The 115343-nt window shown below is 65.5% G+C and carries 99 protein-coding genes and 1 pseudogene (1 of these 100 only partly in view); 52 read left to right on the top strand and 48 right to left on the bottom strand.

Annotated features, from left to right (window positions below; genetic code table 11):
* Both GUY23_RS02525 and GUY23_RS02520 read right to left on the bottom strand, forming a co-directional pair.
* A protein-coding gene (locus GUY23_RS02525; RefSeq protein ID WP_166969454.1) for an acyltransferase family protein crosses the window boundary here: on the bottom strand, positions 1 to 424 show its 5' end (the start). Its footprint begins 893 nt before the window's first position; 424 of the gene's 1317 nt are visible here — the first part of the coding sequence; the start codon lies at positions 422 to 424; its stop codon lies beyond the left edge, outside the window.
* Between the two features lie 97 nt (positions 425 to 521).
* On the bottom strand, positions 522 to 2366 hold the full coding sequence (locus tag GUY23_RS02520) for an amidohydrolase (protein ID WP_166969453.1): 1845 nt from the start codon (positions 2364 to 2366) through the stop codon (positions 522 to 524).
* A gap of 70 nt (positions 2367 to 2436) precedes the next feature.
* On the opposite strand from GUY23_RS02520, the gene GUY23_RS02515 reads away from it, so the two are divergent.
* The gene (locus tag GUY23_RS02515) at positions 2437 to 2946 is read left to right on the top strand and encodes a hypothetical protein (RefSeq protein ID WP_166969451.1); all 510 of its coding nucleotides are present in this window, start codon (positions 2437 to 2439) and stop codon (positions 2944 to 2946) included.
* A gap of 47 nt (positions 2947 to 2993) precedes the next feature.
* Here GUY23_RS02515 and GUY23_RS02510 read toward each other — a convergent pair whose 3' ends face one another.
* Both GUY23_RS02510 and GUY23_RS02505 read right to left on the bottom strand, forming a co-directional pair.
* Positions 2994 to 3956, bottom strand: a complete 963-nt coding sequence (locus GUY23_RS02510) for an inositol monophosphatase family protein (RefSeq protein ID WP_166969449.1) — start codon at positions 3954 to 3956, stop codon at positions 2994 to 2996.
* A 500-nt stretch (positions 3957 to 4456) separates the two neighbouring features.
* Positions 4457 to 4600, bottom strand: a complete 144-nt coding sequence (locus tag GUY23_RS02505; RefSeq protein ID WP_166969447.1) for a hypothetical protein — start codon at positions 4598 to 4600, stop codon at positions 4457 to 4459.
* Between the two features lie 374 nt (positions 4601 to 4974).
* Here GUY23_RS02505 and GUY23_RS02500 point away from each other — a divergent pair, with 374 nt between their 5' ends.
* Entirely contained in the window at positions 4975 to 8052 is a 3078-nt protein-coding gene (locus tag GUY23_RS02500; protein WP_228282672.1) for an FAD-binding and (Fe-S)-binding domain-containing protein, read from the top strand.
* A 135-nt stretch (positions 8053 to 8187) separates the two neighbouring features.
* On the opposite strand, the gene GUY23_RS02495 is transcribed toward GUY23_RS02500, so the two are convergent.
* Positions 8188 to 8577 carry a universal stress protein gene (locus tag GUY23_RS02495; RefSeq protein ID WP_166969445.1) on the bottom strand — a complete coding sequence of 130 codons (390 nt, stop codon included), beginning with the start codon at positions 8575 to 8577 and terminating at the stop codon, positions 8188 to 8190.
* Positions 8578 to 8736: 159 nt separating this feature from the next.
* Positions 8737 to 9726, bottom strand: a complete 990-nt coding sequence (locus tag GUY23_RS02490; protein WP_166969443.1) for a GlxA family transcriptional regulator — start codon at positions 9724 to 9726, stop codon at positions 8737 to 8739.
* A 69-nt stretch (positions 9727 to 9795) separates the two neighbouring features.
* On the opposite strand from GUY23_RS02490, the gene GUY23_RS02485 reads away from it, so the two are divergent.
* Positions 9796 to 10404: a cysteine hydrolase family protein gene (locus GUY23_RS02485; RefSeq protein WP_166969441.1), complete on the top strand. Its 609-nt coding sequence runs from the start codon at positions 9796 to 9798 to the stop codon at positions 10402 to 10404.
* A gap of 24 nt (positions 10405 to 10428) precedes the next feature.
* Here the strand turns inward: GUY23_RS02485 and GUY23_RS02480 are convergent, their stop codons facing one another.
* Complete coding sequence (locus GUY23_RS02480) at positions 10429 to 11484, bottom strand: helix-turn-helix transcriptional regulator (protein ID WP_166969439.1); 1056 nt, start codon at positions 11482 to 11484, stop codon at positions 10429 to 10431.
* Positions 11485 to 11684: 200 nt separating this feature from the next.
* On the opposite strand from GUY23_RS02480, the gene GUY23_RS02475 reads away from it, so the two are divergent.
* Positions 11685 to 12290, top strand: a complete 606-nt coding sequence (locus GUY23_RS02475; RefSeq protein WP_166969437.1) for a mycothiol transferase — start codon at positions 11685 to 11687, stop codon at positions 12288 to 12290.
* An 89-nt stretch (positions 12291 to 12379) separates the two neighbouring features.
* On the opposite strand, the gene GUY23_RS02470 is transcribed toward GUY23_RS02475, so the two are convergent.
* The 3 genes from GUY23_RS02470 to aceA all read right to left on the bottom strand — a co-directional run bounded on the left by GUY23_RS02470 (position 12380) and on the right by aceA (position 16953).
* Positions 12380 to 13447, bottom strand: a complete 1068-nt coding sequence (locus GUY23_RS02470; RefSeq protein ID WP_166969435.1) for an IS110 family RNA-guided transposase — start codon at positions 13445 to 13447, stop codon at positions 12380 to 12382.
* 313 nt (positions 13448 to 13760) lie between these two features.
* Positions 13761 to 15371, bottom strand: coding sequence for a malate synthase A (aceB, locus tag GUY23_RS02465; RefSeq protein WP_166969433.1), 1611 nt, complete (start codon positions 15369 to 15371; stop codon positions 13761 to 13763).
* Between the two features lie 271 nt (positions 15372 to 15642).
* Positions 15643 to 16953 (bottom strand): isocitrate lyase, encoded by a 1311-nt coding sequence (gene aceA / locus GUY23_RS02460; protein WP_166969431.1) that lies wholly within the window; start codon positions 16951 to 16953, stop codon positions 15643 to 15645.
* Positions 16954 to 17134: 181 nt separating this feature from the next.
* On the opposite strand from aceA, the gene GUY23_RS02455 reads away from it, so the two are divergent.
* A complete protein-coding gene (locus GUY23_RS02455) occupies positions 17135 to 18586 on the top strand; it encodes an XRE family transcriptional regulator (RefSeq protein ID WP_228282671.1) in 1452 nt (483 codons plus the stop codon).
* Positions 18587 to 18646: 60 nt separating this feature from the next.
* Here the strand turns inward: GUY23_RS02455 and GUY23_RS02450 are convergent, their stop codons facing one another.
* Positions 18647 to 20341 carry an FAD-dependent oxidoreductase gene (locus GUY23_RS02450; protein ID WP_228282670.1) on the bottom strand — a complete coding sequence of 565 codons (1695 nt, stop codon included), beginning with the start codon at positions 20339 to 20341 and terminating at the stop codon, positions 18647 to 18649.
* A gap of 37 nt (positions 20342 to 20378) precedes the next feature.
* On the opposite strand from GUY23_RS02450, the gene GUY23_RS02445 reads away from it, so the two are divergent.
* Positions 20379 to 21746: a site-specific DNA-methyltransferase gene (locus GUY23_RS02445; protein ID WP_166969429.1), complete on the top strand. Its 1368-nt coding sequence runs from the start codon at positions 20379 to 20381 to the stop codon at positions 21744 to 21746.
* 203 nt (positions 21747 to 21949) lie between these two features.
* Here GUY23_RS02445 and GUY23_RS02440 read toward each other — a convergent pair whose 3' ends face one another.
* Together GUY23_RS02440 and GUY23_RS02435 are read right to left on the bottom strand one after the other, a co-directional pair.
* Positions 21950 to 22498, bottom strand: a complete 549-nt coding sequence (locus GUY23_RS02440) for an SWIM zinc finger family protein (protein ID WP_166969427.1) — start codon at positions 22496 to 22498, stop codon at positions 21950 to 21952.
* Positions 22498 to 24534 (bottom strand): DEAD/DEAH box helicase, encoded by a 2037-nt coding sequence (locus tag GUY23_RS02435; RefSeq protein WP_166969425.1) that lies wholly within the window; start codon positions 24532 to 24534, stop codon positions 22498 to 22500. The genes GUY23_RS02440 and GUY23_RS02435 overlap by 1 nt, the downstream gene beginning before the upstream one ends.
* A 93-nt stretch (positions 24535 to 24627) precedes the next feature.
* Here GUY23_RS02435 and GUY23_RS02430 point away from each other — a divergent pair, with 93 nt between their 5' ends.
* From GUY23_RS02430 to GUY23_RS02420, 3 genes are all read left to right on the top strand, one after another.
* Positions 24628 to 25047, top strand: a complete 420-nt coding sequence (locus GUY23_RS02430) for a DUF952 domain-containing protein (RefSeq protein WP_166969423.1) — start codon at positions 24628 to 24630, stop codon at positions 25045 to 25047.
* A 171-nt stretch (positions 25048 to 25218) separates the two neighbouring features.
* Positions 25219 to 25515 (top strand): antibiotic biosynthesis monooxygenase family protein, encoded by a 297-nt coding sequence (locus GUY23_RS02425; RefSeq protein ID WP_166969421.1) that lies wholly within the window; start codon positions 25219 to 25221, stop codon positions 25513 to 25515.
* Positions 25516 to 25785: 270 nt separating this feature from the next.
* Entirely contained in the window at positions 25786 to 27246 is a 1461-nt protein-coding gene (locus tag GUY23_RS02420; protein ID WP_166969419.1) for an APC family permease, read from the top strand.
* A 186-nt stretch (positions 27247 to 27432) separates the two neighbouring features.
* On the opposite strand, the gene GUY23_RS02415 is transcribed toward GUY23_RS02420, so the two are convergent.
* Positions 27433 to 28716, bottom strand: a complete 1284-nt coding sequence (locus GUY23_RS02415; RefSeq protein WP_228282669.1) for a glycine cleavage T C-terminal barrel domain-containing protein — start codon at positions 28714 to 28716, stop codon at positions 27433 to 27435.
* Between the two features lie 161 nt (positions 28717 to 28877).
* Between GUY23_RS02415 and GUY23_RS02410 the strand changes: the two genes are divergently transcribed.
* Positions 28878 to 29738, top strand: a complete 861-nt coding sequence (locus GUY23_RS02410) for a methylenetetrahydrofolate reductase (protein ID WP_166969415.1) — start codon at positions 28878 to 28880, stop codon at positions 29736 to 29738.
* Between the two features lie 33 nt (positions 29739 to 29771).
* Here GUY23_RS02410 and GUY23_RS02405 read toward each other — a convergent pair whose 3' ends face one another.
* From GUY23_RS02405 to GUY23_RS02395, 3 genes are all read right to left on the bottom strand, one after another.
* Positions 29772 to 30554 (bottom strand): IclR family transcriptional regulator, encoded by a 783-nt coding sequence (locus GUY23_RS02405; protein WP_166969413.1) that lies wholly within the window; start codon positions 30552 to 30554, stop codon positions 29772 to 29774.
* Positions 30555 to 30747: 193 nt separating this feature from the next.
* Positions 30748 to 32007 carry an aminopeptidase P family protein gene (locus tag GUY23_RS02400; RefSeq protein ID WP_166969411.1) on the bottom strand — a complete coding sequence of 420 codons (1260 nt, stop codon included), beginning with the start codon at positions 32005 to 32007 and terminating at the stop codon, positions 30748 to 30750.
* Between the two features lie 198 nt (positions 32008 to 32205).
* Positions 32206 to 33717, bottom strand: coding sequence for a PucR family transcriptional regulator (locus tag GUY23_RS02395; protein ID WP_166969409.1), 1512 nt, complete (start codon positions 33715 to 33717; stop codon positions 32206 to 32208).
* Positions 33718 to 33824: 107 nt separating this feature from the next.
* Here GUY23_RS02395 and GUY23_RS02390 point away from each other — a divergent pair, with 107 nt between their 5' ends.
* The 3 genes from GUY23_RS02390 to GUY23_RS02380 are packed head-to-tail and all read left to right on the top strand — an operon-like array spanning position 33825 to position 36598.
* Complete coding sequence (locus tag GUY23_RS02390) at positions 33825 to 35309, top strand: purine-cytosine permease family protein (protein ID WP_166969407.1); 1485 nt, start codon at positions 33825 to 33827, stop codon at positions 35307 to 35309.
* Between the two features lie 52 nt (positions 35310 to 35361).
* Positions 35362 to 35769 carry a universal stress protein gene (locus GUY23_RS02385; RefSeq protein WP_166969405.1) on the top strand — a complete coding sequence of 136 codons (408 nt, stop codon included), beginning with the start codon at positions 35362 to 35364 and terminating at the stop codon, positions 35767 to 35769.
* Positions 35770 to 35824: 55 nt separating this feature from the next.
* Positions 35825 to 36598, top strand: coding sequence for a creatininase (locus GUY23_RS02380; protein WP_166969403.1), 774 nt, complete (start codon positions 35825 to 35827; stop codon positions 36596 to 36598).
* Between the two features lie 35 nt (positions 36599 to 36633).
* Here GUY23_RS02380 and GUY23_RS02375 read toward each other — a convergent pair whose 3' ends face one another.
* Positions 36634 to 37110, bottom strand: a complete 477-nt coding sequence (locus GUY23_RS02375) for a nucleoside deaminase (protein ID WP_208085446.1) — start codon at positions 37108 to 37110, stop codon at positions 36634 to 36636.
* Positions 37107 to 37856, bottom strand: coding sequence for an IclR family transcriptional regulator (locus GUY23_RS02370; RefSeq protein WP_166969401.1), 750 nt, complete (start codon positions 37854 to 37856; stop codon positions 37107 to 37109). The genes GUY23_RS02375 and GUY23_RS02370 overlap by 4 nt, the downstream gene beginning before the upstream one ends.
* 242 nt (positions 37857 to 38098) lie before the next feature.
* Between GUY23_RS02370 and GUY23_RS02365 the strand changes: the two genes are divergently transcribed.
* The 5 genes from GUY23_RS02365 (at position 38099) to GUY23_RS02345 (ending at position 43681) form a co-directional block, all read left to right on the top strand.
* Entirely contained in the window at positions 38099 to 40612 is a 2514-nt protein-coding gene (locus tag GUY23_RS02365; protein WP_166969399.1) for a GcvT family protein, read from the top strand.
* Complete coding sequence (locus GUY23_RS02360) at positions 40609 to 41493, top strand: electron transfer flavoprotein subunit beta/FixA family protein (RefSeq protein WP_228282668.1); 885 nt, start codon at positions 40609 to 40611, stop codon at positions 41491 to 41493. The genes GUY23_RS02365 and GUY23_RS02360 overlap by 4 nt, the downstream gene beginning before the upstream one ends.
* Positions 41490 to 42494, top strand: a complete 1005-nt coding sequence (locus GUY23_RS02355; protein ID WP_166969397.1) for an electron transfer flavoprotein subunit alpha/FixB family protein — start codon at positions 41490 to 41492, stop codon at positions 42492 to 42494. The genes GUY23_RS02360 and GUY23_RS02355 overlap by 4 nt, the downstream gene beginning before the upstream one ends.
* A 206-nt stretch (positions 42495 to 42700) precedes the next feature.
* On the top strand, positions 42701 to 43096 hold the full coding sequence (locus GUY23_RS02350) for an acyl-CoA thioesterase (RefSeq protein ID WP_166969395.1): 396 nt from the start codon (positions 42701 to 42703) through the stop codon (positions 43094 to 43096).
* A 177-nt stretch (positions 43097 to 43273) separates the two neighbouring features.
* Positions 43274 to 43681 (top strand): VOC family protein, encoded by a 408-nt coding sequence (locus tag GUY23_RS02345; RefSeq protein ID WP_166969393.1) that lies wholly within the window; start codon positions 43274 to 43276, stop codon positions 43679 to 43681.
* A 103-nt stretch (positions 43682 to 43784) separates the two neighbouring features.
* Here the strand turns inward: GUY23_RS02345 and GUY23_RS02340 are convergent, their stop codons facing one another.
* A complete protein-coding gene (locus GUY23_RS02340) occupies positions 43785 to 44531 on the bottom strand; it encodes a helix-turn-helix domain-containing protein (RefSeq protein ID WP_166969391.1) in 747 nt (248 codons plus the stop codon).
* Between the two features lie 132 nt (positions 44532 to 44663).
* Here GUY23_RS02340 and GUY23_RS02335 point away from each other — a divergent pair, with 132 nt between their 5' ends.
* The 6 genes and pseudogenes from GUY23_RS02335 (at position 44664) to GUY23_RS02310 (ending at position 49906) form a co-directional block, all read left to right on the top strand.
* Entirely contained in the window at positions 44664 to 45236 is a 573-nt protein-coding gene (locus GUY23_RS02335; RefSeq protein ID WP_166969389.1) for an HAD domain-containing protein, read from the top strand.
* Positions 45233 to 46015, top strand: a complete 783-nt coding sequence (locus tag GUY23_RS02330) for a glutamate racemase (RefSeq protein ID WP_166969387.1) — start codon at positions 45233 to 45235, stop codon at positions 46013 to 46015. The genes GUY23_RS02335 and GUY23_RS02330 overlap by 4 nt, the downstream gene beginning before the upstream one ends.
* A gap of 160 nt (positions 46016 to 46175) precedes the next feature.
* Positions 46176 to 47270 carry a slipin family protein gene (locus GUY23_RS02325; RefSeq protein ID WP_166969385.1) on the top strand — a complete coding sequence of 365 codons (1095 nt, stop codon included), beginning with the start codon at positions 46176 to 46178 and terminating at the stop codon, positions 47268 to 47270.
* Positions 47271 to 47391: 121 nt separating this feature from the next.
* Entirely contained in the window at positions 47392 to 47988 is a 597-nt protein-coding gene (locus tag GUY23_RS02320; protein ID WP_166969383.1) for an HdeD family acid-resistance protein, read from the top strand.
* A gap of 386 nt (positions 47989 to 48374) precedes the next feature.
* Positions 48375 to 49142: pseudogene (gene erm / locus GUY23_RS02315) on the top strand (23S ribosomal RNA methyltransferase Erm); the annotation flags it as partial.
* A 554-nt stretch (positions 49143 to 49696) separates the two neighbouring features.
* Complete coding sequence (locus GUY23_RS02310; protein WP_166969379.1) at positions 49697 to 49906, top strand: hypothetical protein; 210 nt, start codon at positions 49697 to 49699, stop codon at positions 49904 to 49906.
* 184 nt (positions 49907 to 50090) lie between these two features.
* On the opposite strand, the gene GUY23_RS02305 is transcribed toward GUY23_RS02310, so the two are convergent.
* On the bottom strand, positions 50091 to 50759 hold the full coding sequence (locus GUY23_RS02305; protein WP_166969378.1) for a metal-dependent transcriptional regulator: 669 nt from the start codon (positions 50757 to 50759) through the stop codon (positions 50091 to 50093).
* Between the two features lie 182 nt (positions 50760 to 50941).
* Between GUY23_RS02305 and GUY23_RS02300 the strand changes: the two genes are divergently transcribed.
* From GUY23_RS02300 to GUY23_RS02280, 5 genes are all read left to right on the top strand, one after another.
* Positions 50942 to 51424: a hypothetical protein gene (locus GUY23_RS02300; protein ID WP_166969376.1), complete on the top strand. Its 483-nt coding sequence runs from the start codon at positions 50942 to 50944 to the stop codon at positions 51422 to 51424.
* Between the two features lie 188 nt (positions 51425 to 51612).
* Positions 51613 to 53871 carry a choline BCCT transporter BetT gene (gene betT / locus GUY23_RS02295; RefSeq protein ID WP_166969374.1) on the top strand — a complete coding sequence of 753 codons (2259 nt, stop codon included), beginning with the start codon at positions 51613 to 51615 and terminating at the stop codon, positions 53869 to 53871.
* 58 nt (positions 53872 to 53929) lie between these two features.
* Entirely contained in the window at positions 53930 to 55060 is a 1131-nt protein-coding gene (locus GUY23_RS02290) for a hypothetical protein (protein ID WP_166969372.1), read from the top strand.
* Between the two features lie 80 nt (positions 55061 to 55140).
* Positions 55141 to 56784 (top strand): lipase maturation factor family protein, encoded by a 1644-nt coding sequence (locus GUY23_RS02285; protein ID WP_166969370.1) that lies wholly within the window; start codon positions 55141 to 55143, stop codon positions 56782 to 56784.
* A gap of 4 nt (positions 56785 to 56788) precedes the next feature.
* On the top strand, positions 56789 to 57850 hold the full coding sequence (locus GUY23_RS02280; RefSeq protein WP_166969368.1) for a hypothetical protein: 1062 nt from the start codon (positions 56789 to 56791) through the stop codon (positions 57848 to 57850).
* Positions 57851 to 57916: 66 nt separating this feature from the next.
* Here GUY23_RS02280 and GUY23_RS02275 read toward each other — a convergent pair whose 3' ends face one another.
* Entirely contained in the window at positions 57917 to 59176 is a 1260-nt protein-coding gene (locus GUY23_RS02275) for an Nramp family divalent metal transporter (protein WP_228282666.1), read from the bottom strand.
* Positions 59177 to 59267: 91 nt separating this feature from the next.
* Here GUY23_RS02275 and GUY23_RS02270 point away from each other — a divergent pair, with 91 nt between their 5' ends.
* The 5 genes from GUY23_RS02270 (at position 59268) to GUY23_RS02255 (ending at position 62299) form a co-directional block, all read left to right on the top strand.
* Positions 59268 to 59984, top strand: a complete 717-nt coding sequence (locus GUY23_RS02270) for a TetR/AcrR family transcriptional regulator (protein WP_166969364.1) — start codon at positions 59268 to 59270, stop codon at positions 59982 to 59984.
* Positions 59981 to 60124: a hypothetical protein gene (locus tag GUY23_RS18530; RefSeq protein ID WP_228282665.1), complete on the top strand. Its 144-nt coding sequence runs from the start codon at positions 59981 to 59983 to the stop codon at positions 60122 to 60124. The genes GUY23_RS02270 and GUY23_RS18530 overlap by 4 nt, the downstream gene beginning before the upstream one ends.
* Positions 60121 to 60480, top strand: a complete 360-nt coding sequence (locus GUY23_RS02265; RefSeq protein ID WP_228282664.1) for a DoxX family protein — start codon at positions 60121 to 60123, stop codon at positions 60478 to 60480. Before GUY23_RS18530 ends, GUY23_RS02265 begins: the two co-directional genes overlap by 4 nt.
* Positions 60481 to 60805: 325 nt before the next feature.
* Positions 60806 to 61621, top strand: a complete 816-nt coding sequence (locus GUY23_RS02260; RefSeq protein WP_166969360.1) for a class I SAM-dependent methyltransferase — start codon at positions 60806 to 60808, stop codon at positions 61619 to 61621.
* Positions 61622 to 61699: 78 nt separating this feature from the next.
* Positions 61700 to 62299 (top strand): hypothetical protein, encoded by a 600-nt coding sequence (locus tag GUY23_RS02255; protein ID WP_166969358.1) that lies wholly within the window; start codon positions 61700 to 61702, stop codon positions 62297 to 62299.
* A gap of 59 nt (positions 62300 to 62358) precedes the next feature.
* On the opposite strand, the gene GUY23_RS02250 is transcribed toward GUY23_RS02255, so the two are convergent.
* Positions 62359 to 63069, bottom strand: coding sequence for a sulfite exporter TauE/SafE family protein (locus tag GUY23_RS02250; protein WP_166969356.1), 711 nt, complete (start codon positions 63067 to 63069; stop codon positions 62359 to 62361).
* A gap of 150 nt (positions 63070 to 63219) precedes the next feature.
* Here GUY23_RS02250 and GUY23_RS02245 point away from each other — a divergent pair, with 150 nt between their 5' ends.
* The gene (locus tag GUY23_RS02245; RefSeq protein ID WP_407647373.1) at positions 63220 to 64419 is read left to right on the top strand and encodes a methyltransferase domain-containing protein; all 1200 of its coding nucleotides are present in this window, start codon (positions 63220 to 63222) and stop codon (positions 64417 to 64419) included.
* On the opposite strand, the gene trpS is transcribed toward GUY23_RS02245, so the two are convergent.
* Entirely contained in the window at positions 64413 to 65465 is a 1053-nt protein-coding gene (gene trpS / locus GUY23_RS02240; RefSeq protein WP_166969354.1) for a tryptophan--tRNA ligase, read from the bottom strand. The genes GUY23_RS02245 and trpS overlap by 7 nt on opposite strands.
* Before the next feature lie 383 nt (positions 65466 to 65848).
* On the opposite strand from trpS, the gene GUY23_RS02235 reads away from it, so the two are divergent.
* Positions 65849 to 66229: a VOC family protein gene (locus GUY23_RS02235; RefSeq protein WP_166969352.1), complete on the top strand. Its 381-nt coding sequence runs from the start codon at positions 65849 to 65851 to the stop codon at positions 66227 to 66229.
* A gap of 120 nt (positions 66230 to 66349) precedes the next feature.
* Here GUY23_RS02235 and GUY23_RS02230 read toward each other — a convergent pair whose 3' ends face one another.
* The gene (locus tag GUY23_RS02230) at positions 66350 to 67234 is read right to left on the bottom strand and encodes a LysR family transcriptional regulator (RefSeq protein ID WP_166969350.1); all 885 of its coding nucleotides are present in this window, start codon (positions 67232 to 67234) and stop codon (positions 66350 to 66352) included.
* An 85-nt stretch (positions 67235 to 67319) separates the two neighbouring features.
* Between GUY23_RS02230 and GUY23_RS02225 the strand changes: the two genes are divergently transcribed.
* The 3 genes from GUY23_RS02225 to GUY23_RS02215 are packed head-to-tail and all read left to right on the top strand — an operon-like array spanning position 67320 to position 70461.
* Positions 67320 to 68762, top strand: a complete 1443-nt coding sequence (locus GUY23_RS02225) for a CitMHS family transporter (RefSeq protein WP_228282663.1) — start codon at positions 67320 to 67322, stop codon at positions 68760 to 68762.
* Positions 68750 to 70165, top strand: a complete 1416-nt coding sequence (locus GUY23_RS02220; RefSeq protein WP_228282662.1) for an acyclic terpene utilization AtuA family protein — start codon at positions 68750 to 68752, stop codon at positions 70163 to 70165. Before GUY23_RS02225 ends, GUY23_RS02220 begins: the two co-directional genes overlap by 13 nt.
* Positions 70162 to 70461 (top strand): AtuA-related protein, encoded by a 300-nt coding sequence (locus GUY23_RS02215; RefSeq protein ID WP_166969348.1) that lies wholly within the window; start codon positions 70162 to 70164, stop codon positions 70459 to 70461. The genes GUY23_RS02220 and GUY23_RS02215 overlap by 4 nt, the downstream gene beginning before the upstream one ends.
* A gap of 19 nt (positions 70462 to 70480) precedes the next feature.
* Here the strand turns inward: GUY23_RS02215 and GUY23_RS02210 are convergent, their stop codons facing one another.
* From GUY23_RS02210 to GUY23_RS02180, 7 genes are all read right to left on the bottom strand, one after another.
* Positions 70481 to 71299 (bottom strand): IclR family transcriptional regulator, encoded by an 819-nt coding sequence (locus tag GUY23_RS02210; protein WP_166969346.1) that lies wholly within the window; start codon positions 71297 to 71299, stop codon positions 70481 to 70483.
* Positions 71300 to 71360: 61 nt separating this feature from the next.
* Positions 71361 to 72713, bottom strand: a complete 1353-nt coding sequence (locus GUY23_RS02205; RefSeq protein ID WP_166969344.1) for a formimidoylglutamate deiminase — start codon at positions 72711 to 72713, stop codon at positions 71361 to 71363.
* Positions 72710 to 73987 (bottom strand): allantoate amidohydrolase, encoded by a 1278-nt coding sequence (locus GUY23_RS02200; RefSeq protein ID WP_166969342.1) that lies wholly within the window; start codon positions 73985 to 73987, stop codon positions 72710 to 72712. The genes GUY23_RS02205 and GUY23_RS02200 overlap by 4 nt, the downstream gene beginning before the upstream one ends.
* Before the next feature lie 42 nt (positions 73988 to 74029).
* Positions 74030 to 75706 (bottom strand): histidine ammonia-lyase, encoded by a 1677-nt coding sequence (gene hutH / locus GUY23_RS02195; RefSeq protein ID WP_166969340.1) that lies wholly within the window; start codon positions 75704 to 75706, stop codon positions 74030 to 74032.
* A 97-nt stretch (positions 75707 to 75803) separates the two neighbouring features.
* On the bottom strand, positions 75804 to 77075 hold the full coding sequence (gene hutI, locus GUY23_RS02190) for an imidazolonepropionase (protein ID WP_208085444.1): 1272 nt from the start codon (positions 77073 to 77075) through the stop codon (positions 75804 to 75806).
* Between the two features lie 383 nt (positions 77076 to 77458).
* A complete protein-coding gene (gene hutU / locus GUY23_RS02185) occupies positions 77459 to 79180 on the bottom strand; it encodes a urocanate hydratase (protein WP_166969338.1) in 1722 nt (573 codons plus the stop codon).
* Positions 79181 to 79459: 279 nt separating this feature from the next.
* Positions 79460 to 80359, bottom strand: a complete 900-nt coding sequence (locus tag GUY23_RS02180) for a hypothetical protein (protein ID WP_166969336.1) — start codon at positions 80357 to 80359, stop codon at positions 79460 to 79462.
* Positions 80360 to 80677: 318 nt separating this feature from the next.
* Between GUY23_RS02180 and GUY23_RS02175 the strand changes: the two genes are divergently transcribed.
* The gene (locus GUY23_RS02175) at positions 80678 to 81571 is read left to right on the top strand and encodes a LysR family transcriptional regulator (RefSeq protein ID WP_166969334.1); all 894 of its coding nucleotides are present in this window, start codon (positions 80678 to 80680) and stop codon (positions 81569 to 81571) included.
* 70 nt (positions 81572 to 81641) lie between these two features.
* On the opposite strand, the gene GUY23_RS02170 is transcribed toward GUY23_RS02175, so the two are convergent.
* Complete coding sequence (locus tag GUY23_RS02170; RefSeq protein ID WP_166969332.1) at positions 81642 to 82091, bottom strand: MarR family winged helix-turn-helix transcriptional regulator; 450 nt, start codon at positions 82089 to 82091, stop codon at positions 81642 to 81644.
* A gap of 111 nt (positions 82092 to 82202) precedes the next feature.
* Between GUY23_RS02170 and GUY23_RS02165 the strand changes: the two genes are divergently transcribed.
* A complete protein-coding gene (locus GUY23_RS02165) occupies positions 82203 to 83423 on the top strand; it encodes a multidrug effflux MFS transporter (protein ID WP_166969330.1) in 1221 nt (406 codons plus the stop codon).
* Positions 83424 to 83600: 177 nt separating this feature from the next.
* Entirely contained in the window at positions 83601 to 85031 is a 1431-nt protein-coding gene (locus GUY23_RS02160) for a purine-cytosine permease family protein (RefSeq protein WP_166969328.1), read from the top strand.
* Positions 85032 to 85116: 85 nt separating this feature from the next.
* Here the strand turns inward: GUY23_RS02160 and GUY23_RS02155 are convergent, their stop codons facing one another.
* The 4 genes from GUY23_RS02155 to GUY23_RS02140 all read right to left on the bottom strand — a co-directional run bounded on the left by GUY23_RS02155 (position 85117) and on the right by GUY23_RS02140 (position 87800).
* A complete protein-coding gene (locus GUY23_RS02155) occupies positions 85117 to 85458 on the bottom strand; it encodes a carboxymuconolactone decarboxylase family protein (protein ID WP_166969326.1) in 342 nt (113 codons plus the stop codon).
* A 72-nt stretch (positions 85459 to 85530) separates the two neighbouring features.
* On the bottom strand, positions 85531 to 86388 hold the full coding sequence (locus tag GUY23_RS02150; RefSeq protein ID WP_166969324.1) for an aldo/keto reductase: 858 nt from the start codon (positions 86386 to 86388) through the stop codon (positions 85531 to 85533).
* Between the two features lie 9 nt (positions 86389 to 86397).
* The gene (locus GUY23_RS02145) at positions 86398 to 86820 is read right to left on the bottom strand and encodes a cupin domain-containing protein (protein ID WP_166969322.1); all 423 of its coding nucleotides are present in this window, start codon (positions 86818 to 86820) and stop codon (positions 86398 to 86400) included.
* Positions 86821 to 86897: 77 nt separating this feature from the next.
* Positions 86898 to 87800 (bottom strand): helix-turn-helix domain-containing protein, encoded by a 903-nt coding sequence (locus GUY23_RS02140; protein ID WP_228282661.1) that lies wholly within the window; start codon positions 87798 to 87800, stop codon positions 86898 to 86900.
* Between the two features lie 321 nt (positions 87801 to 88121).
* On the opposite strand from GUY23_RS02140, the gene GUY23_RS02135 reads away from it, so the two are divergent.
* Positions 88122 to 89555 carry an Nramp family divalent metal transporter gene (locus GUY23_RS02135; protein ID WP_166969320.1) on the top strand — a complete coding sequence of 478 codons (1434 nt, stop codon included), beginning with the start codon at positions 88122 to 88124 and terminating at the stop codon, positions 89553 to 89555.
* Positions 89555 to 90499 (top strand): phosphoglycerate dehydrogenase, encoded by a 945-nt coding sequence (locus GUY23_RS02130; protein ID WP_166969318.1) that lies wholly within the window; start codon positions 89555 to 89557, stop codon positions 90497 to 90499. Before GUY23_RS02135 ends, GUY23_RS02130 begins: the two co-directional genes overlap by 1 nt.
* Before the next feature lie 84 nt (positions 90500 to 90583).
* On the opposite strand, the gene GUY23_RS02125 is transcribed toward GUY23_RS02130, so the two are convergent.
* Positions 90584 to 91477: a dihydrodipicolinate synthase family protein gene (locus GUY23_RS02125; RefSeq protein WP_166969316.1), complete on the bottom strand. Its 894-nt coding sequence runs from the start codon at positions 91475 to 91477 to the stop codon at positions 90584 to 90586.
* Positions 91478 to 91581: 104 nt separating this feature from the next.
* Complete coding sequence (locus GUY23_RS02120; RefSeq protein WP_228282660.1) at positions 91582 to 92562, bottom strand: aldo/keto reductase; 981 nt, start codon at positions 92560 to 92562, stop codon at positions 91582 to 91584.
* 139 nt (positions 92563 to 92701) lie between these two features.
* Here GUY23_RS02120 and pdxA point away from each other — a divergent pair, with 139 nt between their 5' ends.
* Complete coding sequence (gene pdxA / locus GUY23_RS02115; protein WP_166969314.1) at positions 92702 to 95146, top strand: 4-hydroxythreonine-4-phosphate dehydrogenase PdxA; 2445 nt, start codon at positions 92702 to 92704, stop codon at positions 95144 to 95146.
* A 67-nt stretch (positions 95147 to 95213) separates the two neighbouring features.
* Entirely contained in the window at positions 95214 to 95999 is a 786-nt protein-coding gene (locus GUY23_RS02110) for a DeoR/GlpR family DNA-binding transcription regulator (protein ID WP_166969312.1), read from the top strand.
* A 76-nt stretch (positions 96000 to 96075) separates the two neighbouring features.
* Here GUY23_RS02110 and GUY23_RS02105 read toward each other — a convergent pair whose 3' ends face one another.
* Both GUY23_RS02105 and GUY23_RS02100 read right to left on the bottom strand, forming a co-directional pair.
* Complete coding sequence (locus GUY23_RS02105; protein WP_166969310.1) at positions 96076 to 97245, bottom strand: sialidase family protein; 1170 nt, start codon at positions 97243 to 97245, stop codon at positions 96076 to 96078.
* 112 nt (positions 97246 to 97357) lie between these two features.
* Positions 97358 to 98686 carry an Nramp family divalent metal transporter gene (locus GUY23_RS02100; RefSeq protein ID WP_166969308.1) on the bottom strand — a complete coding sequence of 443 codons (1329 nt, stop codon included), beginning with the start codon at positions 98684 to 98686 and terminating at the stop codon, positions 97358 to 97360.
* A gap of 283 nt (positions 98687 to 98969) precedes the next feature.
* Between GUY23_RS02100 and GUY23_RS02095 the strand changes: the two genes are divergently transcribed.
* Both GUY23_RS02095 and GUY23_RS02090 read left to right on the top strand, forming a co-directional pair.
* Positions 98970 to 99698: a sulfite exporter TauE/SafE family protein gene (locus GUY23_RS02095; RefSeq protein WP_166969306.1), complete on the top strand. Its 729-nt coding sequence runs from the start codon at positions 98970 to 98972 to the stop codon at positions 99696 to 99698.
* Between the two features lie 237 nt (positions 99699 to 99935).
* On the top strand, positions 99936 to 101432 hold the full coding sequence (locus GUY23_RS02090) for a lipase family protein (RefSeq protein ID WP_166969304.1): 1497 nt from the start codon (positions 99936 to 99938) through the stop codon (positions 101430 to 101432).
* 124 nt (positions 101433 to 101556) lie between these two features.
* Here GUY23_RS02090 and GUY23_RS02085 read toward each other — a convergent pair whose 3' ends face one another.
* The 6 genes from GUY23_RS02085 to GUY23_RS02060 form a co-directional block, all read right to left on the bottom strand.
* Positions 101557 to 102900 carry an amidase gene (locus GUY23_RS02085; RefSeq protein WP_166969302.1) on the bottom strand — a complete coding sequence of 448 codons (1344 nt, stop codon included), beginning with the start codon at positions 102898 to 102900 and terminating at the stop codon, positions 101557 to 101559.
* Positions 102901 to 102970: 70 nt separating this feature from the next.
* Entirely contained in the window at positions 102971 to 103693 is a 723-nt protein-coding gene (locus tag GUY23_RS02080; RefSeq protein WP_228282659.1) for a DUF1345 domain-containing protein, read from the bottom strand.
* Positions 103694 to 103804: 111 nt separating this feature from the next.
* Positions 103805 to 105346 (bottom strand): amidase, encoded by a 1542-nt coding sequence (locus GUY23_RS02075; RefSeq protein ID WP_166969300.1) that lies wholly within the window; start codon positions 105344 to 105346, stop codon positions 103805 to 103807.
* 95 nt (positions 105347 to 105441) lie between these two features.
* Positions 105442 to 106836, bottom strand: coding sequence for a M20 family metallo-hydrolase (locus GUY23_RS02070; RefSeq protein WP_166969298.1), 1395 nt, complete (start codon positions 106834 to 106836; stop codon positions 105442 to 105444).
* A 101-nt stretch (positions 106837 to 106937) separates the two neighbouring features.
* Entirely contained in the window at positions 106938 to 108242 is a 1305-nt protein-coding gene (locus tag GUY23_RS02065) for an MFS transporter (protein WP_228282658.1), read from the bottom strand.
* 205 nt (positions 108243 to 108447) lie between these two features.
* Positions 108448 to 109365 (bottom strand): LysR family transcriptional regulator, encoded by a 918-nt coding sequence (locus tag GUY23_RS02060; RefSeq protein ID WP_166969296.1) that lies wholly within the window; start codon positions 109363 to 109365, stop codon positions 108448 to 108450.
* Between the two features lie 330 nt (positions 109366 to 109695).
* Between GUY23_RS02060 and GUY23_RS02055 the strand changes: the two genes are divergently transcribed.
* From GUY23_RS02055 to GUY23_RS02045, 3 genes are all read left to right on the top strand, one after another.
* The gene (locus tag GUY23_RS02055) at positions 109696 to 111768 is read left to right on the top strand and encodes an HNH endonuclease signature motif containing protein (RefSeq protein ID WP_166969294.1); all 2073 of its coding nucleotides are present in this window, start codon (positions 109696 to 109698) and stop codon (positions 111766 to 111768) included.
* A gap of 117 nt (positions 111769 to 111885) precedes the next feature.
* Positions 111886 to 112818, top strand: coding sequence for a prolipoprotein diacylglyceryl transferase (lgt, locus tag GUY23_RS02050; RefSeq protein WP_166969292.1), 933 nt, complete (start codon positions 111886 to 111888; stop codon positions 112816 to 112818).
* A gap of 99 nt (positions 112819 to 112917) precedes the next feature.
* On the top strand, positions 112918 to 113460 hold the full coding sequence (locus GUY23_RS02045; protein WP_166969290.1) for an acyl-CoA thioesterase: 543 nt from the start codon (positions 112918 to 112920) through the stop codon (positions 113458 to 113460).
* Positions 113461 to 113469: 9 nt separating this feature from the next.
* On the opposite strand, the gene GUY23_RS02040 is transcribed toward GUY23_RS02045, so the two are convergent.
* Positions 113470 to 114663 (bottom strand): pyridoxal phosphate-dependent aminotransferase, encoded by a 1194-nt coding sequence (locus GUY23_RS02040; protein ID WP_166969288.1) that lies wholly within the window; start codon positions 114661 to 114663, stop codon positions 113470 to 113472.
* A 270-nt stretch (positions 114664 to 114933) separates the two neighbouring features.
* Here GUY23_RS02040 and GUY23_RS02035 point away from each other — a divergent pair, with 270 nt between their 5' ends.
* Positions 114934 to 115275, top strand: coding sequence for a hypothetical protein (locus GUY23_RS02035; protein WP_166969286.1), 342 nt, complete (start codon positions 114934 to 114936; stop codon positions 115273 to 115275).
* Positions 115276 to 115343 lie beyond the last annotated feature (68 nt).

Here is a 115343-nt window from a genome sequence, read left to right as displayed (position 1 = left end):
GCGAGGCCAGCTGCACGGCGGCGGGTGCGGCACCGGCGGCCAGGGCGATGACGCAGGTGACCAACCAGGTCAGCAGCAGCGGGATGAGCGGCAGACCCAGGCGACGCAGACGGGTGCGCAGCCATTCGGCGTAGCCGGTGTTCTTGCGCCTGGCCGACCGCCACGACAGTGCGTTGGAGTAGCCGCCGACGAGGAAGAAGATCGGCATCACCTGGAACACCCAGGTCAGCGGGTGCGTCCACCGGGCCTGGTCGAGCAGCCCGTGCGGGTTGATGCCGCCGGTCGCGCTGACGGCGATGATCGTCCAGTGGCCGAGCACGACGACGGTGATCGCCGCCGCCCGCAGGAAGTCGACCTCGCGGCTGCGCGTGTCCGGGGTGGCCGCATCGACCTTGCGGGCCTGGGCCAGGAACGAACGGGGCATTCTGCGGTTTCCTTCTCGGTCGGTGGCCGGGTCGGGCGGTGCTTCGCGGCCGGTCTCGTCGCATCGTCGCGAACTCGTCGCGTCGGTCTCGCCGGGGTCAGGCGCGGTATTTGATCTCGCCTCCGACGACGGTGAGCGCGACACGGGTGTCGCGGATCGCCTCGGCGTGGGCGAACAGGGCTTCCTCGGAATCGTAACCGAGGAGCCCGTCGGATTCGCCCGCATCACGCCCGGCCGCCTCGGCGCTCAGACCGTCGGCGACGCAGGGGTCCGTATCGACGACGATGAAGTCGGCGTCCATCCCGGACGCCAGGTATCCGCGCCGGTCCTCGAGTCCGGCGGCGAACGCGGGGCCCTGCGTGTGCAGGCGGATGGCTTCGACGGCGGTCAGCCGGCGCCGAGGTTGGAAGGCGGTGCTCGCGTCACCGGAGATATCGGCCCTGGTCATCGCGGCGTAGATCGCGGCGAACGGGTTCGCCGGTTCGACAGGACCATCGGAGCCGAAGACGACGTGCGCTCCGGCGTCGAGCAGGTCGGGCCAGGCGTAGGCGGCCAGCTGTGCGGACTCGTCGATGAGGTGGAGGAGGTGCAGGTCGGAGATGCAGTGCCGTGGCTGCATGGACGCGAGCACCCCGAGCTCGGCGAAGCGGGCGACGTCGGCCGGCTGGATGAATTGGGCGTGTTCGACGCGATGGCGCATGGGGCGTTCGAAGCGTTCCTCTGCGGCGGACGTGATGTCGCACAGCCGTTCGAACACGGCGAGCACATGGTGGTTCGCCTGGTCGCCGATGGCGTGGATGGCCACGGAGATGCCGGCCTCGGTGGCCAGTCTGGCCTGCTCGAAGAGTTCGTCTTCAGTCATCTGCGCGATGCCGAAGTTCTCGGTCTCGCCGTCGGTGTCGGGAAAGGCCGAGGACATGTGCGAGGTGTGCGAGCCGAGTGCCCCGTCGGAGAAGAGTTTGAGCCCGCCGCACTGCAGCCAGTCGTCGCCGTCACCGGTGTGCCAGCCGGTCTCGATCGCCCACGGTACCTCGGGTCCGCGCAGGTAGAGGGTGACGCGCAGGTCCTGCCGGTCGGCCTCCCGCAGGTCGTTCCATCCCAGTGTCGAGGCGATGCCGTCGAAGTCGTGGATGCCGGTCAGCCCCTGCGACAGGAACAGTTCCTGCGTGGTGGCGAGGCGTTCGACCTGTTCCTCCCGGCTGGGTTCGGGGATGAAGCGGGCGACGAGGTCGGTGGCATCCTCGCGCACGAGGCCTGTGAGCTGCCCTGACTCGTCGTGGACGAAGCTGCCGCCAGACGGGTCGGGAGTCTGTGCATCGATGCCGGCGATCTCAAGGGCATGGGCGTTGGTCCACAGGGTGTGCAGGTCGAGTGACCACATGGCCACGGGATGGTCGGGCACCTCGGCGTCGAGGAGCTTCCGGTCCGGGTAGCTCGGGTCCTCCCACTTGTTGAGGTCCCAGCCGGAGCCGACGACCCAGGTGCCCACGGGGAGACCGTCGGCGCGTTCGCGGATGGCCGCGACCGCCTCGGCGAGGGATCTCGTCTGGGACAGATCGAGGTCGGTGAGCGAATCGGCGTAGGCGATCGAATGCATGTGCCCGTCGACGAAGCCGGGGAGGATGACCTGCCCGCCGCAGTCGATCTCGTCGATCTCGAGGCCGGGAATGACCGCAGTCGCACCGACCCCACCCGCCGAGGCGAGCGCCGCCGTCGTCGATGATTCCGCGGCGGCGATGTCGAGCAGTTCGGCCCGGGTGCCGACGGCGACGATGGTCTCCCCGTCGACGAGGATGGCATCGGGCGGTGTGTCGATGTTGCCCGTGTCGATGCCGCCGGGGTGGGGCTCGGAATCCGTGGTGGTGGCCGCCTCGTCGATGGGCGTGCCGGGGGCAGATGTGGGTGCGAAGGTGCGCACGACGGCGTTGGAGAACAGACGCATGGGCACCAGTCTAAAGGCCGCCTCCGCTCGCCCGCGGGCACCCCATTCTACCGCTAGTAGAATGCGAAACATGGCCAATATCTTCAGCACTCAGGACACCCGTCTGGCGGCGGGAGCGCGCATCCTCCTGCCGGCTGTGTGGCTCGGTCTCATCATCGGGATCTCGCTCATCGAGGCCCCGCTGAAGTTCACGGCTCCGGGCATCACGATCCCGCTCGGACTGGGCATCGGCCGACTGGTGTTCGCAGCGATGAACTGGGTCGAGCTGGTCATCGCAGTGATCCTGCTGTGGGCGCTGCTGAAGTCCGGGGTCGACCGCGCCTATCGGAGCGTGGCCAGCGGGCTCATCGGCGTGCTCATCATCAAGGTTCTCGTCATCCGCCCCCTGCTCAATCGGCGCACCGATGCCGTGCTCGCGGGCGTCGACGAAGGCGGCTCGGCCCTGCACCTGTTCTACATCGCCGCCGACGGTCTGCTCATCGTCGGCCTCATCGCCGCACTCATCCTCGCCGTCCGCCGCTGGGTGACGGTCCGGCCTGCCGTGGGGAGCGCCGCCGCGGGTGACCGGGTCAGCGGGTGACTGAAACGAAGTGTGACTGAGACGAAGGGCAGCTGAGCGGACCCGATTCAGATGGCGCCCACGAGCCGGTCGACCTCGTCCCGAGTATCGGCAGCCGCGGTCGGCCCGCCCGCTCCCCCGCGGCTGACATGGAGTCCGGCCTCTTCGACGATGACCGCCCCGCCGGCGTAGTCGTAGATTCCCAGGCCCCGTTCGGCATAGGAATTCACACGCCCCTCGGCGACCATGCACAAGTCGATCGCGGCCGACCCGCAGCGCCGCAGATCGTCATAGCCCTGCATGAGGTTCTCGAGCTTGGCCAGCTGCGGGCCGCGGTTGTCTCCGGTGTAGGCCAACCCTGTGGCGAGCAGCCGGCCCGAGAGTCCGGCCGGGGTGCCGCGCAGCCGCTGCGCAGGGATGCCCGCCGACGCCTCGAAGTGGTCGGCGAGTCTGCCGGAGACCCGGTAGGCGCCGAGGTGCTCGGCAGCCAGCCAGGTGACGTCGAGTCCGGGTGAGGCGACGAGCCCCGCGAGCCACCGGCCGAGCCCGAGACCTCGATCCGACTCCGAACTCTCGCAGACACCGACGGAGAAGGCGTGGTACTCGATGCCGCGGACGAAATTGACGGTCCCGTCGATGGGGTCGACGTGCCATTCGAGCGCGGGTCCGCCGTCGCTGAGGTCGGCAAGGGCTGATCCTGCTGCGTCGTAGGCGTGGAGGCGACCGAGGAATCCGGCGGAGAAGAACTCGACCGGGTCGAGCGCGGGCGAACCCTCTTCGCCGACCATGAGGTCGCCGGGACGAACCTGCGCGAGATAGCCGCGGACCAGCGCTTCGATCTGCGCATCAGCCTCGGTGACGAGGTCATTGGGCGAGGTCTTCGTGTCGACGACCCGGGCATCGAGGCTGGTACCGAGCAGCGGCCGATAGCCCTGCATCTGTTCCCACGCCATCAGAGAGAGGTCGGCGGCGATGCGGATGAGGGGGCGGTCGGCGATCTCGGCAGGCAGGGTGTCGGACTCAGTTCGCATACCGCCACTCTAGACAATGAGTCGGGCGCACTGCCGCCCTGTCCACCGCCTGCCCCTGTAACAAGACTGCAATACAGAACCGAGTATGTACTTCTTGTATCTAAGCCGCGCACGCGCGGATTCGAGGTCCGCGGATTCGGCATTCTCGACCTCGCCGGAACGCGTCTGCGGAATCCGCTCTCGAGCACCCGAGCCGAAGATTTCAGCCCGTCGAACCCAGCTCTTTGAGCGCCGATTTTCGTGCATGAATCACGCGGTCGTTTCGGCAGAGCAGCTTCCCTGCCGAACCATTTTCGACACAATAAGATTCCTTGTTGCCCAGATCACGGCTGTTCATCCACCCTGTGAGCATGAAACAGTCACGAGAAGCTCACGGAACGCACCAGGGCGGTGACCCATGACGTCCATGGATCACCGCCCTGGTGCAAGCGCGGGAAAGGTGAGCGCTCGGTGAGGCGACCGGAGCCGTGTCGGCCCCGTCATTCAGCGGTTCAGCCGGTTCAGGCGACTCCCGCCTTCGGTCCGCTGCGCTTGACCGGACCGTGTCGGCGCACGATCTCCTGCACTGCCTGCGAAGAGGTGCCGGCCGCCTCGGCGATGGCACCGAAGGTCGCACCCTCCTCCCGGGCACGCAGAATGGCCATCACATAGTCCGTGTTGATTTTCGAGCGTTGCCGAGCAACCTTTCGAACGACACCGACTAAAGCCGTCTGATCCACTGTCAATTCACGAGCTCGACGCGACATGGTTTCTTCCCCTGCATTCATACTGTGGCCCGTTGCCACGAATTGGTGTAGTCCCATTAGATACCACGAATATGTCAATACACCAAGAATTCCCGGATATTGGAATCAACGCCAGATAGCGGCACCGCTCTGAGCACCTAATATAACGAAATGATAACGCCTAGGACGTTGTATCGTGGACACGCGCCCCCCGCGCCGCACTGTGAGCTGCCGCATACTCCCGGGGTGAGATGAGTCGATGTTCCGACAACCCAAGTGGCACAATGCGAAGCATGACGACTATGGCCCATCCCACCGGGGCGAATCGGGCGACCATCGACGAAGACGAGTCCTCGACGTCGCTGCCTGCTGCCCTCGACGCCGAATTCCGTGCCGCGGGCATCGACGATTTCAGCATCGAGAAGACGGACAGAGCCGCCTACTCCTCCGACGCCTCCCTCTTCCGACTCGTCCCCGCCGCCATCGTCTTCCCCCGCAATGAGGGCGATGTGCGGGCCACCCTGGGGATCGCGCGCCGTCGCGGGGTCCCGATCACCAGCCGTGGGGCCGGCACCTCGATCGCCGGCAATGCGATCGGACGCGGCATCATCCTCGACTTCTCCCGCCATATGAATGCCGTGCTCGATCTCGACCCGGACGAGCAGTCGGCGTGGGTGCAGGCCGGCTGCGTCCACGCCCACCTGCAGAAACAGGCGAAACCGCACGGGCTGCGGTTCGGCCCCGACCCGTCGACCCATACTCGATGCACGATCGGCGGGATGGTCGGCAACAATGCGTGCGGGCCACGGGCGCTGGGCTACGGGCGGACCGGGGACAACATCCTCGCACTCACGGTCATGCTCATCGACGGCACCGTCGTCACCCTCGACGACTCGGACGCGTCCGCGATCTTCCCCCGCCTGCACGAACTGGTGGCAGGGAACCTCGGCACCATCCGCACGAACTTCGGCACCTTCTCCCGCCAGGTCTCCGGCTACGGACTCGAGTCCCTCCTGCCGGAGAACGGCTTCGACGTCCGCCGCGCTTTCGCCGGCACCGAAGGCACCTGGGGCATCGTCCTGGCCGCGAAGATGCGCCTGGTCAAGGATCCGAGCCACACATCGGCGGTCGTGCTCGGCTATGAGGATATGGTCGCCGCCGCTCACGATGCCCCGCTGCTGAAGGACTTCCCCGTCGCCGCCTGTGAGGGCCTCGATTCGCGGATGCTCGCCCGGGTCATCGAGACCAAGGGCGCCGAGGCGGTTCCCACGCTGCCCGAGGGTGCCGGCTGGCTCGTCGTCGAACTCACCGGGGAGGACGAAGCGGCACTGACGCAGGAGACGCAGCGCCTCATCACCGAATCGCAGTCCCTGGACTCCGCCGTCCTCGATGCCGCGGCCGCCGCCGAGGTGTGGGCGATCCGCGCCGACGGCGCGGGCCTGGTCTCGCGCACCCCGGACGGACGGGACGCTCACGCGGGGTGGGAGGATTCGGCGGTTCCGGTCGACCACCTCGGCGATTATCTGCACGACCTCATGGACCTCCTCGACGAGCACGGACTGTGGGGGATTCCGTACGGGCACTTCGGTGACGGCTGTCTGCACATGCGCGTCGACTTTCCGCTCGAGGATCCGGACGGGCCCCAGATCATGCGCGATTTCATGGTCGCGGCCACCAAGCTCGTGGCCCGCTACGGCGGGTCTGTCTCCGGTGAACACGGAGACGGTCGCGCCCGGTCGGAGCTGCTGCGTCTCATGTATACCCCTGCCGCGCTCGATCTGTTCTCCCAGGTCAAGGCGCTCTTCGATCCTCAGCATCTGCTCAATCCCGGGGTCATCGTCGATCCGGACGCACTCAACGAATCGATCCGTCTGACCGAGTTGCCGTTGCGGCAGGAGCTGCCCGGTGGACTGGCGATGGCGTATGAGGGCGAATCGGCGGGCTTCGCCTCGGCGGTGCATCGGTGCACCGGTGTCGGCAAATGCCGCGCGGATTCGGCGGCCGGCGGCGGGACGATGTGCCCGTCCTACCAGGCCACGCGCGATGAACGGCATTCGACCAGGGGGCGTGCCCGGGTCCTGCAGGAGATGGTGTCTGGGGATCTGCTCGAATCCCGGTGGGATTCGCCCGAGGTCGCCGAGGCCCTCGATCTGTGCCTGTCGTGCAAGGCCTGCGGCACCGAGTGTCCGACGGGCACGGACATGTCCACGTACAAGGCCGAGGTGCTCCACCAGTCCTACAAGGGGCGGCTGCGGCCGATGAAGCATTACTCGCTCGGGTTCCTTCCGCAGCTCGCGCGCCTGGTCACACCGGTGGCGCCGGTGCTCAACCGGGTATCGGGGCTGCCGGGACTGTCGACGGTGGCGAAGCGGATCTCGGGCATCGATGTCCGCCGGTCGATCCCGCAGTTCGCGTCGACGACGTTCCGGAAGTGGTGGCAGGGTGCGGGTGCGGATGGCCGCACCGGCGCCGAGGCGGTCGCGCGGTCAGGTGCGGGGGCCCGGTCGGACGCGGACGCCCGGCCTGCGGGATCGTCGCAGACCGCCGAGGTGGTGCTGTTCGCCGATTCATGGTCGAACCACTTCGCCCCGCGCATCCTCGCGGCGGCCGTGGCCGTGCTCGAGCGGGCGGGGGTGAGCGTGCAGGTGATCGACCAGACGGTCTGCTGTGGTCTGCCGCTCATCTCGACCGGTCAGCTCGATGCCGCCCGTGCGAATCTGTCGCAGACGATCGATGCCCTCGATGCCACTGGGGAGGTGCCGATCATCGGCGTCGAGCCCTCCTGCCTGGCCACACTCAAGGACGATTCACGCAAACTCGTCGCCGATGAGGCGTCGAACCGGGTGGCGGCTCGCGTGCAGACCTTGGCCCAGTATCTGCTGAGCATCGGCGCGGAACTGCCGGATCTCTCCGACGTCGAGGCGCTCGTTCAGCCGCACTGCCACCAGTCGGCGATCTTCGGCACCGCGGCGGACAAGGAGCTGCTGGCCAGGGCTGGGGCGAGCAGTCGGTTCCTCGGCGGGTGCTGCGGCCTGGCTGGAAACTTCGGCGTCGAGGAGGGCCACTATGAGACCTCGGTCGCCGTTGCCGAGGTGGCCTTGCTGCCCGCGCTGCGGGAGCGGGGTGTGCGGGCCGGCGAGCAAGTCGGGTCTTCCCCTGCCCTCGCCGGTCGCGTTGCGACGGGGAACGACAGGGAGCCGGTTCAGACCGGTGGCGCTGTCGGGTCTGTCCGCGAACCCGAGTCGCGGATGCCAGTCGTACTCGCCGACGGCTATTCGTGCCGGACGCAGATCACGGATCTCAGCGACGCCGATGGCGTGTCGCTGGCCGAGCTGCTGGCGTGGGGGTGGGGGCTGGAACCGCGCCGCTGATGTCACCGGCGGGACCGCCTCGGCGGGCGATTTCACTCCAGTAGGGCGACGAACCCTCACAACTTCGCGTCGACTCCTGGATGCGAGGCGATCGGGCCCTCAAGCCGAGGTGGTCGGCCTCTGGCGGAGAGGCGATCAGGCCTTTGCGGTCAGCACCGGAACCTCGGCCTCGAGGAGGATGCGTTGGGCCTGCGAGCCGAGGATGAACTTGCCGATCGCCGAGCGTTTGCGCAGTCCGATGACGATGAGCTGGGCCCGGTATTCGACGGCGAGGTCGTTGAGGGTGCCGGGCAGGTCGTCCTCGTGGTCGGGCTGGAGCACCTCGACATCGACGTCGGATTCCTTGCCGAGGTCGACGATCCGTTTGATCTCGTCGGGACCGATCTCGGTCGGGGTTCCGCTGGCACCACGGCGTTGTGAGTTGATCACGACGGCAGCGCTCGACCGCAGTTTGGCCTCCGCGAATCCCGCACGCAGAGCGGCCTCACCCTCGGGAGCGGGCAGGTAGCCAATGAGAATCGTCATGGCCCCCAGTATATGGACTCACCCAGAAATCATTCATTCGGGTCTCACCAACCCGTCACCTCCCCTCCTTATTACTACCCGACGGCGGCCCAGCAACCTCGCGCCACGTTGCTGGGCCGCCGTCAGGTAGTGCGGGAGGGAATGGGGTTGGGTGGGGAGTCAGACTGCCGGGGCGAAGCGCGCGCGATAGTCCCGCGGACTGAGCCCGAACCGAGAGGCGAAGTGCTTGCGCAGATTGTCCTGTGTTCCCATGCCCGAATCGGCCGCGACGATCTCGATCGGCGCCGAGGTGGACTCGAGCAGCAGTCTGGCCACGTCGAGCCGCAGACCGATCAGCCAGTCGTGCGGGCTGGTGCCCAGCAGCGATGCGAACGTCCGATAGCAGGTGCGCTTCGAAAGCCCGAGTTCCGTGGCGAACCGCGCCACAGACCAGTCCTCATACGGCTTCGACCTCACGCGGTCTTCGAGCAGGCGGAAGTCCTCGGCTGCGCTGCTCTCGACTTCATGGTCGATGAACTGTGCTTGGTTACCCGACCGGCGCAGCGGAATCACCATCGACCGTGCGACGGCACCGGCAACAGTCGCCCCGAAGACCGACTCCACGAGGTGGATCAGCAGGTCCGCCCCGGCACTGACCCCGGCCGAGGTCCAGACACCGTCACCGCCGACGAAGATCTCGTCAGCGGCTACGTCGACCGTAGGGAACCGTTCACCCAGCGCCGAGGCGAATCTCCAGTGCGTCGTGGCTCGTCGACCATCGAGCAGTCCCGCCTCGGCGAGCGCAAACGCGCCCGTGCACAGGCCTGCGACGATCGCTCCGCCTTCGTGGGCTCGCCGGATCCATGCGAGTTCCTCCTCATCGAGGCGGCCCAATCTCCTGTCCGACCCGGGAACGATGAGGAGATCCGGGACATCGGCAAAACCGGTGAGTTCGACTGTTGCGCCCGAGTCGCAGGACACCCGTGGCTGCGATCCGACCAGGCGCACATCATGGCGCGGCAGTCCGCGATCGCTGCGGTCGGAGAACACCTCGAGCGCCGTCGCGAGGTCGTACATCCGCGCCTGCTCGAACACGAGGATGTCGACGCGCAGTCCCGCCCTTCCCGTGCCTTGGTTTGAGCCCGTGGCAGAATCGGTGACAGCATCCATGGCATCATCCTATCGAATAGTGTCATTCGTGCCGACGATTTCCAGGCGGCGAGCGACTTGAATGCAACCATGACTACGAACACCTCGCAGAAGCCACACCCGACCACGGCGCTCATCGTCATCGACATGGAGCAGGGATTCCTCGACCCCAGCTGGGGAGCCCCTCACGATCTCGACGGGTGCCGGACGAACGTGGCCGCACTCATCGCCGACTACACCGCACAGGGGCTTCCGATCGTGCTTGTCCGCCATGACAGCACGCGCCCCCACTCGCCGTTGCGCATCGGCCAGCCCGGAAACGACTTCTTCCCCGAGGTCGCCGCCGCCGTTCCCGATCTGTTGGTGACGAAGACCGTCAACTCCTCATTCCTCGGCACTCCGGACCTTGCCGAGTGGCTGCGCGAACGCGGCATCGATGCGATCGTCCTGGCGGGAATCCAGACGAACATGTGCGTCGAGACCACGGCCCGAATGGGCGGAAACCTCGGGTTCACGGTGACGGTCGCTCTCGACGCGACGACGACCTTCCCGCTCAGCGCGACCGGCAGCACACCGAACTCGCCCTCGCTGAGCGCGGAGCAGCTCATCGAGGCCACTGCGGTCAATCTCTCCGGCGGCGGTTTCGCCGAGGTGACGACGACCGAGTCGCTGCTCTCGCGGCAGGCGCGTTCAGTCTGAGGCTCCGAACGCGGACGGTTCGGTTCACTCGCCGGTGCCCAGCGCCGACTTCCCCGTCTGACCGATGGACCGCGCCCTGTCGGCCAGCGCCGTGAGTTCGGCCAACAGCCCGTCCGGTTCGATGACGTCGAAAGGCGCGGGAGTCATCGTGACCATCACCGCCGCCCATCTCAGATCGTCGACACCGAAGGTGACACGGACACCGTCGGCAGCCTCGGCGACCGTCGCCGCCCTGCTCGGGAACCACCGTCTCGCTTCCTCCACACCCACATCGGTCCGCAGAACCACCGTGTGCCGGTACGCGGCCGAGGTGACGGCGGAACTCACGGCAGCCTCGGCGTCGGGATGATCCCTGGAGGAGAACACGAAAGTCGTGGCGTGGACGCCGCTCATCCGATCGAGCCGGAAGACGCGCCAATCACTGCGCTCAAGGTCCCAGGCGTAGAGGTACCAATGACCGCCCAGGACGACCAGCTGCACAGGCTCGACGCGACGGGCCTGCCCCTGCGGACTGCAGGCCTGCCTCTGCGCACGGGAGCCCTGCCTCTTCTGGTCGGGTGCGCTCGCTTCGTCGGTCGCGGTAGTCTCTGCCCATGACGGCGGGCGTTTCAAATAGTCGAAGGTCGCGACTGTGCGGGCGGCGATGGCCGCTGCGAGGGTGATGACCGAGTCGAGGTCGACTCCGGGGACGTGGCCTTCGGGAACGGAGACCGCGGTGCTGATCCCATCGACTGCCGTGCGCGCCTCCGGAGGGAGCATGCCGCGCAGCTTCTCAGTCGCCGACCCCGCATTCGCGGTGTCCAGCCCCGCACCGCGCAGCAGAGCGAGACCGACGGCGGTGGCCAGCGCCTCCCCTGCCTCGAGCTGCAGAGGCGGAAGCATCGTCCGGGACTCGGCGCGGTAGCCGCCCTCAGTTCCCGGTATGGACCTGATGACGTAGCCGAGCTCGCGCAGCTCGGCGATGTCACGCCTGATGGTCCGGGGTGTGCACTCGAAGTGGACGGCGAGTTCCTGCGCCGAATATGTCCGGCCCGACGCAAACATTCCCAGCAACGACAGCAGCCTCGTCTCTGAATGCATAACGACTCCTTCTCGGTGCCCGGCCTGGTACGACGCGGTGCTCAGTTCGGCGCGCTGCTCGGCTCGATGCAGTGATCGCCTCGACCCCGCAACCATTTCGATGACATCGTGCAATGCGGACACTATATGTCCTCATCGAAGTCAATACTCGAAGACACGAACCGGAACACCGGATCGGACACGGACGATCAGGAGAGATCATGGCCTTCTTCGCACCCAGCGTCACCGACGAGACCGATGCAGCCTTCAGCTTCCTCACCCAACAGTGCACTCAGCTCAGACTCACCGCCCGCGACCTCACCGATGAGCAGTCGGCGAGCACCCCGACGGCCAGTTCGGCCAGCATCAAAGGCCTCATCGCCCATGTCGCTCAGGTGGTCAACGGTTGGCTCAAACAGGTCGAGAACCCCGAGCGCGTGCTTCCCTTCGAGGAATTTCCTGCGATCAATGCCGAACTCGGCCTCGAGGGGATGTTCGACAGTTCCGCCGTGCCCGATCTCGACATCGCCGAGGTGGTGGAGATCTTCGAGCGCGTCATCGCCGGCATCGATGACGTCCGTCAGACCGTCATCGACACGGGTGTCGATCTCGGGGCAGAGAGCGCGACCCCGCCGAATCCGTGGATGCCGCAGGACTTCGTCATGACCGTGCGCTGGATCCTCCTGCATCTCAACACCGAGGTGGCCCGGCATGCCGGTCACGCCGACATCATCCGCGAGTCCATCGACGGTGCGATCGCCTATCAGCTCAACGCCGAGGCCGACGGCGAGCCGTGGCCGCCCGAGGACATGGACGACTGGTCCTGACGCTCTCGCCTCCTCCCAGAACTACCCGACGGCGGCCCAGCAACCTCGCGCGAGGTTGCTGGGCCGCCGTCGGGATCCTTCTATGCTTGTCAAGCGGCCTGCCCAACCACGCTCGTCGCCTCGAGAAGCCGATAAACTCTCCGGGCCACAAACCGCTTGATACACCGGATAGCCTCCTTCTTCGACTTCCCTTCCCCAAGTCGTTTAGCCATGTACGCTCGGGTCTCCTCATCGAAGGACAGCTTCGTGATGGCCACCATGTACAACGCGGAGTTCAACCGGCGGTCCCCGCTGCGGTTGAGTCGGAATCTCACCACATTGCCCGACGATGCTGGGATCGGATTCACCCCCGCCAGCTTCGCGAACGCAGCCTCGGAATGCACCCGTCCTGGATGAGACCACGCCAGATAGAACACGGCGGCAGTGATCGGTCCGATCCCCGGCTGGGCCAGCAGCACAGCGGCAGGACTGTCCTTCACCAGAGCCAGAATCCGTGTGGCGTAATCCTTGATGTCGGCATCGAGTTCGATGACGCGTTTGGCTAACCGGATCGCTTCCCGACGTGCTTCACAACGGGCCACAGGCTCGTTCCGGCCCCGCCATTTCGACACCGTGCGGATCTTGGCGACTGACAGTTTCCGTCGGGCATCGATACCGAGATCGTTCGCCCGCAACAACGCGGTCAGCGCGTTGATGGTGCGGGTCTTCTCCCGCGTCATGGACTCGCGGGCACCCACGAGGATCCGCAGTCCCTGACGCGGCCCATCGGCCTGTCTGGGCACGCGCAGCCGCGACTGCTCCAAGGGCAGGACGGTGGTCGCGATTCTGCGGGCGTCGATCTGGTCATCCTTACCCGTGCTGTGACGGTCGCGGGCACTCATGCTCGCGGCCTCGGCGACCGTATACCCAGCCTCAGCGACGTTCTCGGCCAGGATCGCTCCGTAGGTGCCGATGCCTTCGATCACCCACAGGGTGTCCAGGTGCCCGCCGGTGCGACGCCCGACCCAGTCCAACGCGCGTGCCAGGCCAGTATTCGTGGTCGGGAATTCGCGGGTATCGAGGTGCTCACCGCGGTTGGTGAGTATGGCGTAGACGTGGTTCTTCGCGTGTGTGTCGACGCCGACGACAAACGCGTACAAGTGCGAGATGATAGTCATGACGGTTCGTGATTCTCCCGTGTTAGAGCGGATGATGTCCGACCGTCGAACGGTCGGCTCCGGTCCGGGAGATAGTCACGTCGGAACACTACTGTGATGAGTCACGTTCGGTCAGGAACGGACAACCTTCTGATCAAGTTACCGATGTGGGCCGAGCCGGGGCCGACCGCCCACCGATCATCAGACAGATCCTGACGATGACATCGTCTGAGTCAGCAGTAATTCGAGTCATGATGATCGATGGGACGGTCAGTTCCTACTCTGCCAGCCAGTCCCAGACCAGCCACTATCAATCCTCACAGTAGTAATTGGGTCAGGCGACGTAGAGTTCCGCGTCGGTCTTCGACACCCGGTCGACCAGGTGGTCGTTGTAGGCCGGCATCGTGAGGAACTCGGCGAAGGGCTCGTCGAGCGCTGTGGCGCGGAAGATCTCCACGGCCTCGTCGAAGTGATCGTCGGGGCGACGATCCATCGCAGCCAGCTCCTCACCGAGGTAGCGCTCGACCAGGTGACGGGTCACCTGCTGGCCGTTGTCGAGGGTCACCTCGTGGTGGATCCACTGCCAGATCTGCGAGCGGCAGATCTCCGCGGTCGACACGTCCTCGAGCTGGTTCTCCAGCGCCACGTGACCGTTGCCGCCGAGCCATTCGTTCATGTACCCGATGGCCACGCGGATGTTCACCCGCACACCCTCTTCGGTCACGATCGGCTCGAGGCCGGTGATGTCGAGGATGTTCGCGCTGGTCACCTGCACGTCGGGACGCTTGTTCTCCAGCTGGTTGGGCTTCGAGCCGAGAGCGGCGTCGAACACGGCCAGAGCGGCCGGGACGAGAGCCGGATCGGCGACCCACGTGCCGTCGAAGCCCTGCCAGGCCTCACGAGCCTTGTCCTCACGCATGCGCTCGAACTCGGCGGCCACGAACTCCTTGTCCGGGTGGTCGGCCATGAGGTTCGACATCGTGCCGATCGCATGCGCACCGCGACGGTGGCAGGTGGCGACGAGGCGGTCGGTGAAGGCCTTCATCAGCGGCAGGTCCATCGTCAGTCGCTCCCGGTCGGGCAGCACGTAGTCGGTGGCGTAGCGCAGGTTCTTCACCACGGAGAACAGGTAGTCCCAGCCGGCGGCCTCGAGTCCCGCGCAGTGGTCGCGCAGCTCGTAGAGGATCTCCTCCATCTGGAACACAGCAGTGATCGTCTCGATGTGAGCGGTGGCGCGGATGGTTCCCTGCTCGATGTCGAGCATGTTCTGAGCCTTGACGAAGATCTTGTTCCACAGACGAGCCTCCTGCGAGGACTCGAGCTTCGGCAGGTAGAAGTATGGGCCGGAGCCGTTGCTGATGAGGTGGCGGGCGTTGTGGAAGAAGTAGAGGCCGAAGTCGACGAGGGCACCCCAGGTCGCGAACTCATCGCCGTTGTCATCAACGTAGAGCAGGTGCTTCTCCGGCAGGTGCAGACCGCGCGGACGCAGTCCGATCGTCGGCTGGTTGTCGTTGTTGATTCCCGGCAGCCGGCCGCGGATGGCGCGGAAGAGGTTGACCTGACCGCCGATGATGTTGGCCCAGTTCGGGCTCGTAGCGTCTTCGAGGTCAGCCAGCCACACCTTGGCCTGCGAGTTCAGCGCTGCCACGACTTCGGGTTCGGTGACCGGACCGGTGAGTTCGACGCGGCGGTCCTCGAGTCCGGGAGCGTCCTGCGAGCCGACGACGGTCCAGGACCGGTCGGCGCGGATGCGGGCCGTCTCGGGCTTGAAGCGCGGCAGGGTTCCGCCGTTCATCTCCTCGGCCCGGTTGGCGCGTGCGCGCAGCAGGTCGCTGATGGTGCCGGCGAACTCGTCATGCAGGGTTGCGATGAAGGTCAGAGCAGGCTCCGAGAGGACGGTGCCGAAGCCGGTTTCGAGCGGCGCGTTGATCTTGATGTAAGACATGGGCTTCTCCTCACCCGTCGTAGTGGCTGCCTGGATGGTGCGATGGTGGCGATGGTGGTGGTGCTGTTGGTGGAGGCGCGTGACGCCTGGCGGGGTTGTTCGATCTGTGGTGTGACGGCGCGGACCGGCAATGCAAACCCCGTGAAAACATTGCCGACCCGCGCCGGGTTCGTGGCGGCCGTTGGCCGGTGCCTCCCCCGGGCCCGTGAGCCCGGGTGGGCGGGGCTCCGCGAACCCCGGAAGTCTGCCCGGGGCCAGCGGCCTCATCTGCTCAGCTGAACTGAGCGGTTTCGGTCGATCCGGCCAGAGCGGTGGTCGAGGACTCCGGGTTGAGAGCCGTCGAGACCAGGTCGAAGTAGCCGGTGCCGACCTCGCGCTGGTGGCGGGTCGCGGTGTAGCCGCGGTCCTCGGCAGCGAACTCGCGTTCCTGCAGCTCGACGTAGGCCTTCATCTGCTCGCGGGCGTAGCCGTGGGCGAGATCGAACATCGAGTAGTTCAGGGCGTGGAAGCCGGCCAGGGTGATGAACTGGAACTTGTATCCCATGGCACCGAGCTCGCGCTGGAACTTCGCGATCGTGGCGTCGTCGAGGTGCTTCTTCCAGTTGAACGACGGCGAGCAGTTGTAGGACAGCATCTGGTCCGGGTACTCGGCGTGGATCGCCTCGGCGAACTTCTTCGCAGCTTCGAGGTCCGGAGTCGAGGTCTCCATCCACAGCAGATCCGCGTACGGAGCGTAGGACAGACCGCGGGCGATGCCGGCTTCGAGTCCGTTCGTGATCTTGTAGAAGCCCTCCGAGGTGCGCTCACCGGTGACGAACTTCTGATCGCGCTCGTCGATGTCCGAGGTCATCAGCGTGGCCGCCTCGGCGTCGGTGCGGGCGATGACGAGGCTGGGCACGTTCTCGACGTCGGCTGCGAGGCGAGCCGCGTTGAGCGTGCGGATGTGCTGCGAAGTCGGAACGAGGACTTTACCGCCGAGGTGGCCGCACTTCTTCTCGGATCCGAGCTGATCCTCGAAGTGGACACCGGCAGCGCCGGCGTTGATCATCGAGCGCATGAGCTCGTAGACGTTGATCGAACCGCCGAAACCTGCTTCCGCGTCGGCGACGATCGGAGCGAACCAGTCGTCGACCTGCTTGTTGCCTTCCGAGGTCTCGATCTGGTCGGCGCGCATCAGCGCGTTGTTGATCCGACGCACGACCTGCGGAACCGAGTTGGCCGGGTAGATCGACTGATCGGGGTAGGTCTGTCCGGCGGCGTTCGCGTCCGCGGCGACCTGCCAACCGGAGAGGTAGATGGCGTTGAGGCCGGCCTTGACCTGTTCGACGGCCTGGTTGCCGGTCAGCGCGCCGAGCGCGTTGACGTAGTCGCCGGAGTGGATGTCACCGGCCGTGATCTGGTTCCACAGGCGCTCGGCTCCGTGGCGAGCCAGGGTGTGCTCCTCGATCAGCGAACCGCGCAGTTTGACGACATCCTCGGGCTCGTAGTCACGAGCGATTCCCGACCAGCGGGCGTTGGTGGCCCAGTCGCGGCGGATGGCTTCAGCATCGTGCAAGTTGCTCTGCGTGGTGTTCTCAGTCATTGTCCTTCACTTTCTCGTTCGTTCGGGGTTGTTGATGTATCCAGTCTGGAGGGGCTGCAAGGGGTCCGATAGAGTTTTTTCGGGTGAATAATCTCGATATTTCCGGTTTCAGAAATTTCCGTGTTCTGTCATACTGATTTTCGAACGTGCGAACTGAGGCACAGAAGCGATTGGAGGCACCGTGATCAGCATCGAAGCGGAAGTCGAACCCGAAGGCCAGCAGACCGATCCGTTGAGCATCGGCAGAAGAATCCGATTTTTTCGCAAACAGCGCGGGCTGACCCTCAGCGAGCTGGGGCAGGAAGTGGGGCGTGCGGCCTCGCAGATCTCGACGATCGAGAACGGTAAGCGAGAAACTTCTGTCACGCTCTTGGCCGCGATCGCGAAGGCGCTGAAGACCGATGTCGCCGACCTCATCGACCCCGCTCCGATCGACGAACGTCAGGCGCTCGAGCTCGAAGCCGAACGCAATCAGGCCTCCCCCATGTACTCGTCGCTGGGGCTGCCGCAGGTGCGGATCAAGTCGCTGCCTGCCGATGCCCTCGAGGCGATCGTGGGTCTCCAGCGACAGCTCGGCGAGGTCCTCGAACGCCGTGCCGCGACTCCTGAGGAGGCCAGGCGCGCGAACCGTGAGCTGCGGGATCGGATGAAGGAGAAGAACAACTACTTCGCCGATCTCGAGGCCACTGCCACAGAGTTGCTCGACCTCGTCGGCTACGAATCGGGCACGGTCTCACAGCGACAGACGGCGCTCATCGCGGAGAAGCTCGGGTTCAGCCTCCACTACGTCTCGGACCTGCCGGAATCGACCCGGTCGATCTCGGACACGGAGAACAAGCGCCTCTACCTGCCGAACACGGATGCCGCCTTCGATCCGCGCTCCCATCTGCTCATGAGTCTGGCCCCGCATGTGCTCGGCTACGATTCGCCGAAGGATTTCCACGAGTTCCTCCAACAGCGCGTCGAGGCGAACTATCTGGCCGCGGCGATCCTCCTGCCCGAGCGCTCGGCGGTGCCGATGCTCGTGGAGGAGAAGAAGAAGCGCGTGCTCTCGGTCGAGCACCTGCGCGATATGTTCGGCGTCGGCTACGAGATGGCCGCGCACCGGTTCACGAACCTCGCCACGGAGCACCTGGGTCTGCCCGTGCACTTCATGAAGGTGCACAACTCGGGGACCATCCACAAGGCGTACTCGAACGACGGTCTGCCCTTCCCGACCGACCCGCTCGGTGCGATCGAGGGCCAGTTCGCGTGCAAGCGCTTCACCTCGCGCACAGTCTTCCGCGTCGCCGACCGCTTCAGCCCCTACTACCAGTACACCGACACTCCGCAGGGGTCGTTCTGGTGCACCGCCCGCGTCCTGCCCGGCGGCGACTATGCGATCAGCGTCGGCGTTCCCTTCGCCCATGTCCGCTGGTTCGAGGGCCGCGAATCGACCATCCGCTCACGGTCGGAATGCCCCGACCCGTCGTGCTGCCGGCAGGCGCCGGGGGACCTTGCCGAGAAGTGGGAGGAGAAGTCGCTGCCGTCGGCGCGCATGCACGCCTCCCTGCTGGCCGCGGTCCCTCCGGGAGCAGTGCCCGGCGTCGACGACACCGAGGTCTACGAATTCCTCGAACGTCACTCCGAGTGAGAGAGGCGGTGGATGCCGCTGGCAATCCCCACAGTCGCCGAGGCCGGGTCAGTGCAGCGCTCAGCGACCGGGGGAACTGGTGGGACCGCCCTCCAACGCCCGATCGACGACGGACTCAGCGATGGCCAGCGCCGAGGTGGCTCCCCACTTCGGCACGGCCCTGACGACGGTCAGCCTGCCGCGCCGGGTCACGGTGAGATCGTCGACGAGCTCACCGTCGTCGTTCATCGCCTGCGCCCGGACTCCGCGCGTGCCTGCGTTGACGGTGTCGGCATCGAGTTCGGGGACGATTCTGCGCACCTCGTCGATGAAGGCGGACTTGCTGACCACGGTCTTCACTCCCTTGGCCGCGGTCTTCGCGGTCTGGGCGGCGAACTTCCAGAATCCCTTGAATCGCGCGGTCGAGCCGATGTCGCCGAGGTCGAACCCGCGCCGCGCGTAGGACTCTCGGCCGAGGGCGACGAAGGTATTCGGTCCGATGGTGAGGGAGTGTCCGAGTCCGCGGATGATCGAGGTCTCAGCGAAGGGCGCATTCGGGTCGGGGACGGTGCCGATGATGCCGCGGACCTCTGCTGTGCCTGATGTCGGCCCGGTGCCCGATGTCGACTCGGGGCCGGAGGGCCGCCCGGTTCCCGATGCCTGAGCGGTGTAGTAGTCGCAGGTGAAGGGCACGATGCGCGGCCGCTCATCGAATCCGGCGGCGACTGCGAGACGATCGGCCTGCAGGCCCGCGCAGACGATGACGATGTCGAAGGAACCCAGCACCTCTTCGGCGGGTGCGCCTGCGGCCGCGCCACGCTCGTTCCCCGAGGCGCGATCAGAATCGCGACCCGAGCCGCGCGCGTCCGTACCGTGAGTGTCCGAACCGCGCGACCATGAGCTCGAGAGCCTCTCGGCCCACTCGCCGATCGTCGATTCGGCCTGTCTGAACCAGTCCTGTTCGCCGAAGCGGCTGCGCAGCTCATCGCCGATGCCGATGACCGGTTCCCGACTCTCACTGCCGCGGTAGGTGCGGGGACGGTCATAGACCTGATCATCGATGCCGTCCTCACCAGAGTTGTCCGAACCGCTCGAGCCACCAGCACGACCACCACGATCGGCGTCTCCGGTGTTTCCCTCGTGCGAATCTCCCGCACCACCGGCGTCGTCTTCAGCACCGCGTCCGTCTCGCGCTCCCGGTTCAACCACACGTCCGCGCAGGCGGACCTCGTTGCTCATGGCGTCGAAATCAGTCACCTCGGTGCTCAGTCGGATCGCGCCGCCGGCGGCGCGGACGTCGGCGGCGAGCGCCTCGGTGAGTGCGGCGAAATCGGCGACCGCGGCATGGGGCGCGAACAGTCCGAGCACGCCTCGGGCCGCAGGTTCGACCGTCGCGATCTCGCGGCGGTCGAGCAGCCGGGCACCGGGAACCTCATTGTCCTTGGCTCGGGTGAAGAGCTCTTCGAGCCGCTCGGCCTCATCAGTGTTCTGGGCGACGAGGAGCTGCCCGCATTCGCGGTAGGGCACTCCGTTCTCGGCCATATAGGGCACGAGCCTCTCCACGCCTCGGCGGGCGAGCTCTGCCGCCTCGGAGCCGGGGATCTGCTCGAGCCCGGAATCGACGATGCCGGAGGTGTGACCGCTCTGATGGGCGGCGACGCCATCGGCCTTGTCGAAGACCGTGACCTCGGCGTCGGGAAGTCGCTGGGTGATCTCGCGGGCGGCGGTGAGACCGAGGAGTCCGGCACCGACGACGGCCACTCGTGAAATACTCATACAGCAATCTTGGCACCGTTCGGGATGAAGGAGAAGGATGACGACCGTCTTGCAATGGCCGGGCAAGGCCGCCGCCTTCGCTCTCGGTCGTCGCCTCATCGACCAAGCGATTCCCGGCCCTCGCTTCGGTGGGCCTGACGGGGATCCCAGCCCCCACCTCGGCGAGGGTGCCCACGGTCCGCACCTGAAGGACGGCGACGGATCACCGCGGACCCCGGACCCGCGTGAGAATCTGCTCGTCGTCGGGGACAATCTGCCCGCCCTCACGGCGCTGCTCGCCACGCATCGCGGGCGGGTCAAGGTCGTCTACATCGATCCGCCGTACAACACGGGCAATGCGCATACGTACAAGGATCATGGGCACGATCACGACAGTTGGCTGTCCTTCATGGCGCCGAGGCTGCTGCTGGCTCGCGAGCTCATGCGCGAGGACGGGGTGCTCTTCCTCCATCTCGATGACCGGGAGAGCGCGTGGGCGCAGCTGCTCGGGCACGAGATCTTCGGCGAGGACAATTCGCTGGGCACGCTCATCCACCAGCGCGCGAAAGGCGGGGGCAATGCGCGCTCATTCGTCCGCGGGCATGATTACATCCACGTGTGGGGGCGGGATGCCGACCGCGTGGGCCCGTTCCTCACGGAGAAGAAGTCGCCGGCGAAGCTCGAGATCATCGACGGGCGTCGGATGCTCGTGGAGACCGATGTGCTGCGCGCCGGATTCGGCCGGTACGCGCGCGGGTCCGAACGGCGGCTGATGTACGAGGACATCCTGTCGGTGAAAGGGGCGAAGAAACTCGCCGAGGTGGACGCGAAGCTGGCGACGGGTGAGTACATCCTGCGGCCCTGGGGCTCGGACGGCAAGCATGCGGTGGTGCGGGTGACCCCGGCGGAGACGGCGAGTTCGAAGATGTACTCGATTATCAAGGCACTCGGCGGGCAGAACGATCTGGACCCCTTGGGACTCGGCGGGGTGTTCAGCTATCCGAAGCCCGTGGAGCTGGTCAAGGCACTCGTGGACTCACAGACCTTCTTCGACCCCGACGCCATCGTGCTCGACTTCTTCGCCGGCTCCGGAACCACAGCGCAGGCGGTGATGGAGGCGAACATACGCGACGAGGGTTCGCGGTCGTTCGTGCTCGTCCAGACCCCGGAGCCGCTGCGGTCGAAGAACGCGCAGGCCGTGATGGCTGCGGGTGGCGCGGGTGGAGCGGGCGTCGGGGGCGATGATGCCACCGCTGGGGGCAACGCTGCCACGGATGGCGAGGTCGGGGGCGACGCGGGTGACGGGCGGCCCGGGACCGAGGCAGAGTTCCCGACGATCAGCGAGCTCACCGCCGAACGCATCCGCCGCGCCGCCGAGGTCCACTCCCCCGGTCTTGATTTCACCGAGGTCGAGGTCGTCGAATAGAGCACCACACCCATCCGCTGCTGAATTGTTTGGTCGATCCGCGGCGTCTCAGCCGCGCCGGAACTGCGTCGGATCGACCAAACATTCAACTCCCAACCGACCGATTCCGCCGAGGCGCAATTCGGAGCAGCCGCGTGTGAACAGATCACTCCGGCACGAAGCCGGTCATCGCATCCGAAAATCGGGCTCAGAGCAACGAAACGTCACCGAGGCAGTGCGTAGAAATGGTCCGCATCGACGTCGCCGAGGGCGATCCAATCCGGGTCGATGAGGGCCTCCACTCTCTGCCGCCTCGGCGACCGCAGATCCACGGCACGGGTCGGCTGCTGGTCGATGAGCAGCACCGCCGCGTAGATCGCGGCCAGCACATGGACGCAGTTCTCCGCGCGTGAGCGGCACGAGCAGGTCGTCTGCAGCCTTTCGAGTGCGCACGCCACCTCGACGCCTGCCGACTTCAGCTCTCCGACCAGCTCATCGGGCAGATCCCCCGCCGAGGCGGGCGCTTCCGACGAACTCACCATCCTGTCGATGACGGCCCGCTCAGCGTCGGTCCACAACGGCACCTCGACCTCGACCCGATCGGCATCGAACGCAGCCGTGATCCGACCCGGCTCGATTCTCAGGTCGTCATCGAGACTGCGCGCCAGACGGCGGGCATTGGGCAGCTTCGGGTTGGGGGCGGCACTGATCGGTTCGACGACCCGCAGCCATGCCCGACCCCACAGTGTCATTCCGAACTCCACTCCGGCCATCAGTTCATCTCCTTCGCGTCGAGGGTGAAGAGATCCCGCAGCTCCTCATCCGGCAGTGCGGCGAGGGCTGCTACGGCATCGCCGGTGACAAGGTTCGCCATACCCTGCTTCCGGTTGTGCATGCGGTCGATGTGATCTTCGATGGTGCCCTCAGTGATGAGGGTGTGGACTTCGAGCGTCTCCCGCTGCCCGATCCGGTGGGCGCGCGCTGTGGCCTGCTCTTCCACCGCAGGGTTCCACCAGCGATCGAAGTGGATGACGTGCGAGGCTCTGGTGAGATTGAGCCCGAACCCGGCCGCCCGAAGACTGAGGATGAGCACCGGCGGCGCATCATCATCCTCCTGGAACTCCCGAACCATGGCGTCTCTCTTTGCTGCCGACAGCCCTCCGTGAAGGAAGGGGATCGAGGCACACCCAGTCGATTCGGCGATCGCCTCGGCGAGGATCTCGCCCATCACCCGGTATTGAGTGAACACCAGGGCACGGCGACCGGCAGCGACGATCTCGGCGAGCATCTCGCAGGCGCGATCGAACTTCCCCGAGCGCCCTCGCCTGTCGATCTGTCGGCCAGTCTGCACATCGGCCTGCCCGTTAGACTGCTCGCTGACCTCCTCGCCGATCTCCTTGACGGACCGCCCACCTGCCCTGTCGCTGGACCGTTCACCCGCTTCCGCGCCGTCCTCCTCGCCGCCCAGCTCCCCGACTTCCTCGCCGAGGAACTGAGCCGGGTGATTGCAGATCTGCTTGAGAGCGGTGACCAGCGCCAGGACCCGGCCGTTGCGGCCGAACCCCGAACCGAACCCGTCATCGAACGCCTGGTCGACCGCCCGCCGATACAACCGGGCCTGTTCCGCGGTGAGACCACAGACCACCGAGGTGTCGATGCGCGGGGGAAGCTCGTCGGCGACGACGTCCTTCGTCCGGCGCAGCAGGTGAGGTTCGATGAGGGCGCTCAGCGTGGTCGCCGCCGCTTCGGACCGCCTCTGGGTGATCGGGACGATGAACCGCTGTCGGAACCGTCGTCGGTTGCCGAGCAGATGCGGATTGACCACGGAGAAGATCGACCACAGTTCGTCGAGGTTGTTCTCAACCGGGGTTCCGGTCATCGCAATCTTCGACCGGGCACGAAGGTCTCGCGCAGCCCTGGCCAGCTGAGACCGGGGATTCTTCACCTGCTGGGCCTCGTCGAAGACCACGACGGCCCATTCGGATTCCATGAGCACGTCGTCGGCGCGCAGCAACGGATAGCTCGTGAGCACAACCGTCCCGGACGCCATGTCGTTCGGGAGGGAACGGTCGGCTCCATGGTGGACGATGACGGGGATCTGCGGCGCGAAGCGTTCGAGCTCCCGCTTCCAGTTCCCCACCACCGAGGTGGGTGCCACAACGAGGTGCGGCCGCTCGGTTGCGCTGGTGGCGAGGAGGCCGATGGCTTGGATCGTCTTGCCCAGCCCCATCTCATCGGCGAGGATCGCCCCCGAGGATTCGCTGGATCGCTCTCGCAGCCAGGTGATTCCGTGGGCTTGGTAGGGCCGCAGAACTGCGTCGACTCCGACGAGTGAGTCCTCGGTCTGCAGAGCAGACCTCAGCCTGCCGACCAGTGCCTGTGGGGACATCATCGCCGTTTCGGCATCATTGAGGACGGCATGCCCGGCAGGCGGCAGGCGGTCGATGGCGGACTCGATGACGAGGTCAGAGGTCTCGGCGCGCTCGGAGTCCTCACTTCGGGATGGACCGGCGAACTCCGCACAGAGGTCACTCCAGACTCGAGCGGAATCGGCGAACCACCTCGGCGAGGTGACCGACTCGGCGAGCGCCCGAACCGAGGGCACGAGGTCGGTGATCGTGACCCCGACATCGGCGGCGATCACCCGGTCGCCTTCGGGCTGAGCCAGACGGACGGTGGCCTCCCGTCCGGAGGGAAGACCAACCTCGGCGAGGTGGGCGGCGATATCGGGTCCGCCCCACCAGGCGAATCCGTGTTCGGAGGGGATGAAGGTCAGGTGGATGGTCGGTGGGGTCGAATCGAGGGGCAAGCGATCTCCTGCAACTGGAAGACATGGTCGGCAGGTGTACCGGGCCGACGGCCGGAGCCCAGTCAGCGTACTGAACCGCCGGTGCGGCGCACAATGGAGATAGATCAACCGATTTTTATCAAGGTTTCTGGGCAGATTTTTTGCCGGGAGGAAAGGTTCTCCATGAGCGACCATCGGCTCTTCCACATCGCGCTGGCATCGGAGTGGGACGAAGCGCAGCGCATTGGGTCATATGATCGATCCACGATCGGCGCCTCGGTCGGCGAGGTCGGTTTCATTCATTGCAGTCGCGGGATCGAGCAGGTGCGAACGGTTCTCGGTGCGCACTACGCACAGGTGAACGCACCACTCGTTCTGCTCGACATCGACGAGGGTTCCCTGTCGAGTGCGGCACTCCACGTCGTCGACGAACAGGTCGATCCTGATGATCTCGACAGTGAAGCGTTTCCGCATATCTACGGCGGCGCGCTTCCGATAGGTATCGTCACCGAGGTGGTTCCGCTCGAAGCGTGACAGTCCGGGTCGGCGGACCCGTAACCCGTGTCTCCCGGCCGGGCGCGCAGCCATCCGCGCGACAGCGAATGAGACGGGCCGGCGCCCATTGCGGACAGTTCAGCGTCGGCTCAGAGAGCGGCCGTAGTCTCGGGGATGACAGACATCCGTCGTCGACACTGAGGAGTTCCCATGTCCGTTGTCGCCATCAACACTCTGACCGTGCCCGAACCGGCCCGCGCCGAACTCGAGAAGCGCTTCGCCGCCCGCAAGCACTCCGTCGACGGCGCACCGGGCTTCGAAGGCTTCCAACTGCTGCGCCCCGTCGCCGGCGGCGACAAATACTTCGTCTACACCCAGTGGGCGACGAAGGAAGACTTCGAGAACTGGAAAGCTAACCGTCAGTCCTCCCACGAGTCCACCGGCAAGGCACCCGTCTCGAGCGCCGCCGAACTCCTCGAGTTCGAGGTCGTCGACCTCGGCGAATGAGCTGAGCCGGCCGCGGCACCACCTCGGCAGGTGGTCCGATCGAACCGCCGCACCGTCTCGGGGATCGTCGCGGGAGAACCGCGGCACCACCTCGGCGAGAGATCATTGCGGAAAGGACGTCGACCATTGAGTCGGCGTCCTTCTTTGTCCAAGGAACTCGCCAGTAACGCTCAGATTCCTGTTACTCTGCCCTCAACGTGGCTGCGAGGCAGATCGTGCTCGCGGCGGATCGAATCATCGGCCACCCACAATGACGTGACGAGGTAACCCATGAGTCAACCCGACGCTCAGACAGCCATCGACGACAGAGGCCACGGTTTCGTCCGTGCGCTCGGCACAGTCGATGCCCTCTTCATCGGCTTCGGAGCGATGATCGGCTTCGGCTGGGTCGTGCTCACCGGGGAATGGCTCAACGGGGCCGGAACCCTCGGGGCGATCCTCGCCTTCGTCGTCGGCGGCATCATCATGTGCTTCGTCGGCACCGTGTACTCGGAGATGGTGGCGGCCATGCCCCACGCCGGCGGTGAGCACAACTACCTCATCCGCGCGATGGGTCCACGCGTGTCCCTGTTCGGGTCCTGGGCGATCACCGGCGGTTATATCAGCGTCGTCATGTTCGAAGCCGTGTCTGTGCCGAAGACCGCGGTCTACCTGTTCCCGAACCTCGAGCAGATCAAGCTGTGGAACGTCGCCGGCTTCGACGTCTACCTCACCTGGGCACTCATCGGCACGATCTGCGCGATCGTCATCGCCTGGGTCAACATCCGCGGCGTCAAGGTCGCGTCGCTGGTCCAGACCTTCGTCGTGTGGTTCCTCATCATCGTCGGACTCCTGCTGCTCACCGGCGGATTCGTCGGCGGCGACCTCGAGAACACCGAACCCCTGTTCACCGGCGGCGGAGCCGGATTCATCGGCGTCATGGCCGTCGTGCCGTTCCTCTTCGTCGGCTTCGACGTCATCCCCCAGTCCGCCGAGGAGGTCAAGCTCCCACCGGCAAAGATCGGCAAGCTCGTGGTCATCTCCGTGATCATGGCCATCGCCTTCTACGTCATCATCATCGGCACCACCTCGATGGCGATGCCCGCCGATCAGCTCGGCACCCACGACCTCGTCACCGCCGACGCCCTGTCGATCATGTTCGACTCGACCATCTGGGGCAAGATCGTCATCGCCGGAGGGCTCGCGGGCATCATCACCTCGTGGAACGCCTTCCTCATGGGCTCCTCTCGCCTGATGTGGGCGATGGCCGCTGCCGGCATGATCCCCAAGTGGTTCGGCAAGCTGCACCCGAAGTACCGCACCCCGTCGAACGCGATCATCTTCATCGGGATCCTCTCGGCGATCGCTCCGTTCTTCGGCACCGCAGCGCTCGGCTGGATCGTCGATGCCGGATCCCCCGCGATCGTCATCGCCTACTTCCTCGTCAGCGTCGGATTCCTCGTCCTGCGCAAGCGTGAGCCGACCATGGAACGCCCCCTGCGCATCGGCGGTCCGCGAGGAGGCGGTGTGGTCATCGGTGTGATCTCGTCGGTGCTCACGCTCATCCTCTTCATCCTCTACATCCCGATCACCCCGGTCTCGGCCCAACTGGCCTGGCAGTCGTGGGTGGGGTTCGCGGCATGGCTGCTCGTCGGCATCATCTTCATGTTCCGGCTGCCGACCGGCATCAAGGCCGGCCCGAACGCGGAAGACGAACTGCTCGCGAAAGTGAAGTCGCTGCGCCGGAAGTGAGCGGTGCGGGGGTATCTGGAGGAGATCCCGCTGACGGTGCCGAATGCCGGCACCCGGACATGCGAACGCGGCCGCCGGCTCTGCGCAACGGCGACCGCGCTCGGTCCTCGGGGTGAAAGGCGCCCTGTCCCGGGGCGAGAAGCACTCGGCCCTGGGCGGGCACGCTTCTCAGACTGCGGCGTCGAGTCAGACTGCGGCGTCGAGGCCCTTCATCTTCAGACGCTCACGCTGGTTGGGATTGACGCTCGGACGGAACGGCATCTCGACCACCTCGGCGCGGACCGGGACTCCCGGGGTATCCGCGAACGGTTCGGGCAGATGCACCCAATATTCGGTGCCCAGTGCCGTCGATTCGACGGGCACGTGTGCCATCGCGATGTTCGCCTCGAGTTCCGGCGAGTACCACGGTGACGTCACATAGCCGACGGCCTCTCCATCGGCCACGGCAGACACGAGCCAAAAGTCCGGGGCATAGTCCGTGATCGGCTTGCCGCCGACGAGCAGCCCCACCAGCTGGGTCCGATACGGCGGCGTTCCGGCCTCGATCTGGGCGCGAACCTCCTCGAGCTTCGCCTTGCCGATATAGTCGGCTTCCTTCTTCCGCGGCACCTGGTAGGACAGGTTGACCTGGAACGGCAGGGTCTCGAAGTCCATGTCCTGGCCCCACGAGAGGATGCCCGCGGCGATCCTGCGGTGGTGGCTGGGAGCGACGACCTTGAGGTTGTAGGGCACGCCCGCCTCGAGGACGGCGTTCCACATGTCCTCGGCGTACTTCGTCGCATCCTTGAGGTAGATCTCGTAACCCTTCTCACCGGTGAAACCGGTCTGCGAGATGATGACGTCGTGACCGCCGACCTGGGCCTCCATGAGACCGTAGCTCGGCAGCGTGCGCCCCTCTTCCCCGACGAGGTCGGAGATGACGTCGACGGACTTCGGTCCCTGGACCTGGACGGGCGCGACGTCGATCTCGCCGATCGTGACGTCGAACCGGTGCCCGGCGTTGACCCCCTGCAGCCAGAGCATGAGGTCGGTGTCGGAGAGGCTGAACCAGAATTCGTCGATCGCCACTCGCAGCAGGATCGGATCGTTGAGGATGCCGCCGGCCTCGTTGCACAGGATGACGTAGCGGGCGCGCATCACCGGGATCTTCGTCGCGTCACGGGTGATGACGAAGTTGACGAACGCCTCGGCGTCGGGGCCCTTGACCTGGATCTGACGTTCCACCGCGACGTTCCACAGGGTGACGTCGTTGACGAGGGATTGGTACTCGGCCATCATGCCGCCCTCGTCGCGGGGAATGTAGCCACGCGGGTGATACATACGGTTGTAGATCGACGCCCGCCAGCAGCCCTGCTGCATGGACAGTTCCCAGTAAGGGGACTTGCGGACACGGGTGTCGATGAGCATCTCGACCGGAGTGGGGCCGGATTGACGAAGGTTGATCGGGACTTCTCTGTCGCTTTGATCCACTGACGGGACGTTGTTGTCCATGGTGTTCCCCCTGCTCACACAGTTCTATATTATGGAACTTAGATCCCATATTATGGGTATAATGAGTGTAGGATTGTAGACACCGCGACGCAAGGGATTCGGTCCCGCGAGTTTCATGCAACCCCACGAGGGAGACGAGGATGTCAAAGGAAAGACTGCGCACGCTCCTGAGCACCGCCCGCTACGAGATCCTGCCGACGGCAGGCATCGTCGAACGCGTCGAGGAGTACGTCGCTCCCGGCCGCGAGATCACCATCACCGCGTCGACTGGCCTGACCCTTGAGGCGACCCTGTCCGCCGCCGAGCAGCTGCAGGCCCTCGGCTTCCGCGCCGTGCCCCATCTCGCCGCGCGGATGATCCACGGCCGCACCGAACTGTCCGAGATCGTCGATCGACTCGCCGAGGCGGCCATCGACCGGATCTTCATCCCTGCCGGTGACGCCACTCCCCCGGCCGGCGGCTACGTGGGAGCGCACGACCTCCTCGTCGACCTCTCGTCGATGGCCGCACCGTTCCAGCACCTCGGCGTGACCGCCTATCCGGAGTCGCATCCGCTCATCCCCGACGATGTGACCATCCAAGCGATGTGGGACAAACGCGACTACGCCACGCATCTCGTCTCGAACCTCTGCTTCGACCCGAGCGTCGTCGCATCCTGGCTGGCCCGGGTGCGGGCGCGTAGGATCGAGCTGCCGCTCATCCTCGGCATCGCTGGCAAGGTCGAGCTGGCGAAGCTTGCGAAGGTGGCGACGAAGATCGGCGTGGGCGAGTCCACACGGTTCCTGCGGAAGAACACCGCGACGTTCACCCGGATGGCCAAGCCCGGCGGATACAACCCGCGAAAGTTCCTCGACAAGCTCGCCCCGGTCCTCGACGACCCGGACATGGGCGTGGCCGGCCTGCACATCTACACGTTCAATCAGATCAAGGACACCGAGGTGTGGCGGCGCAAGCAGCTCGCGGCTCTGGGTGGGGCGGAGGAGTTCTCCAGCCTGCAGTGACCCGACTGAACGGGCTTGTCGACGCCGTGGAGCTCAGGCCCCACCGAGGCGGCGGGTGACCTGATTCGCCGCCTTCATACAGCTCTTCGTCAATTTCTCGAGGGCTACTTCGTCGACGCGATATTTCGGAGCGGGCACGAGGATGGCCGCAACGATTTCGTCACGATGGTCGCGGATCGGCGCGGCAATGCCGACGGCGTCCGCAGAGGTTTCGCCGTAATTGATCGCACAGCCGCGATCGACGACGTCCGCCAGACGAGCACGATAGTCCTCGACACTGTGGATGCCGCTCCCCACGTTGACGATCGAACCGTCGTCGATGAGTTCACGGACTCGCTCGGCATCCTCGGCGGCGAGGAACACTTGCACTGAGGCGCTGTAGGCCGTGCTGTAGCGCGAACCGAGGCTCGAGGTGTGTTTGATCTCGTGGGCGCTGGGGATCTGCTCGACGGTGATCGACTCAGTGCCGTTCCATACCATGAGCGCACTCGTTTCCCCCGTCTCCTCCGTGAGCTCCTGCATGGCCGAGTAGCTCACGCGTCTGACGTCCAGATCGGCGAGCAGCGGACCGGCGATGGCGATGATGCCCAATCCGAGCCGGTAGCGCCGCGAGGCGGTTTGCTCGACGATGCCTTCACGCTCCAGTGAGGCAAGAATGCGCGAGACTGAGCTCTTGTGCAGCCCGACCTGTGGGGCGATCTCCGTGACCCCGAGCTCCTGCCGATCGGGGCTGAAGCAGCGGAGGATCGCGACGGTGTTCTCGATGACCGAGGCCCCCCGCCCGGTGGATTCGTCTGTCGTCTTCTGCTTGGGCATGCTCCTCATCCTATTCGTCGCCGGCCTTCGGTTACGCCCCTGGCCCGGGCGGCGATCTCCGGCTCCCCACTCGATGTGGGGCGGCACCGTCCTTGTGGTCTGAGAAACGCGCGGAGACGCCACTCGCCCCGCGGGAGCGACGCTGCTACGCCGCCGTCCGCAGGGCGAGGACGACCTTACCGTGACCGTAGAATCAGGCGGGGATGATGTTGTGCTCAGGACCGAACGGGAACTTCGTGATGTCCTCGGCACCATCCTCGCTGACCACGACGATGTCGTGCTCCCGGTAACCGCCGGCGCCAGGCTGACCCTCGGGTAACGTGATCATCGGCTCCATTGAGACGACCATGCCGGGTTCGATGACGGTGTCAATGTCTTCACGCAGCTCGAGGCCCGCCTCGCGTCCGTAGTAGTGGCTGAGGACTCCGAAGGAGTGCCCGTAGCCGAAGGTGCGATTGGCGAAGAGACCGTGCTCGAGGTAGATCTCGTTGAGCTCGGCAGCGATGTCCTTGCACACGGCACCCGGCTTGATGAGCTCGATACCGCGCTTGTGAACCTCGACGTTGATGTTCCACAACTCGAGCGACCGCTCGTCGGGCTCACCGTAGAAAAGGGTGCGTTCGAGTGCCGTGTAGTAGCCCGATGGCATGGCGAAACAGTTGAGGCTGAGGATATCGCCCTTGCGCACCTTGCGCGTAGTCGCCCAGTTGTGGGCGCCGTCGGTGTTGATACCCGACTGGAACCATACCCAAGTATCCCTGACTTCCTGGTCAGGGAAGGTCTTCGCGATCTCGTGGACCATCGCCTCGGTACCGATGAGTGCGACCTCGTACTCGCTGATGCCCTCGGCGATCGCTGCCTTGACCGCTTCTCCGCCCAGGTCGCCGATCCGCGCACTGTGCTTGATCACCTCGATCTCCTCGGCGGACTTGATCATGCGCTGCCGCATCGAGGCTTGAGCGATGTCGACGAGTTCGGCGTCGGGGAATGCCGACTGAATCTTGTTCCGGTTGTCGAGGGGAAGGTTGTCGTCCTCAACGCCGAGTCGCTTGGGCGCAGAGATGCCGCGCTGACGCAGCCCCTCCTGGATTGCGTAGAGATAGTTGTCGCGACGCCAGTCGGTGTAGACGATGTTCTCGCCGTAGCTCGTCCGCCAGGGCATACCGGCATCGATGTTCGCCGTGATGGTCACCGAGTCGTCCGGGGTCACGACCATCGCGTACGAGCGTCCGAAATAGGTGAAGAGGAAGTCCGAGTAGTACTTGATGTTGTGATACGAGGTGAGGATCACCGCGTCGAGTTCCTTCTCGGCGATGATCGCGCGCAGCCCGTCGAGGCGACGCTCCATCTCTGCGTCGGAGAAGGTCAGCGGGGTTTTGGATCCGTTATGAAGGACCTTGAGGCGATCCAGATCAGCTACGTCAGCGGCTTTCGGGGAGGTGGTGACAGTCATTGTTTCTCCTTCGAACCGGTCGGTCGGCATGGACTCGACCTCTACAGAATCAAGAGTTGCAATAGCCGCAACCTTGTTGCACTAACGTTAAAGCTGGCAACGCACCCCGTCAAGGCTTCGACGAAAACAGATTCGAAAGCTGTTCAAAGGCGCCCGTACTCCCCGGGCCGCCGGTCCAGCCCGACTTCAGGGTCGGCTTCAAATGGTGTGGTATTTGCTGGGGATCTGCCGCAGTGCGCGCAGTGCGATGGTCAGCCCGGCGATTCTCCCAGTCCCCCGCGGGTCTCCGCCGATGAGCGAGAATATCCGTTGCAGACGGTTGTGCATCGACTGACGCTCAAGGAAAAGCGATCGCGCGGTCTCAGCGGTGTTGCAGCCGCTCCGCAACCAAGCCTCCAGTGTGTCAACAAGATTGGTCCCCCGCTGCGCGTCGTGCTCGACGATCTCACCGAGAAGCTCGTCTACCAGGCGGATCTTCACAGCTGAGCCGACGTTCGCCGTGAGCAGACGGTCGACGATCGAGGCATCGGAGTCGAACACCTCAGCCCGGCTTGGCCGGGCCGCCGACAGTTCCAGCGTCAGCCGTGCCTGGTCGAGGGAGTAGGCACCGCCACGGATGCCGTCGACGACGGGCCCGACGCAGATCGCGGCGTCGAGATCGTCGACGTGACGTTCTAGCTCCTCGAGGAGAGCAGCCCGATGGCTGCGGTGTCTCCGGCCATCGAACAAGGCGATGGCAATCGTCTCACCGGGGTTCGCATAGACGATGAGCCGGGCAGCTTGCTCGGCGAGCACTCGGTCAAGTTTCCCTCGCAATCGATTCGAGTCAGTGGTGCGCGCCGAGATCATCACCAGCGGCGTCTCGGGATCAACACCCGCCGATTCACAGAGATCAGCCAGAGCCGTCTCCCTGGAGTCGGCCTCGACCGCTCGAATAAGTTCGATCCCGGCGATGTCGCCGAGTGAAGGTCGGCGCTGTTGGAGGAGCGCGAGTGCCAGCACGTCGGCAACCCGGTCACCGACGAACTGGGCGAGAGATTCTTGCTCGGGGGACTGCAGATCCATCCGCAGGGTGGCAGCAAGCATGCCACGTAATGCGATCTCAATATCCACGGTGAGCGCGGCCGGGCCCGAGTCCCCCCGTTGTCCATTCACTCCGAGCAGTTCGTCTGAGAGCGTGCCAGGCACAAGCAACGAGACGGTCACCGTCAGTTCAGTGGCGAGTACCTCGAGCAGCTGCCGAATACCGGCGCCACCGACCAGCGCCACTGACACAGCATGCGAGATCTCGTCGGCTCTTTGCAGAGTAGCGACCGAATCGCTGACGAGAGAGCTATTCACCGATTCCGCGATCTCAACGAAGGGCACGACCCGTCGCAGTTCGATGAGGGGAAGACCCACTTCGGCGGCCGCCTGGACCACCCGCCTCGGAATCTCCGGGAACTCACTTCCCGTTTCGAGGGCGAGAGCGGCGACATGATGCGCCGCGAGCTCACGGATGTAGCGATCTTGCCGCACCCCCGAGACCCGACTGAGAACCGTCCCGCCAGAAAGAAGGAACTCACCGCCGAGCATCAGCGGTCCGATGTCGAGGACTTCGCTCGAATGGACCCAACGGACTGTTGCTTGCTCGAGTCGACGACTCCCAGCGCGGACCACCGGATCAGCCGCCCTCATTGATTCGTGGTCCAGCAGTTCCCGCAGATTCATAATCTGACACTCCGTCACTTGTTGGTCCATTTTTGCTTGACAGATTACTCGTTGTTGCCGGGTCCGCCCACATCTAGGCTGGCTCACATCCACTTACGGAGGTTCGAATGACCGTGGAGAAATCTACCCCGCCCGCAGTGCACCTCGGCCAGTCAGACGTCGAGGATCAGCTCCAAGCTATTCCCGAGAAGTCCCGAACCACCCGAGTCGGTGGTCAGTTCTGGATCTGGGCCGGCGCCAATCTCGCACCGATCAACTGGGTCCTCGGCGCCCTCGGCATCAACCTCGGACTCGGAGTCCGAGACACCATCACAGTCATCGTCATCGGCAACCTCATCGGGATGTCACTCTTCGGCTGCTTCGTCCTGCTGGGACAGAAGACCGGGGCCACAGGAATGGTCCTCGCTCGCGCCGCATTCGGCCGCCGCGGCGACTACCTGCCGGCCGCGATCCAAGCGTCGGTCACAATCGGCTGGTGCGCTATCAACACCTACGTCATTCTCGACCTGGTGCTCGCCCTGTTCGGAAAGCTCCACTGGCTCGACCCCGCCGACCACAACTACGGCTGGAAGATCGGCACCGCCGCCTTCCTCATGGCTGCTCAGGTCATCATCGCGTGGTTCGGGTATCGAGCCATCGCCGCCTTCGAACGCTGGACAGTGCCTCCGACAATCGTCATCCTCGTCGCCATGTCCCTGTTCGCGTGGTTCGGACTCGACATCGACTGGGGCTATGCCGGCCCACCGGGTGAAGTTCTCCACGGCTGGGATCGGATCGCCGTAATGAGCTCGGTCATGACAGTGATCGGCATCGGCTGGGGGATCACCTGGTTCACCTACGCAGCCGACTACTCCCGCTTCGTCAGCCGCGAAGTCCCGCGCCGCAAACTCTACCTCGCCTCGACACTGGGACAGTTCCTGCCCGTCGTCTGGCTCGGAGTCCTCGGCGCCAGCCTCGCAACGAAGTCCCAGTCCGTCGATCCCGGGCAACTCGTCGTCGACAACTTCGGAGCATTGGCCGTCCCTGTACTGCTGCTCGTCATCCACGGACCGATCGCGACGAACATCCTCAACATCTATACGTTCTCCGTGGCCACACAAGCTCTCGATATCAAGGTCAAGCGCAACAGTCTCAACCTCTTCGTCGGAGTCCTGTCGTTCATCGCAGTCATCTTCTTCGTCTATCAGGAAGATCTCGCTGAGGTGCTCGACAGCTTCCTCAGCTCTCTGGTCGCATGGGTCGCATCGTGGGGCGGACTCATGCTCGTCCACTACTACAGGTTCAATCGGATCCGGCCGATTCCCAGTGCCCGACTCTTCGATCCGATCGGCTCGAAGAGGCTGCCGGACATCAATTGGCCTGGGGTCTGCGCACTGCTCGGCGGCATGATTGCGACGTGGCTGTTCATGGCCCAGTCGATCGAGGTACTGCAGAGTCCACTGGTCACGGCGATGGGCGGACTCGATCTGTCCTGGCTAGCCGGACTCGTCGTCAGCGCGAGCATCTACGCGATCTTCGGCCCTCGCGCCCATTTCCGCTACGCGGAGCGACAGGCCGAGACAGCAAGTCAGATTCCGGCGGATCCGAGATGAGCGGCGACAGCACCGCGCCAGGGCTGGATCTAAGAAGCTCGAAGGAGAGACTATGACGATTGTTGTCGGATACGTCCCCACCCCGCAGGGCGAGGCCGCCCTCGACCGGGCGATCCTTGAAGCGGGACGCGACGGAGGACACAAGCTCATCGTCGTCAACGCATCGAAGAGTGACCCCATCGAAGACGACCGGGCGATCGCCGATTCCAGGACGCTCAAACGGATCGAGGATCGACTGGAATCATCGGTCGCGGATTTCGAAGTCCGGCAGGCGTTGCGCGGCCAGGACCCTGCGGGGGAGATCGTCGACACCGCCGAGCGCAGCGATGCCACCCTCATCGTCATCGGCCTTCGCAAGCGATCCTCGGTCGGCAAGATGCTCTTCGGGAGCACGGCTCGGGGAGTGCTCATGGACGCTCAGTGTCCTGTGCTTACGGTCAAAGCCCCAAAGAGCCGCTGACTTCGCCTACTCAGCACCCGAACAACCAACACAGGAGAGGACGGTAGAGGGCACAATGGCCGTATACATGGAGGAACTCGACGCATTCTCCTACGCCCAAAAGATCGGTGAGGGAGCACCCGTGCTCATCCCAGCCGGTTCAATCGAGCAGCACGGGCCACATATGCCTCTGCATGTCGACACACTCCTCTCCCGCAGGATGGCCGGCGAGACCGCACAGCGGATCGGTGCAATCGTGGCAGCACCGATGGCCTACGGCTACAAATCGCAACAGCGGTCCGGGGGCGGCAATCATCTGCCCGGGACGACCAGCCTCGACGGAGCACTCGTCACCGAGATCGCCAAGACGCTCGTCCTCGAGTTCATCCGCCACGGCGCGCGGGCCATCGGTTTCGTCAACGGTCACTTCGAGAACTACCAATTCCTCTACGAAGGCGCGGATCTCGCGCTGCGAGAGCTCGGCTGTGCCGGTGAGGACGTGAGAGTGATGCTCCTGTCGTATTGGGACTTCGTCGACGAGGCGACAATCGGCAGGCTCTACCCCAACGGCTTCACCGGATGGGATCTCGAGCATGGAGGCGTACTCGAAACTTCGCTCATGCTCCACCTCCACCCCGAGCAGGTCGACATGACGAAGGTCGTCGACGCACCGCCTGCCGAGCTGCCGAACTATGACGTGCTTCCCGTCCGTCCCGAGCTCACCCCCGACTCGGGGTGCCTGTCTTCTGCCGCCGAAGCAACCGCTGAGAAGGGGCGGATCCTGCTTGAGACCGCGAGCGCCGGCATGAGCGAGGCGATCACTTCGGAGTTCGGGCTCATCTCCCGCTGAGGGTCCAACAGTGTCGTATCACACGACGACTCGGGCTAGTTGCCGATGTCCTCGTTCCAGATCTCCAGTCGCTCGTCGAGCATGCGTCCCATAAGGTCCAAGCACTGGGAGTCATCGGCAACGACGAGGACGACGCCGTGTTCGACAAGCAGATCCTCGGAGACGGAGAACGTCTTATTCTCACCGATGACGATGCGCGGAATCCCATAGAGCAACGACGTGCCGGCGCACATGAAGCACGGTGAGAGCGTCGTGTAAAGGGTGCACTCCCGATAGACCGAGGCCGGCAACCGACCCGCCCGTTCGAAAGCGTCGGTCTCACCGTGGAGGATGGCACTGTTCTGCTGAACCCGACGGTTCCGCCCCACCGCGAGAACTTCGGCACCTCGCGCTAGTACGGCCCCGATAGGTACTCCGCCTTCGTCCCATCCGATCTCTGCCTGCTCGACAGCGAGGTCAAGCAGCCTGCGGTCCTCGGCGGTCAGTGCGACCGCCCCACGCTCAACGCTCACCGGTGCGCCACCTTGCGCCTGAGGGTCCGCGAGAGCAGACCCGCCTCGTCGGACAGCAGCGCGCCGAGCTTCTCGTGGTGTTCGGCGATGCGCATCGTCGGACCCGAGATGCCGACGGCCGCGACCACGGCGCCGTCGACGCCGAAGACGGGGGCGGCCAGGGCGTCGAGGCCGATCTCGAATTCCTCGTGCACGATGGCGAAGCCGCGTTCGCGCACCTCGGCGAGGTTGTCCGTCAGTTCCTTGCGCGAACCCAGCGTCCGATCGGTCCGGCGTTCGAGCCGACCCGTCGGCAGCGGGATGACATCGAAGGCGTACATGACCTTCCCGAGCGCCGAGCAGTGCGGCGGCACATCGACATCGGCCCAGTTCGTGGCCCCGAGGACGAACGTCGAATCGACCTGGGCGACCTGGACGACGCCCTTCGGCCCGGGCATCGCCAGATTGACGGTCTCTCCGGTCTCCTCGCTCAGGCGCTGCAGAGTCGGGTCGGCCGCAGAGACGAGATTCTCGACCCGGTCGAAGCGTGACGCATAGGTCGCGAACAGCGAACCCCCGCGATAGAGACCATCGCCGTCACGTTCGACCAAGCCGTTGCGCTCGAGCGCCGAGAGCAGCCGCGAGACCGTCGAGCGGGCCAGATCGGTCGCGTCGACGACCTCGGTGTACGAGATCGGGTCGTCGGACTTGACCACCAGCGACAGTATCTCGGCCGCCCGGTCGATCGACTGGGTCCCATTGCTCATCGTGCTCAGCTCCGTCGGGGAAAGTTGGGTCGGCGCCCCTCGGCGCACCGACCGGAATCACCCTACCGCACGGTCGCCCCCGGGACCCCGGAGAGCGTCATCCGAGCTCCGATCGGAACCCTTGACACACCTCGGCGACGGGGAGGACGATCATCCTACCGAGTTCGATCTCGCCCATCCTGCCGCCCACCGCGCGGCACGTGCCGTTGGAGGCGAAGGTGCCTCCGGAGAGGAGCCGCCGCATGGCTTCCGTCCCCGCCCAGGCCAGCGTCGTCGTTGTCGGAGCCGGCATCGTCGGCAACAGCCTCGTCCATCATCTCGCCGAACTCGGGTGGACCGACATCGTCCAGGTCGACAAAGGTCCGCTGCCGAATCCGGGCGGCTCGACCGGGCACGCATCGAACTTCATCTTCCCCGTCGACCATTCCCGTGAGATCGCCGACCTCACCCTCGACAGCATGGCCCAGTACAAGGAGCTCGGCGTCTTCACCGAGTCCGGCGGCTTCGAGGTCGCCCGCACCGAGGAGCGGATGGAGGAACTGCGGCGGCGCATGGCCTCGACGCGGGCGTGGGGCATCGAGTCCTCCCTCGTCACCCCCGCCGAGGTGGCCGAGAAGGTGCCGTTCCTCGATCCGTCCGTGATCGTCGGCGGCTTCTGGACGCCGACTGTCGGCGTCGTCGATTCCGTGCGGGCGGGCACGATGATGCGTGAATCCGCCGAGGCAGCCGGTGCGCTGACCGTCTCCCCGAACACCGAGGTGACCGGCATCGACGTCGAGAACGGTCGGGTCACACGGGTGCACACGAGCAGGGGCGAGATCGTCACCGACCGCATCCTCATCGCCTGTGGGGTGTGGAGTCCGCGAATCGCGGCCATGGCCGGTGCCGCGATCCCCCTGACCCCGGCGGTGCACCAGATGATCAGCGTCGGCCCGGTCCCGCAGTTGGCCGAACGCCCCGGCGAGATCTCCTTCCCGATCGTGCGCGACATGGACACCTTCTGCTACGAACGCCAGCACGGTTCGGACATGGAGATCGGCTCCTACGCCCACCGGCCCATCCTCCACGACCCCGACGAGATCCCCTCGATCGAGGCGGCGAAGCTCTCCCCCACAGAGATGCCCTTCACCGACGAGGACTTCGACCCGCAGCTCGAACAGGCCGTCGAACTCATGCCCGAGGTGCTCTCGAACCCCGATGTCGAGATCCGCTACGCGATCAACGGCCTGCTGTCCCTCACCCCCGACGGTGCGCCCATCCTCGGTGAATCACCGCAGGTAGCGGGCCTGTGGTCGGCGGCGGCGGTGTGGGTGAAGGAAGGGCCCGGAGTCGGCCGGGCGGTGGCCGAATGGATGACGAACGGGCTGCCCGAGATCGACGTCCAGGGCGCCGACATCGCTCGCTTCCACGCCCACCAGCGCACCCGCGAACACGTACGGGCCCGCACCTCGGAGGCATTCAACAAGACCTACGGCATCGTCCACCCAGGCGAGCAGTGGTCGGCCGACCGAAACGTGCGCCTCTCCCCCATGCATGCCCGCGAAGTCGAGCTCGGCGCAGTCTTCTTCGAGGCCGGCGGCTGGGAGCGCCCGCAGTGGTTTGAGTCGAACGCCGGCCTGCTCGAGGAGTTCGGGGACCGGGTGATGCCGCGCCCGAACGAATGGGATGGGCGTTGGTGGTCACCGATCATCAACGCCGAACACCTCGCGATGCGCCAGCGCGCCGGACTCGTCGACCTCTCGAGTTTCGTCATCTTCGATGTCATCGGACCGGCCGCCCTCGACGCGGTCCAGCGCATCGCCCTGGCGCAGATGGACGTGGCGATCGGCAGGGTCGTCTACACCCCGATCCTCGATGAGAACGGCGGGTTCCGTTCGGATCTCACGATCATGCGCCTGTCCCACGACCGGTTCCGCGTCGTGACCGGCGCCGCCCACGGAATGGCCGACGTCAAGTGGTTCTCCGACCGCCTCCCCGCCTCGGGTGCGCAGATCGCCGATCTCACGAGCTCGTGGACGACGATCGGACTGTGGGGACCGAGGGCCCGCGACATCCTCGCCGACCTCACCAGTGCCGATGTCTCCCACGACGGGTTCCGGTTCGGCACCGCCCGCACCATCGAGATCAGGTCGCTGCCGGTTTTGGCCTCCCGCATCTCCTATGTCGGCGATCTCGGCTGGGAGCTCTACGTGCCGATGGAGTCCGGCGTGAGACTCTGGGACGCGCTCTACGAAGGCGGCCGGGACCACGGCCTCATCCCGGTCGGTCTCGGCGTCTACGGAACCACCGGCCGCATCGAGAAGGGCTACCGGGCGTTCGGTGCCGAACTCGACTCCGAACGCACCGTGGTCGAGGTCGGGATGAGCCGCCCGAAGGTCAAGGCGCAGGACTTCATCGGCCGGGACGCGCACCTGCGCCATCGCGAGGAGGCTCCTGAAACGGTGCTGTGCTCACTGACCGTCGATGACCACACCTCGGCGAGTGGGCAGAAGCGGTACATGCTCGGTGGGGAACCCATCGTCTCCGCGGAGGGGGCACCGCTGACCGACGGGCACGGACGGAACGCGTACGTCACCTCGGCGGGGTCGGCTCCGAGCCTCGGAAAGCACGTCCTCATGGCCTTCCTCCCACCCGCCGAGGCGGTGCTGGGCAACCGTCTGCAGGTCGTGTACATGGAGGAGTTCTTCCCCGTCACTGTGGCGTCGGTCGATTCGACGCCGCTGTTCGACCCCGACAACGAGTGCATCAGGAGATGACCATGAACGTCCTCGTGTGCATCAGGCGCGTCCCCGACATCGCCGGAGCCGTCACGCTTGACGACACCGGCGCGAACATCGACGAATCCGGACTCGGGCACACGATGTCCGCGCACGAGGAGTGCGCGATCGAACTCGCGATCCAGACGGCGGCCGCGACGGGCGGGACGGTCACGGTGCTGACCGTAGGCCCCGCCGAGGCGGTCGAACAGCTGCGCGCGGCCCTGGCCGTGGGCGCGCACGACGGGATCCTCGTCGAAGCGACCGACCTCGCGGCGTTCGGGCCCGAGGACATCGCACAGGTCATCGGCGATATCGTCCGCGACCGCGCCGAGGGCGGGCAGACCTTCGACCTCGTGCTGGTCGGCAACGACGCCGCCGATACCGGGGACTTCCAGGTCGGCATCCGGCTCGCCTACGACCTCGAGTACCCGGTGCTGACGAACATCCAGACGATCAGCCCGGTTGACGGGGGTGCGGTCGACGGGGACAGCGACGGACCAGGCGGTGAAGCCGGCGACGGGTCCGGCGGTGCATCCGGCGGCGGGTCCGGGAGCGTCTCCGACGGCGGCGCCGGGGTCATCGAGGCACGCGGGATCGGTCCGGCCGGAACCGAGGTCTTCACGCTCGCACTGCCGGCGGTCATCGCCGTCCAGGAGGGCGGAGTCGACCCGCGCTACCCCTCGATCACGGGACGGATGAAGGCGAAGAAGGCCCCGATCACCGAATACGACGCACCCGAACCCGGCACCGGCAGTCCGCGGATCAGCCTCGAACTCCCGGAGGTCAAGCAGAGTGCGGTGACCATCCTCGGCGAGGGCCCCGATGCGGCACCGGCACTCGTCGACGTCTTGGAAGAGATCGGAGTGCTGAAGCCATGACACTCGTCTTCGTCGAAACGGATGCCGCCGGCGGGGTCACTCTCACCTCCGCCGAGGCAGTCACCTTCGCCCGCCAAAACGCCCAATTGCTACCCGACGGCGGCGCAACAACCTCGCGCGAGGTTGCTGGGCCGCCGTCGGGTAGCACGGAGGGGGTGGTGGTCGGGCCGCTCAGCGATTCCGCCGTGGCCGAGCTGGGGCGACTCGGGGTCAGTATCATCCATCATCTGGAGCACCCGGACCTCGCAGACTATTCGGCCGCCGCATGGGCGCAGGCGATCGTCGACATCACGCCCGAGTCCGGCACGCTGCTGGCCTCGGGCACCCCGCGCGGGATGGAGCTCATGGCCCACGCCGCGGTGCGCACCGGCCAGCGCATGGCCGCGAACGTCATCGCCTGCGACGAGGACGGGCTGCTGCGACAGGTCTTCGGCGGCACCGCGTTCGAACGTCTCCGCCTCGACGGCGACCTGCACGTGCTCACGATCGCCGGCCACGCGTGCTCCCCGGAGGAGACCGACCCGATCGATCCGGAGGTCTATGACTATGAGCTCGACATCGCCGAGGCGGACCTGACCACCCGTGCCCGACGCACCGAGGTCGAGGCCTCCGCTGGCGCGTCCGGACTGACCGCGGCCCGCGCCGTCGTCGGGGCCGGTCGCGGGGTCGGTTCGGAGAACGGCTTCGGTGAGGTCCTCGAACTCGTCGACCATCTCGGCGGGGCTCTGGGCGTCTCCCGCGTGGTCACCGGTCTCGGGTGGCGACCGCACGCCGAGCAGGTCGGCCAGACCGGCTCCCGGATCTCCCCGGATGTCTACATCGCCTGCGGAATCTCCGGCGCGATCCAGCACATGGCCGGAATCGAAGGCGCGAAGACGCTCGTGGCCATCAACACCGACGAGGAGTCGACGATGGTCCAGCGCGCCGACTATGCGATCATCGGCGACCTCCACGAGGTGGTCTCCGCCGTCAACGAGGAGATCGTCCGTCGCCGAGGGTGAGATCCGACGCCGACCGTCGCCGCGAGGCACCCCGCGCTCCGCACGCCTGCCAGTTCTGCTCCGCTCCCATCGCGTCCCCTCCCCGGCGTCGCTGTCCATCGCGTCCCCTCCCGGCAAAGGCCGCAGATTTCCGTTGCCGCAGTGCACCTGGTTTACTGTAGAACGCTCGTTAAGTATCAGATCTGCGCTGTTTCCAGGAGGCCCGCGTGGCAACATTCGAATACACACCCGAGGTGCGCTGGTCGGACCAGGATCTGCTCGGCCATGTCAACAACGCGCGGCTGATCACCATCATCGAGGAGTGCCGCATCCGCTGGATGCACGAGGTCAAGGCTGGCCACATCACCGGCGGCGGCATGCTCGTCGCCAACCAGAACATCGACTACCTCGTGCCTGTCATGTACGGCCCGGAACTGCTGATGACCGTGACCGTGAAGCGGATCGGCACCTCCTCGTTCACCGTCAGCACCCGCGGTGACCAGGACGGACGTCAGGTCTTCGACCACGACTGCGTGCTCGTCCACATCGACCGCTCGTCCCAGAAGCCGACCCCGCTGACGCCCGAGCTGCGCGCCGCGTTCGAACCCTACCTGCAGGGCTGACGCTCCGAAGCGGCCGATGGGTCCAGTCGCCGCCTTGGGTGGGCGAAATGGTCGGAGAATTCCGCCCGAGACCCGACCATTTCGCCCACCCAAGGACGGTCAGAATACCCAGCACACGGCGCAATCATGTCCGATTCGTTCAAGCCGACACCGCACCCCTGCGCCTAGTCTGAAGTCATGAAACTCGACGCGATCTCGATCATCACCGCAGACATGCCCGCCGCCATCACCTTCTATTCGGCCCTCGGTCTCGAGCTCGTCGACGGCGGCCCCGAGGCCCCGCACACCGAGTTCGCCTCGGGTACGCTGCGCATCCTCCTCGACACCGAGGCGGTCATGCTCAGCATCGATCCCGACTGGACCCGGCCGACCGGCGGCCACAAGATGTCCTTGGCCTTCGACTGCACCACCGCCGAGGCGGTCGATGCGACCTTCGCCCAGCTCACTGGCCGTGGCGACAGGGAAAGCGAGCCCGTGGCCGGGATCGTCCACGAACCCTGGGATGCTTTCTGGGGTCAGCGCTATGCCGTGGTCTCCGACCCCGACGGCAACAAGGTCGACCTCTTCGCCGCCCTCGACTCCTAATTGCTACCCGACGGCGGCCCAGCAACCTCGCGCGAGGTTGCTGGGCCGCCGTCGGGTAGTTCTTGGTCGGGACGAACTTACGGGACGAGCGCAGAGGGCGCCGCTATCCGATGAGCGAGCGCTCGTCGCGGCGCAGGTGAGCGGCGTCGGCATACCCGACTTCCGCGGCGGCTGCGGTGCGGGTGCGGCCTGCGACGATGAGTTCTCTCGCGGCTTGCCAGCGCAGGATCTTCGCTAAGTGTTTGGGCCCGTAGCCGAACCATTCAGCACTCAGCCGGCGCAGCTGCCGCGGTGAGTACGCGAACTGATCGGCCGCCTCGGCGACGGTCTGTCCCGGCGATCCCGAGCGCACGTTCAGGCATCCTGCCAAGGCCATCGGCCGCGGATCGAGGGATGCCCGATCGGTGAGGTCACCGGCAAGGCCGAGCAGTGTGCGAGCAGCTCCCGTCACCGAGGCGGCTGCGTCCAAATCCGTTCCCCGGATCCTGCCATCTTCACTCCGGATCCCTCCCCGGCCAGTGCCCTGCACCCCGAATCTCGCACGTCTGAGCACGGCCTCGACGGGTGTCACCCGGTCGGCCAACTCGGCCGCCGAGGTGGCCAGCAGCTGCGGGAGCACACCCGAGTCGAAGCGCAGGCCCACGGTCGGGGCAAGCGAACCGGAATAGGTCCGGGCCAGGGAATCGGCACCGGCGATGACGATCTGCCCCTCGATGACGATGAGGTCCATACATCCGTCGGGGACGATGAGCGACGGGCCGGGACCCATCTCGGCGAGGGAATCTGCCTTGTCGGGAACCGACAGCCACAGGCTCGCCCGCAGCCGGGGGACGCGGGTCTGTCGGTACATGGACTCGGCCTTCGGTCGCGGTCAGCGGTAAACTCGAGGGTGATCATCTGGTGCGGGCGGCACGATCTGCCCCCAGACTAACGCGCGATCGGCCCTCATGGGGCCGGCCTCACAGACTCACAGGAAGGAACGATGGCAGCAGCATCCTCGGCGCCGGTATCGGCACGCCGGCAGGCTCGCCATGTCACGGTCTTCCTCGATGTCGACGGCGTCCTCAATTCCTACCCCGTCCCCAGACTGCGGGGTATGGCTGAAGGTCGGAGGAAGCTGCGGGCGTGGAACTACGAACTGCACTACCGGCCCGCCGTCGTCGAGTTCTTCGACCGCATCGTCGAGACCCACGAGGTCGACGTCGTGTGGCTGTCCACGTGGTCGCAGCGGTGCAAGTCCGAACTCGAACCGAAGTTCGGACTCCGCAATTCCTTCGACGTCATCGAGATGCCTGACCAGACCCACAATCGCCATGCGAACGACCCGCAGCTGTGGTGGAAGGCACGGGCCATGGAGGAGTGGCTGGCCGAGCATGAGCACGGCCGGGCGGTGTGGATCGATGACGATCTGGCATGGCCGGCCACTCGGGACTACTTCCTCCGCCACTATTCGCCGAACCGGCTCAAACTCATCGCCCCGGACTTCTCGCATGGCCTGACGAAGGCCCATCTCAAGGAGATCCGGGAGTTCGCGTACCCGAAGGGAAGTCCATGACACGCATCGGTCTGCTCGATTCCGGACTCGGACTCCTCGGCACCGCCGATGCTCTCTTCCACCTCGCCCCCGACGCGGACCTCGTCCTGGCCATGGATCCGGACTTCACGCCCTACGGCAGCCTGAGCACGGAGACCCTCGAAGCCCGCGCCCTTCATTCGGCCGGGGTGCTCGCCGAATGGGAACCCGATGCGATCGTCATCGCCTGCAACACCGCCTCGGTGCAGGCGCTCGAAGCCGTGCGCGCCCGCTACGAACCGGGCATTCCCGTGATCGGGACAGTGCCCGCAGTGAAGATGGCCGCCGGCACCGGTCAGGACTTCGCGATCTGGGCGACTCCTGCGACGACGGGCAGCGCCTACCAGCAGAACCTCATCGACTCCTTCGCCTCCGACCTGCACGTGGCGAAGGTCGCCTGCCCGGGGCTCGCCGAGGCGATCAACGCCGCCGATCTCGCGACGATCGACCAGGCCATCGAGGATGCCTTCACCCAGATGGGACCCGGCATGGAGACCGTGGTGCTCGGCTGCACCCACTACGGCCTCATCGCCGACCGGATCATGGCCGCCCGCGCCGGGGCCGTGACCCTCTTCGATTCGCCGCTGCCCGTGGCCAAGCAGACCCTGCGCCGCATCGGCCTCGAACCCGCCGGAGTCGGCGAGGAGCAGCCGGGCACCGGGCGGGTGCTCGCAACCTACGCCTCCGGCCGGCGCATCGGCCTGCCCGAGTCGCTGAACGCCTACCCGGCGGGGAAGAGGCTGCTCGCGCGGGAGGCGTGAGCGGGGCGGGCGTCTCTGCGAACTGACCGACCACGCCACCCGAACCCCACCGGAACCCCGCCGCCACCCCCACCTCAGCATTGCCTCCGAACCGGGTCTTTCCGCGCCCCGCGGGAGTAAAATGGGGTGGACAGTCAATCGTCAAAGGAGGCGATTCGACATGGTGGCGCTCAGCATCCTCGCCGCACTTGTCGCACTCGGAGCCATCACGCTGGGAAACAGCCTGAAGATCGTCAGACAGTACGAGCGTGGGGTGGTGTTCCGACTCGGCAGAGTGCACGCCGAACCCAAATCTCCCGGCATGACGGCGATCATCCCCTTCGTCGACAAACTCGAGAAGGTCAACCTCCAGATCGTGACCATGCCGATTCCGGCACAGGAGGGCATCACCCGCGACAACGTCACCGTCCGCGTCGATGCGGTCATCTATTTCAAGGTCATCGACCCGCGCAAGGCTCTCGTCGACGTCGAGGACTACCAGCTCGCCGTCGGTCAGGTCGCCCAGACCTCCCTGCGGTCGATTATCGGACAGAGCGAACTCGACGACCTGCTCACTAATCGCGAGCGCCTCAACCAGGGCCTGGCGATCATGATCGACAGTCCCGCCGTCGACTGGGGCATCCACATCGACCGCGTTGAGATCAAGGACGTCGCCCTGCCCGAGACGATGAAGCGCTCGATGTCGCGCCAGGCCGAAGCCGAACGCGAACGCCGATCCCGCATCATCATCGCCGATGGTGAGCTGCAGGCGTCGAACAAACTCGCGCAGGCGTCCGCGGCGATGGCGCACACCCCGTCCGCCCTGCAGCTGCGCCTCCTCCAGACCATCGTCGAGGTCGCCGCCGAACGGAACTCGACCCTGGTCCTGCCCTTCCCCGTCGAGCTGCTCCGCTTCCTCGAGAGCAGCACCCCGACCACCCCTCACAGCGCCGAGGCGGCCGCCGACTCCCGCACGAACGCCGGGACAGGTGCAACCGCCGATCACACCCCCGCTGAGGCAGCCGGCACACCTGCAGCTGCCAGTGCCGTCACCGAGGGTGCGACCGCCGCTTCCCCGGCAGCGACACCGCCGAGCGCGCCGCCGAGGTCAGCCGCACCGACGGCCGACCTCGATGCGATCGTCCAGGCGATGTCCGAATCGCTCAAGCTCACCGGGCTGATGCCCGAGACCGAACGCGTCACCTCGGACATGCCCGACCAGGAGCGCACCACCTCGGACGCGGCCGCACAGGAGGAACATCTCGGACATGCGTGATCGTCGACGCACGTGTGAATGCCGACGCGATGGTGACTGCCCCACCAGCCGACCGCGACAACTGCGACGGTCGTGGCAGTGTGCTCAGCATCCGTCCAAATCGACCGACTAGGCTGTGTGCATGGACCTCAAACGCACGAGCACGACAGTCATCATCAACGGCGTCATTGCCTTCGTGATGGGTGTGCTGATGATGGCCTGGCCCGGTGCCACCGCCGAGGTGGTCGTGCGTATCTTCGCCTGCTGGCTGGCCGTCATCGCCGTCTCCTCCCTCGTCTTCGCGCCACGGGGAGGCCGCACCGGCAGCCTGGTCACTCGGTCGGTCCTGCTCATCCTCCTCGGTGTGCTCATCTTCCTCACCCCGATGCTGTTCGCGTCGATGGTCACGGTGCTCACCGGCTTCGCCATCGTCTTCCTCAGCTTCCTCGCCCTCACCGTGTCGTTCTTCATCCGCCGCATCGGCATCACCTCGTGGTGGGTGCTCACGATCATCGGCGTGCTCGGCATCGTCCTCGGCGCGTTTTTCCTCTTCGCCCCGGGTGCTGGGCTCCATGCGCTGATCTTCATCCTGGCCGGGTTCATCATCCTCGTCGGCATCGCGCTGGTCTCACTCGGCTGGCGCCTGCGCAAAACCGACCAGCGGATCAAATCCGATCCGCATCGCAACCGCCCCGATGACGGCGGCGGCGACGTCATCAGCGGCGAGATCATCGAATAGGAATCGGTATTTTCGCAACTGCCCCTGGTGGTTACCGGATCCTCTGTGCTACCTTGTCCACCATGGGAACATTAAACAGCAGCGCAATGACTGCGCCTTGCTTCTACATTCGTCACCGCAGCGCCTGACGGCGCGCTCGACGAACCTCTTACTGATCGGCTGACCGACGACGGTCGCCTCGATCATTGACTGCAAGCGCGTTGTCCTCCCGGATCACATCGGCATCCGGGCGATGCGACAATCGGCTGATTCCCTTCTGATCCTGCACTGATCCCAACGATCGGCAAGGGTCGATTCGATCACCACCGAGCTGATTCACACCACTCCGGCTCATCCGCATTGCGCTGCCTCGGGTGCCTCCACACTCTTCTCTGGAGCACCGCCTTATGCGAACTCATCCACGTTCGACTTCACCACGTTCCGTGCACGGGGGCCGACACGAACTCGGCCAGAACTTCCTCCGTTCACGCACTATCATCAACACGATTGCGAGCCTGGCTCGCTCCACCTCGGGACCGATCATGGAGATCGGCCCCGGCGACGGAGCAGTCACGGCCGAGCTCTACCGGCTCGGACGCCCGCTCACTCTCGTCGAACTCGACGAAACGAGGCTTGATCACCTTGAAGACGCATTCCCGCGGGCAGAGGTCCGGCACGACGACATCCTGACCACCCGGATCGACCGGCCGGTCATCGTCGGCAATTTGCCGTTCCACCTCACCACTCCCATCCTCCGCAGACTTCTGCGCGCAGACCGGTGGCAGCAGGCCATCCTGCTCACCCAATGGGAAGTGGCCCGCAAACGCGCCGGAGTCGGCGGTTCGACCATGATGACCGCCCAGTGGTCTCCCTGGTTCGACTTCCGCCTCTCACGACGCGTCCCCGCCGACGCATTCACCCCGAAACCCAGCGTCGATGGCGGAATCCTCACCATCGATCGCTGTTCCACCGGCCGGATCCCGATCGAGGACCGAGCCGATTATCACCGATTCGTCCATTCGGTCTTCACCGGTCGTGGGCGAGGAATGAAAGGAATCCTGACGAAGATGAGCATCACCGATCAGCGCAGCCTGCAATCGGCCATGGACCGCAACGACGTCAGAGGAGACACCTTGCCCAAAGACCTCACCCCCGACCAGTGGGCCAGACTCTACACAGAGCTGAGCACCGGTTCGGACCGTGCACACACCGCCCACCAGCCGAAATCTGCACAACAGAAGAAGAATTCACAGAAGGGAAACACCATGCGAAACGACAAAGGACCCAAGAGCAATCCCATCACCGAGGCGGCCGCTGGGAAGCCGGTGAACACCGGAGAGATGCCCATCATCGGTGTCGAACAGGCCACCGAGAAGCTCCAGGCATCCATTCCCGGTGCCGATCCGAAGGCGAAGAGCCACGACAAGGGACACCTGCGGGCCGAACGCGGATTCATGAACCAGCATCAGAAGCCGCAGAAGCCTCAGCCGAGGTGGAACCTGCCGCGGAGGTGACGCTCGGCTGCATCGCTGAAGCGCTCAGCCGACCTCATCGGCTGAGCGCTTCGGCGGGCACCCGGGTTCTGTCCCCGGCTTCTCCCGTCGCCGAGGGCTCCCGTCGCCGGGTATCCGGGTTCTTCTCCGGGAGTTCATCTTCACCGACTGCCCGAGCTCATAGACTGAAAACAGCGAGTCCACGCACAGCGCATTCGGTCGAGAGGTCAGCCGGAATGGACAATGAGCACGGCACTCACATCAGACGCTTCATCAACGGTTGGTGTCCCGGTTGTGAAGAGACCAGCGGACTGACTCCGGGTCGCCTCAACGCCGACGAGACCGTCGAGTTCCGCACCTGCGTCGACTGCGGGGAGACCGTCGAAGACCACGATCCGCGTTTCTGGGCATCGGCCGCCGACGCCGATGAAGAGGGTCTGATCTAGCCTCGATTCGAGAGCCTGCCCGGCATCCCCTACGAATCCGAGCTCTGGAGCGAATGGCCGCGTCTCTTCCTCGACGAAGGTTTCGATGCCCATGCGGCCACGGGCCTCACGCTGTTGCGGGCCGAACCGAAGTTTCCCGTGACCCGCGACCAGGAAGGGTCATGTCCCAAGGCCAGGACGAGTCTTAGGGCGCACTCAGATAAACCGCCGAGGCGGCGTCCGGGTCGATTGATACGGTCGTCTCTGCATCGATGACGACGGGCAGGTCCTCGCCCTCCGCAGCCACTTCGACGACTTCGACGGAGGCTCCGGGCCGCACCCCCACCTCGGCGAGCTTGCCCAAGACCTGCGGATCCGCATCGGAGACCCGCAGCACTTCGTAGCGACCGGGAGCCGCCTCGGTGAGCAGGGTGGGTGTGTGGGAATCCACGCGCCCATCCGGTCCCGGAATCGGATCCCCGTGCGGGTCCGCGGTCGGGTGCCCGAGGAACGCGTCGATGCGGTCGATGAGCCGATCCGAGGCGGCATGTTCGAGGATCTCGGCCTCGTCGTGGACCTCGTCCCACCCGTAGCCGAGCGACTCGACGAGGAACGTCTCGATGAGTCGATGCCGGCGCACCATCGACAGGGCGATCGTCTTGCCCTGGGCGGTGAGCACCGGCGGACGGTAGGGCACCCGCGTGATGAGGTCGAGTTCGTCGAGACGCTTGAGCACCTCGGTGACGTTGGCCTTCGTCGTGCCGAACCGGTTCGCAAGCTCCGTGGCCGTCATCGGATCCCCGCCCCACTCCTGGGCCGACCAGATCGCCTTGAGGTAGTCCTGACTGACCTCGGACACTTCGCCTGCACGCATGGGTTCAGTATCCCACGGACGATCCGAACCCGGCCGATCCGGACCCGGCCGAAGCACTCAGCCGCGCAGCTCCGGAACCGGGTCAGTCACTTCACCGGTCGTGGACGTTCGGGAACAGATGTTGCGAAACGATTACCTGCCGATCGATCCCTCGTCGAGGCGGCCCTGCCAGAATCTCAGACATGACCTCCCCCTCCACCCCCTCCGAGCCGGTGTCCCCGACCGGCGACGCCGGTCCCGCCCGATCCGGCCCGCCCGCTGCCGCACCCTCAGATGTCTCTTTCCGCGCGTTCCTCCGTGCCCCGTTCCGCGCGCTCCGCAAGCGGGCAGACACTCGCCGGGCAGCAGACGTCCCGTCCAGACTGTTCCACCCCGGCGAGATCGAGTACGCCCGGCTGCGCAGCCTACCGCCCTTCGATTCCGATCTGCTCATCCTCACCGACCGACGACTGATGCGGGTGCGCACCGATGGCTCCGGCGCCGTCGCCCAACTCTCCCAAGCCGCCCCCTGGCAGATCGAGAGCGCTCGGGCCGAAGACTTCCGCGACCATGCCAGCGTGACCATCGAACTGCACATCGGTGCCACGATGCGACTCGAGGAGGCCGCATCGGACGAGGCACAACGCTTCGTCGCCACTCTCACCAAGGTAGTCGCCCGCGCCTAGCTGGCCACTGACTCGTGCCTCGCCAACCTCCGTCGCCGAGGTGGTCGCCCGCCCCTGACCAGGACCTCCATCGGGCTTAGTCGGTTTCCTGAAAACAGGGGGTGCTGTCTTTGTGAAAATCCTCCACCCGTAGGATGGATCAGGCCCCTTTTCGGGGCCGTCCATTTTTCCCGACCGGAGGTTGATGCGTGCAGGACCCGAACGACGAGAAGTTGAAGCGCCCGGTCGTCGAACGTGAACGGTTCGGCGGCACCGATCGAGCGACGAGAATCAGCAGAGACATCGACCCCGACAAGCGGCCCCCGATCGACAGTTCGGAGCTGAGCAAGGGACCGGCGGAGCTCTCCGACGAACGTGGTTCTCGGATCAATTGGCGGGTTTTCATCATCGCTTCGCTCATCATCCTCGCCTTCTCCGTCTGGGCCATGCTGATGCCGGGCTCGGCGCAGTCGACGATGAAGACCGTCGTGGACTGGATCGCGGAGAACCTCGGGTGGTTCTACGTCGTCACCGTCACCGTCGTCATCGGCTTCGTCCTCTGGGTCGCACTGTCCAAGGAAGGCTCGGTCAGGCTCGGCCCCGACCACTCCCGGCCGCAGTACAACCTCTTCACCTGGGTCGCCATGCTCTTCGCCGCAGGCGTGGGCATCGACATGCTCTTCTACTCGGTGACCGGACCGATCACCCAGTACCTCGAACCGGTCAATGCCACCGCCGAATCGGCGGCAGCCGCGCAGGACGCCGTGGTGTGGACGATGTTCCACTACGGCATCGCCGGCTGGTCGATGTACTCATTGCTCGGCATGGCGATGGGCTACTTCGCCTACCGCTGGGGCATGCCCCTGTCGATCCGCGCGGTCCTCTACCCGCTGCTGGGCAAGCGCGTGCGCGGTGCCACCGGTGATGTCATCGATATCTTCGCCCTCGTCGGCACCGTCTTCGGCGTGGCCACCTCGATGGGCATCGGCGTCGTCCTGCTCAACGTCGGCTTCGCCACCCTCTTCGGACTCGAACAGGGACTGGCCCTGCAGATCGCGCTCGTCATCGTCGCCGTGGTCATGACCGTCGCCGCCTGCACCTCGGGCGTGGACAAGGGCATCCGCCTGGTCTCCGAACTCAACCTCTGGTCGTGTGCGGCGATGATGCTCTACATCCTCGTCACCGGCAAGACCGCGTTCCTGCTCAACGCCATGGTCGAGAACATCGGCCGATTCATCTTCACCCTGCCCGAACGGACACTGGCGACCTTCGCCTACGTCGACGGCGGCTCCGAATGGATGGGTTCGTGGACACTGTTCTTCTGGGCGTTCTGGCTCGCCTGGGGTCCCTTCGTCGGGCTGTTCCTCGCCCGCATCTCCCGCGGACGCACCCTGCGCGAGTTCGTCATCGCCGCCATCACCGCCCCGGTTCTCTGCGACTTCATCATCGTCACGATCTTCGGCAACTCGGCCCTGTCCGAGGTCTTCGACGGCAACACCGCATTCGCGAAGACAGCCATCGCCTCCCCCGAACAGGGCTGGTACGACCTGCTCGAGATGTTCCCGGGAGCGACCTTCCTCATCGGCTTGGCCACACTGTCGGGTCTGCTCTTCTACCTCACGTCCGCGAACTCCGGGGCGATGGTGATGTCGAACTTCTCCTCCTCGATCCCGAACCCGGAAGAGGACGGAGCCAAGTGGCTGCGCATCTTCTGGGCACTGGTCACCGCGGTGCTCACGATCGCCATGCTCGTCGCCGGCGGCGTGACCACGATGGAGTACGCGACACTGATCTTCGCTCTGCCGGTGACGATCATCGCCTACCTCGTGATGGCCTCGTTCTCGAAGGTGCTGCGCATGGAGCGCGCCGAACGCGAAGGCCGGACCCGCAGGCGGCGGACCACTGCCGCTCATGGCGGTCGGACCCCGGAGAAGACCTGGCGACAGCGGCTGGCGACCCTGCGGTCGTATCCGTCGAAGAAGTCCGTCGAACGCTTCGTCGCCGAGGTGGCCGGACCGGCCCTGACGGCCGTGGCCGCGGAGTTCCGCGAACTCGGCTACACAGTCGAGCACGTTCAGACCATGGACGAGGACACCGGAATCACCTCGAACACGATCAACGTCGACATGGGCGAACAGCGCGACTTCCACTACGAGGCAGCCGCCGTCGAGGCGAACGTGCCGTCGTTCGGTGCCCGCAACGCTCCACGCGGGGACGACCGCTACTACCGCATCGAGGTGTTCACGCAGACCGGTTCGGAGGGCTACGACCTCATGGGCCTGAGCGGTCAGCAGATCATCGACGACGTCCTCGACCGCTACGAGAACCACCTGTCGTTCCTCGCCTACTCGCACGAGCATTCGTACCAATCGGTCGTCACCCCGCCGACGTCTCCGGCCACGGATTCGATCCCGGCGATCCCCACCTCGGCGGATGAGGTCGAGGAGCTCGAAGAGCCGAGGCGCTGAACCAGAACTGGAACACGACATCACCACTCGCCGCAGGAGCGGCTGAGAGAATCGACGCATGAAGCTGAGAGCCCACAAGCTGAGTACGACGATCTTCTACGGCATCGTCCTGGCCGGATTCGTCACCGTCGTCTTCTTCCTGACCAACGCCGGCATCGATCCGCGAGCCCATCGCTATGGGGACTTCGATCCTGCGAACGCCGGCGCGGTGAGCATCGGTCTCCTCGGGCTCTACCATGCGATCGCGATCATCTTCTTCGACGACGACCCCGAGCCGGCTTCCGCCGAGGATGGCCGAACCACCGATGATCCGACGGTGCCGAGGAAGGCAGGGTCCTTCACCGCGTTCGTTCGCCAGCCGGCGCTCAAGGTCTTTTCGGTCGGCCCGATCTGGGCGGCGCTCTCCGCGGCGGTGATCTTCATCTGGTTCGCTGCTGCGGACGTGCCCGGAACCATCGGCACGGTGTGGGGCGACTACGGCGTCACTCCGCTTCCCGCGCTCGTCGTGCTCTTCGGCTGCTGGGCGGCTGCCAACCTCGGTTTCACCTTCTCCACTCTCGCCGAGGCGGGTCATCGTGACAATCCGCCGCTGTACATCTCCTCCCTGATCCTGCTGTTCCTCGTCGCTGCTGGTGTCGTCATCTACTTCCTGGCAGCTCTGCCGGACATGCGTTCGGGCACGGCACTGGCGGTCAACGGACTCATGCTGCTCATCTCTCTGGCAGGTCTCACGGGCGCCCGGCTCTGGGCCATGCCTCGCTTCGCCCGCGAAACAAAGCAACGGCAACAGCAGCAGGGTTCACGCGGACGCAGGCCGCAGAAGCGCTTCGGCTCACGGCCCGCAGACTCCCGTCAGCCGCCGTATGACATCCTCGAGGCCGGGGAGACGCTCTTCGCCCACTTCATCGGCGAAGGAACCCCGGAACCGCAGATGCTCGTGGCGACGAATCGCCGGGTGGTCCGCGCGCTCATTCGCGCGCCCGGTCACTCATTCGTCATCGAACAGGCCCAGCCTGGTCAGCTGCTCGGTGCCGAGATGACCCGGCAGGGAACAACGATCGCGACCATCGTTCACCTGCGCGACCGCCCGACCATGCTCGTGACCGGCGGCGACCCTGCCGCTGCCACTCGATTCGCCGCGGCACTCACGTCCCTCGCCCACACAGGACGGCTCCCGAACACCCGGTAGCCCTTGCACAACCTCGCACGCTGGGACCATAGTCGTGATCAGGGCATCCGGAACCGAGCGGACGACAGCTGCGGCAATCGATGGGAAGAGAGGTGCGTACCGTGGACTTCGACCAGGTGGTCGCGCTTCTCACCGCCGGTGATTACACGATCTCCCGCGAGATCATCCAGCGCGGCTTCGGCGCCCTCTTCCTCATCGCTTTCCTCTCGGCCTTCAACCAGTTCCCCGCGCTGCTCGGCGAGCGCGGACTCACGCCAGCCCCGCGGTTCATCGCCCTGACCACCTCGGCGCAGGCGCCGAGCCTCTTCCGCTGGAAGCGGTTTGCATATTCGGATCGGCGGCTGCACCTCGTCTGCGTGGTCGGGATGGTTCTGGCCGCCTCGGTGATCATCGGACTGCCTCAAGCCGGGCCAGCGTGGGTGCCGATTCCTGTGTTCCTGGCGATGTGGGGACTCTACTTCTCGATCGTGTCGATCGGGCAGCGCTTCTACGGCTTCGGGTGGGAGTCACTGCTGCTCGAGGCGGGGTTCCTCGTCGGGTTCCTCGGTTCCCACGAGGTGGCCCCGACCCTGCCGATGGTCCTGCTGCTGCGGTGGTTCGTCATGCGCGTCGAGTTCGGGGCGGGCATGATCAAGATGCGCGGGGATGCGTCGTGGCGCGATCTCACGGCGATGGACTATCACCATCAGACCCAGCCGATGCCGAACCCGATCTCCCGCCGCGCGCACCTCATGCCGGGCTGGTGGCACAAGGGCGAGACGCTGGGCAGCCATATCGTCCAGCTCGTCGCTCCGTGGCTGCTGTTCGCTCCGCAGCCGATCGCCTCGTTCGCGGCCGTGGCGATCATCATCACCCAACTCGCGCTCGTCGTGTCCGGCAATTATGCGTGGCTGAACTGGGCGACGATCCTGCTCGCCTGCTCCGGAATCAGCGATACGTTCTTCCGCTGGCTCGCGGGCGGGCCGTTCCCCGGATGGGGATGGCATTCCGTCGTCTCGATCCTGTCGGATCCCACCGGCGCCGAGGTGGCCGACCCGGTCGGCGGCCCCGATCCGGCCGGGTCCCTGCCGCTGTGGTGGCTCATCGTCATCCTCGTCTTCGTCCTCTGGCAGTGCTGGTTGAATGTCCCGGCACTGCGCAATCTCTTCTCACCTCGGCAGCTGATGAACGCGAGCTTCAATCGGCTCGGTCTCGGCAACGCCTACGGCGCGTTCGGGTCGATGACCGAGACCCGGGAGGAGATCATCATCGAGGGCTGGATCGCACCGGAGGACGACAGTGCGGACGACGGCGGTCCGGACGGCGGCGGTTCCCCCGCTGGCAACGCGGTCGACGACGATGCAGACGACGGCTGGCGGGAGTATGCGTTCAAGGGCAAACCCGGTGACGTGCACCGCCGTGGGCCGATCGTCGCGCCCTACCACCTCCGGCTCGACTGGCTGATGTGGTTCGCCGCGCTCGGCGATTATCGGCAGTCCTGGTTCACCGAGCTGCTGCGCCGCATCGGCAACGGCGACGAGCAGATCCGCCGCCTCATGGGTCCCGATCCCTTCGCTGGTCGCACCCCGGACCTCATCCGCGTCCGCGTCTTCACCTACCGCTACGCCACCCGCGCCGAACGCCGGGACGCCGCCGCGGCCGGGCAGCTGCGCCCGTGGTGGGTGCGCTCGGACCCGCGGATCCTCGTCCGCCCGATCGACCTGCGGACCGGGCGGCAGAGTTGACGACATGAGCGAACGCAGACGGGTCCTCTCCCACGCTGTCCTCGGCGCCATCACGTTGAGCGTCCTGGCGACGGTGCTCTTCTTCGTCTTCAACACCGGGTCGGCGCGCGCATCCAGCACATCGAACAGCGTCATCGACGCCGAGGCAGCCGGACCGCTGTGCTTCGCGTTCATCGGACTCATCACCTTCACAGCGATCATCTTCTTCACCGGCACCGACCGAGGTGAGGGTCTCAGGTCGGAACTCAACGGCGCCCCACGAGGAGCCCTCACACTCTTCACACGAGATCCCCTCATCGGGTTGATGAGCATCGCGCCCCTGTTCGGTCTCTTCTTCTCCGTGGCGGCCCTGCTCTGGCACTCCTTCGCTGCCGCACCTGTAACGCCCGGAACCGTGTGGGGAGATTTCACGAGTTCGCCGTTGCCCTTCTTCGCCCTGTTCGCAGCGACGATCTCCTCGACGAACTTCGGTCTGGCACTCGCGGGACTCATCGTGGCCGTGCGCAGCCGAGTTCGGCTCGCACTCACCCTCGTCTTCGCTGACGTCGTTCTGGGCATCGGCGCCGGCGCTCTCTTCGCCTGGTTCTCCTTATCAAGCACCGTCATCACTGCCTCGGTTTTTCTCCCCCTGGCCATGGTCTCCGTCGTCGCTCTGCTCGGAACGCGTCGCCTGGCCGCCTCAACCCTCGATGCGGAGGAGCGCATCTCTGCCCGTGCCCGTCGGAGGAGTCCGACCCCGCCTCCCTATGACGCCCTCGACCGCGGAGAGACCGTGCTGCTGAAGATCGCGAACCGCAATCCGCGCAGACGGGAATTCCTCCTCGCTACCGGCACCCGCTTCGTCCACGCTCGCACCGCTGCGAACGGGACGACAGAGGTCATCGATGAGGCGGCCCCGAATCAGCTCGTCGAGGCGACCACCAGGACCGACCACGGCCACACGACCGCCGTCGTCCGGTTCCGCGACCGACCGGCGATGCGATTGCCGGGCACCGACGCCGAGGAGGCATCCGAGTTCGCACACAGGCTCACCGTGCTTGCCCGCTCAGGAATCCTCCCCGACTGACGGGGTCCACCTCCTGGACCCCGGGTCCGCGCGGAGCAGGGCTGCCGAGCCCCGCCTCGGCGAAGGTCATTCCACGCCGAGCGCGAGGAGGACGATGAGCACGACGTTGAGGACGATGATGAGCGCCGAGGCGGCCACCGCGATGACCGTGATCCACCGGGCATTCGCGAACTCGCCCATCACCCTGCGGCTGCTCGTGAGTCTGACCAGGGGAATCATCGCGAACGGGATGCCGAGGCTGAGCACGACCTGGCTGAGCACGAGCGCCCACGTCGGATCGACGCCGAGACCTAAGACGATGAGCGCGGGGATCATCGTCACCGCGCGCTGCCACACGACCGGGATGTCCACGCGCAGCAGACCCTGCATGATCGAAGCTCCGGCATAGGAGCCGACCGCGCTCGAGGCCAGCCCGGAAGCAAGCAGTCCGATGCCGAAGAAGAGTCCGACGATCTCGCCGAGGTTGGCCGTGACGACGGCGTGCGCCCCCTCGATGGTGTCGGTGCCGTCCTGCCCGCGCAGCGATGCCGCGGCCAGGAGGAGCATCGCGATGTTCACCGAGCCGGCGACGACGAGGGAGAGGACGACGTCCCATCTGCTCGCGCGCAGCAACTGCCCGGTCGAGGCGGTCGTCTCCCGGCGGTGGCGGTCGACCGAGAGTGCCGAGTGGAGGTAGATCGCGTGGGGCATGACAGTGGCGCCGAGCATGCTGGCGGCCAACACCACCGAGTTCGTGCCTTCGAGTCTCGGCACGATTCCACCCGCGGCTTGTCCCCAGTTCACATCCCCGACGAACAGTCCTGCTAGAAAGCCGACAGCGATGATGACGAGCATCGCGATGATGACGAACTCGAAGGGACGCTGACCGCGGGTGGACTGGATCGAGAGCAGGAACAGGGACACGACGCCGACGATGAGTCCGCCGAGCAGGAGGGGCAAGTCGAAGAGGATCTTCAGCGCGATGGCACCGCCGATGACCTCGGCGAGGTCGGTGGCGATCGCGACGACCTCGGCCTGCCCCCAGTACGCGAGGCGGGAGCGCCGGCGGAGCCTGTCGCCGAGGATGCTCGGCAGGGACTGTCCGGAGACGAGACCGAGCTTCGAGGACAGGTATTGGACGAGAACGGCGATGAGGTTCGCGGCCACGAGCACCCAGACGAGCAGGTATCCGTATTCGGCCCCGGCCGTGAGGTTGGCCGCGACATTGCCGGGATCGACGTAGGCGATGGCGGCGACGAAGGCCGGGCCGAGCAGCGCGACCGTGGAGATCTTCTTCGCCCGGCCGCGCCGGTTCGGGCGAACAGCAGCAGAGGAATCGACGTTCATAAAGTTAAGGTACATTAACTTTCCTGGACGAGCAAGACGGCCCGCGACACCTGGCCTGGAAAGTGAACACGGAAGGACTTAAGGTTCGAACATGGTGAGTGAACACGTTCAATTGCGGACCGGCAAGCGTCGGCAGACCGAAGCGAGGATCATTTCGGCCGCCGCCGAGCTGTTCCTCGAGCGCGGGTACAAGGCCACGACCATCCGCGCCATCGCCACGGCCGCCGAGGTGTCCGTCGGCCGGGTCATGGCGACAGGAGACAAGGACTCGATCCTCGTCGCCTGCTTCGACCGCTGGATCGGGCAGCTCCAGAACGGGACCTACACTCCTCCTCCGCCGCGGCGAGCGAGCCTGTCGAGGGCAGGCGGACAAGCCAGCGGGCGATCTGCAGACAGCGGAACGGCAGAGGCCGCGGGGGCAGCATCAATCGGGGTGACTATGACCGCCGCAAGCCCCAGACCGGCCTCGGCGGTGCAGCGGCATCTGCTCGACCACTTCCTGCCCTTCCTCGAATTCTTCGCTGCGCACGAGGACCTGTCCCGCGACTACACTGCCGCGATGATCCGGGTGAAGGAGGATCCCGAGGTCTTCCACACCCTCGCCGAGGACCTGCAGGGCCGCCTCAGCGACTCGCTGACCTCGATCGGAATCAGCGAGGACCATGCCCGCTCCAGCGCCGTCGCCCTCTACGACTCCTACCTCGGCATCCTCTTCCGGTGGGCCGCGACCTCGATGACTCTCCCCGAGGCGACGGATGCACTGCTGTCCGTCATCGCCTTCCACACTCGCGTCCGGAGCGCATTGTGAGCACTCTTCTCTGCTTCGCCGAGAGCCCGGCGCAGGCCGCGACCGCCGTGAGCGCGCAGCCCGAGGCCGCTTCGGCCGCCGGCCCGGACTCCGCCGTGCACCGAACAAGTATTGCCGCACCTGCGAAGGACCTGCCGTGACACTGCTCCCTGATCCTCTCTGGCCCGTCATCGTGTTGGCGGTCATCGTCGTCGGCGACGGTCTGCTGACGTTCCGACCGCCCAAAGCGATCGCCGCCTGCCTCGACGGCGTCGGATTCCCGCGTGACTGGTGGTGGGTGATCGCGGTCGTGAAGTTCCTCGCTGCGGCGGGACTCGTCATCGGAATCTGGGCACCCGGAGTCGGCGCGGCCGCCTCGGCGGGGCTCGTCGCCTACTTCCTCTGCGCGGCCGCCGCGCACCTGCGGGCACGCTACGTCGGGCGGGACTTCTGGCTCAACTGCCTGGGCATGCTCGTCGTCTGCCTGGCCGTGCTCGTCTTCTGCTTCCTCAACTAGCCGCGCCCCGCACAGCCCACAGCATGGCCAAGATGTCGGCCCCACCGTGGTCGAGATGGTGCCCCTAGGTGGGCGAAATGGTCGGGTCATACCCCCGGTCGTCCGACCATTTTGCCCACCCAAGGCGCCGGATTCCTATTTGCCGGCGAGTATCGGAGAATTCCGGCGATTCCCGTGGGCACTGAGGCATTTCTGCCCTAGAGTCGAAGTACGGCATCGCCGCCGGCCCAGGCACAGAACGATCCGCCATCGGCGGCAGACCGTCCGGTTGACGCACCGCGTCGTCCGGTCGTGGTGCCGAACCGCCTGGCAGAGGAGTGTAGACATGCCCGAATATGCCGACAGCAGTCGCACCCGCGACGAAACTCCCCATGAGCGCTACGAGCGATGGACCTGGATCCACGAGACGGCCACCATGACGGGGTGGGACTTCTCCGCGCTGGCCGGCCGCCTCGTCGCCGATGATCCGCCGTGGGACTTCGACGAGATCTGCCTCGAGGCGATGGCCGAATCGACTACGTGCCTCGACATGGGCACCGGCGGCGGCGAGCGCCTCATCGAACTCATCGACCGCCTCGACGAGGCAAGGCCGCCCGGCGAATCGACGCCGACGATCAGCGCGACCGAAGGATGGGAGCCGAACGTTCCGCTGGCCACCTCGGCGCTGGAGGACTACGGGGCCACCGTCACCCGGTACGACAGCGATCACCATCCGGAGATGCCGTTCGGCGACGGCGAGTTCGACCTCGTGATGAACCGGCACGAAAGCTATGACATCGCCGAGGTGGCCCGTGTCCTCGCCCCGGGCGGGCTGTTCCTCACCCAGCAGGTCGACGGCACCGAAGCGCAGGAGTTCCGTGATTGCTTCGGCGGCGGCCTGGGCAATCTCAGCCAGCAGCTCGAACCCTGCCTCGACGACCTCGAGCGTCACGGACTGGCGATCGAGGCGGCGCGGAAATGGCAGGGGACGATGTCGTTCACCGACGTCGAGGCGGTCATCGAGTACCTCGCCTACATCCCGTGGGACGTACCCGGTTTCACGGTCATGCCCAACCTCGGCGTGCTGGGGCGCCTGGCCGAATCGCGTGATCCGATCGAGGTCACGCAGAAGCGGTTCCTCATCGTCGCCCGCAAGCCCTGACCGGAGGGAGGTTTTCCCGACCCCGAGCATGGGATATCAGGATGGGCCGCGTCACGTCCGCGTCGATAGCGTCGAGGTATGACTTCGACGGACTTCACCTATCCCCAGCCGACCGATGACGAACTCGCGGCACAGCAGCCGCGACATCCCGCCCCGAACGCTCCACTGATCTACTCCTCCCCCGGCGCCGGCCTCGACCACTACGAGCAGGCGCCGCACCCGGCGAACATCCCTGCGCCGGGCGCGGTTTCCGCGGCCAGCGGCGGCACCTCTGCTGACGGATTCGTGCACGGTGCTCGACCGCGCTCTGCCGGACCCGACCCTGCCGATGCGACGAACTCGCCTGCACTGGGTCGAACGGCGATGGTGCTGTCGCTCGTCGCTGGAGTCCTCTCCGTGGTCGCCTCGGTGATCCTCGGCGCCACGGTCGGACCGTCAGAAGCCGCTTCCGGCTACTACTTCACCGACACCCCGGACTGGTACCAGTCCCTGGCCGCTGCCCTCGTCGGCCTGCAGGCGCTGTGCACCGGGCTGGGCGTCACGGCCGTCATCCTGGGCATCGTCGCTGCGGTCACGGCACGGGGTCGCACCTTCGGCATCATCGCGATCTCGGCGGCGGTGATCGCTCCGTTCGTCTCCTTCGGCACCTTCATCGCCCTCAGCTTCGCCTTCGCCTGACCGAACGGCGAGCGGGCGAGAACCGGCAGCCAGTCCTGGCCGACTCACGCCTGGCCGACTCACGCCTGGACGATGACGATGGCACCGGAGACGATGGCGAAGCCGAGGACGATGCAGCGCAGCACCGGCCCGTCGAGGCGGTGGTGGACGTACCGGGAGAGGAACGACCCGACGGCCAGGAACGGCAGCATCCACGCCGTCGTCACCATCGTGTCGGCCGAGACCTGCCCGGAGAACGCGAGCACGATGAGCGAGATGACTTCGCCGACGAGGAAGCACACGGCCACCGTCGACCGCAGCTCCGGGCCCGGACTGTGCTGGTAAGCCAGCGCATAGGGCGGCCCGCCGATGCCGGTCGAGGTCTCGGTGACGCCGGTGATGAGCCCGACAGAGGCGAGCAGCGTGCGATTCGGCGTGAACTTCGGCGCGAGCAGCGCGATGACCGCGGCGATGAGCGTCGACCAGCCGATGAGCAGGGAGAGCTGGTGGAGGTTGATGATGACGAGGATCCACAGACCTGCGAACGTCCCGGCGAACCGGCCGACGCTGATCCACTTCACCCCTGTCCAGTCGATGTGCTCGCGTTCGCGTGCGGCGACGTAGAAGTTCAGCGGAATCATCAGCACGAGCAGCATCACCGGGATGAGACGCGGTTCGATGAAGGTGATGACTGGGGCGAGGATCATCGCGAATCCCATCCCCGTCGACCCTTGGACGAACGCGGAGATGAGGACCGTCGCCGCAATGACCGTCCAGGCGAGTATCGTCATCGGTCCCCGGCCGTTCGCATCTCGTCTGTCCCCCATGGTTGCGGGCGCTCACTGACAACCTCGATCCTATCGTTCCGCACACCCGAATCTCGACAGCGCGTCAGCCGACTGCTTGAGACCGGGCACGCCGGCTCCGAGTAAGATGACGCCATGATGCCGGCCACCTCACTCACCCTTGCCCCGACCGGAGTCGGGCGCCTGCATTGCCACCATTTCGACGCCGGATCCTGCCACTCATGCGCGCTCATCGAGACCCCGTATCGGCAGCAGGTCTCGGACAAGGAGTCATGGTGTCGGGAGATCCTCGCCGAGGCGGCCCCGCAGTTGTGGCTGCCGAGTTTCGTCGACGGGATGGCCGAGTTCCGCAACCGTGCAAAGCTTGCCGTCGGCGGGTCGGCGGGACAGGTTACTTTGGGCATCCTCGATCAGGAGTTCCATGGAGTCGACCTGCGCGACTGCGGAATCCAGTCGGAGGCGATCCGCGCGGTGACGCCGATCATCGCTGACTTCCTCGATGCCACTGGCCTCGAACCGTATGACGTCTCCGCACGCCGAGGTGAGCTGAAGTTCGTCCATGTCACCGCGGCCCCGTCCGGAGATCTGATGATCAGATTCGTCGTGCGCACCCAGCACGGGCTCGATGTGCTGCGCTCGCACCGGACCGCACTGTTCGACGCAGTGCCGACCGCGACCGTGGTGTCGGTGAATCGGCTGCCCGAACACAAGGCCGTGCTCGAGGGCAGCGAAGAGGAGATGCTGCGCGGTGAGTCGCTGCGGATGAACCTCGACCGGGTCGACCTTCATCTGCGACCGCAGAGCTTCTTCCAGACGAACACCGATGTGGCCATCGGTCTGTACAACCAGGTGGCCGCGTGGGTGGACTCGGTGGCCGCGGACAACCTGTGGGATCTCTACTGCGGCGTCGGTGGATTCGCGCTCTACTGTGCAGACAGCTCCCGCCACGTCACCGGTGTCGAGGTCAGCGAGCAGGCGATCGAGTCGGCGAAGATCAGCGCCGGCGAGCTCGGCATCGATGCACGTTTCCTCGTCGGCGATGCCACGGAGTTCGCTGAGGAGCACCTCGGCGGTCGAGCAGGTGACCCGGCCGGCCTCGAACGGCCGGATTGCGTGATCGTCAACCCACCTCGGCGCGGGATCGGGGCCAGGCTGTCGACCGCGCTCGAGGATTCGGACTTCGAGCACATCGTCTATTCGAGTTGCAATCCGGTGTCCCTTGCCAAGGACCTGGCCCGGATGCCGAGCTATACCGTCGAGCAGGCCCGGATCTTCGACATGTTCCCGCACACGAAGCACCTCGAGGTCGCGGTACTGCTGCGCCGCCGTCAGTAGTCCATCCCCATCGCCGTGCGCACCTCGGCAAGCGTCGCCTCGGCGATAGCATTGGCCCGCACATTGCCGGCGTCCAGGATGCGCATCACCTCGGCGAGGTCCGCCTCCAGCTCGGCGCGACGGGTTCGATGGTCGGCGAGGTATTCGTTGACCACCTCGGCGACGTGGCTCTTCAGCGCCCCGGCACCCGCGTCGGCGATGGAGGCCGCGATGGCCTCGGGTGGCTCACCGGTGCACACCGACGCCGTGGACAGCAAAGCCGAGACTCCAGGACGGGTGTCGGGGTCGAAGGTGATGTGCCGCTGTGAGTCGGTCTGGGTCCGGCGGATGGTCGCGACCGTCTCGTCGGCGCTCATGCCCAGCGAGATGGCGTTGCCGTAGCTCTTCGACATCTTCCGCCCGTCGAGTCCAGGGAGTTCGGGAGTGGTGGTGAGCAGGGCCTCCGGTTCGGGGAAGATCGTGCTCGAATCGGTCCCGTAGCGTTCGTTGAAGCGGCGGGCGACGGTCCGGGTGATTTCGACGTGCGGCAGGTTGTCCTTGCCGACCGGCACGAGGTTGCCCTTGCAGAAGAGGATGTCCGCGGCCTGGTGGACCGGGTAGGTGAGCAGGAGTCCGCTGAGCGGTCGCTCGGAGGCGGCGAGTTCGGACTTGACCGTCGGATTGCGCCGCAGTTCGGAGTCGGTGACGAGGCTGAGGAACGGCAACAGCAGCTGGTTGAGCGCGGGCACAGCCGAATGAGTGAAGATCGTCGTCTGCGTCGGGTCGATGCCTGCCGCGAGGTAGTCCATGATCGCCTGACGGACGTTATCGCGGACACTCGCCGAGGTGGCCCGGTCCGTGATCACCTGATAGTCGGCGATGACGATGAACGTCTCGATGCCGAGGTTCTGCAGACGCACACGTTCGAGCACCGATCCGAAGAGGTGCCCGAGGTGGAGTGGCCCGGTGGGTCGTTCTCCGGTGAGCATGCGGAATAGGCCGGGATGGGTGTCGATGTCGGCGCGCAGCTGCGGCATGCGTTCGAAAGTGGCGGTGAGTGAATCCATGGAGGTGTCTCCTTCGGTTCGTGTCGTCGATGTGATGACACGGACTGCACGGAAGGGACCTCACAAGGAGAGCGGGCTGCCATGCAGCCCGCGGGTATGCGTCAGTCGGCTGCGTTGAGAGGCAGCCACCACCAGTTGAGTCCGGAATTGCGCATGTCTCGATCGTACGCCGGCCTCATCGATCGCCGAGGCGGCGGGTGGTGTTCGTCCGCGTTGAGCAGCGGTAAGCTCGACGGTATGACCGGACAGGCATACAGCCGCTCACGGATCGGTAACCCGGTCGGCAGTTGAGCCGCAGAGGGCACGAGCGTTCGGCTCGAGGCCCTCCCACGAAGAAGTCACCATTTCGAAGCACAATCCACACAGCGAAAAGGACTTCTTCAATGTCAGCACACTTCAATCACACCATCATCGCGGCAACTGACCCTGCTGAGTCGGCGCAGTTCTACGTCGATATCCTCGAGGCCGAGCACACCACCTCGTGGGGAGTCTTCTCCAACATCGTGCTCTCAGACGGGGTGATGCTCCAGTTCGCCTCTCCCCCGCCTGGGTTCGACATCCTCCCGGTCCACATGGCGTTCCTCTGTACCGAGGAGCACTTCGACCGAGCCGTCGACCTGTTGAAAACGCGTGGCCTCGATTTCTGGGCCGATCCGCAGCGGACCCGTCTGCACGAAACGAATGAGGAGCACGGCGGTCGCGGCGTCTATTTCCTCGACCCGTCGGGCATGTACTTGGAGCTCATCACCAAGCCGTACCTGTAAGGATCGCCGATCGCTTAAGTCGGCGCCCACCGCGCACCGCATAACGCACTACAAGCGTCGGCAGCTTGAGCGGTCGGGGCCTTGTTCGCTCACGTGACGCCGCTGACGACGTTACCAAAGCTATGTCAGCAGACGCTGCCGAAACCGTTCGACCACAGCAGGTAGTGGCCCACGCTTGCGATGGACAACAACCAGAACTCGTTCGATGGGCGGGGTGATCGGCACACTCTCAATGCCTTCGAACTTCACCAACGGAACAACCATCTCAGGCACCACGGAGACTCCGAGACCTGCCGATACCAGACCACCGACCGCTGGAATGCTGCGTGCTGATTGCACAGTCTCGACGGCGACATCATGCTTGGCAAAAGCGTGGCCGACCAATGGGCCGATACTCGTCACAGAGTCGAAAGCGATGAAGTTCTCCCGGGCGAAATCGTTCCATATGAGTTCATCGCATCGGGCGAATGGATGACCCTCAGGCACAATCGCGACAAGCCGATCCGATGTCACCTCTTCCGCCTCAAGCTCGGGCGGGATAGTTGAATCGATTGCCAGAATCCCCAGGTCCACAGTGCCGTTGAGTATCTTCTCCGCAACCTTCTCCTGCGGCTCGTCATGGATCTTCAGCCCGACCTGCGGTAGGTCGCGCCGAAAGTCGGAGATCACAGCAGGAAGCAACGCCGCAGTCACCGACGGCAGACAGGCCAATCGGACGACGCCGTCGTCACCATTCATGTGCCGAGAAATCCGACTGAGTGCCTCATCGTATGCGCCCACCGCCATTGCAGCATGTGCGGAGATTTCGTCTCCCAGATTGGTTGGGACAACCGATCGAGTGCTCCGGTCGAAGAGTCGGCCGCCGATTCGCCGCTCGACTTCCGCCAGCGCACGACTCACGGCGGGCTGACTGATCTGCATATCCTCCGCGGCGAGGGTGAAACTGCGCAGTCGATGCAGAGCTTCGACGGTGCGCAGGTGGTACATCGCCAGATTGATAACCATAGGTCATCAGTGTAGAGCGGATCGATATTGGACGACCTCGTCGATGCCGAGGAAACATAGATTCCGATATCTGAGAAAGGAATCAATGGTGCTTTCACTCATTGGATACGTATCAATGCTGGTGATTCTCGCTCTGCTCCTCTGGCAGAAGGTCTCACCGATCGTCGCTCTGGCCGGTGTCCCGATCGTGGCGGCGCTGATCGTCGGCAACTCACCCTCCGAAGTCAGTGAGTTCGCACTGTCTGGCATAACGAGCGTGGCCGACGTCGTCGTGATGTTCGTGTTCGCAATTGTCTTCTTCGGCATCCTTCGTCATGTCGGCTTCTTCGATCCGATTGTCCAGAGGATCGTCCGCCTCGGCGGCTCTTCACCGAAAGCTGTCACAGTAGCAACGACGCTGCTGGCCACCGTTGCTCATCTCGATGGAGCCGGTGCGACGACCTTTCTCATCACCATTCCCGCCATGCTGCCGATCTACCAACGCCTCGGGATGAGCAGACTGACCCTCACGGCCTGCGTCGGACTCGGCGCAGGGGTGATGAACATTCTCCCCTGGGGCGGGCCGACCGCACGTGCCGCAGCAACAGTCGACGTCGATGCCAATCTCGTGTGGACACCGCTCATTCCTGCCCAGATCGTCGGCATCATCGCCGCATTGGGGGTCGCATGGTTTCTCGGGGCACGTGAAGCGCGACGCATCACCAATGGCAAGCCCTGCGAGTTTGCTGAAGTTATACAGGCGCACCGCGATACCCACACCGAACATTCGTCTGTGGAGGGTGCCGACGGCGGCCACTCCTCTTCCGCAACAATCGACACTGGCACCGAGACTGGGACGGATGATGAGAACCAGACCCACGACAAAAGCGACCCGGAAGCTCCTTCTGAGAAGGATTTTCGGAATATTCCGCTGTGGATCAACGGACTGTTGCTGCTCGCCACTCTCGCCGTCCTCATGTGGGGCATCGTCTCTCCGGCCGTCGCCTTCCTCGTCGCGACGATCATCGCACTCGTCATCAACTTCCGCGGATTGGAGAATCAGTCGCGGCAGTTCGATATCAGCGCGAAATCAGCCATGCTCATGGCCAGCACCCTCCTTGCTGCCGGAGTTCTCCTCGGGGTCCTCGACGAGAGCGGCATGATCGACTCGATGGCAGACTCCGCTGTGCAGGTTCTTCCTCCCGGCATCATGCCTGTGCTCCCGATCATCGTCGCGATCCTGGGTGTGCCTATGAGTCTGTTCTTCGGCCCCGACGCCTACTACTTCGGAGTCCTTCCTGTCCTCTCCGCGGTCGGATCGAACTACGGTATTGATCCAGTAGTCCTCGCCCAGGCATCAGTCATCGGCCAGGAAACAGTCGGCTTCCCCATCAGCCCACTGACAGGGTCGTTCTACCTGCTCGTCGGACTCGCGAACGTTCCCATCGGAAAACACATCCTCGGCCTCATCGGCTGGGCCTGGTTGGTCAGTATCATCATGCTCGTTGCCGCAATCGTGACTGGAGTGATCCCCCTGTGGACAGCCTAAACCTGTCGAGCCTCTCGGGGCTCTCATCGTCTCCCAAACCGAAGGGCCACGTCCGGGTCGGTGCCGGAGCCGGCTTTGCCGGTGACCGGCTCGATCCTGCGATCGCCCTCGCCGAATACGGCCAGCTCGACTACCTGGTCTTCGAGCTCCTCGGCGAGCGCACTGTGGCCGCGGCTCAGCGGCGGGAACGAGTCTCCGCGGGCACCGGCTTCGATCCGACGTTAGTCGACAGGATCGTCTCGGTCGCTCGGCAGTGCGAAGCCAACGACACGCGCATCGTGACGAACGGCGGTGCAGCCAATCCGAAGGCTGCGGCCATTGCTGTCGCCGACGCGATCCGCGATATGGGCGTGAACATGACGGTTGCCTACATCTCAGGCGATGATGTGCTCGGCACCGTCGAAGATTCGGATCCGGTGACCTGGGAGACAGGACAACCCGCCTCGGCGTCCGAGGGCGAGTTGATCTCGGCCAATGCGTACCTCGGCAGCGAACCGATCCGGCGTGCTTTGGATTCGGGCGCACACATCGTCATCACGGGCCGGGTCGCTGACCCTTCGCTGTACGTCGGAGCACTGGCGCATCATTTCCGCTGGGATCTTCGACATGCCGATCTCATCGGTCGCGCCACCGTTGTCGGCCACCTTCTGGAATGTGCCGGTCAGGTGACCGGCGGATACTTCGCTGACCCGGTGACGAAACCTGTCAACGGACTTGCTTGGCTGGGGTTCCCGTTCGCCGACGTCGATTCCGACGCGCAGGCGGTCATCGGCAAACTCGATGGGACCGGTGGGGAGGTCTCGGCCCGCACCTGCACAGAACAGCTCCTCTACGAAGTTGCCGACCCAGCCGCTTACATCACTCCTGACGTCACCGCCGACTTCAGCCACGTGCGCTTCGAACAGCTGGGCGATGATCGCGTGCGCGTATCCGGTGGGACTGGTGGCCCGCGTCCAACGGAACTCAAAGTCACGCTCGGATACGACTCCGGTTGGCAGGGCGAAGGGCAGATCACTTACAGCGGGCCGCGGTCGCGGGAGCGCGCCGAGCTTGCGGCGTCGATCGTCCGTGAACGCCTCAGCGCACTCCATGACGTCGATCCTCACGAGATCTTCACCGAATACATTGGAATGGCGGCGGCATTCCGCGGTCTGCTGCCGGTCGATTCTCCCGCCGAGGTACGCCTCAGGATCGTTGGTAACGCACGTTCCCAGCACGGTGCGGCGATCTTCGGCGACGAGGTCGAAGCTCTCTACACGAATGGCCCCGCAGGCGGAGGAGGTGCGCGCAAATCCGTGCACAACGTCATCTCGGTCAAATCGTGCAGCCTGCCTCGTACGACCATCGAACCGTCGGTTTCAGTCAACTTCATCGGCGGCGCGCAGAAAGAAGGAACACAATGACTGCCGTTGACGAGCTCGCTACGGTGAGGACCGGCGACAAGGGAGACACACTCATCCTCGGCGTCATCGCTCACGACCAAGCTGCATACGGCCTTCTGGACACGGGTCTCACCGGCGAGAGAGTCGCGGAACATTTCGGACTGTCAGCCGCGGCGGTCCGACGCAGCGAACTGCCTGGTCTGCGTTCGTTCAGCTTCGAGCTCTCCGGGATGCTCGGGGGTGGAGTCACCGGCTCGCCAAGTCTCGACGGACACGGAAAGGCCCTGAGCTACCACCTGCTCACACTGCAGATCTGACAGGGCGCAACCCCGCGCCTCACCGCAGCTTCGCGGTCACCTCGGCGGCGGTGGCGATGACCTTTTCGACGAGCGGCGCCAACGGGTCGGAGTCCGCCCCAGTCCCCTTATCCAGATCCTTCCCCGAGTCCTTATCCGCACCCTTGTCCGTGTCCTTCCCCGCGACCTTCACACTATCGGGCAGGGACAGTCCGACGGCCGCGATCGGGCGGCCCAGCACATCGAACACGGGCGCGGCGATCGTCGAAATGCCCGGTGTCACCTCGCCGTGCTCGATCGCCCAGCCGACTCGCCTCTCCTGGGCAAGGACCGCGTTGAGCGCCTTGATCGAGGTCGGGCCCTTGCCTGTGCGGGTGACGAATCCGGTCTCGGACTGCAGCATCGCGAGCACCTCGGACTTCGGCAGCTGCGCGAGGATCGCGCGCCCCGTCGCGGTGAGGTAGCTGGGCATGCGCACCCCGGTCGCGGTGATGACGGCCACGGACTTCAGCGATTGCTCCTTGAGCACGTACTCGGTCTCCCAACCGCGGATCACGGCAAGCTGAGCTGTCGCAGCCGTGTCTTCGGCGAGCTGGCGCACGATCGGCTGCGCCAACCGCTGCAGCGGGTTCGTCCGCAGGTAAGAGGCCCCGAGCTCGTGCACACCGGCCCCGAGCACATACCCGGAATCCGTGCGCGCCACGAGTCCGAGCTCCTCGAGCACGGCGAGGATGTCATAGGCACTCGACCGAGGGATCTCCAACGACCTGACCAGCGCACCGGCCGTGATCGCCCGGTTCGACACCGCCATGTGCCGCAGGATCGCGATCGCCCTGCGCAGCGCGGGAACCTCAGCCACGGCAGCCACCTCCGATGCCGGCACCGCCGACTTCCCGACCCGCAACGACCTCACCCACGGTTCAGCCCTCCATCTCCAGCGCCGCGAAGGCCTGCGCGTAGAGCGCGGAGATGTCCCCGAGTTCGACATGAGCACCGTCGCGCACGCGCACTTGCCCGCCGCTGACGGTGAGACGAACATCCGCCGAGGTGGCCGTGAGGATGATCTGTTCGTCCAGTGATCCCATGGTGCGCATACTGTCGGTGCGCAGGGCCACGAAGTCACACGCTTTGCCGACCTCGAGGGACCCGACGGGCAGGTCGAGACTGCGCGCCCCTCCCTCGGTCAGCGCCGTGATGAGTTCGGCCGGGGAGAAGCGACCCCGCTGGCCCGAGCGCAGACGCTCCCCGGCTTCGAGTCCCTGGGTCTCACGCAGGGCGTCGAGAACGACGTGCTGGTCAGAGCCGAGCGAGATCACGGCGCCGGCGTCGGCGAGCTCGCGGGCCGGTCCGATGCCGTCGGCCAGATCCGCCTCGGTGCACGGGCACATGACGATCGACGCCCGCGAGCTGCCGAGGATCGCGATGTCCTCCTCGCTCAGGTGCGTGGCGTGGACGGCGGAGAGTCGGTCGGTGACGACTCCGGAGCGTCCGAGCACCTCGGTGGGGCTGGCCCCGTATGCGCTCTGGCAGGCCTCGTTCTCTGCCGGCTGTTCGGACAGGTGCACGTGCACGGGCCCGGTCAGTTCGGCGAACCGGGGCAGGTTCGCGGCCGGGACGGCGCGGATCGAGTGGATGGCCGCACCTACGCGGACGAAGCTCTCACCTGGGGCGTTGACGGGGAATTCCTCGGCGAAGGCCTCGGTGAGTCCGGCGTGACGGTTCATGTATCCGTCGATGGTGCCGTCGCCGAATCGGGCCTGCTCGGCCGAGAGTTCCGCGTCGATTGCCCCGGTGAGGTAGCAGGTGTCGAGGAGTCGGATGCGGATCCCCGCCGAGGCGGCCGCCCGTGCCAGCGCCCGTTCCATGGCGTGGGCTGGATCGTACGGTGTTCCGTCCGGAGTGTGGTGGACGTAGTGGAACTCCCCCACCGAGGTGTAGCCGCCGGCGAGCATCTCCGCGAAGACGGCGCGGGCCACGGTCTCATAGGTGTCCGGGTCGAGCTTCGCGGCGACGGAGTACATGACCTCGCGCCAGGTCCAGAAGGTGCCGCCGTCGCCGTGGGTGCGGCCGCGCAGCATGCGGTGGAAAGCGTGGGAATGGGCGTTGACTCCGCCGGGCAGAGTGAACCCGGGGACCGCCTCGGCGTCGGAGGGAGCGGCATCGATTCCGGTTTCGACAGCGGTCAGCGTCCCGGTGTCATCGGCGGTCAGCAGCACGCCGTTGGCCACGGCCCCGTCGACCCAGGCGGTCTCGCACCAGTAGCGCGTGCTCATTCCGCACCTCCGGCAACGGTCGAGTTCCCGGACCTCGCATCGGCGGTCGCTCCGCCGCCGTTGACTCCGAGTTCGCGTTCGAGCACCCGCACGAGTGCCTCGACTCCGGCGCGCTGGTCGTCGACCTCGCAGGCCTCTTCCGGTGCGTGCGAGACGCCGGTCGGGTTGCGGACGTAGAGCATCGCCGAAGGTACGTGGGCGGCGAGGATGCCGGCGTCGTGCCCGGCTCCCGAGGGCAGCAGCGGTGCGGTCGGCAGCACCGAGCTCATGCGCGCGTTGAGGTCGGCGGTGAAGTGGGTGGTCGGCGAGTACGACTCGCGCGACACAGTGACCTCGACGCCTGTGCCCGAGGCGTGTCCCTCTGCGCGGCGGGAGATGGCTTCGAGAACCTGCTCGACGACGGCGTCGTCAGGGTGGCGGATATCGAGCCAGAAGCTCATGGCCGAGGCGATGACGTTCGTCCCACCCGGGTGGATGAGCGTGCGACCCACCGTCGCCACGGCCCTCGCGTCAGTGGCGGCCGCTACGGTCGGGATATCCCCGATCACCCGGGAGGCCGCGACCACCGGGTCGGCGCGATGGCTCATCGGCGTCGTCCCCGCGTGATTGCCCTGGCCCGCGAAGGAGAAGTGCCAGCGACCGTGGCCGATGATCGAGGATCCGATGGCGACGGCCTGGTCGGTGTTGATCAGTCCGATGCCCTGTTCGACATGGAGTTCGATGAAGGAACCGATTCCGGCCAGCCGAGACTGGTCACGCCCGACCCGCTCAGGGTCGAGGCCATAGCCACGGGCGACATCGGCGAAGGTGTCGCCGGCAGCGTCCTTGAGGCCGAGCGCCCGATCGGCGTCGATGGCGCCGGTGAGCAGACGTGAGCCGAGGCAGGCGACGCCGAAGCGCGAGCCCTCTTCCTCGGGGAAGACCGCCAGGGCCAGGGGTCTGGTGGCCCGGTCGAGTGCGCCCGATGCTTTGAGCTCATCGAATGCCGCCAGCGCCGAGGCGACTCCGAGGGGGCCGTCGAAGGCGCCGCCGCCGGGGACGGAGTCGAGGTGGGAGCCGGTGACGACCGCGTCCTCCCCGGGCGCGGTCGCCCATGCCCAGGTGATGCCGTTGGCGTCGATCTCGGTGTCGAGGCCGCGGCGGTCCGCCTCGGCGAGGAACCACTCGCGCAGGTCCCGCTCTGTCGCAGAGAATCCGGGGCGCTGGTAGCCGGGTCCGCGGGTGTCGCGGCCGGTGCCCTCGATCTGTCCCAGCAGGGAGACGACATCGCTCATTGTCAGTTCACTCCGTTCGAAATCGGTCGGGGCCGGTCGGCCTCAGTCCTTGTGGGTGGTGGCTGCGGCGGTGCCCGAGGCCTCAGCAGCAGCGTCGAGGTTGCCCAGCGCCGTGAACTCGGGATCGTTCACGGCCGGTCCACCACCAGCCGGCTGCCAGGTTCCGGCCGCGGAGGTCACGGTGTGGGTCAGCGGCGCGACCGCCTCGGCGGCGGCGACCAACGAGCCGTCCTTGACCTTCGCAATGGTCTCGGCGAGCTCGGGCGAGAGGAACCGGTCGGGACCGGGCCCGGGAACGGTCTCCCGGATCGCGGAGATGACGGCACCGGTCACCGCGGCAGGTGCGGCCTCACGCATATCGCAGGCTCGGGAGGCCGCGTAGAGCTCGATGCCGATGACGGACGCGAGGTTGTCGACGACCTTGCGCAGCTTCCGGGCGGCCGACCACCCCATGGACACGTGGTCCTCCTGCATTGCCGAGGACGGGATCGAGTCGACCGAGGCCGGGGTCGCGCCGCGCTTGGCTTCGGAGACCATGGCCGCCTGGGTGTAGTGGGCGATCATCAGTCCCGAGTCGACACCGGCGTCGTCGGCGAGGAACGGCGTGAGGTCCTGGTTGCGGGCCACATCCATCATCCGGTCGGTGCGGCGTTCGGACATCGAGGCGACGTCGGCAGCGACGATGGCGAGGAAGTCGAGCGCGTGGGCCAGGGGTGCGCCGTGGAAGTTGCCGTTCGAGGACACCATGCCGTTGGTGAGCACGACCGGGTTGTCGATGGCCGCGCGCAGTTCGCGTTCGGCGACTCCGGTGGCGAAGGCGACGGCGTCGCGGGCGGCGCCGTTGACCTGCGGGGCGCAGCGCATCGAGTAGGCGTCCTGGACGAGGTGGGTGGAATCGCGGTGGCTGGCAGTGATGCCGGAGTCGGCGAGCGAGGCGAGCATGTTCGCCGCTGAGGCGGCCTGACCGTCGTGCGGACGCAGGGCGTAGTGGAGTTCGGGGGCGAAGACGGCGTCGGTGCCGAAGAGTCCCTCGATGCTCATGGCCGCGGACACGTCGACGGCGGTGAGGAGGTTCTCGAGGTCGGTCAGCGCCATGATGAGCATGCCGAGCATGCCGTCGGTGCCGTTGACGAGCGCGAGGCCCTCCTTCTCCGCGAGCGTGACGGGGGTGATGCCGGCGGCGGCGAGGATCTCATCGGCCGGTCCGGCAACGCCGTCGGGGCCTTCGGCCACACCTTCGCCCATGACGACGAGCGCGCAGGCCGACAGTGGTGCGAGGTCGCCCGAGCAGCCGAGCGATCCGTATTCGTGGACGACGGGAGTGATTCCGGCGTTGAGGAGGTCGACGTAGGTCTGGAGCACCTCGGCGCGGACTCCGGCCCGACCGGTGGCCAGGGTCCGGGCGCGCAGCAGCATGAGGGCGCGGACGACCTCGCGTTCGACGGGGTCACCGACGCCGGCGGCGTGGGAGCGGATGAGGGACTTCTGCAGCTGGGTGCGCAGCTCGGCGGGGATGTGCCGCTGGGCGAGGGCGCCGAATCCGGTCGAGACTCCGTAGACGGGCTTCGGGGCGGAGGCGAGGGCATCGATGGCTTCGCGGTATTTGTTCACCCGGGCCAGGGTGGTCTCGGACAGGGAGACCTTCGCGTCGTGGCGGGCGACGTCGACCACCTCGGCGAAGGTGAGTGTATCGGGGTCGAGATCGATGAAGTCGGTCATCGTGTTCCTTTCCTGGGGTTCGTCGTGGATTCTGAGCGGTTGGACCGGCACCGAGCTGGTCCCTCGTGACCGGCTCATCGTGTTCGTGCGCGGGCAATCAGTCGCGGGGTCGGTTGTCGGCGATGAGCTCGCCGCCGCAGTAGACGCGTTCGACCAGTTGGACGCCGGGCCGGTAGGCCAGGTGCCGGAAGCTGGGGGCGTCGAGGACGACGAGGTCCGCTCGGGCGCCGGCACCGAGGTGGCCGATGTCGGTGCGCTGGAGGGCGTTGGCGCCTCCTGCGGTGGCCGCCCACACGGCCTGGTCGACGGTGAAGTGCATGTCGCGCACGCCGATGGCGATAGCGAAGGGCACGCTGTTGGAGAACCCGGAGCCCGGGTTGCAGTCGGTGGCGATGGCCAAGCGGACGCCGGCGTCGACGTAGCGGCGGGCATCGGGGTAGGGCTGACGGGTGGAGAATTCGATGCTCGGCAGCAGCGTGACGACAGTTCCCGCCTCGGCGAGGATTTTCAGGTCCTCATCGGAGGCGAAGGTCGCGTGGTCGACGGAGGCGCAGCCGAGTTCCGCGCCGAGCTTGAGTGCCCCGCCTTCGGTCAACTGGTTCGCATGCAGGCGCGGAATCATGCCCGCGGCCTTGCCGGCATCGATGATGCGCCGGGTCTGGTCTTCGGTGAAGGCACCGGTCTCGCAGAACACGTCGATCCACTTCGCCTTGCCGGCGGCGGCCGGGATGATCTCGTCGATGACGAGGTCGACGTAGACCTCCGGGTCCTCTTTGTATTCGGGCGGGACGACGTGGGCGGCGATGAGCGTCGACTCATCTGTATGCCGGTTGATGATCTCCAGCGCCTGGATCTCGTCGTCGAGTGTGAGGCCGTACCCGGTCTTGATCTCGAAGGTCGTCGTGCCCTGCCGCCGGGCCTGCTCGAGGAGGTGGACGAGGTTGGCCTCGAGCTCGGCTTCGGTGGCGGCGCGGGTGGCGGCCACGGTCGTGGCGATGCCCCCGGCCGAATACTTCTGTCCGGCCATGCGAGCGGCGAATTCCTCGGATCGGTCGCCGGCGAAGATGAGGTGGTTGTGGCTGTCGACGAAGCCGGGGATGACGCCTTTCCCGCCGAGGTCGATGGTCTCGAGTCCGCCCAGTTCGTTCGTCGAGGTGACTTCCCCGTTGACGATGTCATCGTCGTTGACGCCGTGCGCGGTCGCATCGCCGAGGTGGTTCTGCACGGCCGTGTCCGCCTGGGCGGACGGCCCCGACCAGATGACTCGGCCGCCGTCGACGAGCAGTGCGGCGTCGGTGATGACGTCGAGTTCGCCGAGGCGGTCGAGGTCGTTGACGACCAATTCGCTGATCCCGGTGAATAGCTGCATGACGGTCGGCCCTTTCCGATCGAGTGTGGTCCACCCCCAGTATGGACCGCTCGGAGACGACAGAGAACGGTCCAGCACGAGATTCGTCCGATATTTCGGACACTCGGCACCTCTTCCTCGGCGAGTAGGACTCGGGCGGAGCCTTATCTGTTGTGCGGCTTCCTCTTTCGGCTCACCTTCCTCCGAGATACTCACCGAAGAATGTGAGTAACTCAGAGAAAAGTGGGTCAAAGGTCCGTGACAGCCGCGGCCGATGTCGGCTCGAAAGGTTTCGAGCACACACAGAGTCGGGCAGCACAGACTTGATGACTGCGCTGCCCGACTGTGTGCGTACCCCTCAGCAACCACTCCGTGTGTCGCCGTGATCCGCACCGCAGAGCGCGTTACTGCGCGGCGGACTCCTCGTCGCGCTTGTCGAGCTCGGGGACCATCGGCACGCGCTGACCGCGTTCGGCGGCTACCTCGGCGGCGCGGTCGTAACCGGCGTCGACGTGACGGATGACTCCCATGCCCGGGTCGTTGGTGAGCAGGCGGGCGAGCTTCTTCGCGGCCAGTTCGGTGCCGTCGGCCACGGAGACCTGTCCGGCGTGGATGGATCGGCCGATGCCGACGCCACCACCGTGGTGGATGGACACCCAGGTGGCACCCGAGGAGGTGTTGACCAGGGCGTTGAGCAGCGGCCAGTCTGCCACGGCGTCTGTGCCATCACACATGGATTCGGTCTCGCGGTAGGGGCTGGCGACCGAACCGGAGTCGAGGTGGTCACGGCCGATGACGATCGGGGCCGAGACCTTGCCTTCGGCGACGAGCTGGTTGAACAGCAGGCCCGCCCGGTGGCGTTCCTTGTAGCCGAGCCAGCAGATGCGGGCCGGCAGGCCTTCGAACTCGACGTACTCATGGGCGGCATCAAGCCAGGTGTGGAGGTGCTCGTTCTCGGGGAAGAGCTCCTTCAGTGCCTGATCGGTGACTTCGATGTCCTTCGGGTCACCGGACAGGGCGACCCAGCGGAAGGGTCCGAGGCCTTCGCAGAAGAGGGGTCGGATGTAGGCGGGGACGAAGCCGGGGAATTCGAAGGCACGGTCGTAGCCGGCCTTGCGGGCTTCGTCGCGGATCGAGTTGCCGTAGTCGAAGACTTCGGCGCCGCGGTCCTGGAACTCGACCATGGCTCGCACATGCTTGGCCATCGACTCTTCGGCGCGGATGGTGAACTTTTCCGCATCCTGCTCGGCCTCGTCGTGCCAGTCGTCGACGCTCACGCCGACGGGCAGGTAGGACAGCGGGTCGTGCGCCGAGGTCTGGTCGGTGACGATATCGACCTCGGCCGCCTCAGGGCGGTCGAGGATGAGGGGGAGGATCTCGGCGGCATTGCCGACGAGTCCGACGGACAGCGCCTGCTTGTTCTTCTTGGCCTCGATGACCTTCGCCAGGGCGGTGTCGAGATCGGTCTCCACCTCATCGAGGTAGCGCTTGGACTTGCGGCGATCGAGGCGGGTCTTGTCGACGTCGATGATGAGACAGGCACCGCCGTTGAGGGTCACGGACAGGGGCTGGGCCCCACCCATGCCGCCGCAGCCGGCGGTGATGGTCAAGGTGCCGGCCAGGGTGCCGTCGAAGCGCTTGCGGGCGATCGCACCGAAGGTCTCGTAGGTGCCCTGGAGGATGCCCTGGGTGGCGATGTAGATCCAGGAGCCGGCGGTCATCTGGCCGTACATCATCAGGCCCTCGGCCTCGAGTTCGCGGAAGTGCTCCCAGTTGGCCCAGTCGCCGACGAGGTTGGAGTTCGCAATGAGCACGCGCGGGGCCCATTCGTGGGTGCGCATGACGCCGACGGGTTTGCCGGACTGGATGAGGAGGGTCTCATCGTCCTCGAGGTCGTCGAGGGTGCGCACGATCGCGTCATAGGCTTCCCAGGAGCGGGCCGCGCGGCCGGTGCCGCCGTAGACGACGAGGTCCTCGGGACGTTCGGCGACCTCGGGGTCGAGGTTATTCATGAGCATCCGCTTGGGTGCTTCGGTCTGCCAGGACTTCGCGGTGATCTCGGTTCCGCGGTCGGCGCGGATGACCCTGCTCGGGTCGTGCTGGGTAAAGGTGGGCTTCGTGGACATGGGGCTCTCCTCATCGTCGCGGCCGATCGCTGCTTCACCGGACCCGTGTCCGATGGAGCGGAATCGTCCGCATGGCTGAAACGGTGCGCGAGCCTGCTGGTCGTCGCGCTGTCGTCTCCGACTACACGTTCCATTCTGTCGCTTGACGAGGATTGTGAAAGTGGCCCGGATCAAGTTCTGTCCGAAATCTCGGACATGATGCGTCGTTCGGAACTGATGGGCCTTCTTATCTGGGCTGACTCTTGATGCAGTATTCCGCGCCTCCCACACTTAACCGACTCAAGCAGTGACCGCACGATCGCTGATTGATTTGATAGCAGGGTGATTCCGCAGTCCGTCGGCGCCCTTGAGTTGACGGACTATGAGGACTGATGTCGCCGCGATGTTCGGCGAAAAGAGCTGCAAAGGCTCAGTATTATCACCAAAGTCCAACGTAAGGGTCATCGCGTCCAGATCAGGGTAGAACGCAGCCAAGGCGTTGTAATAGAACGACAACATGCGTCCGCCAACCGGAATGATCAGCCTGCGATCGGTGACGAGCACATCGACATACTGAATCTCTCGCCATTGCGCGGCCGCCTGACGCTGCGCCTGGGCACGGGCATTCGCGTTTCCGACCGACGATCCGATCATCGCGCCGATAACGAAGAGCGGGCTGCCCATGGCGATGGTGCCGGCGGTCCGATAGGTGACGTCCTGGCCGTAGAAGCGTGCATATTTGGCCCGATACTGATCAACAAGTGACTCACCCGGTTCCAGGTTGATGTTGAAGTTCTCTGAGGCCGAAAGCGCTTCACCGCGCAGCAGGGTTTCACACCAGTGAGTGGCCTGCACCCTCGCGATCGTTCGCGCCTCGAAGTCACAACGCGGCCCCCCTTCGGCGACGATCTGCTGCTCCATTCTGCGAGCCTGTATTTCGTTGCGCTTCTGCACTTTGCGCCCGTACAGTGCGCTCATCCGATAGGTCTTCTGCGCACCTGTGATCGTCAGGATCATGAACACGATCGGGGCCACTGCTGTGCAGAGACCAGCGACGACGACCAGCCACGCCAGGCCTGGCCCGTCAGAACTCGGCAGCGCCATCAGAGCGATCATTCCGAAGATGACAATCGACAGCGGGATGAGCAGGAGTGGAACAATCCATCGGAGGTGCCTGCCGAGTCCTCGTTCCACCGTCATCTGCCGCTCCTCGTGATCTTCGTAAATGGACTTCCGTGCCTCGACTGAACGGAGGCCGGCTCAGCGAGTGAGGTTCCGTCAGGAGAGATTGTCACTGCAGACGTTATCGCACCCGTGTCGTGCTGTCAGGGGCGCCCGCACGCCGCCCAATTTTGTCGCCCAAAAGGGCAGGTCATGAAGGCCCTCGACGGATATTGTCGAGCACCACCGCGAACCCGATTTGGCAGTTAAGGATCGCTTCTAAAACAGAACTCTCGAATTATTGTCAGTCTGCGCAATAATTGAGCATCAACAGTTCATCGACCGGGGAGATCATCCATGGAGCTGCAGCAGATCCGAGCCTTCGTCGCCGTCGCCGAGGAGCTCCACTTCGGTCGCGCCGCCGAACGCCTCGGCATGGCGCAGCCCCCGCTGAGTCGCACGATCCGCACCCTGGAGACCGAACTCGGCGCCTCGTTGTTCCAGCGCACGACACGCACGGTCAGCCTCTCCCCTGCCGGCAAAGCACTGCTCGAACCGGCCAAGCACATGCTCGCAACCCAGCAGGTCGCGGTCGAGTCGGTCCGCCGCTCTTCCAGCGGAGAGGTCGGACGCGTCCGCCTCGGCTACTCCCAACCGTCTTCGCGACACCTCGCCGCCGCCCTCGTCACCGCTTCGCACGACCGCAACCCGGGGATCGCCTTCCAACTCGAGTCGAGCGTCTATTCCGAAGAAGGGCTCGAGCGGATCATGGACGGCAGCCTCGACCTCGCGCTGGTCCGCTGGCGCCAGCGCCCGCCGCACATCGCCGGTCGCCCAGTCGCGGTCGAGCACCCCTGTGCGGCGATGCCGACCACGCACCGTCTCGCCGCTCGCAAGAAGATCCGTGTGGAGGAGCTGGCCGATGAGCCGTTCGTCCTCTTCCCCGCTCGACCGAGCTCAAATCTGCGCGAGACGGCGATGCGCCTGTGCCTCGACGCCGGCTTCAGCCCGCGGATCGTCCAGGAGGCTCCCGACTCCCAGTCGATCTCCGCCCTCGTCTCCGCCGGCATGGGGATCACGATCACTGTCGATTCCGTGGCCGCCGGCGATGATCCGCGGATCACCGTTGTGCCGCTCGATGTGCCGGACGAGAGCATCCACGTCCATCTCGCCTACCGCAGCGACCATCAGGATGCTGCGCTCGACACCGTGCTCGAAGTCGCCGAGGCGGTCCTGCCGACCGTGCGCTGACCACCGCCGGTCGCTTTGAGGCTCACACCGCCACCGAGGTGGCCGGATGACACGTTCGACTGCGGCGGGTTCACGGCCTCCCGCGTCGGTTCGCGGCGATCCAACTGTCGATGGTTCGGAGCACGCGGACGGCGGTCTCCACGTCTGCCTCGTTGAGGTCGGCGCCGTCGATCACTCCACGCCACTCCTCGTGGACACGACTGAGGTTCTCGGCGGCCTTGCGGGTGAGCGTGAGGATCATGCGGCGCCCGTCCTCGGGGTCGCGTTCGCGTTCGACGAGTCCGACGTCGACGAGGCGTTTGATCGCAGCACTGGCGTTGCTCACCTGAAGGTTCACCCCGTCCGCCACGTCGTGGAGTGAGGCACCCGGAGTCCGCTCGAGGTACTGGATGACGAGGCGTTCGACGGGAGTGAGTTCGACGATGCGGGAGTCGTCGAACTTCCGCGTCTCCAGGCCCCTGGTGATGTGCAGCGCGGACTCGATGAGGTCGATGAGCGGTTCGCGAGGTGAGGCGGTCATTTGACCAGTCTACACAATTAGTTATAGTTATATAAGTAATTACCAGTGACGCCGGGGCCCGCCCACGCCCGATCGCCGCCACATCGCCTCCCACTTCTCGAACGGATTCGCATGCCAGAACGCTCCTCCCGAGTCACACCCGCAATGCTCATCACCCTCGGCCTGCTGGCCGCGGCCGCCCCGCTGAGCACCGACCTCTACCTCTCGGCCTTCCCGACGATGGCTGAGGATCTCGCCACCTCGGCGACCGGAGTGCAGCTGTCGCTGACGACGTTCCTCGTCGGGGCCGGTGCCGGACAGGTCCTGTTCGGACCGTGGTCGGATCGCGCCGGACGCATGCGGCCTCTACTGGTGGGGCTCGGCGTCTACGTGCTGGCCAGCATCGTCGCCGCGATCGCGCCGTCGATCACGATCCTCGTCCTCGCCCGTTTCCTCCAGGGCATCGGCGGATCATCGGGCATGGTCATCGGACGAGCCATGATTCTCGACCGACAGTCGGGCACCGAGGCAGCCCGGGCCCTGAACATCATGATGGCGATGACCGGAATCGCACCGATCGTCGCACCGCTGGCCGGCAGTCTGCTCGTCGATCCGCTCGGTTGGCGCGGGATCCTGTGGGTCATCTTCGGTATCGCCGCCATCTCACTCCTCGCCGCCGTGTGCGTACTTCGAGAGACCCTGCCGACACAGGAACGCGAGAGACGACACAGCGATCGGCAGCCCGGATCGTGGCGGTCACTGCTCTCCCGCCCGTACATCGGCACGACAGTCGCTTTCGCGTTCACAATGGGCGTCCTCATGTCCTATATCTCGGCCTCCCCGTTCGTCTACCAAACCATCATCGGAATGGACGAGATCAGCTACGGGCTCGCCTTCGCCCTCAATGCGATCGGCATGTCAGTGGCCACCATCTCCTCGAACCGACTGAGCACGCGCTATTCGCTCACCAGATTGGCCGGAATCGGGCTGGGGATCAGCCTCGTCGGCACCGTGGCCACTCTCGTCTGCGCCGCCGCGGGTGTGGAGTCCTGGCCGCTGATGATTCCGCTCTTCATGGCCGTGGCACCGCTGGGCATGGTACTCGGCAATGTCAGCGCGATGGCGATGTCTGCGGTATCGCCGCGGGCGACCGGACTCGCCTCCTCACTACTGGGCCTCGGACAGTTCACCCTCGCCGGCATCGCCGGAGCCCTCGTCGGACTCGGCGGCGAGACGACCGCACTGCCGATGACGATCATCATGCTCGCCAGCGGGGTCATCGCCGCCATCTGCCTCACCGCGTCCCGAGTCGGAGCCCGGCAGGGAGACCGGGAGACCGTCGACATCACCTGAATGCGACGCGGCAACAGCGGCGAAACATCGCCGACATCTTTCGCGGTCTACCATCGTTCCGTCAGCCACCGCAGCGAATCATTCCGAGATCTCGGACGGTTTGTGTGACTCAAGACTCGTATGAGCCTGCCCGTGGTGTCACACTGAACCAGATTCATCAGTCCGAAGGAGACAGCCATGGCGAACGCAACGAGTTCGGGGATCGAGAAACGGTCGATCGAAATGGTCCCCGACGCCGAGCGCCACGGAACGCCCCGCTCACAGTTCACCTTGTGGTTCGGGGCCAACACACAGATCACGGCGATCGTCGACGGCGCCCTGGCCGTCGTGTTCGGCGCCGATGCCCTGTGGGCGATCATCGGCCTGCTCATCGGCAACGTCATCGGCGGCATCGTCATGGCCCTCCACTCGGCGCAGGGTCCGCAGCTCGGGCTGCCGCAGATGATCTCCTCGCGTGCCCAGTTCGGCATCATCGGGGCGATCATCCCACTCGTGCTCGTCGTCCTCATGTACATCGGCTTCGCCTCGACCGGAGCAGTCCTCTCCGGCCAGGCCGTCAACCTCATCATCGGCGTGAATACCCCGGCCGTGGGCATCGTCATCTTCGGTGCCCTCACCGCCCTGGTGGCACTGCTCGGGTACAGGTACATCCACGTCCTCGGACGGATCTCCTCGGTGACGGGCCTGCTCGGGTTCCTCTTCATCACCTACTGCGCGCTCACGAAGGTCGACGTGCCCGGGCTGATCTCGCACTCGTCGTTCGCGTTCCCCGCGTTCCTCTCGGCGATCGCACTGTCGGTGGGCTGGCAGCTGACGTACGGCCCCTATGTCGCCGACTACTCGCGCTACCTGCCGCGCTCGACCCCGTCGTCGAAGACCTTCTGGTTCACGTTCGGCGGATCGGTCATCGGCTCGCAGTGGTCGATGACGCTGGGTGCGCTCATCGGCGCGGCCGCCATGACCGAGTCCGGCAATGAGTTCGTCGAGAACCAGGTCGGCTATGTCGGCGACATCGTCGGCGGCGGAGTGTTCGCCCTGCTCATCTTCATCGTCATCCTGCTGGGCAAACTGACCGTCAACACGCTCAACGCCTACGGGGCGTTCATGTGCACGCTGACGATCCTCACCTCGTTCGGCAATAAGGCGACGATTCGCCGCTGGACGCGCGCGGTCTTCGTCATCGGCATCGTCACGCTCACGGTGCTCGTCGCGCTGCTCGCCTCGGCGGACTTCCTCGCGAACTTCAAGAACTTCGTTCTCGCGCTGCTCATGGTCTTCACCCCGTGGTCGGTCATCAACCTCACCGACTACTACCTGATCTCGAAGGACCGCTTCGACATCCCCGCCTTCTACGACCGGGCCGGCCGCTACGGCGCATGGAACTGGCGAGCGCTCGTCGCCTACGGCGTCGGCGTGATCGTCCAGATCCCGTTCCTCGCGCAGTCGTTCTACACCGGCCCGCTGGTCGCGAAGCTCGGCGGCGCGGACATCTCGTGGCTCGTCGGCATCGCGGTCACCTTCGTGCTCTACTACGTGCTCATCCGCAATCACGGGGTTGCTCCGAAGGAGACGATCTACCCCGAACTCGAGGATCTCGAGCGGAAGTGAACAGCCACCTCGGCGGGGAATCATTCCCATCGCCGAGGTAGGGCGTCAGTGACGTTGAGCGGACCTCAACGTCGGTCGCAATTCATCACTCGCCGGCGAAGACCTGCTTCGCCACTGACATGGCTCCCATCCCGTTGGGCCAGCCGGCGTAGAAGGCCAGCTGGGTGATGGCCTCCTTGAGTTCGTCCTCGGTGCAGCCGTTCTGTCGGGCGAAGTCGAGGTGGAAGGCGAGTTGGTCCATCTTCCCGGTCGCCACGAGCGCGGCGACGGTGATCATGCTTCGGTCGCGTTTGCTCAGGCCCTCGCGTTCCCACACTTCGTCGAAGAGGATTCGATCCGTGTAGTGGACCATGCCCGGGGCGAAGTCACCGAATGCCTTCTGGCCGCCGGTCCAGCCCGTCGTCGAATCGTTCGCGCTCTCAGTCATCTCTTCTCCTTCATTCTCTCTCGCGGTGTCGCTGCTTGTGGCGGCCGCCCTTTCGACCCAGACGCCACTCGCTCACTTGCCGCTGAAGACAGGGAAGGCGGCGAATTCGCCGTAGTCGACCTGCCCGAGACCGCGCAGGGTCTCCATGTCGTGGTCGGAGATGACGAAGTCGACATCCGCGTTCGATCGCATGTGGTCGGGGTTCGCGGTCTTCGGCAGTGACACGGCGCCGAGCTGGAGGGTGTATCGGATGCACAGCTGCGGCACGCTCACGCCGTAGCGGTCCGCCATGGCAGTGATGTCGGGGCTGTCGAGGACCGCGCCGTGGGCGATCGGAGAATAGGCCTCGACAACGATGCCGTGCTCTCGGCAGTGAGCGATGAGTTCGGACGGGGTGTTGCCGACGTGAGCGAGGATCTGGTTGACGTGCGGGGCCACGGAGGCGTGCTCGATGAGGTCATCGAGATCGCCTATGAGAAAGTTCGAGACTCCGATCGCTCGGATCCTGCCTGCTCGGTGGGCCTCTTCGAGGGCCTTCCACGCCTGGCGGTTGCCTTCGGCGTAGTCGCCTTCGCGAAAGTCGTCCCAGGGCTGCGGAGCGTGGATGAGCATGAGGTCGATGTAGTCGAGGCCGATTGTCGACAGTGATTCGTCGATCGCGGCCACGGCGGCTTCGTAGTCCTTGATCTCAGCCGCGAGCTTGGTCGAGACGAACAGGTCGTCGCGCGCAATGCCGCTGGTGCGCACTCCTTCTCCGACTCCGCGTTCGTTGCCGTAGGCCTGGGCGGTGTCGATGTTGCGGTATCCGACCTCGATCGCGTCACGTACGGCCTGCGCGGCTTGGTCGTCGTCGATGAACCAGGTGCCCAGGCCGAGTCGGGGAATGGCTACTTCGTTGGACAGTGTCAGGGTGTCATTGAGAATCGTCATGCGGTGTCCTCACTTCATCTCGAGGGTGTTGTAGGTGTCATCGTCGACGGGTTCGAGCCATTCGTTGCTGACGCCGTCTCCGGGTGTGATGAAGGCCAGATGGCTGAACCACGAATCGGACTTCGCGCCGTGCCAGTGCTTCGTCCCGGCAGGGACTCGGATGGCAGTGCCGGGGGTCATGCTGATCGGGTCGTCGCCCTCGGCCTGGTACCAGCCGGAGCCGGCTGTGCACAGCAGGACCTGGTCGCCGCCTCCGTTCTCACCATGGTGGATGTGCCAGTTGTTGCGGCATGCGGGTTCGAAGGTCACATTGCTCACGGGCACGGCACCGTCGGTGAGTGGGGCCAGATAGCTCTGCCCGATGAAGTACTGTGCGAACGCGTCGTTGGCGTCCCCTGTGGGGAACATCTGATCGAATCCTGGGTTGCTCATGGCTGCTCTCCTCGTACGGGTGGTGGCTTGCGAGTTCCATCCTCGTCCTCGTCGGGCAGGGGGACCAGAGGAGGAAATCATCCTGGGATGTTCTTCTCCCCCTCTGCAGTCCTTGCGCCGGGCTCTTTCCTGCCGATCGCCCATGCGGCGAGGAATCGCAGTGCTTCGCCGGTGGGGCTGTCCGCGGCCGCGGTCCAGACGATGAGCTGCTGTTCGGAATCGTGCGCCTCGACGAGTGTGTCCCAGTCGAGGACGAGCTCCCCGGCCGTTTCGTGGTTGAGTGTCTTCGTTCCGGTGGTGAGGCTCTTGACCGACCGTCCGGCCCACCACTTGGCGAACTGCGGGTCCTGCACCGACAGCTCCCCCACCAGGGAGGTCAGCGCCGGGTCCTCGGGGAATTTCGCGGCCTCCATGCGCAGTTGGGCGACGGCGGTCTGTGCCACGGTGTTCCAGTCGGCGTAGAGCGTGCGCATCACGGGGTCGGTGAAGAGGAGGCGCACATAGTTGCGTTTGGCTGCCGGAATCGCGCCGAAGTCGACCATCATGGCTGCGGCGAGATCGTTCCAGGCGAGGATGTCCATGCGCCGACCCATGACGATCGCTGGGGTCGTCGTGAGGTCGTCGAGCACCCTCTGCAGCTGCGGCACCACTTTCTGCGTCCCTCGCCGAGGTGTGCGCATCGGAGCCTTGTCTGCGAGGCTGAAGAGGTAGCTGCGCTGATCGTCGTCCATCTTGAGAACGTCGGCCAGAGCGCCGAGGACGGGGGCCGAGGCCTTGATCCGCCCCTGCTCGATCCGCGTGTAGTAATCGGTGCTGATCGAGGCGAGTTGGGCGACCTCCTCACGACGCAGCCCAGCCACGCGGCGCGGCCCGGCGGTCTCGGGCAGCCCTGCCTGGCGGGGCGTCAGCTCCCCGCGGCAGGTCTTGAGAAAGTTTCCGAGTTCGTTCATCTTCGTATCGCCGACCATGGTCATCATCATGGCACTATCCCGGTCGGACGTGAGGGGGAGGAATCTCTCCCCGGGTGAGTTCCAGCGTGGGCACGCTCTCCTCGGAACCATCTGCGCAATTCGCTCACAACAGGCGCAACCAGCTGGCCTTACACGAGTATATGCGCGTTTTATGCATCATTGTTGCGCACATCACGCATTCGATGGCACACTTACATGAGCCGCGCCGACCGGTCGCTCCACCGTGCAACGCTCGTCCGCACACGATGAACGCCGCACATTCGACGCTCGACCTAATTCGGCGGCGGCTTGGCAACTGGACTCATCCGATTTCGTGCAAGGAAGCCGAGTATGACTGCGCAGAACATCGACCGGGACACGCTCGCGGGCGCCGATGCCCCCGTTGACCCTTACCGCCTCGATCCAAAGGACGTGCTTGAGCCGCCGACGAATTTCGCGGGCAAGCTCAAGTACCTCGGCCCGGGACTCGTCATCTCAGCGGCCGTCATCGGCTCGGGCGAGCTCATCACGACCACAGCGCTGGGTGCCAAGGCCGGTTTCGTGCTCCTCTGGCTCGTCATCATCTCCACTGCCGTCAAGGTCTGGGTCCAGCTCGAGCTCGCACAGTGGACCATCCTCTCCGGCAAGCCCGCGCTCGAAGGCTTCGGCCACGTCGGTCCGCGCCTCATCGGCCGCGCCGGCTGGATCAACCTGCTGTGGATCCTCATGGACTTCGCAAAGGTCCTCCAGCGCGGCGGCATCATCGGAGGCGCGGTCGCCTCACTGAGCATCATGCTCCCGGTCTTCGGAGAGCCTCTCTCGACACCGTCGCTCGTGTTCTGGACGGTGGTTTCTTTGGCCGTCGTCATCGCCCTGCTCGTGACGAACAAGTACAGCATCGTCGAGAAATTCTCCGTCGGCGCTGTCATCATCTTCACCGTCTCCACTGTCGGCCTCGCCGTCTCCCTGCCCTTCACCGACTTCGCCTACACCTCCGCTGACGTCATCAGCGGACTGTCCTTTGCCATCCCTGCCGGCACTCTCGGCTTCGCAGTCGCGATGTTCGGCATCACCGGTGTCGGCGCCGACGAGATGACGACCTACACCTACTGGTGCCTCGAAAAGGGCTACGCCCGCTACACCGGACCCAACGACGGCACCGCGGAACGTGCGCGCCGTGCCCGCGGGTGGATCTCTGTGATGCGCACCGACGTCCTCGTGTCGTGGATCGTCTCGACCGTGTGCACGATGTCCTTCTATGTCATCGGTGCGGCCATCCTCCACCCGCAGAACCTCGTCCCCGAGGGCAACGACATGATCACGACATTGTCGTCCATGTACTCCTCGACGATGGGCGAGGCCGGTCACTGGATCTTCCTCATCGGCGCATTCGCGGTCCTGTTCTCGACCTTCATCGCCTCAACCGCGAGCGTGCCCCGACTGTGGACGAACACCGTGTCCATCCTCGGCGTCTTCGATTGGGAGAACACGCTCACTCGCGGACGCATCATCAAGGTCCTCACCGTGATCTTCCCGATCATCTGGGCACTGAGCTACCTCATCATCCAGTCTCCGGTGATCATGGTTCAGATCGGCGGCGTCGCCAGCGGCGTCTTCCTCGTCGCGGTCGTCATCGCCGTCTGGTACCTTCGCTCCCGAGAGGTGCCGACCGAGTTCAAGTCCAACCACTTCTTCACGGTGATGCTCGTCTTCGCCTCGCTGGCCATCGGACTGCTGGGCATCTACACCGTGTTCGAAACCTTCGGAATCGAGATCGGAGCCTGATGCGCCTCACCGTCCTCACCCCGTCCTTCGGCAGGTACTCCTCCGAGCCGAGTGCGCGATCCGCGCAGCTCGGGCTCGAGCTCGACTACCGCACCGAGAATCACCCCAAGTCGGGATCCGATCTCATCCAGGCGATCTCCGGCGCCGAGGCGGTCATCGTCGGTCTCGATCGGATCGACTCCGAGGTGCTCGCCGCCCGCCCCGAGCTCAAGGTCGTGGCCAAACACGGTGCCGGAGTCGACAATATCGACCTGGACGCCGCAGCTGCCGCCGGGGTCCGTGTCGTCAACACTCCCGGAGCGAATGCCGAGTCCGTCGCCGACCTCACACTCGGCCTCCTCATCATGGGTGCCCGCCGGATCCGCGCGGCCGAGGATTCTCTGCGCGCCGGTGAGTGGGGCGTGTTCTTCGGTTCGCAGCTGAGCGGCAAGCGCCTCGGCATCCTCGGCTTCGGCCGCATCGGACGGGAGGTCGCGAAGCGCGCCGCAGGATTCGGTCTGCGCATCGCCGCCTTCGACCCATTCGTCCCGGATGAGGCCATCGCCGAGGCGGGGGCCGAGCCCCAGAACCTCGCCGAGGTGGTTGCCGGGTCCGATTTCCTCACTCTCCATCTCCCCGGTGGGGAGGAGCCGCTCCTCTCCGCCGAACTCCTCGCCACGATGCCCCAGGGTGCCGGTCTCATCAACGCGGCGCGCGGCGGGCTCGTCGACGAGGCGGCGTTGGCCGAGGCGCTGCACAGCGGTCACCTGTCCTTCGCTGCTCTCGATGCCTTCGCCACGGAGCCGCCGCCGGCCGATGATCCGCTGCTGGGCGCGCCCAACCTCATCGCCACCCCGCATATAGGCGCCTATTCCGACATCGCGAACGCAAACATGGGCACGTGGGCCGTCGAAGACGTCGTCCGGGTGCTGCAGGGCGAGGAACCGCGCTTCTCGGTGGTCTGATTCGCGAAGTTCCACCACTGCCATAGGAAAGAGGGGCCGCACCGATCGGTGCGGCCCCTCTGCTATGTCCGAACTGAGGTACCCTCAGGCGAGTCCGCGTTCGAGATCGGCGGTGACGGTGGCCTCGACCTGGCTCTTCGCCTCGGCGGAGAGAGCGTTGAACGGCGCGCGAGCGGGCCCGAGGCCGAATCCGCGCGCATTCGCCGCGTGCTTGACGACCGTGTTCGGGTTGCCCAGCGCGAGGCAGTTCCGGATCGGGCGGATGCTGTCCTGAGCGGCGCGAGCCGCCTCGGAGTCGCCAGCGACGAAGAGGTCATAGATCGAGGCCATCGTCTGCGGGTAGATGTTCGCAATGCCGCTGATCCCTCCGGCGCCGCCGGCCAGGAGCGTCCACAGGATGAGCGAGTCGTTGCCTGAGATGACGTCGAACGTGTTCCGGTCGGTGCGCTCGAGGTACTGGAGGATCGTGTCGAAGTTGCCCGAGGAGTCCTTGACCGCGGTGATGTTCTCGACCTCGGCGAGCTTCTCGAGCGTAGCCGGAGCTACCGCGTTCCCCGTGCGCGCAGGAATGTTGTAGACGATGACCGGAACGCCGACGGACTCGGCCACGGTGCGGAAATGGGCGGCGATTTCGTCCTGCGAGGCGGCCGCGAAGTACGGGGTGATGATCGAGAGCGCATCGGCACCGGCAGCGGCGGCGTCCTTGGCGATCGCCACGGTCTCCTTCGTCGTCGGTCCCCCGGCGCCGATGACGACAGGGACGGCCCCGGCCACCTCGTCGATGACGATGCGGGCCGCCTCGGCGCGTTCGCTCGGGGTCTGAGCGTAGAACTCACCGTTCGTCCCGAGCGCGAAGATCCCGTGGACACCGGCGTCGAGCTGCCGCCGGACGTGAGCGCGCAGAGCGGACTCGACGAGGTTCTCGTCCGCGTCGAACGGGGTGGCGATCGCGGCGAGGATTCCTGAGATGGATGACATGATTTCCCTTCGAACGGTTGGCGCAGCCGAGCTAGAGCAGGGTTGCGAGGTCAGTGGAGACAGGTATGGGCCGGAGGCACTGCCGACAGCTCTTGATTCGTGGATCAGCGGTTGTAGAGCGGCTGCGATCCCCGCACCGAGGCGGTCGCGTCATCAATCGCGCTGAGCACGTCGGCCGGCAGCGGGCCCTTGGCGATCGCGGCGATGTTCGCCTCGAGCTGCGAGACGCGGCTGGCTCCGAGCAGCAGAGAGTCGATCCCTGCGGCCCCGGCAACCCAGCGCAAGGCGAGTTCGGCCTGCGGGATTCCGGCATCCTCGGCGACCGCGGCGAAGGACTCGACCGCGGCAAGGACGGAATCGGAGAGGTACCGCTGCGAGTACATCTGTGCAAGCACCGACCCGGTGAAGCGGTCGCCAGTGCCCTGGGTGGAAGGTCGGCGGGCAAGCAGTCCCCCGGCGAGCGGGTTGTAGGCCATCGTGGCGATGCCGTGCACGCGCCCGCATTCGAGCCATTCGTCCTCGATCCGTCGGGCGAGCAGGCTGTAGACGTTCTGTGCCACGGCAGGCTTCGGGGCTCCGGCGCGCTCGGCGGCCGCAACCACGTCGACGGCCTGCCAGGCGGCGAAGTTCGAGATTCCGAGTGCGGCGATCTTGCCTTCTGCGTGGAGCTCGGCGACAGTTCCGAGCGTCTCGTCGAGAGTCGCCGCGCGGTCGGGCTGGTGGAGGTAGAAGAGGTCGACCGAATCGACGTCGAGGCGGCGCAGCGATCCTTCGACGCTCGCACGCAGTCCCGCGGCCGACAGGGGTGAATGCTCACCGGCGTCGTCGTGGGGCATGCCGGCTTTGGTCGCGAGCACGATCTGCTCGCGATGCTTCTTCACGAGTGGCGAGATGAGCGATTCGGTCGTCGACTTCGCGTAGCCGTTGGCTGTGTCGATGCCGGTGATGCCCGCGTCGATCGCCGCTTCGAAAACCTCGTGCGCGACGGTCTCGGACACGGTGTCACCGAAGGTCATGGTGCCGAGCACCAGCCGGGACAAGGGGACGGAGACTCCGTCGAGCGCGATGGTCGAGTCTGTGGTCAAGAGAGTCTCCTCGTTGAGTGGGGCAGATCGTCGATGTCTCGATCTTCCCACTTATGCGTGGATCGTGCAACAACTTGCGCATTTCGCGCACACATGTCAGTGTAGAGATGTTCAGCCGGACCGGACGCAAAGGAGTGCCATGTCAGCAGGCGAATCCGGTGTCCTGGTCATCGCCGACGATCTCAGCGGAGCCGCCGAGGTCGCCGCCACCCTCGATCCGGGCACCCCGATCGTGCTCACCTCGTCGAGTACAGAGTCCGCAACCGGCTCAGATGACACCATCGCCGAGGCGAACGCTGGCGCAGATTCCGATCGATCCGTCGCCGAGGCGCCCGAGACAGATTCCCGGGACACCGTCGTCGATCTCGACTGCCGTTATCTGCCGGCCGAGTCGGCCGGCGCCCGCATTTCGGCGGCGCTTGATGACTTCGGCTCGTCCCGCACTACGCTCATCAAGGTCGATTCTCTGCTGCGCGGCAACATCCGCGCTGCGCTCGCCGCGGCCATCGACCACGCGAGCGGACCCGTGATCTTCGCTCCGGCACTTCCGCAGCAGAGCCGCACGGTCATCGGCGGAGTGCCCTTCGATAACGGAATTCGGCTGAGCAGCACCCGCGCCTGGAGCCTCGAGGACGGCAGCGCACCGGAGACGCTTTCGGACTTGTGCCCCGTCCCTGCCCGCCATATCGACCTCGACGAACTGCGATCGCTGCCTGGTACCGATATTGCCGACTTCTTCAACGACGCCGCTGTCAGTTCGGAAACCAGTGTCGACGCCTCGAATGCCGACTTCGGCGGCGAGCGCCTCATCACCGCCGATGCCGAGACCATGGAGGATCTCACCCGCATCGCCGCGCTCGCCGAGTCGACCTCGGCCATCCTCGTCGGCACCTCCGCGCTCGCGCGCGCCCTGGCCGAACGCCGCGGAACCGACCTGGCCGAGCGCCGCGGTGTCTCCCCCGCCGGGCCGGACGGCACGGCGACGAATCGGCCGAAGCCCACCGTCGCCGCACCCACGGCCGCTCGCGTCCTCACGCTGCTCGGCAGTGCCGCGGAACGGATCGATGCCCAGGTCGCGCACCTGCTCGGCCACTCGAACACCCATGTGATCGAATTGCCGGCCGCCGAGGTGGCCGCGTGGACCGACAGCCCTGACCGACTGCACGAGACCGTCGGACGTGTGCGCTCGGCGCTGACCGAGAGCCACCTCGTCGTCCGACTCACCGGCACGGGAACGAACGTCGATCCCCGGCCGCTGCCGAAGCTCCTCGCCGAACTCACCACCCGTGTTCTCAGGGAGTTCGGCCCCGTCGCCCTCGCCGCCGCCGGCGGCGAGACGGCACGAGCCGTGTTCGACCGCCTCGGCGTGCACCGGATCGAGACGATCCGCGAGATCCACCCGGGGGCGGTGCTGTCCACAGTCGGGACCACCTCGGCGAGCATTGCCGACGATGTCGGCCTCGCCGCCGTCGTCACCCGGCCCGGCGGCCAGGGCGGACCCGATTCCCTTACCCTCATCCACGCGGCTCTGACCACCGGTGAGCCCAACACGACCGCCGCGGCCACTGTCGCGAACCACGAAGGAGAGTCAATGAACGCGCTTCCCACAGTCGCAGTGACCATGGGCGACGGGGCCGGCGTCGGCCCCGAGATCTGCATTGCCGCCTGCCTCGACCCATCGGTGCTCGCCGTCGCCGCTCCTGTCGTCATCGGCGATGCCGCCAGGCTCCGACAAGCTGCTGAGGTACTCGGCACTGTTGTCGAGATCCGCCGGGTCGACTCCCCGGCTCAGGCCGAGCCGGGCGACGGGGTCATCAACGTCATCGACCTCGATCTTCTGCCGGGCGATCTGCCCTGGGGTGAACTCTCTTCGGTGGCCGGCGATGCCGCGTTCCGTTACATCGAACGAGCCGCCCACCTGGCGATGTCCGGTGAGGTGCAGGCAATCTGCACCGCACCGCTGAACAAGGAGGCGCTGCACTCCGCCGGGCACAAGTACCCCGGGCACACCGAGATGCTCGCCTCGCTCACCGGGACCGAGGAGGTCTCGATGATGCTCTCCTCCCCCAAGCTGCGCGTCATCCACGTGACCACGCACATCGGCCTCATCGATGCCGTGGCGAAGATCGAGCCCGGTCTCGTCGAACGCACCGTCCGCCGCGGTCACGACGCCCTCGTTCGGGCCGGGATCGAACGTCCGCACATCGGCGTCTGCGCGATCAACCCGCACGCCGGCGAGAACGGCCTCTTCGGCTATGGCGAAGAGGAGGAGAAGATCGCTCCGGCGATCAGGAAGCTCCAGTCCGACGATATCGACGCCGCGGGGCCGTTGTCGGCCGATACCGCTTTCTTCCTCGCCGGCCGCGGCGACTACGACCTCATCGTGGCGATGTACCACGATCAGGGTCACGGGCCGATCAAGGTCCTCGGCATCGACGCCGGAGTCAACATCACCGTCGGCCTGCCGGTCATCCGCACCTCGGTCGACCACGGCACCGCATTCGACATCGCCGGCACCGGCACGGTCGACACCGAATCGATGAGTGAGGCCATGCGGCAGGCCGCCGCCCTGGCCGTGGTCTGAGTTCTGCGCGGTCAGCGCCACGGATCCGCGATACAGTGGCGATCAACGGCAACTGATCAGGAGTGAGATGAACGCAGGCGAACGGCGTGAGGAGATCCTTCAACTCGTCAGAACTCAGGGCGAGATGAGTGTCGAGACCCTGTCCGAGATGCTCGGGGTCACCGCGTCGACGATCCGTCGCGACCTCGCGAAGCTCACCGACTCCGGGGAACTGGCCCGCACCTACGGCGGAGTCATCGCAGTCCCCACAGAGTCGGAGACCACCCTGGCAGAACGCTCCCATGAGGCACCCGAGGTCAAACGTGCCATCGGCTCCTGGTGCGCCCGGCAGGTGCCCGCGGGGTCACATGTCCTCCTCGACGCCGGAACGACCACTGCGCAGATCGCGCGCGCACTCCGTGACACGGCCCCGCTGTCTGTCGTGTCCTCCGGGCTCACCTCTCTGCAGCAGATGGCCGATCTCGAGGACGTCGAGTTCACCCTGCTTGGCGGCCGCTACCGCCCCGTCAGCCAAGGCTTCATCGGCCCCATCACCGAGGCGGGGCTGGAGAAATTCACCTTCGACTTCGCCTTCCTCGGCGCCGATGCCGTCACCGCCGAGGACGGGGTGTGCGAGGCCCTTCCCGAACAGGTGCGACTCAAGGAGCTGATGAGCCGCCGAGCCACCCACGTCTTCGTCGTCGCACACGCCGAGAAGCTCGGACAGCGGCCGTTCCACGCGTGGGCTGACCTCGGCAGCGGCTGGACGCTGGTCACCGATGATACGGCCGACGCCGCGCAGACCGCACCGTTCGAGGACCGAGGCATCACCGTGGTCCGAGTCGACCGGATGGGCAACGCCCAGCAGAGCTGAGAGCACAGGGCCGCACAGGAGTCCCGGGACTCCTGTATTTCGTCAGGCCTCCCAGGTCGAGCTCAAGTTCCGCGCCTCAGCCCCAGAGCTTGCAGTCAGTGTGGACCTGGTCGTCGACTCCGGAGATCCAGGCCTCGTCGAAGACGACGTGCCGAATCGCTCGTCGAGAGCTGTAGGCATACACGATGTGGATGAGTCCGTCGGTGTCGACGATGCCGTGCGGGTACTCCTGTCGGCGATTGCTGCGCAGATTGCCTTCACCGGCGAACCCGTCACCGGACTCGATGACTCGACGCACGGGCCACGTGCGCCCCTCATCGTTCGACACGGCGATGACGATCCGCATCCGCTCGTACGGCCAGATCACCTCTCCGAGTGCGGTGGCCGCCTGGTGCTCGTTCGACACCAACGCGAGCATGCCCGACGGCAGCAGGAAGGCGCTGAGACCGGCATTGTTGTTGGGGATCTCTGTGGCCTCCGGCGCCGACCAGGTCTCTCCTCCATCGTCGGATCGACTGAGGTAGACCCAGTCGGCGAAGCGCGATCTGAACAGGCACACCAGCCGGCCAGGTGCGAGCTCCACGATGTTCGGGTGGACCCGACCTGCGGCGGCAGGGAACTCTATCTGACGCCAGGTGTCTCCCTGGTCCTGTGAGATCTGCACGACCGGTTGATCTGAGCCGTTCTTGGAATCATCGTCAAAGCACAGCCATTGCGTGTGCACCCACGTCCCATCTGCGAGGATCTGAATGGGCTGGCGGCAGAACGTTCCCTCCCGGTCGAACAGCATCTCCGGTTCACCCCAGGTTGCTCCACTGTCACTCGAGCGGATCACCTTGACCACGGAGGTGTGCTGGAGGTTGAAGGTCTCCGGCACTCCCGACTGTCGGGAGAGTTGGGAGGTGTAGACGAGCCACACGGTCCCGTCCGGTTCTTCGAAGAGTCCGGGGTTCTGATCGGATCGGATGTCATCGTGGGTGACACTCACCGAGGCTGACCACTCCCCCGAGCCCACGTCGAACCGGGAGAGGAGGATGTCGATGTCCTTGTTGCCCTCATCGCTGCCGCCGAACCAGGCGGCCAACAGTCCGCCTCCCCGCAATGCCAGTATCGTCGGGGCGTGGTTCGAACGCCGATCAGTCGGAATGACAGCGGCCGCGCAGCCGCTATCGTCGAAGAAGCGGAGACGCCCGTCCGCCGGCGGGGCCGGCACGCGGTCGAGTGAAGGCTGGGACAACAGACTCATGGGTGACTCCTCCATGTGGTGGCAACGGTCGACAGGGAAGGCAGATGCACGCGGAATCGGCGGGATGAGCCGCCTCGGCGAGGGAATCCCCGGTTCCGGAGGTTCGGGGTCATCAGCCGAATGCCGTGGCGAACATCGCGGGGATCTGCATGGCGATCTGGACGCCGACGACGATGGCGATGATGCCGAGGATCAACAGTAGTAGTGTCTGCCATTTCCGGTTCACCGCGTAGGAGTGCATGTGCTTCTTCCTCGAGGTCAGCAGCAGGATGCAGACGACGATGATCGGCAGGCTCAGCACGGTTGAGAGCGCGGTGCCCACGATGTTGAGCGAGATGAGGTCCGGGGCGCCGGGGATCGTCGAGGCCAGCGGCAGGATGATGAAGACGATCGCCTGGATCCAACGGAAGGCAGGGTTCTCTTCGTCACGACCCAGGAATCTCCGCATCGACGGGACAGTGTGGTTGATGCCGTTGATGGCCAGTTGGGAGAATCCGCGCGACTGCGGAGGGAAACTCGTCATCGCGGCGAAGAAGATGCACATCCACAGCAGTGAGGGGCCGATCGGGCCGACCGCGACGGAGAGCATGTGGGAGAGGTCGAATTCGTCGGCGATGGAGAAGCCGGGATGGGCGGTGCTGAACTCCGCCGCGACGATCCAGAACAGGAGGTTGATGATGAGCAGCGGGGCCATGCCGACGATGAGGTCGAACTGCTGGATCTTCCGATATTTCGGTCCGACCCAGCCCTTGTCGCGCATGAACCCGGAATACAGCAGGTTGGGCATGTTGCCGGCGATCGTGCCGATCGTGGCCGAAGCGATGACGATCGGAGCGAACGCCGAGGTGTTCTGCTCCTTCGGGATCTCGAAAGCCATTCCCTGGACGAAACCGGCGATGTCGAACGTGCCGATCTTGATGAGTGCGTAGATGAAGGCGACGATCATTGCGACCGAGGCGAAGCGGGCGAAGTACTCGAGGACCACGAACTGCTTACGCAGCATCACGAGCGACAGGGTGAGCGCGACGATGATGATCGCGCAGATGAATCGACCCCAAGCACCGCCCCACTGACCACCGGTGAGTTCGTGGAGCCCCACGGCAGCGGCGAGGAGGAAGGTGGCCTGAGTGATGAAACCGGCGATGAGGACGACTGCGCCCATGATTCCCGGCAGCACCGGCGAGAGGCGGGCGAATCCGTCGAGGATCTGGGTGTCGCCGTGCTTGTTCATCAGCGTGTACTTCGCGATGGACGAGATGATGAAGGTGCGGGCGACGAGCGAGAGGATGAGCGTCCACAGCAGCGCGTACCCGTAGGAGGCTCCCGAGACGGAGGAGCTGACGAGGTCGCCCGTGCCCAGGAAGGACATCGCGAGCACAAGGCCCGGCCCGACCGAGGTGACGAGGCCGAGTCCGCGCGGCAGCGGATTCTGTGCGGGCATCGAAGAGACAGAGCTGCTTTTCACGCTATGGACATCGGCGGCCATGGCTGCACTCCCATGTGTAGATGGACTTCTGAACGATCGGCCGGCGGAGGATGCAACGATGGAGCTGCGACATCACCGTGCGCAATCTTCGTAAAGACTAGCCCATTTATGCGTGTTATGCGCAAGCAGTTTAGCGAGATTCATGCGACTCTGTGTGTTTTGCGCATATACTAACTGCTCAGAACGCGCATTTTGCGCCGGCATCACCGTCACCCCGAAGCAGAGGAGCGAACCACCGATGGAGTTCGTGCAGTTTCTCGTCATCGGGGTCGTCGTTCTCGGCTCAGCGTGTCTGCAGGGTTCGATCGGCTTCGGCCTGGGCATGATCACAGCCCCGGTCCTCGCACTACTGCGTCCCGACCTGCTGCCGGCAGCGCTGCTCTTCCTGGCCACCCTGACTTCACTGACCGCCTTTGTGCGCGAACGTCACGACGTCGACTGGAGGATCGTCGGATGGGGAGCGCTCGGTCGCGTGCCGGGAATCGCCATCGGTACCGTGGCTGTCATCATGCTCCCCGATGCAGGGTTGTCACTGATGCTCGCGATCACTGTCCTCGCCGGTGCAGCCTTCAGCCTGGTCGGCTGGTCACCGGCGGCCTCGCACCGCAATATGTTCTTCGCCTCATCCGTTTCGGGGATCTTCGGAACCGCCACGAGCATCGGCGGGCCGCCGATCAGTCTCGTCCTGCGCTCTCTCGACCCGTCCTCGATGCGCTCGACGATGAGCGCCTATTTCACCCTCGGCAGCATTTTGTCACTGTCCGGCCTGGCAATCGGCGGCGAAGTCCAGACGTCCCATGTGATTGCAGCTGCGGCTTTGCTTCCCTTCATGATCACCGGGCTCTGGCTGTCGAACTTCGTCATCCGCCGAGCCGACCGTCAGCTGCTCTACCGCCTTGCCGTCGGCGCCTCCATCTTCGGCGCACTCCTCGTGATTGCCGAAGCAGTCCGCTCCGCTCTCGGCTGAGCTCATAGAACGCCCATTCAACAGCATTTCGACCACCGACGACGCGACCGAGCCGCTGACTGATCAAGGTAAGTTACCACTCAGTTCTACTATCGAGTAGGCTTGTGATGCCCGTCACCATACGGGCACGGAACCATGGCGACCGCGCCGGCATCATCCCTGTCGCGTCGGTCTGCGACACCACCCTGTCCATGCACTCTCAATGTCGAGATCCACGACAGAACAGGAATGCCGCGTATGAGCACGCGATTGACCAACAGCGAAGATCCGAAACTCAGCACGACCTCGTGCCACTCAGCCCACCGGGGGATGCCTGCCCGTCGTCTCGCCGCGCTGACCACCGCGGCTGCGGTCGGCCTCACCCTCGCCCTGAGCACGACAGCAGCACCCGCACATGCCGCCGCACCCTCAGACCTGGTTCCGCAGTCGGACCAGGAGGCCCAGCAGCTCGTCAAAGATCGAGAAGCCGAAGATCCCGGTGTCCTCAACACGAACAACGTCCCCGAGGGTGTGAGTGTCGAGCAGGCCCGCAAAGCGGTCGAGAAGTCCGATGAACTCACTCCCGCCGACGTCGAATACGCCGCCGCCCAGGAAGACCTCCCCACGTCCGAGGTCCCCGAGGACTTCTACGAGACCCCGTCCTCGCTGCCGAGCAAGGACGGCACAATGCTCAAGCAGGCCGACTCGGAGTTCTACCTCGATCCCGTGAAGCTCATCAAGCATGATGCGAAGTCGACGGCCTTCATGTACAAGACCACAGATGAGAAGGGGCAGGCGCGGGCGGCGACGGCCACGCTGCTGACCCCGAAGGGTGCGAGCGGCAACGCCGACGACGCCGTCGTCATCTCACCCGGAACTCAGGGCATCGCGGACAAGTGCGCACCCAGCAGACAGATGGGCATGGGCACGGAATACGAAGGGATCTCAATCGCCTCGGCGCTGGCGGCGAAGCATCCGGTCGTCGTCGTCGACTACATGGGACTCGGCACCGAGGGCGACCACCACTACCTCAACCGCGTCGAAGAGGGCCGCTCGGTCCTCGATGCCGCACGCGCGGTCCAGCAGGTAGACGGCGGCGGAATCGATGCGGACACGAAGCTGCAGCTGCGTGGCTACTCGCAGGGCGGCCACGCCACGACATCGGCACTGGAGCTCAAGGATGAGTGGGCACCCGAGCTCAACCTCGCTTCCGCCTCGGCGGGTGCTGTGCCCACGGATCTGTACAAGACGGTCTCCGGACTCTCCAGCGTCTACACGGCGTTCGCCCTCTACGGCGTCGACTCGTTCGCCGCGCAGGCCGATATCGATCTCACCGAGTTCCTCAATGAGAAGGGGCAGCAGACAGTCGCCGAAACCTCGAATCAGTGCACCATCGAGGCCCTGCTCTCGACCGCGTTCACGGACACGAAGTCGCTGACGAAGGACGGCCGGTCCCTCCAGGAGATCGTCGAGGAGCGGTTCATGGACATCGCCGACAGGCAGAAGCTCGGCCAGGCGCCCGTGCCCGACGTTCCGCTGCTGGTCAACCACAGCCACCTCGATGACGTCATCCCGTTCGAGCAGGGCAAGGAGCTCGCGGCGACGTGGTGCCGTGCCGGTCACAAGGTCGCGTTCGAGGACAACCTCGGACCGACGCACATCGGCGGCTACGTCGCCTCGGTCCCGCGTATCGAGGCCTTCACCACCCGCACGTTCGCGGGCAAGGCTCCGCTCGACAGCTGTTGGAGACTGTAGGGCTGATTCCTTAAGGCTCTGGCTTTCGCCGGAGAGTGGGGTCGGAACCGAAACAGGCATGTTCGCAGTGCTGTTCGGGCTCCGGCCCCGCTTCGTTTGTGCGAGCGCGTCAGAGCTGCGAGCCTCAGAGGCCGGCAGCGAACTCGAGCAGAGCGCGATCCTCGTGCGGCGGGCCGACGATCTGGACGGACACCGGCGGCCGTCCGACACCGGGCTCACGTCTCACCGGCAGGGTCACCGCCGGCCACCCGAGCACGTTGAACGGCAGCGAGCAGCACATGAACTTCGCAGCGGATCCGTCGTCGATCTCGTCCCAGCGGATCACGTCGCCCTCGATCGCGGGGGTGACGATGAAATCGACTTCGTCGAAGAACGAGACGGCCGAGGCCCGGAATTCCTCCAAGGCGGCCACCTGTGATCGGTACTCCGCCTCGGCGATGGACTGCCCGGACAGGATCTTCGCCCACACTCCCGGCTGATAGGCCTCCCCCTGCTCGTCGAGGTACTGCTCGTGGAGCACGAAGGCCTCGTACCGGCGCACGATGTCGTAGACGGCAAGGCCTTCGTCGATGACCGTGAGAAGGTCGTCCGATATCGCCGAGGTGGTCCTGATCTCCCCACGATGACGCCGCATCTCCGTCGGGTTGAGTCGGCCCTCCGTGAGATTCTCCCGAACCCAGCCGCGGCCGTCGTCCGCGAAGACGCCCGCGGAGTCGAGCAGCCCGGTGTCGACGGTGATTGTTGCGCGCGAAGCCGCCTCGCCGACCTCCGCCTCGGCGCCGGAATCAGCCCCCACCGAACCCCGGCCGGCGATCGCATCGAACGCCGCGGCGATCAGGGGGATCTCGCGGGCGAAGAGCCCGACGGTGTCAAAGGACGGCGAGAGCGGGAAGACGCCCTCGGTCGAGATCGCACCGAAGGTCGGCTTGAAGCCGAAGACGCTCTGACACGCGGCCGGCACTCGCACCGACCCGGCCGTGTCGGTGCCCACGGCAAGCGGCACCACCCCGGAGGCGACCAACGCCGCCGAGCCGGAACTCGATCCGCCGGTGCACAGTGCGGGATCGATCGGATTGATCACCCGCCCGAAGGCACTCTCGTCACCGAGGATGCCGTACGAATACTCCTGACAGTTCGTCTTCGCCACCGGGATGGCCCCGGCCCGTTCGAGGAGGTGGACGACGGGAGCGGTGACGCTCGGCTCCGGTCCGCTGCTCACCCGCGAACCCATCGTCGTCGGGAATCCCGCCACGTCGATGACGTCCTTGATCGCGAACGGCACGCCCTCGAGGCGCCGAGGAGGTTCCCCGGCAGCGGTTCGTTCGGCTGATCTCCGCGCGAGCGTTCGTGCCCGATCGCCCATCACCGAGGTGACCGCGTTGAGTTCGCGCCCGATGCCCTCGACTGCGGCGATCGTTTCATCGAGGTCCTGCGCCGAGGCGGCCCCGCGCCGTGTCGTCTCATCCACGATTCCCATCGTGTCAGAAGAACCGGAAACCGCAATGGCGAAATCCGCGCGGGCCGCGGAAGACGACCTTTCACACCGTCACATACGACAGAATCATCGACACCAGCGTCGCGACGACGACCGAGTTGAAGGCGAACGCGACGATGACGTTCGTGCGCACGAGCTTCCACCCGTCTCGGGTGACCGCGCGTCCCGGCAGAGCGGCAGTCATCGTCGAAGAGAGCACGGCGAAGGTGAGGTAGTCGCCGAACGTCCGTGGACCGTCCATATCGAATTCCAGCTGCCGAGCATCAGCACTGCCGCCGACCCCCAGGTCGATGCGCATGAACTCGAGTGCGAACGAATAGACGAGCACAGCCCACGACGCGATGACGTTGGCCAGACCGAGCAGCGCGGCGAACACTGCGTTCTCCGGCGAGGCCGAGGTGACGAGGAAGAGGTTGAGCAGGAACGCGACGTAGGCGGCCATCACCGCCCAGGAGGTCGCGCCGCCCATGCTGAAGTACTTCATCCACCATCTGCGTCGTTGCGCAAGTGTCCACCGGGAATGGACCATGAGCTCGGTTTCGCTGAGCTCCTCGAGCCCGAGATGGGTCCACATGAGATAGGTGAGGGAGAACAGCGGCCAGAAGATGAGGAAGATGGCGATAAGCTCGCGGGTCAGACCGGGCAGTTCACTGTCTCCGGTTCCCTCCCCCAACGGGTTGAAGCCGAAGGCGAGTACGACGACGACGCTGACGATGATGGCGGGCACAGTCGCAACATTCGCGCGCGAGTCATCTGAGAACGTCATCATCTGACTGTGCTTGGGTCGCATGACGGGGTCCGTCCTCAATCCGCTTCAAAGCCGTCCGACCCCAGCCTAATCGCTATCGAAACAGCGACCGGCGTTCACGCCGTCAGTTCACTCCGGCGCGAGCACCGTCCATGGCCGCAGCTGCTCGATCGCGGCCGCGACCTCGAAGGCGGCACGGTCGTCGTAAGGATGCGCGACGACTTGGAGGCCCGTCGGGATCCCGCAGTCGGCGATCCCCGAGGGCACGTTGACGATCGGCACGCGGTTGCAGATGTTGAATGGCATCGTCATGTGCGCCTGCCAGTAATGGTCGAGCCGGATCCCCTCGACCGTCTGCTCCGCACTGGCATCGTGCCCGTCGTTGCCCGCTCCACCGGGGTGGCCCTCACGGCCCACTCCCCCGGCGTCGATCGTGATCCCGTCGAGGTAGCTGGCGCCGGCTTCCAATCCCGCCACCGCCGAGGTGGGGGCGAGCAGCACATCGAATCCGTCCATTGCGGCCGCGAGGTCCGCCTGGATTTGCGCCTCCATGGCAAGTCCCTCGTAGAGGCCGCGGCGCGCGGCGACCGCCTCGGCGTCGGCCATGAACTGCAGCGTGTAGTCGGCCAGTGTGTCCTCGTGGCCGTGGGTCGCTGACCGCATCGCCTGCGCGAGGAGGTTCCCGAAGTGGGTGAATGCGGTTTCGAAGATGCGCTCGGCCGTCCACGGCAGTTCGATCTCTTCGACGATCGCTCCTGCCTGCTCCAGCGCCGTGGCGACCGCGCGGGTATTGCGGATGATGTCCTCCCCGACGGGGAAGTCCCCCAACCGCAGGCACAGCGCGACCCGTCGTCCGCGCAGACGATCGACCACCTCGGCGGAGGTGGCGTCGAACCCGTCCAACCAGCCGGTCGAAGAGATCGTCGCATGGTCGCTGGGATCGACGCCGACCATCACCTTCGCGAGCAGTGCGGTGTCGGCGACAGTGCGGGCCATCGGCCCGTCGCCGCGGTACCAATCGGCGGCCAGCGGCTGGGCACCGGGGATGCGACCATACGGCGCTTTGAACCCGACGGTGCCGGTGAAGGCGGCGGGCAGCCTCGTCGATCCGGCGATGTCGGAAGCGGTGGCCAGCGGCGCGTACCCGGCGGCGAGCGCGGCTGCGGACCCACCGGACGATCCTCCCGGTGAGAGTTCGAGGTTCCACGGATTGCGGGTCACGCCCCACATCGGCGAGTGTGTGATCGTCGCGCAGCTGAACTCGGGCGAGGTCGCCCGAGCGTGGACGAACCCGCCTGCCGCGCGGATGCGGGCGATGATCGTCGCGTCCGCCTCGGCGATGGTGTCACGTTCGTGCAGGAGCCCTTGGGTCAGCCCGCGCCCGGCGAGCGCATGTTTCTCCTTGGCGACGACGGGCAGGCCGAGCAGCGGCTGCTTGGCGGCCGCCTCGGCGAGGTCGTCGTCGGTGGCAGTCGCGTAGAACTTCTCCGCGTCCCGCGCCGAGGTGACCGCCTCTTCGACGACCTCGGTGACGGCGTTGATGCGCTCATCTTCCGTGGTGATCCGGCCGATGAGCGCTTCGAGGTAGTCGACCGGGGACAGCTCCTTGGTGCGGAAGGCGGCGAGCGCCTCGGTGGCGGAGAGTGTGTGGAGGTCGGAAGCTGCGGTCATCGGGTCACCTCGGTGTGAGTTCGTTCGTCGGGCACGGGATGGGCGGTGTCGGTCTGGGTCGACCGCCGTCGTCAGTGCTGGTCATCGGGCTTCACTCATACGGTAACGCTCGACCGCGCCTCGGCGACGGAACGTCCGACCCAGACCTCACCGTCGCGGACCTCGCCGAGCTGCCCGCGCACGAGTTCGCCGGCGACCGAGGTGAGCACACGGACCCCGCGGACCATGTCCTCGTCGGTGGTGAACTCGCGTTCGCAGTGGGAGACGCCGTCGACGCTGGGTACGAACATCATCACGGCGGGCACGCGGTTGTTCATGGCCACCGAGTCGTGCCCGGCCATCGTCTCGAGACGGCGGATGCTCAGGCCTTCGTTGGCCGCAGCCTTCTCGGCGAGCTCGACTCCCTCGGGCGGGAAGTGGCGTTTGTCGCGGATGTCGAAGTCCTCGACGTTGATGGTGATGTCGTGGGCTCGGGCGATCTCGGCGATCTGAGTACGCAGGGAGTCACGGGCGGCTTGGACGATGGCTGGGTCGGAGGATCGGAGGTCGGCGACCATGTGCACGCGGCGGGGGACGACGATCGGCGAGTTCGGTTCGACGACATGCTGACCGACCGAGGAGACGAGTGCTTCGTCGTCGAACTCATCGACCACCTCGGCGACGGCGAGGACGACCTTCGCGGCGGCGACGAGGGCATCGTGGCGGTCGGCCATTGCCGTGGCTCCGGTGTGGGACTGTTCGCCGAGGACGTCGATGTCGAGCTTCTGCGTGTACCAGCTGGACTCAACGACGCCGATGTCGGTGGTCTCGCGTTCGAGGATGCGGCCCTGTTCGATGTGGATCTCGGCATAGGTGATCGCTTCGGGCGGGGTGTCGGTGCCGGCGTAGCCGATGGCGGTCAGGGCATCGGCAACACTCGTTCCTTCGAGGTCGGTGACGGCGAGCATTTCGTCGAGGTCGAACAGGCCGGCGTAGACGGAGCTGCCCATAATCGAGGGAGCGAAGCGGCCGCCCTCCTCGTTGAACCAGTTGACGACGGCGAGGTTGAACGTCGGCTGCTGCCCGGACTCGGCGAGTTCCTCCTTGACGCGCAGGGCCGCGAAGAGAGCAGCGATGACGCCATACGCTCCGTCGAAGCGACCGCCGAGCGGCTGGGAGTCGAGGTGCGAGCCGATGAGGACGTAGGGGGCGGCACTGTCCTTGGGTGCGGTCGAATCCGGGACGGCCGCCTCGGCGGGGGTGTCGTCATTCGTGATCTCGGCGCCGTCGGGGACGAGCTGGAGGCAGGCGAACATATTGCCGATCGCATCGACGCGGACCTCGAAGCCGTGGGCGTCGGCCCAGGCGCGCATCCAGTCGCGCGTCTGCTTGTCCTCGGGCGTGAGCGCCTGCCGGTCGACGCCGTTGTTGTCGGTCGCGCCGATCGTGGCGACGTGGTGGAAGGTAGAGAGGAAGGCGTTGTCGCTCGAGGGGTCTGCCTGGTGGTTCATGGTGGTCGCTTTCTCGTGTCTCTGATTCATGGGGTCGGGGTGGGGTGTTCGGACGAGCGGCGCGCGGACGGGTGAGTGTCCTCGAATCCGCGCGCCGAGGCTCAGCCCAGACGTCCGCGGGTCTCGGGCAGTCGGGTGATGACGATGAGGATGAGGCAGACGGCCGCGCAGGCTGCCATGTAGAACCCGGGCGCCGTGCTGACTCCGGTGATGTCGACGAGCCAGGTGCCGACGAACGGCGCGGTCCCACCGAGCACCGCGTAGGAGACGTTGTAGCTGATTGCCGCCGAGGTGAACCGGGTCTTCGTCGAGAACCGTTCGCAGAAGAACGTGTAGCAGCCGCCGCCGTAGCAACACAGCGCGAGGACGAAGATCGTCTGCCCGAGGAAGGCCAGTCCTATGTGTCCGCTGGTGACGAGGCCGAATGCCGGCACCGAGGTGACCGCCAGGAGGATGGATCCGGCGATGAGCATGGGCTTGCGGCCGACTCGGTCGCCGATGGCTCCCGCTATGGGCAGGAAGATCGTGTAGCTGGCCATGGCGATCGCGTTCGTCAGCAGCGACTGTTCTCGGCTGAGGTCACCGGTCGTCTGGATGTAGGTGACGAAGTAGGCGGAGAGCATGTAGAAGCCGAGCGCGGTGACGCCGAGGACGAAGAAGACCTGCAGCATGCCGACCCAGTTCTCGCGGAAGGAGTCGCGGATCGGGCTGAATTCCTTCGGCCGCTCTTCGGCGGTCTTCTTGAACAGTTCGGATTCGTCGGTGCGCGAGCGGATCCAGAGCCCGACAGCGGAGAGCGGCAGGGCGAGGAGGAACGGGATCCGCCAGCCCCACGAGTCGAAGGAGGCGTCGGACATCATCGTCGAGAGCAGGAGGATGAGCCCGCCGGCGAACACCGACGGCAGTGCTGTGGCGGCGAGGGTGATGTTGATCCAGAGTCCGCGCTTGCCCACCGGGGCGTGCTCGTAGACGAAGGAGGGACCGCCGACCGATTCGCCGCCGGCGGAGAATCCCTGCCCGAGGCGGGCGAGGATGAGCAGGATCGGGGCGAACCAGCCGATCGTGTCGAAGCCGGGGAGGACGCCGATGAGTGCGGTGCAGATGCCGACGAGGAAGATCGTGACCGTCAGGGTCTTGCGCCTGCCCACCTTGTCGCCGAGCGCCCCGAAGAACAGCCCGCCGAGGGGCCGCATGACGAAGGCGACGCCGAAAGTCGCGAAGATGACGAGGAGCCCGGTGATGCGGTCGCCGTCGGGGAAGAAGTACTCGGAGAGGATGACGGCCGAGAGACCGTAGAGCGTGAAGTCGTAGAACTCGACGAACTGGCCGATGCTGCCGCCGACGAGCACCTTCTTCTGCATGCTCGTCGTCGTGGTTCTCTGCTCGCTCGGGGCAGTGGTGGACATCCGAGATCTCCTCAGGTCGCGGGATGATTTCCACCATCTTTGCGATCCACGCCACATGAGTCCAACAGATACTGTTGAAGCTCGCCATAGATTCAATTGATGAGATGGGTGTATTGCGCACATCCACCGGTGTGGATCGGTCCTCACCCGCAGGGACGGATCACGGCGCTCCCAGCGCGGGGGCCGGCGCACCCGCAGCAGCGGGTCACCCCTCGGGACCGAGGATCTCCCGAGTCAGCTCACAGAACGCCTGCGCCCGTCGACTCAACCGCAGCTCGGTCGGCCAGACGAGAGCGAGATCGATGCTGGGGAAATCATCGAGCAGCGGCACATCGACGGTCTTGGAACCGATATACGTCCCTGACGACACGCTCTGACTGAGCATGGAGTACCCGAGTCCCATCGCGACAAACGAACGCACGGTCTCGTATCCGGAGAACCGATGTCGCACCTTCGGAGTGACACCGGCGATGCGGAAGAGTTCGTCGTAGTACTGCCGACTGAAGGGCAGATCGAGTTGGATGTAGTCCTCTTCGGCGAGTTCCTCCAATCGGATCGGGCGCGGACCTTCCCCACCTCCACCGAGGCGGTGGCTGAGCGAGACGAGCGCGTGTGGTCGCACGACATCGATGAGGTAGGTGTCGAACCGGTCGGTCAGACCCAAGGTGTAGGTCAGCGCGATATCGCAGTGTCCCGCGACGAGCGCCTGCTGGAGTTCATGGAGATCCGCTTCGAGGTAGTTGACCCGAACGTCCGGGTAGCGCTTTTCGAATTCGTCGTGGATGAGCGGCAGGCGGGTGGGCGCGATCGGCGAGAAGACTCCGACCGTGAGGTCACCGCTGAGATGACGGGAGAGGCCCAAGGCAGTCTCGCCGAGGTTGTCGGAGGCTTCGAGGAAAGGCGTGACCTCTGAGAGGAATCGCTTCCCGGCGGGCGAGAGCACCACCGACCGGTTGCGCTGCCGAATGAAGAGGTCGAGCCCCAACGTGCGTTCGAGCTGCGCCATCGCTGTCGAGATCGCGGACTGGGTGACGTTGAGGTGCTTGGCCGCCTCGGTCATATGCTCGCGCCGCGCGACCTCCTGGAAGTAGCGCAGCTGCACGAGGGTGAAATCGAGTCCCATGGTCCCCTATCTTCCCATCGCACTGTTGATTCGCACTTTCCCATCGTCCGGTGGACTCCGGTGCCACTTCTCATCTGCGGCCCGCTCCACACCGCCGAGACCCGGCGCTCATGTCACTACCGCCGTCTATCGTGAATCTTCACGGACTCGATCATCCGATCATCACGACAGTCATGAGCGCAGATTCTCTACCCTACGGACGCTGCGAATCATAGATGTTAGTACATCGGATTTATATTCGATGTTTTTTCGAATCTGCTATTGCTTCTGCTTTCGATAAGCACTAGAATTTGAGAAAGAGACCTTCAATGGAGAACGGAGCTCGAGCCAGTGACCTACACTCCCGATCGCAAGCGACGTAAGTCGAATCGGCGTGCTCGGCGCACCGATTCCGGCTCGCGCAGCGATGCGGGCAATAGGCCGAAGATCGGGCCGAGCGACACCACGCCGGACCTCCCCTCTCTGAGAGAGCAGCTCAGAGCCGCCGGCCTCGATCTCACCGGACACCCCTTCGCCGAGGTGTTCGATGCCCTGGATCCGGTCCCCACCGAACCACTGGAGTCAGCCGCCGCAGACGCCGGCAATACTGCGGACGAAGACGCGGGTTCTCCCCCGTGGTCAGAAGAAACAGAGAACGGCACCATCACCCCGGGACCCCCTACGGACCCCGGCGACAATGAACCCGCATGGGAAGACGACGAGCCCGCGCGGAAAGAAGCGTCCGACGATGCTGCAGCCGCTCAGCGGACGTCGCGCCACCCGCTCCTGCCCGACACCACATGGAGCGACCTCGCCGACTGCGCACCCGAGATCACCGACGCCATCACTTCGCTGACCGGTCTTGACGAGAAGCTGCGCACGTTCGACCGCCCCATGGGACCGAACGAGGCACTGCACGTCATCGACGGCGCTGAAGCGCTCCGTCGACTCAGCGATTCCCTGTCCACCCTGGCTCTGTCGGTCTACGAACGAGTCGGCACGCCGACGGACAGCGGAGCGAAGACGCCCAAAGACCTCATCCAGAGCCGTCTCAACCTGACCGGACGCGAAGCCAACCGACGCGCCAGGCTCGCCGAGAGCCTCGGCGGCCGAGTGACCCTCGACGGGCAGCGCCTCGAACCCGAACACCCCTTGGTGGCCGAGCAGTTCCACTTGGGGACGCTGTCGGCCGAGCACATCACCGCCCTCGAGGAGTGCCTCAAAGCGCTTCCCGCATGGGTCGATCAGGCGACGAAGGACAAGGCCGAAGCCGACCTCGTCCGATATGCGGCGGACGTGACGGTCAATGAGCTGCGCGACATCTTCCGCCATATGCTCGTGAGGATCGACCCCGACGGGGCTGAACCCCTCGACGCCAAGGAGCGGTCGGCCTACTTCGTCACCGCACGTCCCAAACGAAACGGTGATTGGAGGCTCGAGGGCGTGCTCGACCCAGTAGCCGGGGCAGAACTTCACGGCCTCCTGACCTCACGCATCGAATCCGCACGTCCCGCGGCCGGCGACCCATCGACCGACCCAGCACTCACTACAGCCGGTCCGGCTCCCACCACAGCCGACCCAGCACCCTCCGGGTCGACTCCGGCCGCAGACTCCGATTCCGGCGCGACCGTCGGACCCGACCACAATCGTGACGAGGAACGATACGCGCCGGTCGATGCCGTTCTTGCCGGCGACCGCCTCGACGCCCCGCAGTGGGCCGTATTCGAAGCCAACCGGGACAGCGGAGCCTCGCAGAACCCTGTGGACGCAGCAACCGCGCTCCCCGACGGCTACGGTGTTCGTGAAGACGGCTCGACCATCAACCTCGTCCGGGAACAGCCGACCGCGAAGAGCTGGATCTATGAGCGCTTCGCCACCCTCATCTCCCGTATCAGCATGAAGGAAGCCCAGAAGGGCTCGCCCTACGCACTCGTCGTCACCGCCAAGGCATCCGACCTCGCGAACAACATCGGCGAAGCGACCACCGGGTCGGGTGCCCGTTTCCCGATGGACGACCTTGCCCGCCGCGGGCTCAACGGCACTGTCTTCTTCCACCTGATGGACGAAATCGCGAGAACCGTGGAAGTTCGGACGGAGAACCGCTTCGCCAACAAGAAGCAGACCGCAGTGATCACCGCTCGAGATCGCGGCTGCGTCTTTCCCGGCTGCGACGCTCCTGCTGGGTGGTGCGATGTGAACCACGTCGTGCCCCACAGCGAGGGCGGCCGCACCGACATCAACAACATGTGCCTTGTCTGTTCACACCATCACCACCTCATGGACCGGTCCGGCTGGGAGGTCGTCATGCTCCCGGACGGGCGCCCGGCTTGGAAGCCGCCGGAGAGCATCGACCCCACCCGCGCGCTGGTTCTGCACTCTCGATTCATCACCGACGACATCATCGACGGTCTGTTCGACTTTTAGCTGCGCTCTGGGCGCAGAGGGCACCAGTGTGCTCATTTTCAGCGAAAGCCCCTTCGCGACCGCGGCATTCCCCGGCCGCATACGAGACTCTCAGGCTGGTGCAAATAGACTGACCCCATGCCTGCAGTCCTCACGAGCACGCCCCTGACTCCCAGCGCCACAGCGATTCCGCACGACATCTCAGCGGCGATCCCGAGCCCGAGCGTCTCGAGCTTCCAACTCGGCCCCTTGACGATCCACTTCTACGCACTGTGCATCCTCGTGGGCATCATCATCGCGATCGTGCTGACCAACCGTCGCCTCACCGCCCGCGGAGTCGAGGACTGGCAGGTGCTCGACATCGCGACCCTGGCCGTGCCGATGGCCATCGTCTTCGCCCGGATCTACCACGTGATCACGCACTACACGGACTACTTCGGCCCCGGTCGCAACCCATGGAACATCTTCGAGCCCGGTTCCGTATGGGCGATCTGGGAGGGCGGAATCGCGATCTTCGGCTCCCTCATCGGCGGCACCCTCGGCGCGTGGATCATGTGCCGCAGGCGCGGCCTCAGACTCACCACGCTGCTCGACGCTCTGGCCCCGGGCCTCATCCTCGCCCAGGCCTGCGGACGCTTCGGCAACTGGTTCAACCAGGAGCTCTTCGGCCTGCCGACCACACTGCCCTGGGGTCTCGAGATCGACCCCGGCAACTCGGCGATCCCTCTGGGCACTCCCCCGGGAACACTGTTCCACCCGACATTCCTCTACGAGGTCATCTGGAACAGCCTCGGCGCCCTGGTCCTGCTCTACCTCAGCCGCAAGATCTTCTTCCAGTGGGGACGCCTCTTCGCCGTCTACCTCATGTGGTACGGCGCCGGACGCATCGTCTGGGAGTCGATCCGCATCGACCCGAGCTTCGTCATCCTCGGCCTGCGCACGAACGTCTGGGGCGCGATCGGCGCGGTGGCACTGGGCGTGATCATCATGGCCGTCCAGTACAAGCGACACCCCGAGCCCGAGGAATCCCCGTTCATCCCCGGCCGCGGACCGCAGCCGGCCGACGACTGAGTCAATCCCTCGCCGAGGCGGCCCACCCCCGACCCGGCACGGGGCCTCACCAGCGCACCATGATTCACAGATAACTTACCATCAAGTAACATAGGGTCTATGCACTTTACGCGTATGATTCTGCAGCTGCTCCGCTCGCGCCGTCGCCCGACGCAGGACATCTGGGACACCTACTCCCTTCCCCTGCGGGTCCGGCCCTCGGAGATCGACATCTTCATGCACGTCAACAACGGCAAGTACTTCTCGATCATGGATCTGGGCCGACTCGACGTGCTGGTGCGCAGCGGTGTCTGGAACACGCTCCGCGACAAGGGTTGGACGGGTGTCGTCAGCGCCGAGACCATCAGCTTCCGCAAATCACTCAAACTCGGCCAGCGCTACAGCCTCGACACCCGGATCATCGGGGTCGATGAGCGTGCCGTGTACTTCGAGCACCGAATCGTCGTCGAGGGAGAGATCTACGCTCGCGCCTTCGTGGCCACGCGGCTGCTCTCTGAGTCAGGAACCGTGTCCAAAGAGGAAGCCATCAGCGTCTTCGGACCACCACCGGCCGACGTGGAACTGCCCGAGTGGATCCACGACTGGCGGTTTCACAACGCCCTGCCGAGTACGCAACGTCCGGCCGCGCACAATTGGGCATAACTCGACGGCTCAGCCCTCGATCCACTCCTTGAGCCGTCCGAGGCCCTTGGAGATCGCGGCCTCGTCGATGCCGGAGTACGCAAGTCGGATGTAGGACCGGTCCTCACCGGGCTGCGGTGAACCGAAGTGTTCGCGGGTGCAGAAGGACACTCCGGTCGCGTGCAGGGCTTCGGTCGAGAAGTCGGACAGCGTCGCGATGCCCTTGGACTCCATCGCCTCGGTGACATCGGGGAAGACGTAGAACGTCGACCCCGGGGTCGCCACGCTCATGCCGGGGATCTCGTTGATCAGACGGCAGGTGGCGTCGCGACGTTTGCGCAGCACCTCGAGCATCTTGCCCACCGGCGTCTGCGGTCCGCGCAGGGCGGCGATGCCTGCCCACTGCACGTACTGGTTCGTGCAGGATTCGTCGTTGGTGTTCATCGTCGAGATCGCCTCGGCGACCTCTGTTGGTGCGACGGCGCAGCCGAGCCGGGAACCGGTCATCGCGTACTTCTTCGAGAACGTGTATAGGATGACGGTGCGCTCGGCCATTCCCGGCAGCGCGGCGATCGACTGGGACTTCCCCTTGTAGCGCATCTCGAAGTACGCCTCGTCGGAGAGCACCCACAGGTCGAACTCCTGCGCGATCGCGGCGATCGCTTCCCGCTCGCCGGGCGTGGATTCGGCGGAGATCGGGTTCTGCAGGTCGTTGTAGATGATCGCCGTCGTGTTCTCATCGATCGACGCGCGCAGGTGATCGAGGTCGATGGCGAAGCCGTCATCGGTCGGGATATAGCGGTAGGGCAGGGCCTGCCCGCCGAGGTAGTCGATCTGGGATTCGTAGATCGGGAACCCGGGATTCGGGTAGAGCACGCCTTCGCCAGGGTTCATCACCGCTTGGAGGAATTTCGTGATCACGGGCTTGCCGCCGGTGGTCACGACCACCTCGGCGGGGTCGATCGTCATGCCCCGGCGTGAGCCGATGTCATCGGCGAGCGCCTCCCGGAGTTCGGGGATTCCGGGCCCGGGGCAGTACCCGGTCTTGCCGTCGCGGATGGCCTGCTCCATCGCCTCGACGATGTGCCCGGCGAGGGGGAAGTTGAGATCGCCGAGATGGAACGGGAAGATCTCGTTCCCACGGGCCTTCCAGTCGGCGGCGGCCTGGGCGACGCGGAACGCGGTCTCGGTGCCGAGGTTGTCCAAGCGGCGAGCGGTCTTCATGAGCGGCTCCTTCGTCGAAGGTCGTGGGCATTGTCTCGTCCTGCCACATTTCACGACGCAGTGACGTCGCACGTCGGAGCCGGCAGGGACCCGAGCCCACAACGTTCACTCACGATAGAACACCCGGGCGGGATATGTCAGCGACGTCCGTGCGAATTGCGTCGCGGTGCTCAGGCGACAGACGATGAGAGAGTCCGAACCGTGGTGGAACTGTGGCATCTGTGCCGACGATAATGTCGGTAGATGGCGTGCCGTCGAGTGCGAGGGATCATGGACGAGGAAGAGCTCAACGAGTTCTATGGACGGCACGGCATCGTGCCGGAATGCCAATCCGGTTGGCACAAGATCATTGTGGAGTTGGACAGCAGAATCGCTGCGATCGCTCCGAATTACAAGGCGGAGCAGATCAAAGAGAAGTTCGGCGCGCTTCGGTTCTACTATGACTCGATGAGCATCGACCCGAGCGATTGGGACACGGTGAATGACCTGGTCAGGTCAGCAGAAGATGAGTCCCTATCCACGTGTGAAGTATGCGGAGCCACCGGCTCGACCGTCGGACCACGAACTCGCTCCCGGTGGATCAAGACACTCTGCGAGACTCACGCGAACTGACCGTCCGTCTTTCCGCCGCCGCGTCATCCGGCCGCGTTACCCCTCCGCCTCACCCTACCCATCACCGA

Source organism: Brevibacterium atlanticum, assembly GCF_011617245.1.
Lineage (GTDB): Bacteria > Actinomycetota > Actinomycetes > Actinomycetales > Brevibacteriaceae > Brevibacterium > Brevibacterium atlanticum.
Note: the sequence above shows the minus strand (reverse complement) of the source record. Positions and strands in the feature narration are given on the sequence as shown.

Excerpts from the sequence above, each read along its gene's own strand:
- GUY23_RS02250 (WP_166969356.1), bottom strand. The coding sequence starts at position 63,069 with ATGACGATACTCGCCTGGACGGTCATTGCGGCGACGGTCCTCATCTCC.
- GUY23_RS02135 (WP_166969320.1), top strand. The coding sequence starts at position 88,122 with ATGACTGCGCAGAACATCGACCGGGACACGCTCGCGGGCGCCGATGCC.
- GUY23_RS02325 (WP_166969385.1), top strand. The coding sequence starts at position 46,176 with ATGGTGGCGCTCAGCATCCTCGCCGCACTTGTCGCACTCGGAGCCATC.
- hutH (WP_166969340.1), bottom strand. The coding sequence starts at position 75,706 with ATGACCGACTTCATCGATCTCGACCCCGATACACTCACCTTCGCCGAG.
- GUY23_RS02225 (WP_228282663.1), top strand. The coding sequence starts at position 67,320 with ATGGTGCTTTCACTCATTGGATACGTATCAATGCTGGTGATTCTCGCT.
- GUY23_RS02125 (WP_166969316.1), bottom strand. The coding sequence starts at position 91,477 with ATGTCATCCATCTCAGGAATCCTCGCCGCGATCGCCACCCCGTTCGAC.
- GUY23_RS02390 (WP_166969407.1), top strand. The coding sequence starts at position 33,825 with ATGACCGTGGAGAAATCTACCCCGCCCGCAGTGCACCTCGGCCAGTCA.
- GUY23_RS02260 (WP_166969360.1), top strand. The coding sequence starts at position 60,806 with ATGCCCGAATATGCCGACAGCAGTCGCACCCGCGACGAAACTCCCCAT.
- GUY23_RS02310 (WP_166969379.1), top strand. The coding sequence starts at position 49,697 with ATGGACAATGAGCACGGCACTCACATCAGACGCTTCATCAACGGTTGG.
- GUY23_RS02305 (WP_166969378.1), bottom strand. The coding sequence starts at position 50,759 with ATGCGTGCAGGCGAAGTGTCCGAGGTCAGTCAGGACTACCTCAAGGCG.
- GUY23_RS02430 (WP_166969423.1), top strand. The coding sequence starts at position 24,628 with ATGGAGATAGATCAACCGATTTTTATCAAGGTTTCTGGGCAGATTTTT.
- lgt (WP_166969292.1), top strand. The coding sequence starts at position 111,886 with ATGCCTGCAGTCCTCACGAGCACGCCCCTGACTCCCAGCGCCACAGCG.
- GUY23_RS02380 (WP_166969403.1), top strand. The coding sequence starts at position 35,825 with ATGGCCGTATACATGGAGGAACTCGACGCATTCTCCTACGCCCAAAAG.
- GUY23_RS02485 (WP_166969441.1), top strand. The coding sequence starts at position 9,796 with ATGACTACGAACACCTCGCAGAAGCCACACCCGACCACGGCGCTCATC.
- GUY23_RS02035 (WP_166969286.1), top strand. The coding sequence starts at position 114,934 with ATGGACGAGGAAGAGCTCAACGAGTTCTATGGACGGCACGGCATCGTG.
- GUY23_RS02475 (WP_166969437.1), top strand. The coding sequence starts at position 11,685 with ATGGCCTTCTTCGCACCCAGCGTCACCGACGAGACCGATGCAGCCTTC.
- GUY23_RS02395 (WP_166969409.1), bottom strand. The coding sequence starts at position 33,717 with ATGAATCTGCGGGAACTGCTGGACCACGAATCAATGAGGGCGGCTGAT.
- GUY23_RS02070 (WP_166969298.1), bottom strand. The coding sequence starts at position 106,836 with ATGAACCACCAGGCAGACCCCTCGAGCGACAACGCCTTCCTCTCTACC.
- GUY23_RS02515 (WP_166969451.1), top strand. The coding sequence starts at position 2,437 with ATGGCCAATATCTTCAGCACTCAGGACACCCGTCTGGCGGCGGGAGCG.
- GUY23_RS02140 (WP_228282661.1), bottom strand. The coding sequence starts at position 87,800 with ATGATGATGACCATGGTCGGCGATACGAAGATGAACGAACTCGGAAAC.
- GUY23_RS02360 (WP_228282668.1), top strand. The coding sequence starts at position 40,609 with ATGACCATGAACGTCCTCGTGTGCATCAGGCGCGTCCCCGACATCGCC.
- GUY23_RS02105 (WP_166969310.1), bottom strand. The coding sequence starts at position 97,245 with ATGAGTCTGTTGTCCCAGCCTTCACTCGACCGCGTGCCGGCCCCGCCG.
- GUY23_RS02155 (WP_166969326.1), bottom strand. The coding sequence starts at position 85,458 with ATGACTGAGAGCGCGAACGATTCGACGACGGGCTGGACCGGCGGCCAG.
- GUY23_RS02170 (WP_166969332.1), bottom strand. The coding sequence starts at position 82,091 with ATGACCGCCTCACCTCGCGAACCGCTCATCGACCTCATCGAGTCCGCG.
- GUY23_RS02230 (WP_166969350.1), bottom strand. The coding sequence starts at position 67,234 with ATGGTTATCAATCTGGCGATGTACCACCTGCGCACCGTCGAAGCTCTG.
- GUY23_RS02205 (WP_166969344.1), bottom strand. The coding sequence starts at position 72,713 with ATGAGCACGCGCTACTGGTGCGAGACCGCCTGGGTCGACGGGGCCGTG.
- GUY23_RS02045 (WP_166969290.1), top strand. The coding sequence starts at position 112,918 with ATGCACTTTACGCGTATGATTCTGCAGCTGCTCCGCTCGCGCCGTCGC.
- GUY23_RS02075 (WP_166969300.1), bottom strand. The coding sequence starts at position 105,346 with ATGACCGCAGCTTCCGACCTCCACACACTCTCCGCCACCGAGGCGCTC.
- GUY23_RS02275 (WP_228282666.1), bottom strand. The coding sequence starts at position 59,176 with ATGAACGTCGATTCCTCTGCTGCTGTTCGCCCGAACCGGCGCGGCCGG.
- GUY23_RS02060 (WP_166969296.1), bottom strand. The coding sequence starts at position 109,365 with ATGGGACTCGATTTCACCCTCGTGCAGCTGCGCTACTTCCAGGAGGTC.
- GUY23_RS02420 (WP_166969419.1), top strand. The coding sequence starts at position 25,786 with ATGAGTCAACCCGACGCTCAGACAGCCATCGACGACAGAGGCCACGGT.
- GUY23_RS02470 (WP_166969435.1), bottom strand. The coding sequence starts at position 13,447 with ATGACTATCATCTCGCACTTGTACGCGTTTGTCGTCGGCGTCGACACA.
- GUY23_RS02180 (WP_166969336.1), bottom strand. The coding sequence starts at position 80,359 with ATGACGGTGGAACGAGGACTCGGCAGGCACCTCCGATGGATTGTTCCA.
- GUY23_RS02290 (WP_166969372.1), top strand. The coding sequence starts at position 53,930 with ATGAAGCTGAGAGCCCACAAGCTGAGTACGACGATCTTCTACGGCATC.
- GUY23_RS02345 (WP_166969393.1), top strand. The coding sequence starts at position 43,274 with ATGAAACTCGACGCGATCTCGATCATCACCGCAGACATGCCCGCCGCC.
- trpS (WP_166969354.1), bottom strand. The coding sequence starts at position 65,465 with ATGGATTCACTCACCGCCACTTTCGAACGCATGCCGCAGCTGCGCGCC.
- GUY23_RS02110 (WP_166969312.1), top strand. The coding sequence starts at position 95,214 with ATGAACGCAGGCGAACGGCGTGAGGAGATCCTTCAACTCGTCAGAACT.
- GUY23_RS02320 (WP_166969383.1), top strand. The coding sequence starts at position 47,392 with ATGGACCTCAAACGCACGAGCACGACAGTCATCATCAACGGCGTCATT.
- GUY23_RS02285 (WP_166969370.1), top strand. The coding sequence starts at position 55,141 with ATGGGAAGAGAGGTGCGTACCGTGGACTTCGACCAGGTGGTCGCGCTT.
- GUY23_RS02400 (WP_166969411.1), bottom strand. The coding sequence starts at position 32,007 with ATGACTGTCACCACCTCCCCGAAAGCCGCTGACGTAGCTGATCTGGAT.
- GUY23_RS02440 (WP_166969427.1), bottom strand. The coding sequence starts at position 22,498 with ATGGCCGGAGTGGAGTTCGGAATGACACTGTGGGGTCGGGCATGGCTG.
- GUY23_RS02450 (WP_228282670.1), bottom strand. The coding sequence starts at position 20,341 with ATGAGTATTTCACGAGTGGCCGTCGTCGGTGCCGGACTCCTCGGTCTC.
- GUY23_RS02370 (WP_166969401.1), bottom strand. The coding sequence starts at position 37,856 with ATGAGCAATGGGACCCAGTCGATCGACCGGGCGGCCGAGATACTGTCG.
- GUY23_RS02355 (WP_166969397.1), top strand. The coding sequence starts at position 41,490 with ATGACACTCGTCTTCGTCGAAACGGATGCCGCCGGCGGGGTCACTCTC.
- GUY23_RS02520 (WP_166969453.1), bottom strand. The coding sequence starts at position 2,366 with ATGCGTCTGTTCTCCAACGCCGTCGTGCGCACCTTCGCACCCACATCT.
- GUY23_RS02080 (WP_228282659.1), bottom strand. The coding sequence starts at position 103,693 with ATGACGTTCTCAGATGACTCGCGCGCGAATGTTGCGACTGTGCCCGCC.
- GUY23_RS02280 (WP_166969368.1), top strand. The coding sequence starts at position 56,789 with ATGAGCGAACGCAGACGGGTCCTCTCCCACGCTGTCCTCGGCGCCATC.
- GUY23_RS02200 (WP_166969342.1), bottom strand. The coding sequence starts at position 73,987 with ATGAGCGATGTCGTCTCCCTGCTGGGACAGATCGAGGGCACCGGCCGC.
- GUY23_RS02165 (WP_166969330.1), top strand. The coding sequence starts at position 82,203 with ATGCCAGAACGCTCCTCCCGAGTCACACCCGCAATGCTCATCACCCTC.
- GUY23_RS02490 (WP_166969443.1), bottom strand. The coding sequence starts at position 9,726 with ATGGATGCTGTCACCGATTCTGCCACGGGCTCAAACCAAGGCACGGGA.
- GUY23_RS02065 (WP_228282658.1), bottom strand. The coding sequence starts at position 108,242 with ATGTCCACCACTGCCCCGAGCGAGCAGAGAACCACGACGACGAGCATG.
- GUY23_RS02340 (WP_166969391.1), bottom strand. The coding sequence starts at position 44,531 with ATGTACCGACAGACCCGCGTCCCCCGGCTGCGGGCGAGCCTGTGGCTG.
- GUY23_RS02090 (WP_166969304.1), top strand. The coding sequence starts at position 99,936 with ATGAGCACGCGATTGACCAACAGCGAAGATCCGAAACTCAGCACGACC.
- GUY23_RS02095 (WP_166969306.1), top strand. The coding sequence starts at position 98,970 with ATGGAGTTCGTGCAGTTTCTCGTCATCGGGGTCGTCGTTCTCGGCTCA.
- hutU (WP_166969338.1), bottom strand. The coding sequence starts at position 79,180 with ATGTCCACGAAGCCCACCTTTACCCAGCACGACCCGAGCAGGGTCATC.
- GUY23_RS02425 (WP_166969421.1), top strand. The coding sequence starts at position 25,219 with ATGTCCGTTGTCGCCATCAACACTCTGACCGTGCCCGAACCGGCCCGC.
- GUY23_RS02500 (WP_228282672.1), top strand. The coding sequence starts at position 4,975 with ATGACGACTATGGCCCATCCCACCGGGGCGAATCGGGCGACCATCGAC.
- GUY23_RS02510 (WP_166969449.1), bottom strand. The coding sequence starts at position 3,956 with ATGCGAACTGAGTCCGACACCCTGCCTGCCGAGATCGCCGACCGCCCC.
- GUY23_RS02255 (WP_166969358.1), top strand. The coding sequence starts at position 61,700 with ATGACTTCGACGGACTTCACCTATCCCCAGCCGACCGATGACGAACTC.
- GUY23_RS02150 (WP_166969324.1), bottom strand. The coding sequence starts at position 86,388 with ATGACGATTCTCAATGACACCCTGACACTGTCCAACGAAGTAGCCATT.
- GUY23_RS02405 (WP_166969413.1), bottom strand. The coding sequence starts at position 30,554 with ATGCCCAAGCAGAAGACGACAGACGAATCCACCGGGCGGGGGGCCTCG.
- GUY23_RS02235 (WP_166969352.1), top strand. The coding sequence starts at position 65,849 with ATGTCAGCACACTTCAATCACACCATCATCGCGGCAACTGACCCTGCT.
- GUY23_RS02445 (WP_166969429.1), top strand. The coding sequence starts at position 20,379 with ATGACGACCGTCTTGCAATGGCCGGGCAAGGCCGCCGCCTTCGCTCTC.
- GUY23_RS02175 (WP_166969334.1), top strand. The coding sequence starts at position 80,678 with ATGGAGCTGCAGCAGATCCGAGCCTTCGTCGCCGTCGCCGAGGAGCTC.
- GUY23_RS02245 (WP_407647373.1), top strand. The coding sequence starts at position 63,220 with ATGATGCCGGCCACCTCACTCACCCTTGCCCCGACCGGAGTCGGGCGC.
- GUY23_RS02215 (WP_166969348.1), top strand. The coding sequence starts at position 70,162 with ATGACTGCCGTTGACGAGCTCGCTACGGTGAGGACCGGCGACAAGGGA.
- GUY23_RS02495 (WP_166969445.1), bottom strand. The coding sequence starts at position 8,577 with ATGACGATTCTCATTGGCTACCTGCCCGCTCCCGAGGGTGAGGCCGCT.
- GUY23_RS02160 (WP_166969328.1), top strand. The coding sequence starts at position 83,601 with ATGGCGAACGCAACGAGTTCGGGGATCGAGAAACGGTCGATCGAAATG.
- GUY23_RS02300 (WP_166969376.1), top strand. The coding sequence starts at position 50,942 with ATGACCTCCCCCTCCACCCCCTCCGAGCCGGTGTCCCCGACCGGCGAC.
- GUY23_RS02505 (WP_166969447.1), bottom strand. The coding sequence starts at position 4,600 with ATGGCCATTCTGCGTGCCCGGGAGGAGGGTGCGACCTTCGGTGCCATC.
- GUY23_RS02480 (WP_166969439.1), bottom strand. The coding sequence starts at position 11,484 with ATGCATTCAGAGACGAGGCTGCTGTCGTTGCTGGGAATGTTTGCGTCG.
- GUY23_RS02040 (WP_166969288.1), bottom strand. The coding sequence starts at position 114,663 with ATGAAGACCGCTCGCCGCTTGGACAACCTCGGCACCGAGACCGCGTTC.
- aceA (WP_166969431.1), bottom strand. The coding sequence starts at position 16,953 with ATGACTGAGAACACCACGCAGAGCAACTTGCACGATGCTGAAGCCATC.
- GUY23_RS02365 (WP_166969399.1), top strand. The coding sequence starts at position 38,099 with ATGGCTTCCGTCCCCGCCCAGGCCAGCGTCGTCGTTGTCGGAGCCGGC.
- GUY23_RS02330 (WP_166969387.1), top strand. The coding sequence starts at position 45,233 with ATGACACGCATCGGTCTGCTCGATTCCGGACTCGGACTCCTCGGCACC.
- aceB (WP_166969433.1), bottom strand. The coding sequence starts at position 15,371 with ATGTCTTACATCAAGATCAACGCGCCGCTCGAAACCGGCTTCGGCACC.
- GUY23_RS02335 (WP_166969389.1), top strand. The coding sequence starts at position 44,664 with ATGGCAGCAGCATCCTCGGCGCCGGTATCGGCACGCCGGCAGGCTCGC.
- GUY23_RS02410 (WP_166969415.1), top strand. The coding sequence starts at position 28,878 with ATGTCAAAGGAAAGACTGCGCACGCTCCTGAGCACCGCCCGCTACGAG.
- GUY23_RS02130 (WP_166969318.1), top strand. The coding sequence starts at position 89,555 with ATGCGCCTCACCGTCCTCACCCCGTCCTTCGGCAGGTACTCCTCCGAG.
- GUY23_RS02145 (WP_166969322.1), bottom strand. The coding sequence starts at position 86,820 with ATGAGCAACCCAGGATTCGATCAGATGTTCCCCACAGGGGACGCCAAC.
- GUY23_RS02270 (WP_166969364.1), top strand. The coding sequence starts at position 59,268 with ATGGTGAGTGAACACGTTCAATTGCGGACCGGCAAGCGTCGGCAGACC.
- pdxA (WP_166969314.1), top strand. The coding sequence starts at position 92,702 with ATGTCAGCAGGCGAATCCGGTGTCCTGGTCATCGCCGACGATCTCAGC.
- hutI (WP_208085444.1), bottom strand. The coding sequence starts at position 77,075 with ATGCAGCTATTCACCGGGATCAGCGAATTGGTCGTCAACGACCTCGAC.
- GUY23_RS02385 (WP_166969405.1), top strand. The coding sequence starts at position 35,362 with ATGACGATTGTTGTCGGATACGTCCCCACCCCGCAGGGCGAGGCCGCC.
- GUY23_RS02100 (WP_166969308.1), bottom strand. The coding sequence starts at position 98,686 with ATGCCCGCACAGAATCCGCTGCCGCGCGGACTCGGCCTCGTCACCTCG.